Here is a 115,343-nt window from a genome sequence, read left to right as displayed (position 1 = left end):
GACATCCATCACTCTTACACACACATCGCTTTTTCTATTGATGAGGAGGATGTAGATCCAATGTATAACAAACTAAAAGATTTGAACGTCAACATCTTACCAAGCCGGCCAAGAGACGAAAGAGATCAGAAGTCGATTTATTTCACAGACCCTGATGGACATAAATTTGAATTTCATACAGGAACCTTGAAAGATCGATTGGATTATTACAAACTAGAGAAAACACATATGGAGTTTTATGAATGAAACGCAAAGAAAAACAGAGAGGAAACAACAAGGTGCTATTCGTCATTAAATAGGAAAGATGGTAAAATATACATAGAAACGTGTTGCAAACGATAGTCCTCCCCCTTCCATACTAAAGGTGTTTTTATGCCTAGAAAGGAGGGGTCAGTTTGAGAACAAAACTTGTGCGTTCACGCGTTGAGAGACGCAAAAACAAAAAGAAAAAAGCTTGTACCTGTAAGTACAAGCTTTGGTTCCTTATCTTAAATTCAATCCGAACTCTAGTCCAGTTCATCATATGGATTTTAGATAAGAGAACGTTCTGAATGAACCCTTAAGATGATAATGAAAAATAAAGCGGCACCTTCATTACCCCTAGTCAAGGTAATGCTGGTTCTATCTCGTTTCTGTTTTTTGGAGGGCTGCTTTATTTTTTCATATTATTTCAGTTTATTCCTCACATTTTAAATTTATACATAGAAAAAGCACACGGTAGTCAGCCGAGTGCCCAAATTAAATTTCTTTTCAGTTGTATGGTGAACGTTCAAGAAATTCACCTTGAAGCTCTCGTGCTTCAGTTTGAAAACTAGTTCAACTTAGTCCGAGTTGAACAAAAAACTTGTGCAACAATATGTTACCATAAGTAACAATTTGTTACCATAGTTAAGCTTATTTTTTAATCTTACTTATTCATTTCAAATGCAGAATTTTCATTATTTCAAATAAATTATACAGCTTTTTGTTATGCAATGAATCAAATAAACTGAACAACACTCAAAATAACTTTCAAGTATAATAACCTGTACTTTTCTTCTAAGCCCTCCTACTTTCTATTGGCAACTGTAAGACCTTATTTAGTTAAATAAAAAAGAATCAGTATATAAAAACTGATTCTTTCTGCATACATTTATCTCAAACAAATCGTATTTAATCCACGAAACGTGTCGTAAAATGTTTCATGTGAAACATCTGTGATCTAATATTGATCAATTTCCCTCTATCAGTCTGCCAAAGCTTTCGGGTGAAAGTCCCGGTGAAATGCGCAGGCGGTGTAAGGACATCATACCTTGTTCTTTCTTCGCATGTCCTGGTTCAGTGGTTACAGCCATTTCATATCCTGCTTCCTTCGCCAACTTCAGCGTGTCTTCGTTATAGCGACCGACCGGATAGCTGACCATGATCGTTTGTTGAGAAAACCGCTGGTCAAAGAATACCTTCGATCCTTTTAATTCTTCTTCCTGCTGCTTCTGTGTTAAACGATTGAGTTCTAAATGATGAATGGTGTGACTCTCTATTGAAATACCATGCGCCACCATATCATCCATTTGGGCATCGATTAAATGATGCGGACGGCCGATGGACTGCTCGATCATAAAAATCGTGGCTTTCATTCCATATTCCTTTAAAATCGGAAATGCCTTTGTGTAGTTATCCGTGTATCCATCGTCAAATGTGATAAGAACATACTTTTCACTTGGTGTCGAATTGGTCGAGAGAACTTGATATGCCTCTTTCGGCGACAGCGTGATATAGCCGTTGTCTTTCAGCCATTTCATATGAGCTGCAAATTCGCTCTTTGGCACACGTAACGAATTACCGCTAGAGATACTGTGATACATCAAGATTGGAAGCGCAACGGGTTCCTTTTGCTGAATCCAGTTTTGTTTGTCTATCTCTGCCGCTTCAATTTGCTGCGTTTCTGTTGTTTCTTTCGTTTGTCCTTGACCCTTTACCTCTTTGATGGCTTGCTGGTTTCCTTCTGTTTGCTGTTTCGTACCCATACAGCCCGAAATGAGCAGCATGACTAAACCAACTGCAAGCCACATACATGTTTTTTTCATTCACCAATCCTGCTTTCTCTTTATCTACCGAATGATTATAACAGAAATTGGTTAATAACTGATATCTATTTTGACAGGGTATACATTTTTTTACACATTTCGATCATTTCAATGGCAAGCAGATGGATGGTCTCTGTTGTGAGCATTTGGTCTTCTGCATGTATGAGCAGTAAAGAAAAGGGAAGCTGTTCCCCTGCCGCCTCTTTTTGTATCAGTGACAAGTGCAGGTCATGGATGCTTCGAAACGCTTCCTCCCCTTTTTCAATCAACTGCTGCGCTGCTTCAAAGTCATCCGCTCTTGCTAGACGAATGGCTTCTACATAATGGCTTCGTGCCTCACCTGCATGGGCAATGATTTGAAAGGCTGCTCCCTGCATTTCCTCTAATACCGTCATCTGCTTCTCCTCCGATTGCTCAAGATTCATTTGCTAGTTTCAGTGCATGTTCTAGAATTTTTTCTCCATTCGCTGTTCCATATAATCTTACATTTACCACATCGACAGGTATATGATAAGGTGCCGCTGTTTTTTCTGCTGCCTTTCTCATAAAGCTAACTTGCGGCCCTAGCAAAATGACCTTTACATCGTCCCCATGCTCTTCTAATTCGTCCGCAATGGCCCCTTCAGGTATCGCATAAATTTCATAATCCAGCCCTTTTCCTTCTGCGGCTGCCTTCATTTTAGATACCACAATCGACGTTGACATTCCTGCTGCACAAGCGAGAATGATTCGCTTCATATCCCATCACTCCTATTGATAAATAAAATCTGGTTCATCCCTTAATTTCCTCGTTTGGATTAATGTCTTGTACCAGTATCCTGACGCTTTCATCTGACGATTCCGTTCATTCTCCAGCTGGATCTCTACTAATCCGTAGCGATTCTTGAATGCATTCATCGGTGAGACATTATCCGTAAAAGCCCACAGCATATATCCCTTGCAGTTTGAACCTTCTTTTTTCGCTTGAAGGGCTTTTTTCAAATGCTGACTGATAAATGAAATTCGGTACTGATCATCAATGACGCCGTCTTCGTTTTTAAACCGCTCTTCCTGCTCGACCCCCATACCGTTTTCAGCCACAAACCACGCGATATTGCCGTATTCTTCTTTTATTCTCATGCCCATATCATAGACGATATTCGGATAGATTTCCCAGCCTCTGAATGGATTCATTTTTCTCCCTGGGAGATCAAATAGATCGTAATAATAAGATGGATGAAACGGTGTATTTTCGTTCCAAGCCTTGCTAGGTGCCTTAACGCGATGCGGATAGTATAAATTAAGACCGACCACATCGACTGTATGATCTTTAATGATCTGAAGCTCTTCTTCCGTTGCATCGAAAAGAATGTCATGCTTTTTCAATACATCAAGCAGTTCTTCTGGATACACGCCTTTAATGGAGGGATCTAAGAACACGCGATTAAAAAACAAATCATACATGCGGGCAGCTTCTTGATCATGCGACGCAGTCGATCTCGCATACGTCACTTCTGGATTGAGAATGACCCCGATTTTTGCACCGGCTGATTCCTTCAAGCCCATTTCCTGAAAAAGCTTCACCACTTTTGATGTCGCCAAGGCTTTATGATAGTTCCACTGCATCCATTTCTTCGTATTTTGCTCGAAAGGATAACGAATAGCATCTAGATACACACGAGTCTGAACAACAATCGGTTCATTAAAGGTAAACCAATGTTTGACCCGGTCTCCATAGCGCTCAAACACCTTTTCTGCATAGAGAACAAACAGATCGACAACATGTTTAGATGACCAGCCGCCGTACTTTTCAAGCAAAACGGCAGGAAGCTCATAATGCTCTAAGCAAAACATCGGCTCTACACCCGCTTCAAGTAATTCATTGATGAAATTATCAATATAACGAGCATAGGCCTCATCTACAATTCCATTCTCGTAATCGATGAGAAACCTCGACCAATTGATCGATGTCCGGTAATGAGATAACCCAATTTCCTTCATAAGGGCTACATCTTCAGGATAGCGCTCGTAAAAATTCGTTGCTCCTGCTGGTCCGTATCCTTCGTGCCATACGTGATACCCCTCCTTATACCAAAGGTCTATATACGAATCCTGATGCGGTTTCTTCCCTTTCCAACCCTCCGTCTGCCAAGCAGAAGCCGCAGCACCTAGAATAAAGTCATTGGGTATGTCGATTTTGTTCATGTTGCCACCTGACCTTTCTTCGTGTGAATTTGAAGTCCTTCCCACATCCCTTGTAAATACATAGCTCCAAGTGCTCGGTCGTATAATCCATAGCCAGGTCTGCCCGTCTCACCAAAGATCATTCGTCCATGATCTGGCCGGACATAGCCAGCAAATCCTTCCTTAAACAATGCGTTCACAATCGCTCCCATATCGAGGCTACCTGCTGACGACAGGTGTGCCGACTCTTCAAAATCACCGTTTTCATACAAATTGACATTGCGTAAATGAGCAAAGTGTATACGCCCTTTTTTGGCATACTTTCTCGCAAGTGAAGGAACATCATTTTTCGCATTACAGCCTAGGGAACCGGAACAAAAGGTCAGTCCATGCTGTGAGCGTTCATCGAGCTGAAGGATACGATCTATTTGTTCTTCACAGCTGACAATGCGGGGCAGACCAAATATGTTCCAAGGAGGGTCATCTGGATGCAGTGCCATGTTCATGTTCTCTTCCGCTGCAACTGGAAGGATATTTCCCAAGAAATAGTCTAGGTTCTCAAACAATCCTTCCTCCCCCAATGCCCTGTATGCAGCCATCAACTTTCTCATTTCTTCCTGCGTATAAGACGTATCCCACCCTGGTAAGGAAAGTCGATCTTTTTCTATATCCATCTGTTCAAGCTGATGCTGAAAATAAACAAGAGTCGTCGATTGATCAGCTAGTGGGAAATCGAGCTGTGTTCGTGTCCAATCAAGGACTGGCATGAAGTTATAACAAATGACCTTCACACCATGCCTTGCTAATCTCCGGATATTTTCTTGATAATGCTCGATATAAGCATCCCGGCTAGGCTTTCCCAGCTTAATATCTTCATGGACCGGGAGACTTTCTACGACTTCAAAAGCAAGATCGTGACGTTCGATTTCCGCTTTTAAATGAGCAATACTTTCCTCCGGCCACAGATCACCAGCCGGCACATCATAGACTGCACTGACAATCCCTTTCATGCCGGGAATTTGCCGAATATATGAAAGGGAGACAGGATCTTCTTTGCCATACCATCTAAATTGCATGTTCATTCATGAGCCCTCCTTCTATTCTGAATCAGGTGCTGCTTCTGGCTTCCGGTTGGATAAGAGAACAAAAGGTAAATAGATGAAAACAGCGACAACAATACAGATAAGCTGTGTGATGACAGCCCCCATACTGCCAGCGGTAGACAGCCAAGCATTCACAATCGGAGGTGTCGTCCACGGCACCATCACCACCGCTTTCCCCGCAAAACCTGTAGCGGTTGCGATATAACCAATCGTACCTGTCACGAGTGGTGTAACGATAAACGGAATTGCCATCACAGGGTTCAACATGACAGGTAATCCGAAAATAACTGGTTCATTGATGTTAAACAGTCCAGGTCCTGATGAAAGCTTGGCAATGCTCCGCATCTCTTCTCTTCTTCCTGCTATAAAAATGGCGATCAACAGACCAATCGTCACACCCGAACCACCAATGCTCATATACACATCCCAAAATGGCATCGTGATAATATTTGGAATCTCTTTGCCCTCTTGAAATGCTGTCATATTCACTGCAATTGATCCTAATAACAGCGGCTCGCGAATCGGTTTAATCATTTGGTTGCCATGAATACCGATCACCCAGAAAAATTGAGCCACAAACATTAACGTTAAAATACCAGGCAGTCCCTGCACAACACTTTCAAGCGGACGCTGCACGACGTTATACACCGCTTCATGCAAATAAATGCCTGTCACACGATGAAACGCAAACCCGAATGAACTAATGATTGTAATCGTAATAATTGATGGGAAAAGTGAAGAAAAAGACGTCGCCACATTTGATGGAACAGAATCTGGCATCTTAATTTGCAGCCACTTCACCTCGGTAAGCTTACAAAAGATCTCTACAGAGACGATGGCAATGATCATACCCAAAAATAAGCTTTTTGGATCGGAGAATTGCCTCGCCAGCACATCGACAACCTCACGCATTGATCCATCGACTTCAAGAAGAAGTGTCGTCGGAATAACGGATATAAATGAAATCAATGCCATTAATCCTGGGAACAATGATTTGTGTCCATTGATTTTCCCGAGCTCAATCCCGATAAGGAACACAGCCCCGATCGTTAAAAAGTTCAGCGTGGCATAATTGATTGCCTTCATAATTGGCTGAAGCTCTGCTAAAAACCTGAATATCTCAAAATGGGCAAGCCCCGTTTCCGGGCTCATGATCATATTTGCGACCAGTACAGCAAATGCCCCTGTAATGATGATTGGCATTAATGTGACAAATGCTTGCTTGATCGCCATAATATATTTCTGATTTGTAATACGATAAGCGACATGTCCCATGACGTCGGCCGCTCTCTCTTTAAAGCTCATGATCCGTCTCCCCCTTTACAAAAACTCGTGATCATCCTCCTTATTGATGTTATTTTAAAAGCGCTTTCATTAACATCTAATCTTTTTCCTCACAGATGCGGAAATGGGTGTCCTTTTTTTTCATCTGGCTGTTCCAACACGTGCAGCGCCGCCGTCAGTTCTTCAAATGAAGCAGCTTTGATGATTTGCTCCACCACTTCCTTCTGCTCTGTCAAACGCACAAGAAATTGATAAAGTGACTGCAATTCTTTCTGATACGTCTTCTGTATACTTAACAAACAGACGACCTGTACCCGATCGTCGCCCCACAGCACTGGTTTTCTCAACGTACAGATCGCACAAAACGTATCATCTGTTGCCGGTTTGATTGGGTGAGGGATCGCGACCAAATGACCGAACGACGTAGGTGACACTTCCTCTCTTTCCAGCAATAGCTGTTCAAAATCATCCGGGATTCGGTTTTGTTCCTGCAATACATTCACGAAAAATTGAAGAACCTCTTCCCTTGTTTGTAGATCTTGCTGAAAAAAAGTCATCTTCGGACTGATATATCGCAAGACACCCATTTCTTGTGACCCCTGTACAAATCGTTTCAGCCTCAACATATCGTCTTCACTGAGGATCGTATGTACATCAATCACTGGCACAGGTAATGTGTTCTGAAGAGGTATGGTACTAATGATCAAATCGATACTTCTCAAGTCATACGACAAAAGGTCACTGACACTTGCAGTTCCAGCAATCTCTAGCCTTTCGCTAAAGGCGGCCTTCAGCTTATGAAGAAGAAGCTGACTGCTCGCGACACCCGTTGCGCACACAATCAAGCATTTTTTTCTCACAGTCTGAGTTTTTGTCCGCTCTATGGCAGCACCAATATGCAGCGCCAAATATCCGATTTCATCTTCATGAATCTCTACATTCTCTTTTTCCTTCAGCCATCTTCCCATATAGACACCTGCTTCAAAAGCAATCGGATAATGCCTTTTTATGTCTGATAAATAGGGGTTACGGATGTTCATATCATATCGGAACCGATGAATCGCTGATCTCAGGTGAAGACTTAGTCCCACAATCAATTCCTTGTCTGTCTGAATATCAAGTGACATGTGCTCTTCGACATAACCAAGTAGTTGGTGAGTTAAACGGAAATGCTCTTCATCAAGCATGTGAAATAGCGTGTGGCCCGTTTCTCCATACGCCATCATTTTTGCACCCATTAAATGAATCGCAATATAGGCCATTTCAGATAATGGAAAATCTATACCGAGTACGTGACGCATATCTTCTGCCATTTGCCTCGCCACTTGAAAAGCGGGCTGTGTTTGAATGTCTTTGAGTTCTCCTTCCGGCATCATCACCAATTTTTTCTCTTCAATTCGTTTGCACGCAATGGCGATATGTGTCACTAAGTTGCTTAAACCGATCTCTGAGACATGAAGGCCGCTTGCCTTTGTACGTGAACGCACCATATCTTGAATCAATTGATACGTTTCTTCAGGTAAAAGGGCAGGGTTCGGATGCTCCTGCTGAAACACATGCTCAGCTAGACAATACCTTAATTTCATTTCATCTCCAGTCAGCCTCAGTCCATATTTAGGTCGGTGTGCAACAGAGAGTCCATGTAAAGAAAATAGATGCTTGACTGCTTTCAGGTCATTTTTCACAGTAGATTCACTCACAAATAATTCCTCGGCCAATTCATCTAATTTCTTATAGTCTTCGGACAACAAAAGCCTTCTCAATAAATAAGAGATACGATCCTCAGGCTGATTTGGAATAACTTGATTCTTTTTTTCATTTCTTTCTCTCATTGAGTTTTTCAAAAAAGTACGAAATGCTCCATAATCTTCGACAGTCAATGTATACCCTGCTCCACGTTTCATATGAAGTGTTGCCCCATGTGCTTCTAATATTGATTTAAGCGCTTTCATATCTGTTCGAACTGTTCGTGATGTGACGCCTATCAGGCGTGCAATTTCTTCACCTGTCAGCTCCTGCTCTGCCTGCATTAACCGCCTCAACAGCTCCTCCTGACGTAGAGATAACATAGACTCCCCTCCCTTGGTCAATTACTTTTGCCTATCATCATAAACGAAAATAGAACTCTTTGCCCAGTTTTTCTTTCCGACCGGGAACTTTGTTATGGCTCAAACGTATGAATATGAAACAAGAGGAGGGATACATCATGTTTGTTATCATCATCATACTAGCTTCTTTAGGCGCCATTACCGCCCACATGTTTACACCAAAAGATAAGCGTTCATCTTCTAAGCATTCTGCACATCACAGTTCAACAACCAGTAACTATACTGATTCGTATACACATCACGCTTCTGATGCCTCCTGCGGTGGTGATTCAGGTGGTAGCGGCGGATGTGACTAAACCAAAAAAAACAGCCGCTTGTTCAGCCGGCTGTTTCGTTTATTTTATTAAAGAGCTTTCCAGCCCCGTTCAATTAAATGTTTGACATCCTTTGCAAAATCCTCGCCTTTTTCCATCACATCTTGGGCTCTTCCTGCAAAATTACTAGCGACAGCGAGTTCCATTTTTTTTAACTCAAAGTGCATAATTTTTTGGTCTATCTCCGTAATATAGGTTTCATACTCATTGTTCACAATGTCGTGCAGCACGTGATAGGCTTCTTTCCGATGACGGTGAAAGTCCGTTCCTCTCTCACCTTTCCATGACGAATCTAGAGCAGGCTTCTTGATTTCCTTTATGTCAGACTGCGCAAGATCTTGTTCTGTTCGAATATTACTTTTGGCTGTCTTTAACCGAGAGATCATTTCGTCAAATTCTGCACGTTTGTTTTCAATCCCCATATGCAGATGATGCAGCATCTCGGATAAACTCATGTCATCCACCTCTATTAGACCTCATAAGAAAGCACGGCGTCAGCGTTTTTGAAACCGGGCAGATCATCTGCTTTTTCCAGTCCTGACATTTCTATCGTTCGCTTTCATTAAGTATAGTATAAGGTGAAAAGCCTTAGGCTTAAATAGGGAAAAGGTGTCCTTTTAACATGGTGTTTGGAAGAAAAACGGAATAATCTAAGGTCATAAATCCCGAATTATATATGAGTCTTTACGACTATATTTTACATCGTACTCAGCTACGCTATGAATAAAACGATTGGGGCTTATGATTTTGCCGCAATCGCTTCATCCTGTTCTTTTAGCGTCTTCACATTTGAGCGTGTATCCTGAACGTTTTTGATTAAGGCTTCTTTAAAGCTTGAGACCATTTCGCCCACCTCTGCTTCACGTGCCGTCCATTTGGTTACAAATTCAAGGCTGTTTTCACCAGCTTTATCTGCTGCTTTTTTCATTGTTAAAGCTTCAACTGCTTGGGAGACTTCATCTAGTTTATCCATCACTGTTTGGTAGTTTAACTTAATTTGTCCCATTATGATATCCTCCAGATTGGTTCAGCATGAAGCTCGCTTACAAGCTGCTCCATGCTTTTGAGATCAAGCGTTTTGCGTCTTCTACTGCGTCTTCTCCTTTTTCAGCCAAACGTGCGGCATCTCCAGCTAAAGAGCTGGCAAAGGATAAGGCAGCCTGCTCTGCTTCTAGTGTACTGATTTTGAATTCGATTCGGCTCACGTAGCGTGGATATTTATCGCTTACGATCGTTTGCAGCGCATCATGCGCTTCATTTCGTTCTGATTTGAAATCTTGGCTCCGCTCCCCTTTCCAAGAGGCCCCAAGCTTTGGCTGCTTGATTTGTTTTAGGTCTGTTTCTGCGGCATCTTGTTCACGTTCAATCTTACTTTTTGCCTTTTTGAGTCGAGCAATTTTCTCTTCGATCTCTGCCTTTTTATTTGAAATGCCACCGTTAAGGGCAGACAGCATATCCGATAAGCTCATATGGGTTCCTCCTCCTGTCAAAAATAAAAACGCTGCTTAGAGTCCCTCTAAACGAGCGTAATGGTGAATCGCACTTTTTCCAATATTGTTATTATAAGGTTCAAAGACTCATGTTTGAATAGGGATTTGTGCCCTTTTTATGGTATAAATATGCTTTCAATCTGCTTCACACCACACCTTAAGCCCTCTTTTATAGGGGGTCAAAATACACAACCACCCTTCTGGAAACACACATAGTCTTACGGTCCTAGGACAAACAAAAGCCGCCCGGGGGAGGGGCGGCTTTTGCAGTGGCTTATGATGCCGATTCTTCTGAGTCTTGTTGATTTTTCACGTACCAAATGAATTTCCCTGTATATCCGTAGATGATGGCAAGACCAATGGCAACAAAGCTCAGCCACATAAATGGTAAATAAGAGAATGTCGAGACGCCTAGAATCCCTGCCATGTAAATTCCGTTATCTGACCATGGAACCATACCAGACGTAAGTGTTCCACCAACCTCAGAGTTTCTAGATAACACACGTCTGTCTAATTTTAATTTGTCATAGCTTTTTTCCATGATTTTTGGTGTAAGAATTAATGAGACATACATTGCACAACCAAAGATATTCGCAAAGAATGCTACTACAAGTGTAGACAGTGTCACATTTCCTGCATTGTGCAATTTTTTCTCGAATGTTGCGACGATCACTTTTAACACGCCTAAGTATTCAAGAACTCCACCAAAACCAAGTCCAAGAATAATGACCACTAGAGATCCTAACATATTGACAATACCGCCACGGTTCAACAGTGTATTTAAGAAATCTACATCTGAATTAATAGAGAAGCCGTTATAAGCTGTACCAAGCGCATCAGCTGGGTTCATTCCTTGGAATGCCATCGCCCAGACTGCCCCAAGCAGTGCACCAATTGCGATAACAGGCATTGACGGTTTTTTCAATACAAGTAATAGGACAACAATGACTGCCGGAATGATCATCCAAATATTAATCGTGAATGTATCCTGCAATGCTTGTTTCAAAAACTCTACTTTATCTTGATCAATATTTCTTCCACCATACATAAATCCAGTAATTGTAAACATAATAGCCGTAATAACAAAGGCCGGTATGGATAAAACCATCATGGCTCTTACATGCGCCAGCACGTCCACTTTTGAAAGAGAGGAAGCGAGCACAGTACTATCAGATAGAGGAGATAATTTATCACCAAAATAAGCGCCAGATAAAACAGCCCCAGCTACGATCGGTAATGGGATACCCAATCCTTCACCAATCGCAATCATCGCAATACCTGCTGTTCCAACTGTACCCCAAGACGTACCAGTAGCAACAGACATAATAGAACAGATAATCAATGTAGCTAATAAGAAGATATTAGGATGAATAAATTCCAGTCCGTAATAAATTAACGTGGGTACAACACCGCCAGCAATCCATGTACCAACAAGTGCACCTACTGCAATTAAGATTAAAACAGCCTCTAATCCATTTGATATCCCTTTTGTAATCGCATTTTGAAGGTCTTTGTACGAATGCCCTAAACGAATTCCTAATGCAATAACCATAAACCATGAGATGAACAATGCTAGCTGAATATCTAATTTGAAGTAAAGAGTGAATGATAAAACAATTGCTAAAAATAAGCCAAGTACAGACACGACTTCTAAAATAGACGGTAGACGTGGTGTTTTCATTTTGTTTCCTCCCTTTGTGCGTGCGTTAAGCGTTTTCAAAATATTGTGAAAAAAGTGTGTCAATTCGAAAGAAAGTGAATTGCCTGTTTTTCTCTTTTTCACAGGCAATTCAACATATTAATAAAATAAAATTTTTGATATTATCATCGCTCTAGGAGCTCTGCACCCGCAATGCCAGGCTTTGTCATCTCGTAAGGATTCAAAATAATATCAAGTTCTTCTTCTGTTAACACATCATTTTGCAGGCAAAGATCTCTGATCGATTGTCCTGTTAAAATGGCTTCCCTTGCGATTCTAGCCGCAGCTTCATAGCCTAAGTGAGGGTTTACCGCTGTAATGACACCTGCACTTTTTTCGACATATTCTTTCAAACGTTTTTCATTTGCTTCGATGTCCGCTAAACAGTGATCTGTGAATGAGCGGAATCCGTTATTCATTATACTAATAGATTGAAGCAAGTTAAAGACCAGAACAGGCTCCATCACATTTAACTCAAGCTGGCCTGCTTCAGAAGCAAGACAGATGGTGTGGTCGTTCCCAATGACCTGGAATGCGATTTGGTTAATGAGCTCTGCCATGACTGGATTGACTTTTCCAGGCATAATGGATGATCCCGGCTGACGGGCTGGCAATGCAATCTCAGCAAGACCTGCACGTGGGCCAGATGCCATTAAGCGAAGGTCATTCGCAATTTTAGACATGTTCATCATGCATACTTTTAAGGCAGCAGATACTTCTGTGTATGCATCTGTATTTTGCGTCGCATCGACGAGGTGCTCTGCGCCTACTAATGGCAGTCCAGAAATATCAGCAAGCTTTTTCACTACGATTTCGATGTAGCGAGGATCTGCATTGAGGCCTGTTCCAACAGCGGTCGCACCCATATTCACTTCATATAAATGCTGTTTTGATTGGTTGATTCGTTTAATATCACGACTGAGCACACGGCTGTATGCTTCAAACTCTTGTCCTAAACGGATCGGAACAGCATCTTGTAAATGAGTACGCCCCATTTTGATCACATGATCGAATTCTTTTGCTTTCTTTCGAAATACGTCATGCATGGCCTGCATCGTCTCAAGTAAAATGTCTAACTGCTTGAGCACTGCAATATGGATCGCCGTTGGGAACGAATCATTTGTCGATTGTGACATGTTCACATGTGTGTTTGGACTTAAATGAATGTATTCGCCCTTTTGATGTCCCATGATCTCGAGGGCTCTGTTTCCAATGACCTCATTGGCATTCATATTCATAGACGTTCCTGCGCCGCCTTGAATCGGGTCTACGATGAAATATTCATGGAATTTGCCTTCAATGACTTCATCTGAAGCTTGAACGATCGCATTTCCAATTCCTTCATATAAACGTCCGACTTCCATGTTGGCTTGAGCTGCTGCTTTTTTGACAATGGCAAATGCTCGAATGAGTTCCTCATGCATGCGATATCCTGTAATCGGAAAATTCTCTTTTGCACGAAGCGTTTGAACACCATAATACACGTCTGCGGGAATTTCTTTTTCACCTAGAAAATCCTTCTCGTAACGATAAGTTGCTTGAACCATCTCGTATGACCTGCTTTCTATAGAATAGTTAAATCACTAAATCTTCTGCGATTGGCGTTTCCATAATCTTTTTCACTTCTCGTGGATCTGTTGTTTTACCTAATGCCCACATGAGCTTTGGCACGATGGCTTCTGTGTTCATGTTTCTTGAACGAGCAACCAGTTCTTGATTGATTTTACGTCCTACTTCATACACACTCATGTCTTCTCCTTCTTCGAGACACTGAGTGGTGATCACAACAGAAATGCCTTCTTCCAGCAATTCGTTGATTTTTTCTAAAAGGTTTCTTCCTTCGAAAGGAATTCCGCCGCTGCCGTAGCTTTCAATGACGACCCCTTTGTACAAACCTTTGATTGAATCTAAAAACTCAGGCTTCAGTCCTGGATGCAGTTTTAATAAACAAACGTCTGTGTTCAAGGATGCATCTAATTTAAGCGGTTTCATTGATGATCTTTTTACTTTGCTATTGTATTCAATTTGATGATTTTCAATCGATGCAATATATGGGTAGTTAATACTTTCAAATGCATCGTAGCTTTTCGTTCTTAGTTTGATTGCGCGAGTTCCTTGAATGACTCTGCCATCAAATACGACGTATACGCCGCCAACACCGTCACATGCAAAACGAATCGCATCTGTAATGTTTTTCTTCGCATCTGTTTTCTTAAACGTAATCGGAATTTGTGACCCTGTAATGACAATTGGCTTATCAGGATTTTGCAGCATATACGATAGTGCTGCTGATGTATAGGCCATTGTGTCTGTTCCATGCGTGACGACAAATCCGTCATATTGGTCATAATTTTCATAAATGGCTGTTGCGATATCAACCCAGTATTCAGGCTGCATATTGGTACTATCTATACTCATTAGGGACTTTGTGTCCATTGTGTAGTCTGCATTAATTTCGTTTAAATAGCTTAAAAGGTCCTCAGCTTTAACACCTGGAGCTAAACCATTTTCACTCTCTACAGATGCAATCGTCCCACCAGTGGTTAAAAGCAATAATTTCTTCAACAGGTCCACCTCTTTCAGTAAAATTACTTCGTTTGTCACACATATTATAAGCCAGCTTGTGCTATTCTATAATATACGCTTTACGCGTACCTTCATTGCCATTATAGTCACATAACGCGAATTAATCAAGAAATTATTACGCATAACGCGTACACTCTTTGTCAAAATATGATATACTGTTGTTGTATATAAAGGAGCGTTCATGTATGATACTCGATCGTTTAACCACCCTTAGAAAAAAGAAAAAATGGTCTCTCCAGCATACGGCAGATCGCCTAGGTATCGCCAAAAGCACCTATGCCGGTTACGAATCTGGGTACCGACGACCTTCGCTTGAAGCAGTGAAACTGCTGGCTGATTTGTATGATACGTCCATTGATTTTTTACTTGGTAGAACGGACGAGCCAGAGATACAACGCAAAATCTCTGATATCAAAGTTGAACTGACGGAAGCAAAAGAAGGAACCATCCATGTAGACGGCGTTCCACTAACAGATGAAGAAATTAAACAGCTTGTTGCCTTTATTCGGGCGAAAAACACTCTGAAAGTATAAACAACACAAAAAAGAGAGGTCCCTGTCATAGAGGGACCTCTCTTTTTCTGCTTACGACAGCTCACTTAATTCCTCTAACCGCCGCTTCGCTTCTTCTTTATTAAAGGAACTATAATAGCGATAATTCTCATCATCTAAGATGCGGTAATGCTGGCTTAGTACATTTTGCTGGAGACGAAACGTACCTTTTTTCACAGACGTCCGCCACCAAACCTTTCCGCCAATCGTACGTTCAACAGATAAATGCAATTCATCGTGGGCGACGACTTCCAAAATCTCAAGCGGATCATCCCCAAGTGTCCCTTTTAAAATGTCACTATCCCTGAATAATGCACATACGGCCGCAGATTGCGTCCAGTTGAGGCGAAGACGATTCTTTTCTACCTGCTGCAAATGCCGTTTGGATAGCCCAAGCACCTCAGCCATGCGGTCCTGTGTATAGTTTTTTTCTTTTCGAATTCGTGCCATTTGTTCTGTGACGAGGTCGATTACCATTTCTTTGTCCATCTCTCATCACCTCTTGATTGTTCAGTCTTTACTGACATCATACACGATTTCTTAAAAAAAGTGGCGTCTCACCTCATGGAATGATGGCTAAAACATCTATTGATTCTGCTTTTCACCATGACCATGCTGCTGTTTCCAATTTTCTTGGGCAGTCTCATGTAAATATGGATAAATGTTTTGTTTCACCGTTTGCTCAAATACTTCTTCATCTAAAATACTGTACGCCGGAATCTTGATCAATTTCCCATCCATTTTCCGAATGAGCACATCCATGAACAGAAATCCCCTGATACTGTAACGATGCCTGCGCATATCAATAGATTGAATGTCTTGAAAAGGGATTGTTTGTTGCCGGTATAAAACAGCGCCATTCTCTCCTCGCTGAATGCGAAAAATCACATTTCCCCTCTTCGTAAAAGCCGGAAGAATCATCAAAAAAGAGATCCACCCATAGACAATGCCTAATAATCCACCTAAAAATAAAAACAACGTATAATTCGATTCAAATGTAAGAGCTTCTGAAAATAACCAAATACCGATGATGCCAAACCCGCCCGTTGCTAAGAATGCCCATACTCTTAGAAAGGGTCTGCTCCTCACTTCTATTACTTCACTTGGATTCAAGCGCCATTCTCCTTTTCTCCATTAGAATATAGAACGTAAACCGTCCATATGAGCCGTCTCTATCCGAAATTCATTTTCCTTCATGCCCGACACTAGCCAAGAATGCTTCTGCCCCGGAATAACAAATATCATAGACTCTACATCCGGCGTATTATTTTTATCATAAGTGACCTTCATCAAAGAATCCATTTTTCCTTTTCTAACCCTTACATCAGAAGCAAATGCCCGCACAAGCTCTTGGTTCTCTGCTTTATTTAGAAAAGAAGGGCAATCCTCATTCCCTTGACTGGCTTGTTCTAACAGCAGTTCAAATTCTTCCGCCTGCAAATTGATGACTGGTGTGAGGTGTTCACTCATGTGTATGTTCAAAAAGGTTGTCACTTGCTCCACAGTCTGCTGATCGTCTTTTAGTTTGTGAATCTGATGCACTTGTTGATCATAAAGCGTATGGTGTGAATACACACCTGCCTGAGTCGTATGAAAGGACGTACTGACCTCTTCATCTAATGCACCAAACCTTGAAGCTTTCACGGTATGTGATGCATCATTCATGGCTTGAATGAAATGCCGGTATTCTTCTTTATAACGGTATTGTCTATTTCGAAATTCCAGCACGTCTTTTGCCAGCAAAGAGCGGCATGCAATTTCAAATAAAAATCCAAGACGTTCATCCTCTACATCTGGATAATAGGCTTCCTTTAAAGACATCCCTTGCTCAAAATAGCCTTCACTGTAAAAACTAAAGATGAGTTCCTCGATACTTAGACTTAGCTGATCCAACTTGATCTCTCCTTATCCAAAAGAAAATGCGCCCTTCAAGAAATCACCTGCACCTTTCAACAGCGAATCTGCGGTTTCTTTTGTTTTTTCTATTCCTTTATGTATCACCTGATTTGCTTGATCAATGGTGTCATTGACTGCTTTAACACCTTGACCTGCCAGTTCAAATGCTTTTTTTCCTTTATCGACAACCGCATGAATTGGGTCTTTTAATTTCACTGCGACCTGTTCTGCAAAACCAGAAGTAAGCTTGGCGACTTTTTCACCAATAAAGCCACCTACTGCTGATCCTATCGCACCGCCAACGACTGTTCCAATCGGTCCTGCAAAGCTTCCAAGAGCGCCACCCACAACGGCACCTGCAACAGATCCGCCTGCAATAAAGACCGTATTATTCACTGCATTTCCAACAGCCTTTGCATTTTCACGCTTGAGAACTTCAGGCTGATCCCCAAATTCCGCATAGTTCTCCGCAATTTTCAGACCGCAGCCTACCGTTTCTGTTGCACCCGTGACGACCGTTGCAATGATGGCATTTCCTTTCGCAAACCTTGCACCATTTTTCAGAACAGACTTGATGCCAGCTGTGTCCTTCCAATTGATACTCCCTTTTGTGAAATCACGTACACTGTTCGTGAACGCAACTGTATCACTAGGATAAAATTTCGTAAATTTCTTATGGACCAGGTCAGCCATCGACCAATTCGATCGTTTTAATAATTCTTTTTTGCTCAGCCAAATCCTTGCCAACCGGTCAAATCTCGTACCTTCTACCCGTCCGGTCACATCAAGAAGGAGCTTTGAATGCTGCGCAGCATATCGGCCATTTTCTTTAATAAAAGTCGTCATTCCAAGCCCATAGTATTTTGCCTGCATCATCACAATACCAGCTAGGCTCGTGAGTGTACCATATTGATCATACAGACTGTACATTTTCCTTAAAATATCATCAGCTTCGACCATTTTATCCGTTGCATGACGAATGGCAAGGTCGTCACTGCTCAATTTGCTCATTAAGGCTTGTCCAGAACCCCATGCATCTCCTACACCAGAAAAACAGCTTCGATAACGGGGATCACAGCCTAGGATGAGGCCATCCAGTTCACTATGTAAATCGTGGTGCTTTGTTTCGATGGCCGAAAGCTCTCCTACAAAATCATTCGCCAGCCCTGTCAGCTGATCTGGATCTACTACAATGTCACGCGCCATCACATCATCTCCCTTCTCGGTTTCTTTCTCTCCGTTCTTCTCGCCTTTTTCGCTCAAGCTCTTCCATTCTGGCGATTTCAGCTTTACGTTCCTCGATTTTGACAGCAGCATCCCGCAGTTCCTGACTTGTTTCAAGCAAGTCCTTTTCAAATTGATCATAGCGTACCGCTGTTTCCTCAAAGCTTTGATCAAATTTATCTCTTGCTTCCCCTTGCCAGCCTGATCCAACTGCCTTCAGCCGATTCTCAAGCAGCTGCTTCGACTGCCGAATGCCATCAGCGGCTTCCTGGAACTTTTGAGCGAGTGCAAGTGTTTGACTAGAATCCAACTTTCGCACCCCTTTCTCCCAAATTAACGTACAAATGGATGATTTTATATGTCCTCATTATAAATAAAAAGACACCCAAAAAAATCACCCTAAAGAACCATTCAGCACATCACAAAATAAAAGTAGGTCTTTTTCCTCTCTAATTGTCAGAGAAAGCCTTTCTTGTTATGAAGCGCATTCAAGACATGATAAAATGAACATATTCTACAAAAGGAGTGACGTATTGATGAAAGAGGAAATGATCCAGCGATTCACAAGTTATGTAAAAGTGGATACACAGTCTGATGCAGACATAGAGAGCTGCCCATCCACTGAAGGACAGCTAAACCTAGCAAGGCAGCTAGTTGAAGAGATGAAATCCATCGGCATTCAAGAAGTGACAATGGATGAAAACGGTTATGTCATGGGCACGATCCCATCTAACACAGACAAAGAAGTGCCAACCATTGGCTTCCTGGCTCATATCGACACAGCCACTGACTTCACTGGCAAGAACGTGAAACCGCAGATTCACGAGAACTATCAAGGCGGGGACATCACGTTAAACGAAGATCTACATATCGTATTATCTCCAGCACAGTTTCCAAATTTACAAAAATACCAAGGACATACGCTCATCACGACTGATGGCACGACCCTGCTCGGTGCAGATAACAAAGCTGGTATCGCAGAAATTATGACCGCCATGCATTACCTGATTGAGCATCCAGAAATCAAGCATGGAAAAATTCGTGTCGCCTTCACACCAGATGAAGAGATCGGCAGAGGACCTCACAAATTCGATGTTGATGCCTTTGGCGCTTCCTATGCTTATACGATTGACGGTGGCCCGCTAGGAGAGCTTCAATATGAAAGCTTCAACGCCGCAGGTGCAAAAGTATCAATTAAAGGAAACAACGTCCATCCAGGGACAGCAAAAGACAAAATGGTCAGTGCTGCAAAGATCGGCATGCTCTTTCACAACAAACTTCCTTCAGATGAATCTCCAGAATACACAGAAGGATACGAAGGCTTTTTCCACCTCACAAGATTTGTAGGAGAAGTAGAAGAAGCAGAGTTGCAATATATTATTCGTGATTTTGATAAAGAGAAATTCAACAAGCGCAAAGCACTATTTGAAAAAATCGCAAACGACTTAAAAGCAGTCTACGGCGAAAACAGCATCACCCTTAGCATTCAGGATCAATATTACAATATGAGAGAAAAAATTGAGCCAGTTAAACATATCGTAGACATCGCTCATGAAGCCATGGAAAACCGCTCAGTGACACCTGTCATTGAACCAATCCGCGGCGGTACAGATGGCTCACAGCTTTCATATAAAGGACTTCCAACGCCAAACATCTTTACTGGCGGGGAAAACTTCCATGGTAAATATGAATTCATCTCTGTAGAGAACATGCTGAAAGCGTCAGAAGTGATCGTGGAAATTGCACGTTTATTTGAAGAAAAAGCATAAACATGTTTACAACCGTTCCTGTTCGGGAACGGTTTTTTAATAAAAGTTTACAATTTTCTGAAACTTTTATGACACTTAATCGTACTAATAGAGACAACCCCAGAAAAATTCTTCTTGACGAGTGAAATAACTGGAAATATAATAGTTAAAAACAACCAGTATTTTAGACCTAAAAAAGCAGCCAGAATAAACCTTTAGAACTAAACGCTATTTGCTAACTATTTTCAGTTATAAACATCACTCACCCTGTCTACACTTAAAGAATAGGATGAATTGGAGGAATGTCATATGATGATTTTATTGATTATCGCTTCACTTTGCTGCTACTTACTATTCTCTTTCAAAAAAGATAACCGCACCCAAAAACGAAAAAGCGCAGAGCTTTCGGAGTTTGAAATCTTTCGTATGCGCCGCCACTACAACGGCAAACGCCGTCACCCACTAAACGATGCACCCAAACAAGTATAAATGTAAAAAGAAGAGCCTCATCACTAGGGGCTCTTTTTATGTATAAAAAAACGACCAAATTCATGGCCGTTTCTCTTGTTTATTTATACACCTTCGCAGGTACTTGAATCATAGGAATTCCTACATAGTACGGTGAAATTTCATATGGCTGGAAGACAACAGCGATTCCCTTTTTCGTGAAGTAGTACTGCGTGTCGTAGCCGATTTGAATATCGCTTTTTTTCAGATTCGCATAGAATTTACTTTTATGCTTCTTTGTGTAGTTATAGATATAATCTCTTACTTTTGTACGCTTTTTCTTTGTTTTCACCACATCTGTAAAGTACAGTTGCTTTGTTTTTTTCTTTGTTAACACATAGTTCATGCTCGTAACCATCGTATCCCCATGCGCTCCACCGTTATACATGTAATCATAGTTTAAGATACTCAGTTTCTTACCATTGTTAAATTTCGTTTCATACGTTCTCTCATACGTGACCTTCCCGTAGCCTTCCTTTTTCGCTTCGTCCTTTAAGAACAAGTACGTAGAATAAGAGAATGCAATATCTTCTTTTAAATCACGATTGATGGTTTTCATATGCGCTTTACTAAGGTTTTTCACCTGTGCATATTTAAACGTTTTTTTCTTTTTATAATAGTGTGTACTTACTTTTGCTTTTTTCACTTGTTTGGCATCCGCAGATCCAACTGGCGCAAACAACGAAACAATCAGCGAAAAAATGAGCAGGCTGATCGTTAGGCCTTTTTTCATTGTCATAGTAAAAACCCCCATTTTTGTCTATTACCAATTGAGTATACCATGACAAAAGAACCAAAAGAAGTGTTTTCTTCCATATTATTCTTTATTTTTCATGTGAGGTTTGTTTACCGTTTTCATAAGTTCCTGTATGCTTAAGATAGAATGTTAGATGAAGTGTGGTGTTTATCATAGAAGAGAATATTTTTAGTCATATCCGGACAACATTTCATAGTTTGTCCCCTACCCAGAAAAAGATTGCCAATTACATTTTACAAAACCCTCAGAAAGTTGTGCTTCATTCGATTAGTGCACTCGCTGCTGAATGCAACACAAGTGAAACGACGATCTTTCGTTTTCTGCGAAAAATTGGCTATGAGTCCTATCAAGTGTTTCGTGTCCATGTCGCGCAGGATATTGCGACCAATACGCCTCAATCCATATACGGTGAGATCGAAGCATCTGATAGTGTCGCAGATATTAAACATAAGGTCATAGAGTTAACAACCAACTCTATTCAGGATATGAAACATATTTTAGAAGACCAAGCTGTGACACAATTTATTGAGCAAATGAAACAGGCTCATAAAACCGTCTTCTTTGGAGCAGGTGCCTCCAGTTTTATTGCCGGAGATGCCTATCATAAGTTTCTCCAGCTTGGCTTTGAAGTGAGTCTATGCAGCGATCCTCATATGATGAATATGATTGCAACACATGCAACAGAACATGATTTTATCGTCGCGATCTCACATTCAGGGGAAAGTAGAGAAATCCTTGATGCCGTACAATTTGCAAAGGAAAAAGGTGCAACGGTCGCCTCGATTACGAGCTATCCGAAATCAGAGCTCGCCAAGAAATCTGACTTTCATCTGCTCAGTTCATCGAGAGAAACAACCTATCGTTCTGACTCAATGATTTCTCGTATTAATCAGCTTGTGATTATTGATGTTTTGTATGTCGCAGCTGTTTTAGAATTAGGATCAAATGCGATCGACAACGTCAAACGTTCTCGATTAGCTGTAGCTAAAAATAAAACATAATCGACAATAGACCGGAGCTGTTTCCGGTCTTTTTTTTGTGACTTTTCTCATATTTTCCGTTGACACATTCCTATTTCGTCATGTACATTAAATGAACAATAGTTTATTTCCTACTATTAAATTAAAAAGATAGTATATATACTAACAAAAAGAAAAGAAAGCGCTTTTTGTAAGGGGTTTCTAAATAGGAGGCGGACAAAATGGCAAAGCAAATTGGATTCATTGGATTAGGCATTATGGGGAAACCTATGGCACTCAATCTATTAAAAGCCGGTCATACTGTGACTGTTTTCGATATTCATACAGAAGCTGTTCTAGCATTAAAAGAAGTGGGCGCAAATGCCGCTGCATCAGCTGCTGAGGCAGCATATGAAAGCGATATCATCATCACGATGCTTCCAAAAGGTGAGCATGTAGAAGCAGTCGTAGCAGGTGAACAAGGCATATTGGCTGCAGCAAAACCTGGCACGATCATTATAGATATGAGCTCTATTTCACCTGTTACTTCTAGAGCATTAGCGGCACTGGCAAAACAGCATCAGGTCGAATTTATCGATGCTCCTGTCAGTGGCGGAGAGCCAAAGGCGATAGACGGGACACTTGCGATTATGGCGGGCGGAGAAGAAGAGATATTTGAACAAGTAAAGGATGTCCTCTATGCCATGGGCACAGATGTCGTATTAGTTGGATCAAATGGAAGCGGGACAACCGCTAAGCTTGCGAATCAAATCATCGTCAACTTAAATATCGCTGCCATGTCCGAGGCACTCGTTCTTGCCGCTAAGTCTGGCATTGCGATTGATAAAATGTATGAAGCCATCCGAGGTGGACTGGCAGGAAGTGCTGTACTCGATGCGAAGGTTCCTCTCATTTTAGAACGAAACTTTGAGCCTGGCGGACGTATTGACATCAACTTAAAGGATTTAACCAATGTCATGGAAACTGCCCACGATATCGGCGTTCCTCTCCCGCTTTCTAGTCAGCTGCTAGAAATCTTCCACGCCCTCAAAGCGGATGGAAAGTCTGGACTTGATCACGGCGGAATCGTTCAATATTACGAAAAAATGGCTCATGTTGAAGTGAAGAAAGGATGAGGTTCTATGAAACAAAGCATTGAGTTACTAAATGCCATTCCGAAAGCGGATTCAGATCGCATTCAATCAGCATACGAACAAGCACTAAACCATTTTCACCATAAAGTGATTGTATTAGACGATGACCCAACAGGCATTCAAACGGTACACGGCGTCTCTGTTTTCACCGATTGGTCAGAGAAAAGCATTGAAGCTGGTTTTCTTGAAGACAGCCGTATGTTCTTTATCTTAACCAACTCTCGCAGTATGACAGAGAAAGAAACGGCGGTTCTTCATGAAATGATCGCATCAACGATTGTGAAAACGGCTGAACAGCTTGATCAAGATTTCATCATTGTCAGCCGGGGGATTCCACCCTGCGTGGACATTTCCCACTGGAGACTGAAATTCTCAGAACGACCATTGAACAGCAAAGCTCCCGCCAATTTGACGGCGAAATTCTTCTTCCCTTTTTTAAAGAAGGCGGCCGCTTTACGATTGGCAATATTCACTACGTACAGGAAGGTCACGAATTAATTCCTGCTGGTGACACAGAATTTGCATTGGATCGTACATTCGGATTTCAATCTTCTCACCTCGGAGAATGGATCGAAGAGAAATCAAACGGATCGTTCACTAAGGAAAACACTACTTATATTTCTTTAGAAGATATCCGGGCTTTACGTATTGAACAAATCAAGGATCAGCTGATGACCGTGAAGGATTTTCAAAAAGTAGTTGTAAATGCAGTGGACTATGACGATGTCAAAGTCTTTGTCGTTGCCCTCATAGATGCTATCAAAGCAGGTCAGCACTTTCTATTTAGAAGTGCGGCAGCTCTCACAAAAGTGCTTGGCGGTGTTGAGGATCAAGCACTATTAACTAGACAAGACTTAATACAGGAAGAAAGCACGCACGGTGGCCTCATCATGGTCGGTTCCCATGTCAAAAAAACAACCGAACAATTGCGAGCGCTGCATCAAAATGAAGACATCGCATTTATTGAATTTGATACACACCTCGTGTTAGAACCTGAAGCATTTCAAGAGGAAATTGACCGCGTGATTCAACAAACTGAAAGGCTTTTAACAACCGGGCAATCGGTTGCTGTTTATACAAGGAGAGAACGGCTTGATCTTGGGGACGATCGTCAAGAGGAAGAATTGAAGCTGTCTGTTCAGATTAGTGATGCTGTGACAAGCATTGTTCAGCGACTCTCCATTCGCCCTAAGTACCTTATTGCCAAAGGTGGAATCACCTCAAGTGATATTGGAACAAGAGGACTCAGCGTCAAACGTGCGACTGTCGCAGGTCAAATCAGACCAGGTATTCCCGTTTGGCAAACAGGAGAAGAAAGTAAATTCCCATTCATGTCTTATGTGATTTTCCCGGGAAATGTTGGCTCAAAGGATACGTTAAAAGAAGCAGTAGACATACTTGAAGGATAAAGCAGAGGGAGCGTTCACGCTCCCTTATGCAGCACAAAGGAGGAAAGATCATGTCGTTAGTTTTTATCGGACTTGGCGTTTTGTTATTACTTTTACTCATGGTTGTCTTTAAGTTAAACGCTTTCATTTCGTTGATTATTGTCTCTTTAATCGTTGCCGTTTTAGAAGGCATGTCACCACTTGAAGCGATTGCTTCAGTCGAAAAAGGGCTTGGAAGTACACTCGGCCATCTGGCGTTGGTTCTTGGCTTTGGAGCGATGCTTGGTAAATTGATGGCTGATTCTGGCGGTGCTCAGCGTATTGCCATGACACTCATCGACCGCTTTGGTATCGGGAAAATTCAATGGGCAACGATGCTGACTGGATTTGTTATCGGAATTGCTCTATTTTATGAAACCGGATTCATTATTCTTATTCCATTAGTCTTTACCATTGCTCAAGCCGCAAGACTCCCTGTGTTGTATGTGGGAATGCCGCTCGTCGCTGCACTCATTACAACACATGGCTTCCTCCCTCCTCACCCAGGGCCGACAGCCATTGCCAATGTATTTCAAGCCAACATGGGACAAACCTTATTGGTTGGAATTATTTTAGCCATTCCTGCTGTTTTAGTAGGCGGACTTCTGTTTACGAAACTATTTAAGAAAGACCAACTGCATGCACACATTCCAAAGGACTTGTTTAATCCAAAGGAATTTACAGAAGAGGAAATGCCAAGCTTCGGCATTAGTATTTTCACCGCTATTTTACCTGTATTGCTCATGACATTCAGAGCATGTTTAGAAATTTTCTTCCCGTCCTCCCCGCTGCTACCGGCAGCTGAGTTTTTAGGCGAGCCGGCGATTGCCCTATTAATCTCTGTGCTGCTTGCCATCTACACATTTGGTCTTGGCAGAGGAAAGAGCATGCAGGACGTCATGAAGTCGATTACAGATTCAATTGGCTCCATTGCGATGATTTTATTGATCATTGCAGGCGGCGGCGCCTTTAAACAGGTGCTCATTGACAGCGGTGTTGATCAATACATTGCAGGGATTATGCAAGGAAGCACACTGTCTCCTCTGCTCCTCACTTGGCTGATTGCAGCTGTCCTTCGTGTCTCTTTAGGGTCAGCAACTGTCGCGGGTCTCACAGCAGCTGGCATTTCTGCACCGCTAATTGGTTTGACGGGAGTTAGCCCCGAACTAATGGTGATTGCAACAGGCGCCGGCAGTATAACATTCTCTCATGTGAATGATGCAGGTTTCTGGATTTACAAAGAATACTTTAATTTGTCGATGGCTCAAACTTTTAAAACTTGGACATTGATGGTGACTGTTCTATCACTTGTTGGATTAGCCGGTGTTCTCGTCGCTGATTTGTTTATGTAGGAAAATAAATAGGAAAAACCATTGACTTTTTCTCGAAAAGATTGAATAATTGTGTTTATTAAGAAAATTGAATCAAAGGTAACCTTATTAAGAGTGGTGGAGGGACTGGCCCTGTGAAACCCGGCAACCGCTGTTCCTAGGAACAGAATGGTGCTAATTCCTTAAGCAAGCTGATGCTTGTTTGAAGATAAGGCAGAGATCTCACAGTATATGATGCTCTTCCTTATCCAAGGAAGAGCTTTTTTATTTGATTTATAACCTGAAGAAAGAAGGGATTCAGCATGACACAAGTACAAACCATTGGTAAGAAAACAACAAAGCCGCCATTTCGCGCAGATCAAGTAGGGAGTTTACTTCGTTCTGAACGCATCAAAGAAGCACGTAAGCAAAAGGCAGACGGTACACTGACAGCAGAACAGCTCAGACAAATTGAAAACGAAGAAATCACTCGTATTGTAGAGAAGCAAAAAGAAATTGGATTAGAGGTTGTCACAGATGGAGAATTCAGACGTGCATGGTGGCATTTTGACTTTCTAGAAGGGCTTGATGGGGTCGAAGGATTTGAAGCAGACCAAGGCATTCAATTCCACAATACGACGACAAAAGCGAGAGGCATCAAAGTAACAGGTAAGATTGATTTTACTGATCATCCAATGCTAGAGGATTATCGCTTCCTTCACAGCATCGCGGGTGATCATACGGCTAAAATGACGATTCCAAGTCCGAATATGCTCTTTTTCCGTGGAAAGCTTGAAGAAGGTGTGTACGACAGCTTAGATGATTTTCACCATGACGTGGCACAAGCTTATAAAAAAGCCATCCGTGCTTTTTATGATGCAGGCTGCCGTTACTTACAGCTAGATGATACAGCTTGGGCTGTGTTCTTTTCTGAAAAAGGACATGAACAAATCAAAGCTTTTGGCCGCGAGGAAGATGAACTGCGTGAATCGTTTGCGAAAACAATCAATGAAGCGGTTGCCGATCGACCAGATGATTTAGTGATCACCATGCACATTTGCCGTGGTAACTTTAAATCAACTTGGGCAGCCGAAGGTGGTTATGAGGCAGCGGCAGAAACGATTTTTGCGGGTCTCGATTTGGATGGTCTCTTCTTAGAATTCGACGATGACCGTTCTGGCGGATTTGAACCCCTGCGTTATGTGAAAAATCCAAACCTTCAAATCGTACTAGGTCTTGTCACTTCAAAGTACGGAGAACTTGAACCCGTCGATCAGATCAAAAGACGAATCGAGGAAGCGGCTCAATATGTGGACATCAACCAAATCTGTTTGAGCCCACAATGCGGATTCGCCTCAACAGAGGAAGGCAACTTGTTAACAGAAGAGCAACAATGGGAAAAGCTGCGTCATGTGATTGAGATTGCGGATCAAGTGTGGAAATAGGCGGAAATCTGCAGAAAAAGCTTACCGTCATAATAAAGAACCGCTTTTTTGGCGGTTCTTTATTTTTTGTCATCTCTATCAACATTATATGAAGTTTAATCGTCATACTTCTATAGTAGAGTTAAGAAGATAATGAATATAAGTTATCTTCTTAAAAACCATCTTTTATACTCATAAGTTGTCTTACAACAAGTTGTGTAGATTGATATACATCTAAGTCATCTTTCTTTCTTGCCAGTATATCCCCTACTGAAATTCCCTTGAAATCGTTTGGTAAATTATTTATCATTGATTTTAATTTTTCTTCTACCTTTTTTCGTTCATTTTCATCCAAAAGGTCAATATTAACAAGTTCTCTCCATTCGTCTTTTTGAATCAATCGATTCCTTAATTCTATTAAAATTAGATCTAGCCAAGCTGGCTGACCGAAGGTAAAGTTTAATGCAATGGTTTCTTCAGAAGAACTAGTTGAATGCCAACAACCTCTTGGAAGAAATAAAAATGATCCCGTATCCAAAATCAATTCCCTTCCATTAGATAAATTTTCATCAGGAAAATCACCATTCCAATACGACTTTAATGGATCTGGCAAATGAGGAGCCTCAATTAATTCATAATGTTGAAGTGGATTCACTGTATTAAAATTTTCAGCCAACTTCCATTTCTTTTTCCCTTTAAGTTGAAAAATGAAATTGCAATACGCATCAAAATGTGCTGAAAATCCAGCTGATTCTTTAACAGCGTACAATACTGCTTTTGCCATTGTTCCCTCAGGCAAGCCTAAAAGATTATCCTATACCATTTAGAATTCAATTTAGTGGATATACAGCTCTCTAAAACCATAAACGCCTTCCTAGATTAAAATAACCGATGATTCTAGCCATCTTTTGTATTTTCTCCAATTTCTTTTTTACAAACTATCAATCTATTTGCAACATCAATCTACTCATCACTATTACTTTATAAACATAAAATTTGTCAAAAAATCATTGTTTAAATATTGAAAAAAATATAAATGACATGCTATTATCTCTTTTGTTAGGATATAAAATAGGAATTTAATACATATATAAGAGGAATGTTACATCAAAAAAATTATAAAACTCCATGTCTTGTTGAGATTCGTAATGTAGTTGTTGCTGGAGGACATTAATAACTAGTTTTTCATACCCTAACACTTTATGAAAGGAGTGTACAATCTTTGCTGACTCATGGTGAATGTTATTTATATAATGATTTTGTCAAAGAAAATCAACTATACATATATCCTTTGAAGATAATAAAATCTTAAATCATACCCTGACACAAACGAGCCAAAGCTACAATCTTGGTACCTTGTTATAGAAAAAAGAATGAAGGGAATCACAATGAAGAATAATACAATTTTCGTAAAAAATCCTGATAATGAACAAGAAAGTACTTAAAAGGTATCATTATCGAACCGGGCATGTCCCTAAATCAAGTCGCAGCTGATTTTTATGAACGAATTGACGGACAAAGAGAGTTTATTTCAATAGTAACGGAAATTGCTGAAGAATATGATACAGATGTTCAAACTTGTATCAAAGACCTCCAAGCATTGAGTAAACAATTAATTGAAAAGGAAGTTGTATATGTAAAATGAATAAACTGAATGATGATATTCTAGAAAACATCTATAAAAACATTTCAACTAAGAGAAGCAAAACAATCGTTAATTACATTGCAATGCTAATGGCACTAGCAAGAGATCATGAACTAAACGAGGATGATTTAATTAATTGGATTCACAGTAAATTAAGTGCAATAGGATATTTTCAAGAAAAAAACCGTTTATTTACTCAAAACAAATTAGATGAATTTGTCGTAGAGTTTATTGAAGGAAGAGCACTATTATATGATGATATCAACATAACTGAAACAAAACAAAACGAATATGTCATCAGTAGCAAATTGTGGTACAAAAAGAATCCACCTGAAAGTTTTTTTTATTTTGCTATTGACCCTGAAGATTTTTCGAACTACGCACAAAAACTTGCTCAAATAAACGCCGAAAAACTAGGTATCTCAATCAATTTTTCTAAGGATCAAGCGAATGACAACGAAATAGCTCATATCCAGCTTTCAAAAAAATGGTCTCTTTCAGAAGAATTGACAGTAACTCAGCCAAGTTCAAAAGACTTTTCTTGGTTAACATGTTTTTTCAATGAACATTGGGGTGGAACGACTATGGTGTCTAAAGGGACAACTTATAATGTTTTAAATGAAAACATTATGTTGGCTAAACGTGGAGATACTATAGTAGGAATATTAGTTTACAAAATATTCAAAGAAGAGGCGGAAATCCTGACTTTAGAGGCTCTAGAAAAGTACCATGGGTTGGCAGTAAATTGCTTTTTGAGTTAGAACAACATCTAAAAACACAAAATATACAATCTATTAATTTAATCACTAGTAATGATAACTTAAATGCCATTAGGTTTTATCAAAGAAAGGGATATTCTTTCAAAAACATCTATATCGGTGCAATTGATAAAGCAAGAATGCTTAAGCCGACAATTCCCTCTATAGGAAATTACGGAATAAATGTCAAAGATGAATTAGAATTTGAAAAAAGGTTGATACGATGACTATAAAAAGCAGATTGATTGTTATTGCGATTTCACTTTTAACTTAAACCAAGACGCAGCTCTCACGATTAATACATTACACATTCCAATACTAAAAGAAAACATAGATGTTTTAATGCCTTTACAAGAGGATAACTTATTATATATCACTATTAATAATAACATTGAATACCTTGTTGATTCACGCGATGATTATGAATGGTTTACTTTTTTAAGTAAAATCAATGGTATCAAATCCATAAAAGATATTTTATCTCAAAATAATCAAAATTTTAGAGATATAAAAGAAAGACTTGAAGAATCAGTATTACTTGATATTATCGAATTAAAATCACTTTTTGAAGATCAAAGCTCTTCTTCAAAAGCATAAATAAATATATTCGAAAGATCATATGATTTATTTGAACCACGCAAAAATTTAAAGTGTGGTTTATTTTTTGTGCAATTTTGTCTTTTTCATAAAACAAAAAGCATTATCATTCCAAAGTGACACCTAAAGAATGATAATGCCTCGATTCAAATTGTTTTCATCGTTTTATGACACCGTGTGTTCTCAAAGAAACCAAATATTTTCTCTATTTAGTCGTCTAAATGCTTTCCATTTGTCGCGATCACTTGTTTATACCAATCAAAGCTTTTCTTTTTCTTTCTATCTAATGTACCGTTGCCTTCATTGTCACGGTCGACATAAATGAAGCCGTAGCGTTTTTTCATTTCAGCTGTTGATGCACTGACAAGATCAATTGGGCCCCAGCTTGTATAGCCGATCAGATCAACGCCGTCTGCGATCGCTTCTCTTGCCTCAAGCAAATGACTTCTTAGGTAATCAATTCGGTAATCGTCTTGAATTGAGCCGTCTTCTTCTACTTGATCCACAGCACCCAATCCATTTTCTACGATAAACAATGGTTTTTGGTAGCGGTCATATAGTTGGTTTAGTGTTGTACGAAGTCCTTTTGGATCAATTTGCCAGCCCCAATCACTTGCTTCTAGATAAGGGTTTTTCACGCCTTCAAATAGGTTACCACCAGTAACTTGTCCAAGAACCTCTGGATCTGTACTTGTAACAAAACTCATATAATAGCTGAAGCCAATATAGTCGACTGTATGGTTTCTTAGAATGTCTTCGTCACCGTCTTGGAATTCAATATTGATGTTATTTTCCAGGAAATAACGTTTCATGTATCCAGGGTAATAGCCTCTTGACTGTACATCTGAGAAGAACAATGTTTTACGATCTTGATCAATCGCAGCAAACATATCTTCAGGTCTTGAGCTGTACGGATATGTGGTCATCGCTGCAATCATACAGCCTATTTTCGCATCTGGAATGATTTCGTGTCCTGCTTTAACAGCTAGAGCACTTGCAACAAACTGATGATGCGCTGCTTGATATTGAATGCTCTTCTCGTCTTCGCCTTCTTCAAATACAAGGCCACCCCCTGTGAAAGGAGCATGTAACACAACGTTGATTTCATTAAAAGTCATCCAATATTTCACTTTATCTTTAAAGCGAGTGAACAATGTTTTAGCGTATGTTTCATAAAGACCCACAAGCTTACGGTTTCTCCATCCGCCATAGTTTTTCACAAGTGCAAGTGGCATTTCATAGTGAGAGATCGTGACAACTGGCTCAATTCCATGCTTATGCAGTTCATCAAATACTTTTTCATAGAAAGCGAGGCCCGCTTCATTCGGTTCCGCATCGTCGCCATTTGGGAAAATACGTGGCCAAGAAATGGATAGTCTGAAGCACTTGAATCCCATTTCTGCAAACAGGGCAATATCTTCTTTATAGCGATGATAGAAGTCGATCGCATCATGATATAAGTTAAGGTCTTTCATTGATTCGTCAAATGGGTGCATAATACCGTGTGGTGATATATCGGCTGTCGACAAGCCTTTTCCATCTTTGTTATAAGCGCCTTCAATTTGGTTGGCGGCTACTGCGCCGCCCCATAAGAAACCTTTAGGAAATGTTTTTTCTAAATTCGTCATGTTGAATGCCCTCCTCATTTTCTTCTACACTGACTGTAAGCAATGTCTCTTTTACTGTAATCGCCCCATCTGTTTTCGCATCAACTTGTGCAAAATCATTTGTGTTGGTGACGATAATTGGCGTTGTTACATCATAGCCATCTTGCTGAATGCCCTTGATATCAAATTCAACTAGCAGATCTCCTGCTTGAACGAGATCACCTGACTGCACATGACTTGTGAAATGTTTACCGCCAAGTTTTACTGTATCAATCCCCACATGGATGAGAAGTTCTGTGCCTTGATCACTCTTTAAACCAATGGCATGTTTTGTTTGGAAAATGGTTTCAACTTTGCCGTTGAACGGTGCTACTACACGTCCAACTGTTGGGACAATGGCTGTTCCTTTACCCATGATTTCATTAGAGAATGTTGCATCATTTACTTGATTGAGCGGCTTTAGTTGACCTTCAAGCGGGCTTTGTACCACTTCATTTTGAAGCGCTACTGTGTCTTTCTTTTCTTCTGGTTTGTCTGCTTTTGTATCATCTTTCACTGGTACATCTTTGAATCCTAGAACAAGTGTCATGATGGTTGCTACAACAAAGCCGATCACTAATCCAATGATGGAGTAAACAAATGTCGGTCCAATGAACGTTGGGAGACCTGGGAGACCTGCTGATCCTGATATCACATATGACTTTACTTTGAAGATAGACATGAACACGCCGCCTGCTGCTGCACCAATGAGGGCTGCAAGGAACGGTTTTTTCAATCGCATGTTCACACCATACATAGCAGGTTCAGTAATACCCATTAATGCAGTGATACTTGTAGACATCGCCAATGATTTGAATGTTTTGTTTTTTGATCTTAAGAAGACACCGAATGCTGCGCCTGCTTGTGCCATATTCGCTACAAACATCATTGGAAGAATGAAGTCAAAACCGTTTAATGTAATGTTGTTGATCATGATTGGAAGTAGTGCATAGTGCATGCCCGTAATGATCAATGGTGACATAAAGCCACCGATTAAGAGTCCGGCCAAAATACCTGCATGTTTGAACAATAAATCAATTCCACCTGAAAGACCATTTCCGATAATCCCACCAAGCGGTCCAACCGCGATGAGCATAACTGGTACCACGACAAGAAGTGTAACTGTTGGAACAAGAATGATTTTTAGTGATTTCGGACTGTATTTTTCTGCGAATCTTTCCACATATGAGCCGAGCCAGATAGTGAGTAGAATTGGAATCACCGATGAAGAGTACACAACGGCAACCACTGGCAAGCCTAGAAATTCTGTATTTCCTGCACCTAGTAAAGCAGTGAGCTGCGGGTGCAGTGCGGCTGCTGCAATGGCAGCAGCGATATACTGATTTGTGCCAATTTTTTTGGCTACGCTTACAGCGAGCAGAATCGGTAAGAAGTAAAAGGCTCCGTCTCCGATAGCTGTTAAAATCGCATATGTGCTGCTTTTATCTGAGATCCATTGGAACGTCAGCATTAATGCCAAGATTCCTTTGATCATACCAGCTCCAGCGATGGCTGGAAGAATCGGTGTGAAGACACCAGAGATAAAATCGAAAAGTTTTGAAATCACATTTTGTTTTGATGATTCATCTGAATCGCCTGACTTTACATCTGTTGATAACCCAGAATCAGCAATCATTGCTTGATAGACGTTTGATACGTCGTTGCCAATAATGACATGGTATTGACCGCCGCTTTGATTCACGCCCATGACGCCGTCTGTTGATTGCAGCTTCTCTTTATCCGCTTTGCTTTCATCGTATAAGTTGAAGCGGAGCCTTGTCATACAGTGCGTGACATGCTTAACATTCTTTTCACCGCCGACAAGCTCTAGAACTTCTTTTGCTGTTTGTTTGTGGTTCATTGTGTTACCCTCCAATCGTTGATTTCATCTTGATATAGAAAAAACCTAAACATCCATTAATGCCCGAAAAATAGCGATTCAGACATTAATCGATATTTAGGTTTTGCCTGCTTAACCAGTAACAATCCTTCATAGCGATTGATCGTTATTCAATTTTATAAGCCTTTAGATACAAAAAAACCTAAATCATGCCTTATCAAAGATAGGGACAATGATTTAGGTTTTGCCTGCTTGACCAGTAACAATCCTAAAAGATTGTGGGTTATTGAGTTTATAGTTATAAATTAGCATGTTAATTTTGATATGTCAACGCTTTCTTTTTGATTTATTTTCTTTTTATGACTCGATCGATGTGCAAAGTTAAGTATAACATCTCATCTTCTATGAGACTTCGGTTGTATTCTTTTTGAACATAGTCATTAATTTTCTCCGCACATTGAAAAGCGGCTGTATTTTTTTCCTTTACCACTTCATACAGAAACTCATTTTGATTTTCCATTTGTGTTTCGTTAAACAGACGCTGTCCAAAAAACTTCAAATGCGTGACAAAACGGAAATAATTTAATGATTCTTCGTCCAAATCAATTTGGAAATGATACTTTACGATGTTCAAAATATCTTGAATCAGTTTTGTAATTTGAATGACATTCGGCATTTCCTCATTCAGTTCTGCATTGACAATATGCATCGCAATAAAGCCTGCTTCATCCTCGGGAAGATGGATGTTGAGCTTGTCCTGTATGATCCGAATCGCTTCTACACCACACATGAATTCCTCTTTGTACAGCCGTTTGATTTCCCAAAGCAAGGCATTTTTTATGTCCATTCCTTTTTGATGACGTTCAATAGCAAAGGTAATATGATCCGTTAATGTGACATAGATGCTGTCATTTAAATTTTTGTTAAGGGTCGTTCTCGCGTAATCGATAATTGCCTCACACACTTGCATATACTCGATCGGAATATCATAAAGCAGGGTTTTGAATTTTTCTGATATATCTTTATTTTGAATGGAAAATACTTTTTCAATACGTTCTTCGTCAATCGGGTCTCCGCTTTTCTTTTGAAACGCAATCCCTCTACCCATAATGACCAGCTCATGCTGCTCGTCATCATACGCACTGACCACATTATTGTTGATTACTTTCGAAATGATCAATTGATCCCCCCCAGTACATTCCGCTTTTTCGAGCATTTCATTGTTGATTGATATGTCATTTTATTATTATTTTCAAAAAAGAGGACTTTAAGATGATTTTACATTTTTTTTTGATACGGTCAACTAGAAAGAATGACATATTACCTCTCAGAAATGACGATTTAGGGGCAAAAAGGCTAAAAATAGACAAAAAACACTCTTCAAAAAGAGTGTTTTTTACAAAATTAGGAGCAATCCCAGTTATAGACGACATTTTCGAAATGTTTTCGTTTGAGGTCTTCTGGTTTGATAAAAAAGTTAGCAATGCCGCAATCTCCCCATAACATGTCCACTTCATCATCTGAGTCAATTTGCAATAATAGCACACTATGTTCTTGGTCTACATAGGTACGCGGGTCTTCTTGTGTAAAACCTGGGTATCCGCCAACTTTATGGCCAAAACCACTTGCTGTCTCATAAAATTCATCTAGCAATTGATCTGCTTCATCACCATCAATACCAACAGCATCTTCGAATAGATCCCAGCTTCGCTTTCCTGTGACTTTTTCAAAGCGGAAATCTTCTACACTGATCGTTTCGCTTGATAATTCACCTGTAATCGCGCCTTCCTTCGTAACTGGAAAATAAAAATCGTCAGGAATTTTCACGAATGAAAAATCAGTCAATAAGTCTTCTTCAGCTAAGAAAGGTTCCTCAATAAATTTGATCCGAAAATCTTTTTGCTCTGTTTTATGGTCAATATTCATCCCATAAAGATCATCATGTACAGAAATAAACACTTGCAAAAGTCCTGTTTCTGGGTAATCTTTCAGCTTTGGCAGCTGGCCGAAATTGATTTGTGCCAGCAGCTTCATAGGATGGCCTTCTCCATCAACGGGATATTCGTCGTTTTTTGGGAAATAAGGATCACCTGATATTTTGCTGTCATATGGTCCTGTTTTTCCTTGTTTTATCTGTAATTGAATCAGTGGTTTTTCAGTTTGATCTAACAATGGACGGTAAGGCGCAAGTACTTCTTGCAGCTTTGCTGATTGTGTCAAGATGGGCTTCCTCCTTATGTATAGGTCTAATGATCAAAACAGGTCTCTCTTTTTCTATCATACAGAAGTGTAACTTCCCTGTCAGTGAAAAACCGGTCAATATCATGACAAAAAACTCACTTCAACACGTTAAAAAACCTCCGATACGGCTGGAGGTTTTGTGATTCGTTTATTTATTTCACTTGATAATTCACTAAGTCTGTTGCCAATGTTTTCATCGTTTCGTTCGTTTCGTGCAACCCCTCAATAATTTTTGTGAAAGTGCCAACGAGTTCTGCTTGATGTTCAGATGAAGCCACGATTTGTGCTATTTCTTCTTCCATTCCTTTGATAGAGCCTTGCACATCTTTTAGCGCTGTTTCAATATCAGTCGTTGCTTGCTTCGCGTGAGTAGACAGCTTTCTCACTTCCGTAGCAACCACCCCAAAGCCTGCACCTGCTTCACCGACTCTTGCAGCCTCAATGGATGCATTGAGTCCAAGTAAGTTCGTTTGATCAGAGATACCTTTGATGAGATTAGACACTTGGTTGATTTTAGAGGAATTTTCGACAGTGGTTTTTGTATTTTGTAGAATTTGTTCACTTGTCGCTTGTAGTTCCTCTGAATGTGCAGCCACTTGCTGTACCATCGCGACTAGTTTTTCGGAAGCATCGTTACTTTCCGTCATAATGTGTTCTAATCGTTGTTGATTCGTTTGGTCATATGCTACACAGAAGGCAGCGATTACTTGACCATTGTCATCTTTAATCGGGACGGCGACGATGTCCATAGGAATTCCGTACACCTCTTTAGGAATCTGGATAAATGATGGCTCTCTCCCATTTTTCAACATCGAAAAGTTTTGGAACCCGGGAGCTACAACGTCGCCTGCTTTAAACCCTAAGTCAATGTTCCCGTGCTGCTGATAATAAAGAACCTTCTCTTTCCCTAATACAGAAAAGGTTAGCTGCTCTCTCATAGCTAGTCCAACGATTGGTAAAGCGTCTATTATGTTATCAATTCTCTGTGACATTCGCTCACGTTCATCCTCTCTTTTTCTCAGTACACTCTCTTTATCGGTTCTTTATATGATCTATTACAGCCTGCAATGTGTACTAATATCAACCAAATGACCTAAGACATATAAAACAGCCACATTCCATCAAGAGAATGTGGCTGTTTTTAAAAGAAGAAGATGCATATCAACACACTAATGACGATGAAAAAAAGATACATGCAGTCGATCCATGAAGTGCTGATGACATGATAATACGTTCTCTCCCTCGTCCCTGTGAAGCCTCTTGCTTCCATCGCAATGGCTAGTCGTTCAGATTTCCGTACGCCTTGCGTGAAAAGAGGGAGTGCATAACGTATAAACGCTTTCCAACTGTTTTTTTGCTTGTAACCTCTAATTTTATGTGCAGCCTTCATTTGCTTCAATTCACTTTGAAACAACGGGATAAACCGGAAGCCTGCCAGCATCCCATATGCCCATTTGGGTGACATTCGGCATTGATGGATTAAGCTCATCATAAAGGCCGTCAAATCAGTTGTTGATGTAAAAAGGAGACCAAATGTCACAAACCCAAGCATTCTAAAAGAAATGGTCAGCCCATTTCTTAAACTCTCCTCTGTGATATGAAACCATGCCCACTTCCAAACTGTATGATCTCCCTTGCCAAAGGCTGCTATCATCCAAAACACGAGAATGAAAAAGAGCAGATAAGGTACAAGTCTGGTGATGAGGTATTTCAAATTCCAGCCGCCTAGGACAAGTCCAATTCCAAGTGCAAACAGCCAGATGATGAACGTCGTTTTAGGATCAGAAATCGCCATCAGACAGCACATCGCAAGGAGATGGGCGAGTAATTTCATGACTGGATTTACAGTGGATAGAAAGGAGTGATTACTTTGCAATCGTCATCACTTCCTTTCTTTCAGCCATATAGCGATAATGTAACGGCACTCTCAGCTCACAGGAAGTGACAAGTTCCTGATGAGAAAATAAATCAAAAGGCGTACCATCATAAACATGCTCCCCTTGATGAAAAACAAGCACCTGATCAGCGCACTCATCAACGAGTTCCATATCGTGTGTGACCATAATAATAGTGGTGCCTTGTCGTTGACGTTCTTTTAAACGCCGGATTAACTCCCTCGCCGTTTTCTCATCCTGCCCGAAGGTCGGCTCATCTAAAATGAGTACATCCTGATCAAAAAGAAGCATCGTGGCAACACTTAATCTTCTTTTTTGTCCTAAGCTTAAGGTGAAAGGATGCGCGTCTCTATGCTTCTCTAGACCGAACTCCGCCAATAGCTGATTCGTTTTTTCTTGCACCACAGACTCTGACCAATTTCGCTGTCTCCCACCAAATGCGATTTCATCAAACACTGTGTCCTGTATAAATTGAAGTTCTGGATTTTGAAATACAAAGCCGGCTTTTTCATATAATGTTCGGTCAGACCACTTTTTCAGGTGTTTTCCTTTTAAAAAAATGTGACCTTTTTTTATTGGTTCTAAACGGATGACATGTTTAAGAAACGTACTTTTTCCGCTGCCATTTTCACCAATGATCGCAACCCAATCTCCTGCTTTTATATCAACGTGCAGGTCATCTATAATGCTTTTTTTCCCGTAGCTTAATTGTAGATGATCTGTGCGAATAATGACCTCTCGATTTGTTGATGACAATTTCTCATGACGTTCTTTTCTCGCCTCAAAGGTTTGCAAGAGTGTTTGACTCAGTGGATGAAACGGATCTTGTACGATAGTGGACCATTTCTCGGGAAATATTTTCGGACGCCAAATGCCGGCTTCTTTCATTTCTCCCTCAAATGTGTTCATCACGTCTTTTGGCGTTCCATCTGCTATGATACGGCCTTGATGATCTAACAAGATCACCCGATCCATCCACTCGATGACACCGTCTAACACATGCTCCACAAAAATCATCGTCTGATTCTGTTCAGCCGAAAGCTGCTGAAGCAATTGAAATATCTCCATTCTTCCTGCTGGGTCAAGCTGTGCAGTCGGTTCATCAAAGAACAGGACATCTGGCTCTAATGCTAGTAAACAAGCAAGCGCCAACCGCTGCTTCATTCCGCCAGATAAGGTATGAATATCTGTATTTGGGTCGACATCTAGCTGTACTTTTTTCATGAGATGCTGAATCATATCATCCATTTGTTCACGAGGGACAGATCGATTCTCTAAGCTAAACGCAATTTCTTCATTGACTCGGTGCATACAAAACTGCGAATCTGGGTCTTGAAACATGACACCAGTATGCCTTTGCCGCATCACTTCTCCCTGTACTTCAGCTTCCATATGCTCTGGAATAATGCCAGCAAGCACAGAAATCAGCGTAGATTTCCCGCTTCCACTTGGTCCTAAAATCAGCACCTTTTCCCCCTTTTGAATAGAAAGAGATACTTGATGAAGAACGGGATTCGCCTGTTCATAAAAACGGACAGTGAGATTACTGCACGCGAGAAATGAATCCATGCTGGTCACCCTTACTTCGTTTTTCTTTCATGATGGCATATTGATTCAGCACACCTGTTTTAGATAAAGCATCCACCACAACCTTTGCCAAGCAACCACCGAGTAACATGCCGCTAATGACTTGAGTGACAAGGGTCATGAGTAACACTTGAGGCGTGTAATAGCCGAATCCATTGGCAATGAGGCTATATGCCATTGCCCCTACTGCTGCAAAGGCACCAGACAACATGAGTGTCCACATGCGATATCGCTTATAGCCAAATAGAACGAAGGCGATTTCTGCTCCAAGTCCTTGGCACACACCAATCAAAAGCGCAGAAAGACCGAAGTGGCTGCCTGTCAGTAATTCCACGGCGGCGGCAGCTGTTTCTGCGATGAGGGCAGCGCCAGGCTTTTGGATAATGTAAGCAACGATTGGACTGGCAATGACCCAAATTCCGAACATGATGTTGCCTCCTGCTGGACCGACAAGGGCTGTAATCGGTAAATAAAGCGTCGACCACCCTAAATAGATAACTCCGCATGCCACTGATAAAATGACAGCAAGAACGACTTCTTTCATCTTCCATGTCATAAAGAATGCACCTCCATTTGGACAGGCCACTCTTCGACAGTAAAGGCCATGTCCCAGAATTTATACTCAAGCTGACAGCTTAAGATGAAGTGCTGTTTCATTTTCTCCTTTTCCTTCTCACTTGCTTCTTCCGCCCACTGATCAAGCCGTTTGCAAAGCTCCACTGTAACAGAGTCCGTTAACCCGCCATAAAACGTGATCCACTCATAGAATGGATGGGCAGGATCGGGCTCTACATCTCTGAGCATTCGTTTGCCTATTTCCCAATAGGTCCAAGGGCAAGGGAGCAAAACCGCAATGATTTCTCCTAGCGTCCCTTCCTCGGCGACTTGCAGCATGTGATGAATATAGTGATGAGCACTTGGCGCCAAAGATGCACCTTGCAGTTCATCATAAGCGACACCTGCCACCCGGCAAAGGTTTTGATGAGGATGTGTCTCACTATCAAGGACAAAAGCCATTTGTTGATGGAAAAAGGTAATGTCCTCTCTGTCTGTACATCTGCTGATGGCTGCCGCATAAATTTTAATAAAGGCATTTAAATATTCTGCATCCTGTTTGACATAATGAATGATCTGTTCCTTTTCAAGTTCTCCTGCTGCGAGTCCTCTCACAAACGGATGCTGATAAATCGCTTCAAATAATGGTTCTGCTTCTTGCCTTAATTGGGTTGAAAATGTCATAAAAAAAGCCTCCTCTTTTTCAGTTGAATAAATGAAAAAGCCACCCCAAATGGAGCGGCCTTCTTATCGATTCAATCATGAATAAGACAAGGTCCAGCTCCACTTCCCTCCGCTAGTACAAACTAGATCAGGTTCAAAGGGTCCAAGATTTCCTCTTGTCTCAGTCATACATGACTCCCCTAGTGGACTTTTGTCATTTAATTATCTTTACTCTACACATGTGGCGATTTGATGTCAACCGCCGATCTTAATTCAATGTATTGATCGTTGGCAGCTTCTCAATCCCTGCTGCATAGTAGAAATTAAGGACACTGAAAAAATCAATTGGCTTTCCTGTCTTTAAATCAACAGCCAAAATATGATCGCCGTAATTTGTCAGGTCATCAATGTCTAAACGCCTTGGCGTTGTCTTTCCGAGAGTATCAACAAAGCTGCTATGGTAGTACTGCCCACTAGCAAACGATGATTCATGATACATAAATAATGTCTCCACATCTAAGTAGACAAGAATGGCCTCAGAGGAACTCGCGTATGGAGCAGAGTACGATACTGGTGCCGAAATACTTTTCACTTTTACACTGTCAACAGAATGCGTTCTCTGTTGATATTTTCCATCATATGAGAAATAAAATACACGCTCCCATTTATAATCGGCGGTCTTAGATTGTTTGTTATACACTTTTGTACCATTTGCGAAAACATCCCCATTGGCATACGAAGCAACAAAGTATTGCAATGTTGATGACAGGGATTCAGCACCTGTGAAATTTGGTGGGTTTTTTGCATTCACCTGTAATGTATATGAGTCTCCAAAGTCTCCACCGCTAGTAATACCAAACGCATAATCACCCGCTGGTAAATTGCTTAACGCAAGCAGACTGCCTGCTGGTTGAATCAGATCCGTTGGATAAGCTTGTCCTTCTTCATAATCAATAACAAATAACTGAACGAAATAATCAGCATTTGGAGAGGTAATCCGGCTGATGAGCGCCTGAGGGGACGATGTACTTAAGAACCATAAATCAACTGGATCTTCCTCGTTTAAAACTGCAGATTGATTAATGGCTAGTCCATCAATAGAGCGAACGGCAGACGTGCGCATCTTTCCATCTGCAGCCGCTTTTCGTTTAATACTTATTCCCTTTTTCTTATCTACTTTAAATGATTTTTTTACTTCCTTCTGTTGAACCGCAGTCCCTTTATCCTGCTTTTCAAACGACTCTTGCACTTGCTGAATGGCTTTTTCAGTCAGTGGCGATACTTTTTCACTTGATTTTGGTGCATCTTCTGCTTTGATTGCTGGTGAAAATAAACCTGTTGTGACCAATAAAATAGACAGTAAGGCGGCGGTGATTTTGAAATAAAATGCTCTCACAGGAACATCCCCTTTTCCCTAATTTGGGTTTTTTACCCTGTGATTATTTTACCATTTTTCTAATGCTTGTTTTGGACTTTTTTAGGAAATTTTCATAACAAAAAACCAGCCGTATGAGTCACGACTGGTTTATTTGATGATTTATGCAATGGTTTTGACAAATAAGCGTGCTGTTTCTGCACTTGATCCTGGATTTTGTCCAGTAATAATTTGTCCGTCTACAACAGCGAATGGCGCAAATGCATCGCCTTTTTCAAATGCTGCCCCTTGCTCGCGAAGTTTTGTTTCCAATAAAAATGGAACTTTAGATGTCAGCTGAACAGCATCCTCTTCCTCATTTGTGAATCCTGTTATTTTCTTGCCGTCGATAAATGATTTTCCATCACGATCCTTCACATCAACAAAGGCAGAAACGCCATGGCAAACTGCCCCAACGGCTCCATTTTTGTCTGAAATCGCTAAGATCGCATCGGCAACCAATTGATTGGACGCAAAGTCGATCATTGGGCCATGTCCTCCAGCAAAGAAAATGCCATCATACTCAGCTGGGTTTACATCTGTCAGTGCCTTTGTGTCTTGAAGTAATTCATACACATCTTGATATTGTGCTGGAACTCCTTCAGGAATTGAATTTTTATCGATCGGTACTGTTCCACCTTTTATTGAAACGATTTGCACGTTGAGTCCATTTTCTTTAAAGATATGAAATGGCTCGGCCAATTCTTCTAGCCATAAGCCTGTTGGGTGTCCGTTCATTTCTGAGCTGCTTGTTGATACTAATAAGACGTTTTTGCTCAACTTTATCATCCTTTCTATTTATCATGTGGCTATTTTATATTTTGCACAATTAAATATCAAGCAATCAGACTTGGATACAACTCTTTATGTTATACCCGATTTTTTAAAAAATATAGCCTCACTTCAAATCTAATCATTCTGTCACATTCTATTGACAGGGAATTTCATGTAAAATTGTGATGAAATGATATAATATGAGAAACAATTGACAGACCTCTTGCGCTAGAGGGAATTTAAAAGGAGTGGAAAAAGAGATGAAAACCTATTCGATTGTGATGATTATCATCACGCTCTGTATCATATTGGCTGTCTTTTTAATGAATCTTACGGGCGTCATGTATGGAAAAATCATATTGGCTGTCGCTGTTGCCCTTTGTCTTACGTCCATTATTCGTTTGATGGGAATGCGTAAAAGATAAAAGCCGCCCTCTAGGGCGGCTTTACCGTGTAGACAAACCCTCGCATTCGGTGTCAGTCCTGTGCTTCAGTGCTTACCAATGTCAAATTCGCTCGATGCTCGTCCTTCCTAAACTGCAAAGGTTTTCTATCACGCTGATAGGATTATATAGCCAGGATAAGTGCAATTAATGCAAGAAAAGCTGGTAACCCTTGTTTGATGATAATCGATTTATTAGACGTCACACCGCCAAATACTGCTGCGATGAACACACAAAGAACGAAAAATAGCTGAATCATATATCCTACGGTATTCGAACCAAGAATGAGCCCCCAAATGAGTCCAGCAGCTAGAAAGCCATTGTATAGCCCTTGATTAGCAAACATCACTTTCACATTTGGATCCTTTTGTAAGTGTTCAGGCAGATTGAAAGATCTTTTCGCCATTTTTGATTCCATAAAAAACATTTCTAGTAACATGATGACAATGTGCTCTAAAGCGACAATTCCTACTAAAATCATTGCTAAAATATTCAATTTAGTGAATTCCTTTCTGATAGACGGTCTCGTATTTGTATTTTGTCCGTGTATAAATCAAAGTCTTGGATTAGCTCTAACGCCTCATGAAAACGACTTTGTGGAATGTCTTTCATTTTTCTTACACCAAATTCCTTTTTAATAAAAGCCATGATGGTATTAATATGAAGCTTACCGTGGCCATCATACTCTAAATGGCTGCAAAAAGTCTGCATCGTCCCTCGAATCACCTTTAATTGCTTGGCAGTGACACAACTCATTGGTAACGCTCATCCTTTCTTGGTTTTTTAACAACTAAAAAGAACATTGAATGAAAGAAAAACCTTCCAATCTCTATTATATAATGGTTTCATTCGGATATCAAAATAAAAAAGAACAAACATTCGATCAAAGACGAGTCATACGCTAAAAATCCATGTCTTAACGTATCAAAAAGCCGGATTCATGGATAGAATCCGGCTTTTTGTTTAGTTGCTTTTAGAAATTAATACCTTTCCAACAGAACGGTCCTTACTTTGTCCGACGACTTTAAAGGATAGGCCGTATGTTGGCACATCACGTCCTGCATCCGGGTTATTTGGATTCACATAGTTCTTTTTATCACTAAATGTACGCGTTGGGCGGATATAGCGATCCTCTAAGGTTAAGCCTGTTGTTTCAGTATAATCAATATTCAGCTTCGTGCTTGGATTCAAAGAGAATGCTGCATCATGTACTTGGAAACCTGTCGCTGCAATAGAGCCGTCACTCCATTTCAACACTTGTTGATCTGCATCTACGACTCCAAGGAAGCCGTTCCCTGGATGTTTTCCAACCCAGTTATCACTGTACGATTGATCGACGTACCACACGACCAAACCGTTATTATAGCTCATCAGACTTGCTCCTCGTTTGATATGCTTTAAGCCTTTATCGACATCAGCATAAGAGCGCCATTCTAGTAAATAATACTGAGCGGCATATTGTTTTCCATTAGATTGAGAGAATCCATTAAAAGTGAACGTGGACGTTCCCTCGGCATCATCTGACCACACTTTTGCTCCATCTGCTGTAATCTTTAGATCATCTACAAATAAACCTGGCAGTGAATATCCTGCATCGGTTGTATAGCGGAATTGCAGATCGATCTTCTTCCCTGCATAAGCAGAAAGGTCAAAGGATGCATCTACCCAGCCATCTGATTTTCCATCGATGCCATTGCCTTCATTCGCTCCTGCCTCATTTCGATCATTCGTAATATTACCAGCAATGGTTGTCCATTTGTCTGTCCCAGTTTCACGAACTTCTACATACGCATAGTCATAATCTTCTTCGATATCGTACCATGCTTTAAACGTAAGCTCGGCTTTGCTTCCCTTCGACAAATCAATCCCTGATGTCGTCATGGTAGCATTCAAATTGTCACCTGTTCCGCTGAAGTATGAATATTGCCCTTGTGCAGGCTGAGTGACCACAATCTCTTTATCTGGCAAATCGACTCGAACCGCATCATGGTTGGTTCCTTTTGTTGCTGCTTCATCGATTAACACTGTTTTGCTTTTTGTTAATGTCTTACCATCAATGGTTTTTCCAGAAAGCCAGTTGCCGCCATGCAAGTTTTGAAGCATTTCTTTTGCATATGGACTAAAACCTGTTGGTTCCGTACCAGGTACTTTACCTGCCCAGCTTCCGCTTGACATGATAGACCAATAAGAAACGGGCTCTCCTCTGCCTGTGTATTGTGTATCGTATTCATCAGGCAGACCAAGATCATGTCCAAATTCATGTGTGAACACGCCTGCTGCGCCATCTTCAGGCTCAATCGTATAATCTAGAGCGCCTAACTTTCCGCCTTGACCCACTTCTGATTCAGTGTTTGGAATCTCAAATACATCACCAAGTGACCAGCGATGTGACCAAATCGCGTCAGAGCCAAGCTGTCCGCCGCCAGCTTCTTCACCTACGCCAGCGTGTACAACCATGAGGTGGTCAATGATACCGTCCGGCTCATTATAAACACCGTCCCCATCCATATCATAGCGGTCCCATTGATCATATTCACCAAGGTCAATGTTTGGATCCTTTGCCGCTGCTTCGAGGGCTTCTTTCACCAATTCGCGCGGTCTGCCGTCACTGCCTGATTCGTCTGGTACGTTCCCGCCATAATATGCTGCTTCATGCTTGGCTGTATACCATCCAGCTACTGTTCCACTAATCGTGTAGCTTCCACCGGACTGCTTTTCATAATACTGCTTCATAGATACTTTTCTTTTACCATCTGGACCGATGTAGCCATTTTTTCCGAAAAGCATATCTTGGTAATGCTGCTGATCGTACTTGTCATAGTACATATCAGTCTCTTCTTTTTTAATACTATTATGCTTATAATCTTTAAAATCTACTAATAATACCAAAACTTTATCATTACGGACGTCGCCTTTATATTTTTCCTTTTTCACCGGCTTTACTTGATTGCCTTCTTTTCCTTTATGCTTCTTTAACTTTTTCTTTTTGGCTAGTTTATTATGTACATTTTGTTTGTATTCTTTTAGGAATTCAGGTTCTTCTGTTAAGGTACTTGCGCTTTGTTTCATCGCTGCTTCTTCTTTTTTCTTTAAGTAGTTCTTTAATGCTTTTTGGGTTTCTGCCTCATTGGCATTCTTTTTGATCTTTCCTTGTTTTTTCAAGGCTTTGATGAGGCGGTCTTCATTGACAACACTTGCGTCGAATGGAATACCTGAATAATGACCACCATCTGAGGATGTTGACTTTTCTGAGGTGTGGGCAGATAGAGGGGTGCTGAAAGCTGTCAATGTGCCTAAACTGAGGACAGCTGTTAGTGCGATGCTCGTCCATTTCCCTTTTTTCATATTGGTTCCTCCCTAATTTGGTAATAAATAATATCTAATTCTAGCATATTCCAATATACTTAAGTCGAAAAACATTTTATTTTCAGAAACTTTGTGGAAAATGCACAATACGAGATTGAAATAGGTGGAACGAATTGTCGAAAATAAAAGAACCCTAGGCTATAAATGCCTAGGGTGTTTGTTGTTTTTCTATGAAAGCTGCTCTCCTTGATATGCAACAACATCAAGTGGAGCGGCTAAAAATTCTTTTGCCTTTGCGACGAAAGCTTGGAAATGTGCACTTGCATTATGGCTTTGAACCGCTGCTTCATCTTTCCACACTTCTACCATTAAAAAGGTGTTTTCTTTCTCTGTATCCTTGAAAAGCTTGTAGGACACATTGCCTGCTTCTTCCTGTGAAGCTTTCATTAAACCGTTGATTTCTTCTAGAAATACGTTTTCTTTCTCTGGATGAATGGTCATCCCTGCATGAATAATAATCATATGATCGTCTCCCTTTTTTTAAAAATTATTTCCACTCTGTGATGCGATCGATCGGTAAACGGTAAGAAGCATAACCTTCGTCAGCCGCTTTCCCAATGGATAGAAGCATAACTGGTACATAGCGCTCTTTATCCCAGCCGAATGTTTCAGCGATGACTTCTTTGTCATATCCGCCAATTGGGTTTGTATCATAGCCATGCGCACGAGCAGCAAGCATCAGTTGCATTGACACAAGTCCACCGTCAATTAAGATCGTTTCACGATTCACTTGCTCTGGAAGAGCTTCAAAATGTGCAGTTAATGCAGCAATTTGTCTTTCTTTTACTTCCTGCGGCATGTAGCCATTTTCTACTGCTTTTGAATAAATTTCTTCTAAGTATTCATTGTTTTTCATATCTGCAAACACAGCGATGACAGCTGATGATGTAGCTACTTGTGTTTGGTTGAATTTTGCGAGTGGTGCAAGCTTTTCTTTTCCTTCTGGGCTGTCAATGACCATGAAGCGCCAAGGCTGTGCATTCACTGATGATGGTGCTGTTGTTGCCTCTTCTAAAATCTCCGTCATTTCTTCTTTGCTAATTTTCACTGCTGGATCATAGTTACGAATGGAGCGGCGCCCTTTCATAATATCCATAAAATCGTTTGTTTTTAATGTTGTAGCCATGTGTAACACTCCTTTAGGTTGTTTGAATCTTTTCGATGTTTTGTTGTATACGGATGAGCACATCAGTGAGAAGCTTTCGTTCTTCATCACTTACGTTTTCAAGCATTTCTGAGATAAATCGTTCTTTTTCTTTTTTAGAAGCTTCGATTCTTGTTCTGCCTTCATCTGTCAGACGAACAAGCGTGACTCGATTATCTTCCGGCTTTCTTCTGCGCGTGACCATTCCTTTTGTTTCTAACTGTTTTAAGTGACGCGTCACAGCCGCACTATCAATATTTACTTTTTTCTGCAAATCGGATTGGCTGATTTCGTCGGCTTGGAATAACAGTGATAGCAACTCCAGTCTTGATTGGCTGATGCCCGTGCATGCTTCGAACTTCACACCCATCATACGGTTCACACACTGCAAACGATATAATACCTCTGCTTCTTCAGAGCAAAATGCAGTCAATGCCATCCCCTCTTTTCTATTCAGATCAATTAGTTGATATATCAATCATTGACTCGTCAACTAATATACACCCATTGTTTCATGATTGCAAGAGGTTTGTTTCATAAAGTGAAATTTTTTATTTCAATCAAAAAAGACGAGCTTTTGCTCGTCTCAGACCGTAGACAAAGGGCTAAAATGTAATTTATTTTAGCCCTTTGTCTTCTTTTCAGCGTGAAAGAAAACCTTTGCAGTCTAGAAAGGACAGCTACTTTTGCGGAGCGAATTTGACATTCGTGAGCACCAGCGCGCAGGACTGACACCGAATGCGAGGGTTTGTCTTCACGCTGGGACGAGCTTTTGCTCGCCTTAAGAACTTGGTGTCGATGTTGGTCCCACATAGTAGCTGATAAATCCAATGATCATCAAGACTACAAAAATAAAGAGAATGAGTTTGAGCATTCTCATGGTTTATCCCCTCCCATTCATCTAACTTATCATATCTAGAAGAAGCGCTACCTAAAATTTACATAAAAAAAGACAAAAGCGATTCATCACTTTTGTCTTCTTCTCTTTATTCTGTAATCACTGTATGAATCAAAGTCGGAGCATCAGCATGGTCATCAATGCGGATGTTGTCATAAATTTTCTCCATGACATTCGCTACATCCTCACGATTTGCATGCAGCGTCACGAGAGATTCGCCTTTTTCTACACGATCGCCTACTTTTTTGTTAAGCATGATGCCAACAGATAGGTCGATATCGTCTTCTTTTGTTGCGCGTCCTGCTCCAAGAATCATCGCTGCAACACCAATTTCGTCTGCGACGATTTCAGCGATCACACCTGATTCTTTTGCCGGCACTTCGATTTGATAAGGTGCTTGTGGCAGTTTTTCCGGTTGATCTACAATCGAGCCGTCTCCACCTTGGTTTTCTAAAAATTCCTTGAATTTCTCAAGTGCTTTGCCGTTTTTCATGACTTCAATTAGCTTTTCTCTTGCTTCATCAAGTGTCTCTGCTTTTTTCGCAAGAACGACCATTTGACTTCCTAATGTGAGCACAAGCTCGTTTAAGTCTTCAGGGCCTTCGCCTTTAAGCGTGTCAATCGCCTCTTTCACTTCAAGGGAATTTCCAATCGCTAATCCTAGCGGCTGAGACATGTCTGAGATGACAGCCATCGTTTGTCTGCCAACATTATTTCCGATACGAACCATTGCTTTTGCAAGCTTCTCAGAGTCTTCAGGTGTTTTCATGAAAGCACCTGCGCCTGTTTTCACGTCTAATACGATTGCATCTGCGCCAGCAGCGATTTTCTTACTCATAATCGAGCTTGCAATGAGCGGGATGGAGTTAACAGTTCCTGTTACATCACGAAGGGCATACAGTTTTTTATCAGCAGGTGTCAGGTTGCCTGATTGTCCAATGACCGCTACTTTATGACGGTTCACCAGCTCGATGAACTCGTCTTTTGTAATTTCAACGTGGAAGCCTTTGACTGCCTCTAGCTTGTCGACAGTTCCACCCGTATGTCCAAGACCACGCCCAGACATTTTTGCAACAGGTACATCAAGTGCTGCAACAAGAGGAGCGAGTACAAGCGTTGTTGTATCGCCTACACCGCCTGTTGAATGCTTGTCTACTTTAATGCCGTCGATAGCAGACAGGTCAATTGTGTCCCCTGAGTTTGCCATAGCGAGTGTTAAATCTGCACGTTCTTGATCCGTCATATCTTGGAAGAAAATCGCCATCGCCAAGGCACTTGCTTGGTAGTCAGGAATTGTTCCGTCCGTATAACCTTTGACAAAGAAAGAAATTTCCTCTGAAGATAATTCTTTTCCGTCACGTTTTTTCGCAATGATATCTACCATTCTCATTGTTTTCACCATTCCTTCTTTAGTTTAGTAAATCAAACCGACAACGCCTGCTGTTAAGAAGCTGACAAGTGTTGCACCGAATAACAGCTTTAATCCAAAGCGTGCGACAACGTTTCCTTGTTTTTCATTCAAGCCCTTAACGGCTCCAGCAATGATACCGATAGACGAGAAGTTCGCAAATGACACAAGGAATACAGAAATGATCGCTTCTGTACGAGCAGTGAAATGAAGACCGTCGCCAGATAGAGCAAGCATCGCTACAAATTCGTTAGATACCATTTTAGTCGCCATAATACTTCCTGCTTGTACCGCTTCACTCCAAGGTACACCAACAAGGAAAGCAAATGGTGCAAACACATATCCAAGTACATCTTGGAAAGAAACACCGATGGCAGCTGTGAAAATACCATTAATCATCGCAATTAATGCAACAAATCCAATCAACATCGCAGCCACAACAATGGCTACTTTGAAACCATCCATAATGTATTCGCCGAGCATTTCGAAGAAAGATTGTCTTTCTTCTTCTACGACTTCAAGCATGTCTTCGTCTTTAGACACTTCATAAGGATTGATGATAGACGCAATAATAAATCCACCAAATAGGTTCAGCACAAGTGCTGTAACAACGTACTCCGGTTTAATCATTTGCATATACGCACCGACAATGGACATTGATACAGTCGACATCGCAGATGCACACAATGTATAAAGACGCTGTTGAGGTAATAATCCAAGCTGCTTCTTAATGGAAATGAACACTTCGGATTGACCTAAAATCGCTGACGCTACGGCGTTGTAAGATTCTAGTTTCCCCATTCCATTGACTTTACTAAGCAAATACCCAATTCCGCGTACGATCAGCGGAAGGATACGCCAATGCTGCAGGATACCAATCAAGGCAGAAATGAAGACGATCGGGAGCAAGACATTGATAAAGAAAGTTGACGCATTATCATTCATTAAACCACCAAATACGAAGTTGATCCCTTCACCAGCATAGCCTAGAAGCATTTGGAATCCTTTTGCAAATCCCCCGACTAGGAAGTTCCCAACACCTGTATTGAGCAGAATATAACCTAAAATAAATTGCAGTACAATCATGACAATGACTGGACGGAATTTCACTCGCTTTTTCCCGTTACTTGCCAGCCATGCAATGGCGAGAATCACCAGCAAACCGATAATACCAATGACGTATTTCATGTTTTTCCTCCTTGAATGAATTCGTTTACATTAATGTGCTTGTATGGAACAAACCCTATTTCGCAAACAAATTGCGGAAGAAAATCCCAGAAATGAGATCCTTCCGCATATGACTTTTTCATCATCTAATGAGTCATGATTGTTATCCTACCATAGGATCGTATGAATTAATAGTCTTTAGAAGGAGCTGATTGATCCCCTTTAATAATGGAAACGCCTGCACTGGCACCAATACGGGTTGCGCCTGCAGCTGTCATCGCTTCTACGTCTTCTTTTGTTCTTACGCCGCCTGATGCTTTGACACCGATGTCAGGTCCAACTGTTTTACGCATTAATGCGATGTCCTCAGCTGTTGCACCGCCTGTACTAAATCCAGTCGATGTTTTGACGAAATCAGCGCCAGCTTTTACAGAAAGTTCACAAGCTTGTACTTTCTCTTCATCCGTGAGTAGACAAGTTTCAATGATGACTTTCACTAAGGCTTTGCCTTTTGCTGCGTCTACAACGGCACGAATATCTTGTTCAACTGCATCATATTCGCCATCTTTCAATGCCGCAATATTGATGACCATGTCCACTTCAGTTGCACCGTTTTCAATGGCATCCTTTGTTTCAAATGCTTTCACTGCTGTTGTGTTTGCACCTAACGGGAAACCGATGACTGTACATACATCAACGCCTGTTCCTTCTAGTTCTTTCGCCGCAAGAGATACCCAAGTTGGGTTCACACAAACGGAAGCAAATTGATATGTCTTTGCTTCTTCTAGTAACTGCATGATCGCAGCTTTAGATGTATCTGGTTTTAGTGCTGTATGATCAATGAGCTTTGCTATTGTCATGATTCACACTTCCTTTTAAATATGATACTTTCATCTTAAATGACTATTGAACAATTGTAAATATAGTTATGAAATTTTGTTCATCTATTTTGTGACATTTAAAAGAGCTCTTGCTGTGTGCTGATCGATCATCAATACGTTCGCATATTTTCCTCTCAGCGCCCCATGGATAGAGGCAACCTTTCGATGTCCACCAGCAACAAGAATGGAGCGCTCTTTTGTTCTCAAATCATCCAGCTCCACACCGATTGTGCGATTGTTAATCGCTTCACTGCAAATGCGTCCTTCTTGATCATAAAAACGTGAACAGATATCTCCGACACTGGATGTCTTGAGCAACGCCTTTTCTTCTTCACGGAAATAACCAAGCCTAAACAAAAGCGCCTCATCTCTTACCGTCCCAACAGTAAACACAGCGATATTTGCCTGTTTGCCCATTTCAATAATGCGATGAATATGTCTGTCCTGTTCGACCATCTCTTTAACGGCGGCACTATCGAACACAACAGGCAGTGGCAAATAGCGTGGTGCCGTTTGAAAAGCTGATGCAAACAGCTGAATCGTTTCCGCAGAATATGTATTCACATGTGAATGGCTGATTCCACCTTTCAACTGAACAACTTCTACCCCTTTTACCTGTTTAGGTTGCATCTTTTGAGCAATTTGATACATCGTGGTGCCCCAGCTCACTCCAACGATATCGCCGTCTTTCACCGTATTCTGAAGATAATCTGCACCAAACCGGCTCAAGTAATCCGTAATCGTTGGATAATCGTCCTTTGGTGAAAATACCACATGAGCCTCGAGCAGATCATATTTTTCTTTCAGCAATAAGGACAGCTCATTTAAATCCTCAAATGGGTCCATCACTGTAATTTGGACGTACCCTTTTTCCTTCGCATACTGAAGCAGACGAGACACCGTTGGCCTCGACAGGTCAAGCTGCTTGGCGATTTCCTGCTGACTGTAATCAGATAAGTAATAGAGCCTTGCTGCTTCAATACTTAATTGCTGTTTGTCCCGATTCATTCGTACGCCTCCTTTTTTCCTCTATCATAACAAATTGTTCACTTCACCATGCACAAATGTTCATTTAAAGAAAATGGTGTAAGCTGCGTGAAAGGTCTCTTGCTTCTCTAAGGTTTGAATGCCGAATTTCTCCTTATACTGCCCATTTGTCCCTTCCATATCAGCGATCCCATACCAAGGCTCAATACAAACAAAAGGAGCCATTGTTCCCTTTTCTTGATCATATGGAGACCAAATACCAACGAACGGAAAACCACTGAGATCGACCTCAACGCCGTGACCTGCTTGAGAAATCAATGATACTTGATCAATATGACTAAAGATCATTGCATCGTTCTGAAAAAGTTCTGGGCGAAGTTGAATCGGCTCAAACTCAACACCTTTCTCCTTCTCTCTCACAAGTGAATCATGAAGTTCATATTGGACTGGATCATGTTCGGTTGAAGGTGCCAATGTGAGTGAATAATCAGCTGTCTGCTCGCCTTCAACAAGCGGGACATGAAATGCCGGATGCCCGCCAATCGAGAAATACATCGTGCCATCTCCTTCATGAACAATTTCCCAGGAAATCGTTAGTCCATTTTCCGACAGTGCATAACTGATGCGCGCTGTAAATTCATACGGATATTGTGACGTGTGACGGCCATTTGATTGATATTGAAAAACCACCTGATCTTTTGCTTCTTCAAATAGTTCAAAATCAACATCACGCAAAAATCCATGCTGCGAGAGTTGATACGTTTGATCGTCTATCTTGTATTGATCATCCTTCAACCGTCCGACAATCGGAAATAAGACGGGCGACACCCTGCCCCAATAAGCAGGGTCACCAGACCACATATATTGACGTCCACTTTCTTTATGAAGCACCTCTCTCACCTCGGCACCTCTCTCATTGATTTGAACCAATAACAGATCATTTTCAATCGTTCTCATTCAACACATCCCCTTTCCTTCTTCTTTTATTATGACAGGGATTTTCGGTTTGAGTATAAAAATAAGAATCCCTCAAGCCTTAGAATAATTCTTCATATAAAAAAATTTTAAAAAAGACAGAAATTCGCCAACAAAATGTAATGCTGATTCGTCTAATCTTATATAAAATAAAAGAATCGTTGTTCTTTTGGAGTGACAACAAAAAAGACGCGTTTGACATTGATGGGGGATTCTTTTTCATGAACAGCAAGGAAAACCGTTTACGTTACATATTAGGATTAGATGGGCTGAGAGCTGTTGCCGTATTGGCGGTCATTGCTTATCACTTACATATTGAACCCGCAAGCGGCGGGTTTCTTGGCGTTGATTTGTTTTTTGTGATTTCTGGTTACTTGATTACAACCATCTTGCTGCATAAGCAGGATTTGGGCTATCAAGAGCTTCTGCCTTTTTGGATGGGCCGCATCAGAAGGCTGCTTCCAGCTGCCTACGTCATGATTTTTTTAATCGTCAGCTGGTGCGCCATTGCTGGTTCAAATGCATTAATGTCCATTCGTGGCGATGCCTTATCGTCCTTTTTTTATGTGAGTAACTGGTGGTATATTTTTCATCAGCTCTCTTACTTTGACAGCTTCAATGCTGTATCTCCACTAAAAAATTTATGGTCTTTGGCGATTGAAGAGCAATTTTATCTCATTTGGCCGGTACTGTTGATTGCTGGACTGAAATGGGTGAAAAACAGATCCCATCTTCCTATGATCACCTTTGGTCTGGCACTTGTATCTGCTTTATGGATGGCCATTCTCTATTCACCGGATACTGACCCGAGCAGAATCTATTATGGAACGGACACACGTGCGTTTGCACTCCTCATCGGGTGCAGTCTTGCATTTGTCTGGCCCATGCACAGACTTTCCAGCAGAAAATTACTTCCTATCGGCAGACGTATGTTACAAATAGCCGGATTCGGTTCGATGGTCATTTTCCTCTTATGTGTTTATGCAGTCGACGAATTTGACGGCTTTCTCTACCAAGGCGGTATGCTTTTATTCTGTTTGAATGCAGCGATCTTAATTGCGTGTGTCTGCCATCCTGCCAGTCTTATTGGGAAATGGCTGTCATTTCAACCACTCGTTTGGCTCGGAAAGCGGTCTTATGGCATCTACTTATGGCATTATCCAATTATCGTGCTTACCACACCGGTCATTGAGATTGGACAGCCTTCCATGGGACGTGTCACATTGCAGCTCATCGCAATTCTACTCATATCAGAGGCTTCCTATCGTTTGATCGAACAGCCGATTCGTAAACTCGGGTTTAGACACTATTTTGCCTCTTGGTCAATTTGGAAAACAGGAATCAAGCAATGGTCTATGTCCAATAAAGTGTTTCTTGGGATTGCCGCAGTCCTTTTGATTTTATTTACCATTGGCATGTCTAGCTCGTCTCATACATCCCCGCATGCGCAAGAAGTCACACAAATTAAGACAGCGCCCCAAAAGGCAGGCGGTCAGACAGAATCAAAAGTGAAGAAAAAGAAAGACAAACATGAGAAAAAAGCAGCGGATCCTAAACAATTTCACCAAGTTCTTGCCATTGGTGATTCCGTCATGTTAGACATTGCTTCAAATTTAGAAAAGGCCTATGAACCCATCACCATTGACGCAAGGGTCGGAAGGCAAATGAACGAAGCCATCCGCATCGCCCCTCAATATGCTTCTTTTAACAAGGCTGATGCCGCTGTTATTATTGAGCTTGGCACAAATGGTTATTTTACGGAGGGGACTTTGACCTCATTCATACAACATTTCTCGAAGGCACATATTTTTCTTGTGAACACTCGCGTTCCAAGATCTTGGGAAAATGATGTGAATGCAGTCATTGAGCGTGTGGCCAATCAACACCACAATGTGAGCTTAGTCGATTGGCATTCAGCCGCTACCGGACAGCCATCCTATTTTCAGCCAGATGGTGTTCATCTTTCCACAAAAGGCTCTGACACATTGACTGAGCTCATTAAAGCCAGTATCAAGAAAAAAGGAGATGTGTCCTCGGCATCATAAGAAGACTAGCATCCTGTGAAGAGAGATTCAAAAAAGACATGCTTTCCTATGATTGGAGGCATGTCTTTTTTTGTGATGGATGAGCACGGAGCTGCATTATGTTTTACTTTTAAAAGACCAAACGATGACAGGGATGAGAATTAACGATAAAATTCCTCCGCTTAAAGATAATGTAGCATAACTCGTATTCGCCATGACCATTCCTGAAAGGGCACCGCCAGAAGCACCTGCTAACGCAACAAAAACATCGAGTGTTCCTTGGGTTTTTGCCCGGTTTGATGGTTCTGTAGAATCCACTATTTGAGCAGTACCACTAATTAAACCAAAGTTCCATCCCAATCCAAGTAAAGACAAAGCAATGATTAATAGAACCATTGAATCACTTGGTGCGAATGCTGCTAATAAACCAGCAAGTAACAATGTGATGCCCGACGCTATGCTCATAGCTGTTCGTCCTAGTTTATCTACAAGTACACCCGTGATAGGTGAAGGAAGATACATGGCTCCTATATGAAAACCAATCACAATGCCCACTTCGGCTAATCCATGACCATGATGCTGCATATGCACCGGTGTCATGGTCATGAGTGCCACCATGACAATTTGAGTTAAGATCATCACTGTGGCACCTACTGTAAGCCCTTTTTTATCTGTTTTTTTATCAGCAGCATCTGGTTTATTTCCATGCCCATGTTCTGCTTTGTAAGTTGCTATTCTTCGGGCAATGTCTAATGGATCAGGACGCAGCAGAATAAAAAGGACAAGACCAGCTACAATAAATGCTACTGCTGATAAAATAAAAGGACCGGCAAGTGCTGGAACACCAATGGACACTGCAAATTTACCCATCACTTCAATTAAATTCGGACCTGCTACTGCTCCAAATGTTGTCATGACCATTGTTGTACTAATTGCAGTTGCACGCTGTTTAGAATTCGCTAAGTCCGTCCCAGCATAACGCGCTTGTAAGTTCGTGGATGTTCCTGCTCCGTAAATGAAGAGCGATACAAATAATAAAATGACACTATTCATCATAGCTGCCAGCACAACGCCAATTGCTCCGAGCCCTCCAACAACAAAACCTGTCGATAAACCGATGCGTCGTCCATAACGTTGCGAAAGCTTTCCTACAATGAAAGCTGACCCAGCTGACCCCAAAGTAAATAAAGCGATTGGAACTCCTGCATAGGCTTCAGTTCCAAGCATTTGTTGCGCTAAAATGGCACCTACCGTAATTCCTGCAGCTATTCCAGCCCCTCCAAATATTTGCGAAAGACTGACAACGAACAATACTCGTTTATATAAATTTTTCAATTTTTGGGGTGAATCTATATAATTTTTCACTACATCTTTTTCTGTATCTAACACTTGTAAACACCCACTTGAGATTTATTTGCCCAATGTAACCATTATATCAGTTCCGACTACAATCCTTGATTTAAATCTCTTCCACCTCTCGACCATTTACATGGAGAGCAAGCGGTTGTTTTCGGATCATAGACACCTTGTTTTGAAATGGATCATGAATAAAGCGCCCACATGACTGACCTGTACTTTTGAGCTGATGCGTATCTTTTGTCATTTTCTTTTATGCCGTTAAAAGGCTGGCTCTCAATGCTAGTGCGTGCTTTTCCTTCGTTTTTTGATCCACCAACGCAAAATCACCATTCTCATACGCTAATGAAAATAATTCTTCGATATGAAAAACACCTGCCTGAAACTGCTTGCTCAATACATGCAGTGCCACAGCACTGGCGACTTGAGCCGTTGCTTGAGACTCATCGCGACCTTTTATTCCAAGCGCTGCTCGATGAATTTCGTTACCCTTCATTCCTACCGCTTCCACTTTCACTGCATATTGATCTGTACCCATTTGAGCAGATTGAATCAGTGAAATGGCACGTTCCTTGATTTTCGGCATCGTGAGAAGGGACGTCATTCCGAGTTTCCTTGTGAGAGCAAATGCACGTGTCGCTACACCAGAATCAAAACAGAGCCTTGTTGTCACAGAAGGCACATGGAGCGTCGAAGGCAATGTTTGCTGGTCAGAGAAAGGGAACTGATAGGCTTGCCGCTTTCCAAGCGTTTTGCCAAAATCAATGCGTTTCCCTCCAGTAAAACTTTTGACTTTCTTTCGCTGATGATTCTTCGTCAGCTCATAATCCGTATGCACATGATCAAGCGTCCATTCAATAGCTGCTTTTCCATGCTGGTCACCTAGCCCAAGCATGATACTAATATCAATTTGCTCCACAGAGGTCAGAATAGATGCCGCCTTCGCTGCAAGCAAATTGGTGAGACCAGGTGCAAGACCTACGCTCAGCACAGCCGTTGCGTTCAATTGCTGTTGATGGACCTTTGCTAGCTTCTCAATATAGGCTCCTTTTGCCGAAATATCGAGATAATCAATACCTGATCGTAAGCATGTTTCAGCAAATGACGTGTCATCTTGATCCAGACACATGATCACGAGTCTCGTTTCATCCATCCAGTCCGTATCCATTGGTTGTCTTACGTCTATCTGAAATGGACGTACACGCCCATTCGTTTGGCGTGCAAATTGTTCAGCCTTCTCATAACTTCGGCCAGCCGCAAAGACTTGCCCAGGATACACGTCACTTAATTGAAGACATATTTGCTGCCCCACATGTCCATAACCGCCTATCACCATCACTTTTGACCTCATTTTCCAACCGCCTTTCTATCGCCTCTTTTACAAACAATCCCTTTGATCATGCCCGCTTGAAAATAAGGTCTGATGTCTTGAAATCCTGCTTCGGTTAATTGTGCTGTCATCTTTTCTTCAGACACGGGATATGTTGTGACACCCAGCCTTTCTCGGAAGGACGTAAACACTTCCTTTCCCAAGCCTTGACGATTCATGAATAGAGAAAGCATATGAAGCTCCTGCTGAAATGTCGGCGTTTTCGGGTCTCCTTGAATAAACGCCAACATGAGAGGCGCCCCTGGTTGAAGCCGGCGGGCGATCTCCTGTAAAAAGGTCAGCTGATCTTTTACAAAATGAATGACAAGCAAACTTACTGCTGCATCGTACAACTTTTCAACCGGCACTTTGTCTAAGGCCATCTCATACCATGTGACGCGATCTTGCATATGAAGCTGTGCCACTCTGCGCTTGGCCATATCAAGCATGGTTGGAGATGGATCAACCCCTGTGATATGCCAGTCTTTATTTCTTTGAAGCATGTTGATGATCTCTTCGCCCCCACCTGCTCCGACTATTAACATGCGAGAAGTCGCTCCCATTAATTCGATTTCTACTCTATCCACTGTCAGCTCATGCAAAAGATGATAGCCCGGTACTTTATGTGCAATTGTCGCTGCATAGGATTCAGCAACAGGATCATGCCAATGTTGATTTACACTCATATGTCTTCTCCTCCAGTTTCCGCTTTGCTTCGTTTCCTTTACACTAACGGTATGTTATCTTCATTGTAAGAAGATAGATGAGAAAAAACGATCCCTAAAAGTAGGGATATTGAGGAGGAGATCAAATGAACAATCCAGCCGCTCATTTTCAGCAGCTGAGAAAAAACATTCGAGATGAACTTGCTGCTATCTGTGATTTTGATGCTGCCTGTATCACAACCATTGATCCAGCTACTCTCCTCTCGACGGGTTCTTTTACAGATGAACCGATTGAAGCCATACATAACGAGCTGTTTCAAAATGAATATTTAAAAAAAGATGTGCACCAGCATGAAGACCTAGCGAAAGGTCCTGTCCACGCTGCCAGTCTCGTCCAAAGCGGAGAATACATCAATAGTGGTCGATACCAGCACATTTTGTTACCTAACGGATGGGCAGATGAATTGCGGGCAGCCCTTGTAATTCAAGGTGAATGCTGGGGAATCGCCAGCCTTTATCGGAAAAAGGAGAAGGAACCTTTTCATGAACAAGATATACAAGCGGTTAGTCGCCAAACACCAGCACTCGCAGCCAAGCTGAGAGATGAACTTTTTAAAAGAAGAGAAACGGAAGAAGATGAAACGGCGGAACACCAAGGCTTCCTCATTCTTTCACACGATTACCATCTTCTTTATGGAAATGAAACTGGACTTCATTGGCTTCACACCTTCCAGACCTTTGAGCAAATTCATGACGGTGCCATCATGCCCCGTCCGTTTAGAGCATTAGGTGCTAAGCTTTTATACGGCGGCGGTGACCAAACAGCGGTCAGCATCACCAGAATGCCGACAGGGCGTTTTCTCTCTCTTCAAGCATTTCGTTTAGCACAGGCAGCCGGGCAGGAAGAGGCTGTCATGATTCATATTAAGCGAGCTCAAACAAGTGAAATCCTTCCTTATATAGCGAAAACATATCGGCTGACAGAAAGAGAAATGAACGTCCTTGACTGTTTAATAAAAGGACAATCCACAAAAGAAATTGCCAGTACGTTATTTATCTCGCCTCATACGGTGCATGATCATGTAAAGGCGATGCTCGAAAAAACAAATTTGAACAGCAGACGTATGCTTGTTTACTTTTTCTCACACATATAAAAAAGCGGCTACCTCATTGGTAGACCGCTCTTTCTTTATTTTCCGATGACTCGCTCATGCAGGACATGTGCGACTCCTGCTTCGTTATTGGATTTTGTCACAACATCCGCAACTGCTTTGACATCTTCAATGGCATTTCCCATCGCAACGCCACAGCCCGCAAATTCTAGCATCGACACGTCGTTCCCATTGTCACCAATCGCCATCACTTCTTCACGAGAAATCCCCAGTTCATGCGCTAGAAGCTTCACGGCATTCCCTTTGCTCACATCAGGATGGAGAATTTCTAGGAAGAAATCTGTGCTTTTTACCATCATGTACTGATCCTTCACTTCAGATGGAATGGCTTGTATCGTCTTTTCCAAACGTTCCGGCTGATCAATATACATCATCTTCGGAAGTCTCATGGATGGGTCTGCCTCTTCGACAGGTAAATACTTAAGCGGCAATTTCGTTAAATACGATTCAAGTACCGTGTATTCACTAATATCCCGATTTGGTGTGTATAGATGAGCCGAATCGAAATAATGCATAGGTGTATCCAGCTGACGGCTCAGTTCATATAAAGAAGTCAAATCATCATAGGATAAAGTTAATTCTGATACGACTTCATTTGTATGGCTGTTTTGTACAAGCGCTCCATTATAGGCGATGACATAATCCCCCTCTTGATCAAGCTGCAGCTCTTTTAAATAGCGGTGCACCCCGCCAATCGGCCGGCCTGTACATAAAACAATTTTAACGCCTTCTGCCTTCGCCTGTTGAATGGCTTCAAACACCTCATCCGGCACCATATGCTGATCATTTAATAACGTACCATCCATATCAATTGCGACTAATTTATACATTCACTGCTCCCCTTTTCTCAGCAAAACGTGCTGTCACTATTTTGAGTGATCATCTACATAATCACATGCTATTCATCATACTATGTACCTATTTTAGCCTATCGTTTTTTTCTCACGCTGTCTACTTGTTCCTATCTGTAACAAAAAATCACTTCATCCTCATCTATTATAACCTATTCTATGGAATCCGCTGTGAATAGAAGAGACCTGTCATTTTAACACTATGAAAAGGAACAAATGTTCATCGGAGAATATTTTGAAACTAGCAAATCTAATTGTATGATGGATAGCAAAGAAAGGAGGTGCAGGGAATGATTACATTTACGAGAGGAAAATTGTCAAAAATGTCTGGTGTACATATTGAAACCATTCGTTTTTATGAAAATGAGGGTGTGCTCCCCGAGCCTAAGAGAGCACATAACGGCTATCGTTTATATGATAAAAAATATGTACTCATGCTATCCTTTATCACTGAAGCAAGAAAGCTAGATTTCTCACTCAAAGAAATTCGAGAAATTATCACGTCACTATTCGAGAAACAGTCAAAAACAGAAGCGGAACAGCTGCTCGAACAAAAAGTAGAAGATATTCAAAAATCCATTCAAGAGTTAAAAAAGAGGAAGGCGGCCATTCAACTGTTAACGAAACAAACATTAGCTAACATTAGTTAATTGTAGAGACTGCCAAAGATGTGCCGGTATTTTTTACTGGCACCCCTCTGCGCCTAGCTGTTAAGTACACGTTGTATGAAAACATCAGGTATACTAGAGACAGCTTGACGTGACATCAATCGTATGAAAGGGGTTATGAATAGAATGAGAATAGCAACCATTGGAACAGGTGTGATTGTGGAAGGTTTCCTCCAGGCAATTGAACAGCTTGAAGGTGCTTCTTGCCACGCTGTCTATTCAAGAAAGGAAGCGACGGCAAAGAAACTCGCAGATCAATTTGGGGTGCAAACGACTTATACGGATTTAACCACTATGTTAGAAGATCCCCATATAGAAGCGGTATATATCGCATCACCCAATCGTTTACATAGCGAGCATGCCACGGCTGCATTGAAACACGGAAAACATGTGATTTGCGAAAAGCCTTTTACCTCTAATGTGAAAGAGCTAGAAGCCTTAATCGCTCTCGCAAAGGAAAAGCAGCTCTTCCTATTTGAAGCCATTACGACCGTTCATATGCCCAACTATCATTTAATCAAAAAACACCTTCATCAATTAGGCAGAATCAAACTCGTTCAATGCAACTACAGTCAATATTCAAGTAAATATAATCAGCTGCTCGCCGGGGAAACGCCGAATGTCTTTAACCCAGAGTTTTCTGGCGGTGCCCTCATGGATATTAACATTTACAATGTTCATTTCATTATGAATCTATTTGGTTCACCGAAAGACGTTCGTTACCAGGCCAACCGCCATCCAAACGGCATCGACACATCTGGTGTTTTAACTTTTACTTACAATGATTTCATCGCCACAAGTGTTGGCAGCAAAGATACAAGCAGTATGAATTTCGCTTTGATTCAAGGGGAAAAAGGGTTCCTGCATGTGAAAAATGGTGCGAATGGCTGTGAAGAAGTGTTGTTGCATATAGGAGACCAAGTCACTTCACTCAATACACAAACCAATTCAAACCGCCTGTTTTATGAAGCAGAAGCATTTCAGCATATCATTGAAACAGGAAATGTCGAAAAGTGTTATGAATGGCTTGATGACAGTCTTTCTGTCATGAAGGTTCTTGAAGCCGCTAGGAAAGACGCCGGTATTGTTTTCCCAGCAGATCATGCTTAAATAAAAAAACCGCCTTCTGATGAAAAGGCGGTTTTTTGGCATTAGATACTCTTTGAATATGCCACCAGACGCTGAGACATATGATTCACTTCATCAACTGAAGCGTTCACTTGCTCTGTCAAAGCAGCCTGTGTTTGCGTAAGAGCTGTCATATTGGAGATATTTTCAAGAATTTGATCGATTTGTGTTTTCATTTCAGTTAAACTAGATTCGATATTTTCTGTCGCATTGGCACTATGAAGCGCTAGCTTACGTACTTCATCGGCAACGACTGAGAAACCGCGGCCCTGCTCGCCTGCTCTTGCTGCTTCAATTGCAGCATTCAAACCAAGCAGATTCGTTTGGTTTGCCACTTCTTTGATCAAGTCTGAAATGTTCTTCGTCTCATCTGCACTGTTTTTCGCCAGATTAGCAGCAGACGTTGACTGCTCTTGGGCGACAGCAAGCTCCTGTGCTTGGTTTGTCACAGAACTGATGCCAGATACCATTTCACTAATAGAACTTGAAAGCTGCTCTACTTGGGAAGCCATTTCATTGGCTGTTTTTTCTTTATTTTTTTCTAACGTAATATCACGAATCGTTCCTGCGACACGTAAAGGGACACCCTTCTCATCACGAATGGTTTCACCACCCGCATGATACCAGCGGTACTCGCCATTTTTACTCTGCAATCTATAATCAATGTCAAATGGTGTACGGCCAGAATGGTCATTTAAGTGATCCGCAAAGGCTTGGAGAGCCGATTCTTTATCTTCAGGATGCAAACGATCACTCCAGCTGCTCAACACGTTCGGGAAATCCTTTTCATCTGTAAAACCAAGCGTTTTTCTAAACTGCGGAGACCACCAGAATTCATTGTTTGGATTGACAGGATCGCCAGCCTCTACAACCATATCCCAAGGCGCTTCCACAAGCGCACGGTTGATCAAGTCATATCTTGTCACGAATGCTTGCAGCTCTTCTTCTTTCAATTTCTGATCATGAATATCAAAAAGAGCCCCTGCCACACGAAGAGGTACCCCATTTCGATCTCGAATCGTCGTTCCAGTTGCTTTGAACCAGCGATAATCGCCATTTTTCAACTTCAGACGATACTCGATATCATACGGTGTACGGCCAGAATGATCCAATAAATGCGTAGAGAATGCATTCAAGGTGTATTCCTGCTCATCTGGATGAATTCGAGATGCCCAGCTGTCTAAGACATTCGGAAAATCGTTTTCATTTTGGAAACCTAGCATTCTGCGGAAATCATCCGTCCATGTGAATTCGTTTTTTGGATTCACAGGATCTCCTGCTACAACCGTCATATCCCATAGACCCACTTGAATGGCTTTTGTCACTAAATTCATACGCATATGAATATCTTCTTGCGCTTCTTGCATCTTTTGCAACGCTTCATTTATTTGAGCCACTGCTTCTATTGTTTGACTAGAAGAGAATGCAGCAGTATCAATTCTGGCTGAAAAATCTCCCTTCTCTATTCGTTCAACTAATTGACTGCTTTCACTTAGAAGGGCCTCCGACGATGAATCACTTGCTTTTCTCATAAACATCTTCAATAACTCCTTTCATTCTTTCGTACGTTTTTGAAATATTTTACAGTTATAAACAATTCTTTATTAGGACTTTAGTAATACAAAAGATATATCGACAAAAACTGAAAATTGTTTATGTCAGAATGAAGGCAAAAGTTCATTTTTTCACGAAGTTTCAGATTTTGGGGATGGGTCATGGAAAAGATTTATGGAAGAAAACGGCTCATTTGATAGAATCAACCGCCTATTTTGTCTGAAAAATCTCTTTTTTTATATTGACACTGACCGCTCGAAAAAAGAAAATGGAACATAAGCATTTTAAAAAAGGAGAACGTCATGAGCGCGAATCAGGAACAACACGAATTAAAAAAGCTTTTATCGCCGCGTCATATTCGCATGATTGCGATGGGCGGGGTCATTGGTACAGGAATCTTTAAAGGAAGTGCCGATACAATCGGCTTAGCAGGTCCTGGAGTTATCTTTTCCTATGTATTTGCTGGATTGCTTCTTCTCATTGTCATGGCGGCTTTAGCTGAAATGGCCATCGTCTACCCGGGGAATAACCTTCGCGACCTCATACAGATTGCGCTTGGTCAACGTTTTTCATTTGTTGTCGGATGGGTTTACTGTTTTATGTGGCTCACTGTATGTGTCATTGAAATCATTGCAGCGGGGAGTTTGCTTCAATATTGGATGCCAAACGTACCATTATGGTCTTTATGTTTACTTTGCTCGCTCTTAGTCATCGGAATTAATTTAAATAATGTAAAATACTTTGGTGAAATTGAGTTTTGGTTCGCTGGAATGAAGATTTTCGTTATTATTGTGTTTATTATTCTCGGTGCTGCATTATTATTTGGAATCATTCCGAGCGAACAAAGCACGCCTGTTCTCACCAATTACCAAAACTTTGTCCCGAACGGATGGGGTGCTGTCTTTGCCTCATTATTAGTGGTGATCTTCTCGTATGGAGGCTCTGAATTGATCGGGCTGACCATTACAGAAACAAAGGATGCAGAAAAGGTGTTACCTGGTGTTGTCAAAAGTATGATGTGGCGCATCATCTTGTTTTACACACTGCCGATTTTGATTATTTGCGGACTCATTCCTTGGAATCAAATTGATCCGAATAACAGTCCTTTTGTCCAAGTCTTTTCAGCAGCTGGCATGCAGGGTGCCTCTCACTTCATTAATTTCGTCTTAATTACAGCTGTTCTATCTGCCGCCAACTCTGGTATTTACGGTACGACGAGAATGATTCATTCTCTATCTAAATCAGACGGCGGTCCAAAAAAGCTGGCACAGGTCAACAAAAGAGGTGTACCTATTTTAAGTTTATGGGTGACCGTTCTGTTTCTTTTAATCGGAACATTCTTTGCTTACTTGTACCCAGATCAAATTTTCAGCTATATGCTGGCTATTCCTGGTTTTGCGGTTTCTCTTATTTGGATCAGCATCTGTCTGGCACATTTGAAACTGCGTCCAAGATATCCACAGGAGCCGTATTTCAAAGTTTGGTTATTTCCGTATTTCACTTTATTTGCTGGTCTTGTACTCAGTGTCAGTTTTGTTCTGTTCCTATTCAGACCAGAGAACTTACCTAGCTCGATTATCAGTATCGGTTTCTTAGCAGCCGCCATCATTGCTTCATTCTTAATGAAAAAGAAAGCTTAGAAACGCAAGCAAAGCCCGCCTCAATGGCGGGTTTTTTCATGAGCAGCTGCTGCGACTTCGAAATCAACAGACGCTTTTGGGATGCCGTTGATGATGATGGTTAATGTATGAATGCCCTCATAGTGCTTTCTCGTTGTCATATTTTGAAACGACTGTGACCGGACAAATTCTCTATGCAGCGCCGATCCTGTTTCAAATTCTGTGATTTTAAATACCTTTTGATTGCGTGTACCACGAGCTTTCACGTAATCAACGGCATACTCTACGCGCAGCTTTAATGGCTTATCTGCCTGAAGAATAAAATGAAAGGTCAGCTTCTCTCCAATACGAACGGGGTCTTGCGTCACCTTCAAATCCGTTACTTGGATAGACGGATCATCTCCATAGCCAAATAAAGCCATGATATCTGGATCGCCTTTTTTCAATAACGTACGGGATGCATGTTTGACAATCCAGTTTGTATGTTCATTGGTTCCATACCAGCTTTTGACCATTTGCTTCATGAGGTCTGGCTGAATTGCAGAAATATCATTTAAATGATTCGCTACACTTTTTTGCACATACTTGGCCGAATCTGACTTCAAATTTTCTAAAATGGGCAGCGTGACAGAAGGGTCCTTTTTCAGCGCAGGGACGGATAATCCCCACGGCAAACGAGGCCTGCATCCTTCACTAGCGAGACGGCGAATATGTTCATTTTGATCCTGTGACCACACAAGCATCTGCGCCAGCATTCTCTCTTGATCTTGTATGAGAAAAGGTCGAACGGCAAATTCAGCAGTGGAAAACGGTGTAAAGTATTCAAGTGCTTTGATCGAAATATCCCAATGGTCAACACCATATGTCTCGACATAGTCTGGAAATACGAGCGCACTGAGCCCTGTAAAATGCGGTGCTGTCTGACGCAGTACATCGATTGCCTTCTCATAATCTTCAGGCAGACAGGCGTGCATCGATTCAGTTACTCTTCTCATTCGTCCTTTCAACTCCAGCTGCTCCCAATCCTCTTGAAACACGAGCTGCTGAAAGTGACCAGCATCAAATACAGTTGACGCTTGCACCAGTTTTTCTGCTAAATGTTGAATAAATGGTTCATTATATACATGTTTTAAAGGTTCGATCGTGTCCGCCTCCCATAGCTCAATATCATTATTTTATCCTAAATTGTCAAAAGCGGCATAACAACAAGCCAAAAACAGCCCAATCCCGAAGAATTGAGCTGTTGTCCCGTTATATAAACATATTTATGATCATAATAAATGCAATGGCGCTAACGGAAATGATGGTCTCCATAGCCGTCCAAGTCAAGAACGTCTCTTTAATGGTCATACCAAAATACTCTTTGATCAGCCAAAAACCAGAGTCATTGACATGAGACAAAATCAGTGAACCCGCTCCTGTTGCTAAAACAAGCAGCTCTCTGCTCACATCCGGCATGGATGCAGCGATTGGGGCTACAATTCCGGCCGCTGTCATCATGGATACTGTAGCTGATCCTGTTGCCACACGAATAACCGCAGCAATCAGCCAGCTAAGTAAAATCGGTGAGATTGGGGAGTGTTTGGCTAAATCAGCAATATAATCCCCAACGCCTGAATCGATCAGTACATTATTGAACGCTCCGCCTGCACCAATCACAAGCAGAATGGACGCGATCGGTCCCAAACAATCGTTACTGAATGACAGCACTCGGTCACGGCTCATCCCTTGTATAAAGCCAAGGCTAAAGAAAGAATACACTGTTGCAATCAATAAAGCTGTTATGGGATCTCCAATGTACTTGAACATCTGATACCACATACTATCCTCTGGCAAAATAATATCCGCCAACGTGGCAAGCAGCATAAGAATGACCGGCACCAAAATGGTAAACATCGTATTTGCAAAACCAGGAAGCTTCCGATCAGCATGTCGTTCCGTGAATTGCTTTCTGAGCAGCTCTGGAACTGGTTTATGTATCCGTTTTCCAATCCACTTACCGTACAGCGGTCCAGCAATAATAGCTGTTGGCAAACCGACGATGATTGAAAAGAAAATCGTTTTTCCCACGTTGGCATGATAGATGCCTACTGCTGCCATGGCAGCTGGATGAGGCGGAACTAGCCCATGCACAACAGACAATCCTGCGATTAATGAAATCCCAATCGTCACGAGCGAAATGCCCGTTTCAATCGCAATGGTAAAGAGTAAAGGAATGAGAAGAACGAATCCGACCTGGAAAAAGACAGGTATCCCCACGATAAAGGCTACAAACATCATCGCCCAATGCACATTCTTCGTCCCAAAACGACTGATGAGTGTTTGAGCTATCCGCTCAGCGCCCCCTGACTCAGCCATCATTTTCCCAAGCATGGTTCCAAGCGCTAGGACAATCGCCAGTAACGATAACGTGTTCCCTAATCCCGTTTTAATCGATTGAATGATTTCCTGTAAATCCATTCCTGTAGCAAAGCCTACTAGCATAGAGGTAATGATCAAACTCACAAACGGATTCAACTTAGCGACTGTAATGAGAATGAGTAAAAGGACAATCGCCGCAATCACAATGAATAAAAGCATGTTCTCCCACCTTTTCCCCGATGTTTAACGATTTTGTTTTAATTGCAACGCACTAATGACATCAAATTCATCCTTCAGTTTGTCATAGAGACGCTCATATAAATAAAACAGCTCTATGTATGTTTCGTTGTTCTTCATATTTGGTTCATGGCGGGCAGAAATACGAATCCATTCCTGCACCTCTTCTATCTCTTCCATATGACCTAAACTATGAAGTGCAAGGACAGCCGCCCCAAGTGCGGAAGCCTCGTAGCTCTCTGGAACAAGCACTTCTCTGCCCATTGTATCCGCCAAAATCTGCCGCCATAGCGGGGATCTCGCAAATCCACCAGAAGCCCTGACATCCTTCGCTGGACCTGTTAAATCTCTTAGTGCCACACCGATCGAGAAAACACTCATAATGACGCCTTCTAACACGGCTCTAATAAAGTGCTCGCGCTTATGCTGAAGACCGATCCCGAAGAACGTGCCTCTTGCGTTTGGATTCCAATAAGGTGCTCGCTCACCTGTTAAAAATGGTAGAAACAGCAGTCCTTCTGAGCCAGCTGGAACCTTTTCTGCAATATCAATCATTAGATCGTAAGGGTCTACACCTAGACGCTTTGCTACCTCCACCTCGGAAGACCCAAATTCATCCTTGAGCCATCTCAGCATAATTCCGCCGTTATTGGTCGGTCCTCCGACCACCCAATGCTTGTCTGTCAATGCATAGCAAAATGTTCTTGATTGCTCATCTGTAATTGGCTGATCTACGACTGTACGTACTGCACCACTTGTCCCAATCGTGACTGCTACCTCACCTTTGCCAATCGCACCAACACCAAGATTCGCTAATACACCGTCATTTGCACCCACAACAAATGGTGTATCTTCTTCAATGCCCATTCGCAGCGCAATTTCTGGCTGAAGACCACGCAGCTGATGCGTCGTTGGAACAAGTTCAGACAACTGATTCACCTGAATTCCTGCAATGCGTAGTGCCTCCTCGTCCCATTGAAGCGTTTCCAATCGGAACAGTCCTGTTGCTGATGCGATTGAATAATCGACCACATACTGACCAAAGAAATGATAAAGAACATACTCTTTGATGGAAATGAATTTTGCTGCCTGATTGAAGACGTCAGGTGTCATTTCCTTGATCCATCGTATTTTTGAAAGCGGTGACATTGGATGGATCGGTGTTCCGGTTCTTTTATAAATTTGAAAGCCATCTAAGTCCGTTATGATTCGTTTCGCTTGTTCTGCACTTCTGTTATCAGCCCAAATGATACTGTTTGTTAATGTTTTTCCATTCTCATCCATGACGATTAAGGAATGCATCGCCGTACTAATTCCCACACCTATGAGGTTTTTTGCATCAAATGCTGCTTTCGTCAAGGCGCCTCTTACACTCGCAATCACAGCATCTAAAATATGTTCAGGGTTCTGCTCAACCCATGCTGGCTGGGGGTGAATGAGGTCATAAGGAACAGAATGTTTTGATATGACTTTCCCCTGTGGTCCAAATAGAACCGCCTTTGTACTTGTTGTTCCAATATCCAAACCAATTACCGCCTGGTTTCCCTTCATCTGTATCACGCCCAATCATTGATTTGAAATAAAGTGTCGTGGTGCTGGTGTACCTGATAAATCCCATTATAGGAATATTTTTTTCGACATTCAACGATCAAAAAGAAAATAATTTTCATTTAAAACCTTAGAATCGTTACCACAACAGCATTTTTCACTAATAGAAAAATTTATTTTTGAAACCATTACACTCTTTTTTGAGAAATGGTTTCTCTCATTTGCTTTAAGTTTGTTAATGTTTCCTGCTGCCTTAAATGTGCAAGCGCAAAATATAGCACATCAATCACAGTAAGCTGGGCAAGCCTAGCAGACATCGCTTCCGTTCGGAAAGCCGTTTCTTGCGTTGATGTATACAGCGTGACATCTGCAAGCTGACTCAATGGAGAACGCTGATAGCTTGTAATGCCTATGGTTTTCGCTCCTTTTTCCTTGGCTGTTTTCATCGCATCCAGCAAATCCTTATTTCGACCAGAATGAGATATACCAAGCACTGTGCTCTTTTGATCAAGCAGACCTGCCGACATCGCTTGAAAGTGAGAATCTGTATGAACAATACAGTTGATGCCTGTTCTCATAAATTTGTGAAAAGCATCTGTGGCGATGAGGCCAGACCCACCGCTGCCATAAAACTCTAAGCGCTCTGCTTCATGGATTAATTGTACGGCTTTTTCTACATCTTCTGGATTCAACAATTGAAAACTATCCTTTAATGCAGTGATGTTCGCCTGAAATACCTTTTGCATAAAAACGGCAGTATCATCGTCAAGACTCATCTCTTCATCTACATAATCAGGCTTCGTTTGGTCTATTTCCTGGGCAATAGCAATCTTCAAATCTTGATACCCCTCAAATCCAAGCCTTTTACAAAGACGAAAAATCGTTGCCTCTGAGCTCGCTGTCTTTTTGGCAAGCTCGACAATCGACAAATGGATGATGTCGCGGGGCTCACTTGTAATGTGCTCAGCAATTGCTTTCAGTTTTGGCGGCAATCCTCTGCTTGCTGCCCTTATCTTATCCATACTACTTAAACTGACAGAAGCCAATTGACTTCACTCCTTCCTCATTCATGTGAGCGCATACATTTCCTCATGTTCCCATCTTATAAAAAAGAAGCCTGTTTGCACAGACTTCTTTTTTAAGAATTCAAGACTTTGATCATTAAATCAAAAAACCCTTCAGCATCTACATCCATACACACTTGAAGATTGCGATCTTTTCCCCATTGATGCTGAAAATCACATATCATTTGACCATCGCAGAACTCACTCTTCGTCTCCACTTCTACATGAAAAGCCTGTGTATTCACAAGTTGTTTATCAATTGCAAGACTTACAGCAAGCGGATCATGCATGGCACATGCCCACACCCCATTCCGCTCAAAATAGCGCTGGCGGTAAATGCTTGTGCTCTCTCTGATATAACTGGCTAACGTTTCATTTTGAATGGCATCAATTCTCTCATCCGTTAACAAGACCTGTCTCGTGACATCCAGCCCTACTTGAGTCAATGAAGGGAAACCAGCCTCCAGCACCAATTTCGCCGCTTCTGGATCTGCATATGTATTAAATTCCGCAACCGGTGTGACATTCCCCTGTTCCTGCACGACACCCCCCATAAAAATGACTTCTTTTACGTGATGAATCAGCTCAGGGCATTTTTTTACTGCAAGGGCTAAATTCGTTAACGGCCCTGTCAACACAAGCGTAACCTGCTTCGAATACTTCAGTACTTGGTCAATGATAAAATCAGGCGCAAAACCTTCATCTGCGGTCTTCTTAGGCCGGGCGTCCTTTAAAGCGCCGCCAATTCCATCCTCCCCATGCACCCGATGTTCATAATGAGGGGCTCTCAAAAGAGGCGTTACTGCACCTTTGATGACAGGGATTTCCTCTGCCTCAACCAGCTCAAGCACTTTACACGTATTCAATGTCGCCGCTTCAACAGACACATTCCCGCACACCGTTGTGATCCCCAACATATCAAACCGCTTACTTTTCACTGCAAGCAAAATACCAATCGCATCATCAATTCCAGTGTCTACATCCAAGATCAATTTCTTTTTATTTGCCATGTTTGAAAACTCTCCCTTGTTTGTAAGTGTTGTTAGGGGAATGATAGCATATTACTTTGGTCATCGTTTTTTAAAGAACATACGGCTAACGGATATTTTTCACTCTTTTTCTCCAATGTCTCTCAGATACTGTTCACGTTCCTCCTTAGTAAAACTTTTAAGGTAATTTTCTTTCACTTCCGGCTCATCTTTATATTCTTCCCAATCTATAAAGCGGTCTGATAATTCAGGGTCATAACTCATTGAACCGATTTTTTTAGCTCTATATTGTAAAGAAGCTGAGAAACCGTACTTTTCCGGTTCATCATTTATATATCCTCTAATTACGATGTAGCCCATTGGATCAATAGTTACCCTCTTCTTAAACGTTATGGTCTTAATAAAGTGATGGATGTCTTCTTTGCGTAAACATTCTTCTATTTTAGGCTTCATTTTTTCTGCGAGCTCTTCTGCTTTTTCTTGATCACTCTTTGCTTTTACCACATCATTTGTTTTACTTTGCTTATTGTGCTGAGTGATTAACGAAGTCACTGAGACAATGATGATAACGACCAAAACAGATACAAGTTTTAAAGTATTTTTCATACAACGCAACACTCCTTACAATCAAAACTTCTCAATTAATGATAATAAAAAAATAAAACAGGTGGGTAGACACCTGCTTCACTCTTTTTCTCCAATGTCCTTTAGATATTGCTCTCGTTCTTTTTCAGAGAGTCGTTTAAGATAGTTTTCCTTTAATTCTGGTTCATCTTTAAATTTGTCCCAATCTTTAAAACGATATGACAACTCAGGGTCATAACTCATTGAACCGATTTTTTTAGCTCTATATTGTAAAGAAGCTAAAAATCCGAACTTCTCCGGTTCATTATTTATATAGCCATCGATTATAATATCCCCCATAGGATTGATGGTCACATCTTTTTCAAACGTTATGGTTTTAATAAAGTGATGAATGTCTCTTTTATGTAAATGCTCTTCTATCTTAGGCTTCATCATCTCTGCGAGTTCTTCTACTTTTTCTTCATCGCTCTTCTCTTCCACTATATCATCCGACAGACTCTGATTAATGTACTCTACAATGAAAGCAGTTACTGAGATGATGACGACCACAAATAATATAGAAAATTTCATTGTATTTCTCATAAAAAATAAAAACTCCTTTATGAACCTTTAATCAATCTACAAATGAAATTGACACAAATAAAAACAGGTAGGTGAGTACCTGCTTTACTCTTTTTCTCCAATGTCCTTTAGATATTGCTCTCGTTCTTTTTTAGAGAGTCTGTTAAGGTAGTTTTCTTTTATCTCAGGCTCATCTTTATATTTATTCCAGTCTTTAAAACGATATGACAACTCTGGGGAAAAGCTCATAGAACCAATTTCGTTAGACTTATGCATTAAAGATGCTGAGAAATAAAATTTTTCAGGATCATCATTTATATAACCATCAACTGTTACATATCCCATTGGACTAATGGATACCTTTTTTTTGAATGTTATTTTTTCTATAAAATGATAGATATCCTTTTTATGTAATCTTTCTTCTATTTTTGGTTTCATTTTCTCTGCGAACTCTTCTGCTTTTTCTTGATCACTTTTCTCTTTCACAACAGTTTCCCCTCCTGAATCATTCGATTTTTCTTTCTTATCTTGTTGGATAATAAGAGAAACTATTAGAATAATAACGATAGTAAATAATATAATCACAACTTTGATTGTGTTTTTCATTAGATAAATCCACCTTTGTTAATCTAGAGGATTTTAATCCTCTTTTTATAGATATCTATCATACAATATCATATAATATATAAGATAAATATTACAGGAGTGACAATTTTGTCTAAAACCGTAGCCCAAAACGAACTTTCTGATAAAGACTATAATCTTATTTCCAATGCATCTTATAAAATAGATTACTATAGAATTTCTAGTGAAATAGAAATTAGTAAAAATAAGACCATGTATGTCATTGATTATAAAGAAACAACTAAAGGTCTTAATGCACTAACTATCGTTTCCGAAGAAGATTTTGATCGCTCCGATGGAGGAAAAGACCTCACAAAAATCAAAAACGCCGTCATCGCCTACCGCGGCTCAGAACCGATTGGGGCAGGCCAATATAAAGATACCATTAAAAAACATGGAAAAAAAGAGTCAGATGATCTTCTTTCTACCATTTTGACAAAGCTGCCTCCTTTTAGCCAGTCAGAGACGTCAAAGGAAGTCACGACGAAGATGACGACAGGGACAACGACCTATACAAATGAGATTGTACAAGATTGGTTGATTTCAGATACGAAGTATTTGATTAAAAATATCCCTTTTGAACACGGTGCAGAGAATCAAATGGTGCAAGCGGACCGGTATGCGAAAGAGATCCATAAGAAAATGCCGAATGCGAAGATGTATGTGACAGGGCATTCACTTGGCGGGTCAAATGCTTCTTATGTTCTTGTCAAAAATGATTTTATTCAAGGTGGGGTCACCTTTGAGAATCCGAATATTTACCCAAATCTATCGGATGGTCTGCAAGCCAAAGCATTAAAAGGTGATTACCGTAGTAGATTAACAGAATATATCAATCTCAATGACGGGCTTTCTCTCTTAAATCGTCATACGACAGAAATCGGTCGTGTGAAAGTGATGTATGATGCCGCTTTACCTGAAGGCGTCGATTACACTGAGGACTCCTCAAAAGCCGTCCAATTTATGAAAAATCTCCTCAATCGGGCAATGAGTGTGAATCCTTCACTTGATGCGAATTTATTTCTTGAAGCCCTCGCCGGCAGCCATGGCTTAGACCGGTATTCCTTTTCGTCAGATGGCTCCGTTCAAACCATTGATGATATGTTGAGAAAAAACCCTTCTCTCACTGCCGCCATGTTACATCAATTGAGCCAATCAAATGTTCACCCGCAAAGTGTGGTAGCGATTTTAATCAAGTCGCATGTTCTTATGAACACAGGTCGTACATTCTCCACATATGCCGAGCACCATATGCAGCAAATCATTCGTAAAATTGAGAAACTCGATGACAAAGTGGATCAATCGGTGGAACGCGTCCGTTCAAGATACAAACAAATTGTCGGTTTTGGTTCGTATGACCAGCTGACGGCTTCAGATGTGGATGCTGTGATTCGCCACTTAAAAACAGAGGGTCTTGAAAATGAGTTCTATTCGGTCAAAAAGTATGATGCAGCGATTGATCATGCGATGGATATGAAAAGGTGGATGGACTCAATATCAGATGATATGAGCCAGCTAGGAAAACAATACCACGATGCAGATACAACCCTTGCCAAAAATATGGGTATTTCTTAAGGAGTACGACAAATGGAATTTTCAAAGAAACAACCAACAGATGCAGATCGTTTTTTGCAAAGAATGACAGATACGCATACATCTAGCTCCATCTTCTCTCAAGCAAACTTTAACACGGAAGACATGACACCAGCAGAGCTGGCTGCTTTGAAAGCAAAGATCAAAGAAGAACAGAAAACAGCGCTGATCAGAGCCATCCGGCATCAACTTCAAAATGAATTTGCAGAGGATCGTCAAGAAGCCAAAAAAATAGTAGATCTAATTGATGACCTTCTGATTAACGTGTACAAACATCAAAAGAACATCCAAACCCATATGTCAGGTGAAGCGATTGACGCCTTAATCGAAAAAATCGAAAAAAGACTCACATTTTTTGAGCTGAAAGAAGATGTTCAATCCGCCATCGACTCGATCGGCATTTAAATGAACCTTCTATCCGGTGAATCTTTTCCCCGTCTCACTCGTATATACTAAAAGAGTGATTGATTTGAAAGGAGATCTGTTTGTGGGATATATGTTGTTATTTTCGGTTGTGATCGGTCTTGTCCTGACCCTTTTGCTCACACCACTCAGGTTAATCTTTAGAAAGAAAGGGACTGAACAACAGGTGCCGCTTATGTGGATTGCGGGACTGGCACTGCTGTTTATCATCGGGATTTTCGGCTTCTACTACATCACCAATTTAGACCGCAACCCATCATCACTGTGGCTCATTGGACTTGTTGTGACAGCAGCAGGTGCCTTTTTATCAGTGGGATTGGAGCGGAAGATCAAGGGCGTATTATTTCTCATTTTATTGCTGCTCGGTGTTTATATGGCAACCGCTTTTCTATTCAATGCAAATGAGAAATTCGACGTGTCTAAAATGGAGCAAAAAGTCGAAATCAAAGCGTTCGATGAGACAGAGACACCTGCGAGTGTACCACCGCAATTTGCTCGCAATAAGATGAAGAAATCGTTCGGACAGGTGCCAAACACGAGTTACTACGAGCTTGGCAGCTTGCAAATTCAGAAGGTCAATGGTGAGTATGTGTATATCGCACCCGTCGAGTTCTCCGATTTCTTTAAATGGATTCGTTCTGGTAGCACACCGGGTTACTTTACATTAAGTGCGACCGACTCATCTGCCAATCCAAAGTTTGTGAAAACCGAGATGGTCTATACGCCTTCTTCCTATTTCAATAAGGAAATTGAGCGGCATATCCGTCTTCAGTACCCAGATTTGATTTTCTATGGAGACACGCAGCTCGAGATCAATGATGATGGCAAGCCTTATTACATCCAAACATTTGGAGATTTCATCTCTGCACGAAACGGGTTTAAAGCTTCCGGTGTAGTTGTTGTGGATGCCAAAACGGGTGAAACGAAGAAATATTCCTTAGACAAAGTACCAGCCTTTATTGATGGCGCTGTGTCACCAGAGGCCGTCAGTCTGCAAAATAGTTACTTCGGCAACTATGTACATGGTTTCTGGAACAGTATGTTTGGAAAATCAGATGTGAAGCTGCCTTCAGACGAGGGAACGGAAGCCAATGTAAGTCCGGTGTTTGATTCAAAAGGGGATATGTATTACTTCACAGATTTCACCAGTCCAAAAGAGGGCGTTGATTCCATGCTCGGGTATGCACTAACAAATGCCCGAACAGGAAAAGCCACGTATTATACGGGTAATCTTGAAGAATCCTACATGGATTCACAGGGAGCTTTGCAAATTATTGAGAAGCGATTTATCGAAAAGAAATGGAAGGGCCGCATGCCGATTCTTTATAATTTCTACGGGGAAGCCAGCTGGCTTACACCTGTTCTCGATTCAAACGGGTTCCTGCAAAACTACTTTATTGTTTCGGCAGCCAATCCTGAAATCGCCGCATACGCTTCTACACCAAATGAAGCACTAAGAGCCTATAAAACTGCTCTTCAAAAAGGCGGCGGTACCGTCAATAGTTCATCAAAGCAAGAAAAGAAAGAGTCAACAGGTAAAGTGAAAAGGGTGTATAAGGAAAAGACCGGTGATTATACAACCGTCACCTTCTTACTAGACGATGGGAAAAACTACACCATGTCATCTGAAAAAGAGCCTCTTATTATTTATTTAAAAGAAGGGGATCAAGTCACCATGAAGTACACAGATACAGGTGAGATTTTCCTCCCAGTCGATGAAATCAACATCAAAGGATTATAAAAAAAGACGTTTCTCCTACTGCGGAGAAGCGTCTTTTCTCTCTTTTCTCAACAACTCAACAAGCAATTCCTTATTCTTATTCCCACCTGTCATCGGGGATTCAATATAGGAAAATGTCCGTTTAAAGTCCATTCCCCTCACAGAAATGACAGCCAATTCCCCGCCAATGCTGCCCCGCTGGAGCACATATTTAGATAAAACAGACAGCCCCATTCCATGAATGACAGCTTCTTTAATCGCTTGATTGCTGCTAAATGTCACAAAAGTCCGCGCTTTCAGTCCATTTGATTTCAAGACGTGCTGTAAGTATTCTCCTGTCCCAGATCCTTCTTCTCTTGTGATCCATGTTTCATTTTGCAATTGATCAATGGTGACATCCTTTTTCTTTGCAAACGGATGGTCTAATGGGGCAACGATATACAGTTCATCCTCTAGAAACGTTTCCACAGAGAGTTCTTTGTCATTGGTTTGTCCTTCGATCAGTCCGATGTCGACATGGAACAACCGAACATGTCTAGCGATCGCCTCTGTATTATCAATGACTACCTCAATATCAACATGCGGATAAAGCTGATGAAATTGTGCCAAGATTTGCGGCAGCACATACTCCCCAATGGTAAAACTCGCTCCAATCGTGAGCTTCCCTCGTGCCAGATGATGATGCTCATAAATATCCTGCTTCGCCTGTTCATATAAACGAATGATTTGTTTTGATCGATGGTACAGCATATCCCCAGTTGGCGTCACCGTTAATTGCTTTGGCGAACGATTGAGCAGAACCGTCTGAAATTCCTGCTCCAAATTCTTAATGTGAAGACTGACACTCGGTTGAGAAATCCGTAGCTTCTGAGCTGCTTTTGTAAAGTTTTTCTCTTCTACCACTGTCACAAATGTCTTCAGTGCATCATAATACATCTGTCCCTCTCCTATCAGAAATCTTAATCCTACATCTTCAATACATATATCTTACTAATTCCTTTCGGGATCGTAAAGATCAGTCTAAACGCAATCAATTTAATAAAAATATTTACTAATTTTTTTAAAGACTCTATACTGAAAGGAGATATTTTCTATAGGAGGTGCTGACTTGGGAGCTAAAATAAAGGACATTGCGGAAAAAGCCGGATTATCCATCGCCACCGTGTCTCGCGTATTGAACCAAGATCCCAACCTATCTGTTACAAATCAAACACGTGAGAGAGTATACGCGGCAGCAGAAGCTTTGTCCTATCAAAAAAAGACATTCAAACATTCACTAAAAAAAATTGCCTTTCTCTATTGGATGACTGAAAAAGAAGAGCTTGAAGATATTTATTTTAAATCCATTCGTCTAGGCATCGAGGAACTCACCAATACCCGAAGCTTAAATGTTACCGCTTACAACCCATCTGATGGTCTTCATTCTATTGATCCTTCTACAGAAGGCATCATCGCCATCGGTCGATTTAAAAAAACTGAGCTGGATCAATTATATGCGATCACAAAACATATCGTCTTTATTGATACATCACCAGATGAAGACCGCTTTGATTCTGTAAAACCAAACCTGAAACGAATTGTAGAAAAGATTATTGATTCTTTTATCGAAAAACAGCACACATCCATCGGATTTATTGGCGGGACAGATCTTGATCTCAATACAAATAGGCGGATTCCAGATATTCGTGAAACGACCTTTCGCCAGTACATGACAGCACACAACAAACTGGATGAACAATTGGTCTATATCGGTCACCACTTCTCTGTAGATGAAGGCTATTCATTGATGATGAAGGCGATCGACGAGCTCGGTGATCACCTGCCAACCGCTTTTTGTGTCGCAAGTGATCCTCTTGCGATAGGCTGTTTACAAGCATTAAATGAACGCGGTTTTTCTTTACCAAATCGAGTGAGTGTCTTTAGTATCAACGATATTCACGTCTCTCAATATGTGTCACCACCGCTCACAACTTATCACATCCATACCTCTTTACTTTGCGAAACAGCTGTCGATTTACTTTTAGAAAGACTTGTTGATGGCAGAACATTACCAAAAACCGTGCTGATTGCCTCAGAACCTGTCTTTCGGAAAAGCACGATATAAACAGCTGGAAGGCCTGCCGTATATGGTGGGCTTCTTTTCTCTTTATTTCAGTAAAAAATTTTACTTAATAAATTTAATAAAATGTGTTTACTTTTTTTACTCAAGTTGATATTCTCACATTAAGAAAGCGTTTTCTTATCATCTGTGAAAAAAGAACGAGAGGGGATTACGAATGAAAAAGGGAAAATGGGCGACATTATCGGCAGTCGTTGGTACTGCTGTGCTGCTACTGTCAGCATGCGGACCAGGAGATGACAATTCAAGCGGTACACAGCCGACATCTACAGGTACAAAGACCTTGCTAGTGTGGGAGGATGTCAAAAAGTCTGATGGGATTCAAGACGCCGTCAAAGAATTTGAAAAACAAAACGACGTGAAAGTCAAAGTAGTCGAAAAAGCATATGCCGACCAAATTGAAGCGCTTCGTCTTGATGGCGCAGCCGGCACTGGTCCAGATGTCATCACCATGCCTCACGACCAAATTGGATCAGCTGTCACAGAGGGATTGTTACAAGAAATCAAACCAGATGAAAAAGTGATCAATTCCTTCACAGACGAATCGATTCAATCACAAACGATAGATGGCAAGCTATATGGCCTGCCAAAATCCGTTGAAACCACTGTGCTTTTCTATAACAAAGACCTTGTGAAAAAGGCACCAACGACACTCGATGGCTGGTATGACCTTTCGAAAAAGCTGACAAAGGACGGGAAATACGGTTTTGTTGCGAAGTGGGATGAAATTTATTACGCAGAAAGTGTATTAGGCGGTTCAGGTGGCTATATTTTCAAACAGAAAAACGATGGGTCTTATGACGTCAATGATATTGGTCTTAATAACGATGGTGCCATCGAAGGCGGAAAATACATTCAAACATTCTTTAGCGAAGGACTTTTCCCGAAAGGCATCATTGGTGAGCAAGGAATCAATGTCCTCAATTCCTTATTCACTGAGAAAAAGGCAGCGGCTGTGATTTCTGGTCCATGGTCATTTGGTCCTTATAAAGATGCGGGTATCGACTATGGCGTGACGGAACTGCCAACACTCCCTAACGGAAAACATATGAGCTCGTTCTTAGGTGTAAAGAGCTACAACGTCTCCTCTTATTCTAAAAATAAAGAACTTGCCGAGAAATTTGTTGAGTTTGTCACGAACGAAAAAAATTCGAAAAAGCGCTTTGAAGTAACAGAGGAAATTCCACCAGTGAAAAAGCTGATGAAAGACCCAGTCATTACTGAAAACGCTAATGCGGATGCTGTTTCAAAGCAAACGAAATATGCCACACTGACACCGAACAATCCAGAAATGGCAGAGGTGTGGAAGCCAATTGACAGCGCATTAGGGCTGATTGCGACTGGCCGTACCGATGTGAAAAAGGCATTTGATGATGCGGTCAAACAAATCGACTCGCAAATTAAAGCGAATCACTCCAAATAAACACCAAGCGCAGGTAGCTGTTCATCTGTCATGCTGCCTGCACTTGATCTAATTTCATATGAAGTAGGTGTTAGACGTGACGGGTAACCTTGAACTAGACCGCACACACATAGTGGAATCAAAGACACACCGGAGACGGGCGCTAATGTTCTCTCTTATACCCGGGATGGGGCAAATATACAACAAACAGTATGGCAAAGGGGCACTCTTTTTCCTGTTTGGCGTTTCTTTTCTACTTGTGTTTTATGATTTATTCAATATTGGCTTCTGGGGGCTGTTCACACTTGGTACGATGCTGCCTCGTGACAACTCTGTTTTCCTTTTAGCAAAAGGAATTATTGCACTTTTAACAGCTGGATTTGGCATCGGTTTTTATGTACTCATGATACGAGATGCATTTATGAACGGAAAGAAACGTGATCAAGGGGTTCCGCTTCATTCCATCCGTGCTCAATACCATCAGCTCATCGACCAAGGCTTTCCTTATTTAATGAGCACTCCTGCTTTCTTTTTACTTCTATTCTCTGTTGTCTTTCCTATTATGTTCAGCTTTGCGCTGGCCTTTACAAACTATGATTTATACCACTCGCCTCCTGCCAATCTCATTGATTGGGTAGGCATCAAAAACTTTCAAAATATCTTTTCAATCGATATTTGGAGAGACACATTCATTGATGTACTAGGCTGGACGGTCGTATGGACGTTGGCTGCATCGACCCTTCAATGTGCTGTCGGCATTTTCCTAGCGGTTCTGCTCAATCAAAAAGATTTAAAAGGAAAACGGTTTTTCAGAACGATTTTGATTCTGCCGTGGGCTGTTCCAGGATTTGTGACCATTTTGGTGTTTGCTGGATTGTTTAACGACACGTTTGGTGCGATCAACAATACCCTTTTTGCATCGATTGGAATTGATCCAAAACCATGGCTGACAGATCCATTTTGGAGCAAAATCGCTCTTATTGCGATGCAGACTTGGCTTGGTTTTCCTTTTGTGTTCATTATGACAACTGGCGTTTTGCAGGCCATTCCTGAAGATTTATACGAGGCTGCAACCATTGATGGGGCAAATTTCTTTCAGAAATTCCGTTCCATTACATTACCGCTTGTCCTCTATTCAATTGCACCTATATTAATTACGCAATATACGTTTAACTTTAACAACTTTAATATCATCTACTTATTTAATGGCGGAGGACCGCCTGTGGCTGGCTCAACTGCTGGGGGAACGGACATCTTGGTGTCTTGGATTTACAAACTGACGATGCAATCTTCTCAATATGCACTCGCTGCCGCTGTTACGATCTTACTGTCGATCTTCGTCATCGCCATTGCACTTTGGCAGTTTAAGAGAACGAATTCATTTAAAGAGGAGGACATGATGTGATATGGGATCAAAACAAAATAAGCTCATTCGCCTGAGTATCACTTATTTCATCCTTTTCATTGCCTCCGTTTGTATTCTATATCCACTCCTTTGGACGATCGGTGCTTCCTTTAATCCTGGGAATAGCCTGATGAGCACAAGCATGTTTCCGAAGAATCCAACGTTCAGTCACTTTACAGAACTCTTCTTCGGTCAGGGAGCACTTTATGCAAAATGGTATTGGAACTCAATGAAAATCAGTATTGCGACTATGCTCTTAACGTTGATCCTTGTTAGCTTTACAGGTTATGCCTTTTCTAGGTTCCGATTCAAAGGACGCAAGAATGGACTGATGCTCTTTTTGCTGCTGCAAATGATTCCTCAATTTTCAGCGCTGATTGCCATTTTTGTATTGGCTCAAATGCTTGGACTCATTAACAGCCACCTCGCATTGATTTTGATTTATGCAGGCGGACAAATCCCGATGAATACGTATTTAATGAAAGGTTATCTTGATGCGATTCCAAAGGATCTCGATGAATCAGCCAGAATGGATGGCGCAGGGCATTTCCGGATTTTCATCCAAATTATTATGCCACTTGCCAAGCCGATTTTAGCCGTTGTTGCCATCAACTCATTTACAGGACCGCTGGGTGATTTCATCATCTCCAGTGTCATTGTCCGTTCACCCGAAATGTATACGCTCCCAATCGGTCTATACAATCTTGTATCAGACAAAATGGGTGCCAGCTACACGACCTTTGCAGCCGGGGCTTTACTCATTGCGATTCCAGTTGCTTTATTGTTTCTTGTTTTACAAAAACAATTTGTATCCGGCCTCACACAAGGCGGGACAAAAGGATAAGGGGAGATTTGATGAAGAAATGGTTGCTTGTCACTGTTGTCGTTTTCTTTCTGATGGGGTTAGGTATTCTGCCTGAAGCAAAGGCTGATACGATTTCGGTGAAACCGATCAATGGATTGCAAGGTGATTTCATCAAAGGAGCCGATATCTCCATGCTCGCAGAAGTGGAGCGAAGCGGCGGCAAATACTACAACCAAAACTGGCAGCAGGTTGATCCGCTCAAGCTATTAAAAGAGAAAGGTGTCAACTATGTACGCATCAGACTCTGGAACCATCCATACGACAACCAAGGCCGTGCATATAACGGCGGGACAAACGATTTAAATACCGCCATTGCTCTCTCGAAACGTGCAAAAGCACAAAATATGAAAGTGCTGCTTGATTTTCACTACAGTGATTTCTGGACCGATCCCGGTAAACAGTTCAAACCGAAAGCTTGGACCAATCTCTCGCAAAGCGATTTAGAGAAAGCGGTTGGCACTTACACAAGCGATGTGCTCAAAGCGATGAGAGCACAAAATGCCCTACCAAATATGGTGCAGGTCGGGAATGAATTGAATTCAGGTATGCTTTGGCCGAACGGAAAAAGCTGGGGTGAAGGCGGCGGTGAATTTGACCGACTCGCTGCTTTGCTAAAAGCGGGAACAAATGCTGTCCGCTCTGTCGATTCAAACATCAAAGTCATGCTTCACCTTGCACATGGAGGAGACAATGGCGCATCTCGCTGGTGGTTTGATGAAATCACCAAACGAGGCGTTTCGTTCGATACGATCGGTTTATCCTACTACCCGTATTGGGACGGCGGATTTAGCGGTCTTACTAACAATATGAATGATATTAGCGCCCGCTATAACAAAGATGTCATCGTGGTAGAAACCGCCTACGGCTTTACAACAGCAAATGGTGACAACCTCGATAACTCATTTAACCAAGATTCAGTCAATACGGCCGGTTATCCAGCATCACCACAAGGGCAGGCATCTTTTATACGAGATCTATCAGAAAAAATTTCACAAGTGAAAAACAATCGCGGGAAAGGGTTCTTTTATTGGGAGCCGCTTTGGATTCCAGCAAAAGGTGCGCCATGGTCTAGTCAATACGGGCTCGCTTACATTCAAACAACCGGCACAGTCGGGAATGCTTGGGAAAATCAGGCCATGTTTGATTTCAACGGAAAAGCACTGCCTTCTCTTGATGTATTTAAACAAATGACACCGTAATTAAACAGATAGGACGTGACAAAATGGGAAAGCGTTACCCACTCGTTCACCCAAATGTGAAAGGCTTTTTGCATGGTGGCGACTATAACCCTGATCAATGGCTTCATATGCCGGAGATCATTGACGAAGATTTTCGATTAATGAAGCTTGCACACTGTCAAACATTCTCTATCAATATTTTCGCTTGGAGCAAGCTCGAGCCAAAAGAAGGGGAATATGATTTTGCCTGGCTGGATGATATCATGGACCGCTTGGCAGCGCAGGGAGCTCACGCCATTCTCGCCACGCCAAGCGGAGCAAGACCTGCTTGGCTCTCGCAAACATATCCAGAAGTCTTACGCGTTGAAGCAAACCGCCAGCGCAACTTACACGGACTTCGCCATAATCATTGCTTCACCTCACCGGTTTATCGAGAAAAAACGAATACACTCAATCGTTTGCTCGCTGAACGCTACAAGGATCATCCAGCGCTGATCATGTGGCACATTTCAAATGAATACGGCGGTGAATGTCATTGTGATCTTTGCCAAGAAGCATTTAGAGACTATTTGAAAGACAAATACAACCATGACCTTGAAGCTTTGAATCAAGCATGGTGGACGGGATTTTGGAGCCACACCTTTACCGATTGGTCGCAAATCGAGTCACCTGCACCGCACGGGGAGCACATGATTCACGGCATGAACCTAGATTGGAAGCGTTTTGTCACAGCGCAAACGATCAATTTTTATCAAAATGAAATTGAACCGCTGAGAGAATTAACACCTCATGTGCCAGTAACCACCAATTTTATGGGCGACTATCCGCATATGCGTCCATTCCTTGGATTGGATTATCATCAATTTGCAAAAGAAGTCGACGTGATCTCATGGGATAGCTATCCAGCATGGCATAGCGGCAGAGAAACCACTGCAGAATTAGCGTCAAACGTCGCCTTCGTTCATGATTTGTATCGTTCATTAAAGGGCGGTCAGCCGTTTCTTGTGATGGAAAGCACACCAAGCCTCGTGAACTGGCATGAAGTGAATAAGGTGAAGCATAAAGGAATGGCACACCTCTCTGCCATGCAGGCGATTGCCCACGGGTCCGACTCCGTCCTTTATTTCCAGTGGAGACAAGGCCGAGGCGCCTCTGAAAAATTCCACGGCGCTGTTGTGGATCATTCAGGACATGAACACACGCGTGTGTTTCAAGAAGTCGCTGATTTAGGAAAACAGCTGGAGCAGCTTCAGCCGATTGCAGGTACATCCGTTCAACCAGAAGTCGCCATCATATATGATTGGGAAAACCATTGGGCAATTGATGATGCGCAAGGCTTAAATAATACCAACAAACGCTATGTAGAGGCTTGCCAAACTCACTATCGCAGTTTCTGGAAAAAGGGCATCCCTGTTGATATTGTCGGGATGGAAAAGGATTTCTCATCCTATCGAGTGCTTGTTGGACCAATGCTCTACATGATCAAACCAGGCGTGGCAGAAAAAATCGAAGCATTTGTCAAAGAGGGCGGCATTTTTGTGGCAACATACTGGAGCGGCATGGTCGATGAAAACGACCTCTGTTTCCTCGGTGGTTTCCCTGGCCCTCTCCGCCATGTACTTGGTGTTTGGGCAGAGGAAATCAACACATTGATGCCAGATGAACACGTTTTAATGACCACAGGAAATGGACGCACCTACCATGTCGGGCAATATTGCGAATCCATTCACCCAGAATCAGCCTCTGTGTTAGGGCATTTTGAGAATGGCTGCTATGAAGGACAGCCCGCCCTTACTGTTCGTCCATTTGGCAAAGGGAAAGCATACTATATGGCTTCTGAAAATGAGCAAGCGTTTTATGATGATTTTTACGAAGATCTCATCACAGGAATAGGCATACAACCCATCCTATCCTCTTCGATTCCAGAGGGAGTCAGTGTCCAGAAACGAACAGATGGATCGCAGGACTTTGTGTTTATGATGAATTTTACAGAACAGCAACAGAACATTTCACTAGATTCATCGGAAAGCTATGAAAATATGCTGACTGGACAGCATACATCTCAACTGTTACAACTGAATCCTTACGAATACGTTATTTTGAAAAAATAGTGTGAAAGAAGCGTCCATCCAAAGGGCGCTTTTTACTTTTAAGTGAATCTAAATACCTATAAAATCTCTTCCGGTAGTAGATTACCAATATAATCATTATTTTTTATCTAAATTTTTTGACATATTGAACACCGCGCCACGATTGGATTCACCATCCTTTTTTACCATTGTATAGGTATGAAAGCGGTTGCCTAATACTCATATTTTTGATACTCTTTTTTTCAATGCAGATGTGGGACTGCATTGGTATAAAAACAAACAAATGTAAACGGTTTATTGTAGGGGGAGGGGCTTATGTTAACGTTTGTTGGATTGTTGATTATTTTAACGATTGTTGTTTTGCTGATTTGGGGGAAAGCGAGTCCAATTGTCGCCATGGTCATGGTGCCTTTAATAGGGGCGCTCATCGCGGGATTTGGTATCAATGACATTCAAACTTTCTTTGAACAAGGAATTATCAAAGTATTGCCAGTGGCGACCATGTTTATCTTCGCCATTTTATTTTTTGGCATTTTACAAGATACAGGGTTCTTTGAACCTGTAATTAAAGCATTAATCAAGCTGACAAAAGGAAATGTTGTCACAGTTGCGATGGGAACTGCCTTGATTGGGGTCATCGCACACTTAGACGGAGCAGGAGCTACCACCTTTTTATTAACTGTACCTGCACTGCTTCCGCTTTATAAAAAATTACATATGAGTCCTTATTTATTGCTTTTGTTAATCGGGACGAGTGCTGGATTAACAAATATGATTCCATGGGCTGGCCCCACAGGACGGGCAGCAAGTGTTCTAAATATGGACCCATCTGAACTGTGGGTACCGCTTATTCCCATTCAGCTGATCGGGGTCGTGCTCGTATTAGGAATGGCATTCATTTTAGGAAAAAGAGAAGAAAAACGAATTCGGGTGAAAATCGCCGCAAATGAAGTAGCCGCTGTCCAATTAGAAGGCGCCGATTGGGATCGTGCCATTCAATCGATCAGCGAAACAGGCGATGCGTCTTTAAAGCGTTATCACTTAATCTGGGTCAACTTTATTCTATTTTTAGCTGTTGTTGTCCTTCTCGTGCTGAACGTGATTCCTGCTAGTTATATGTTTATGATTGGTCTTTCACTAGCACTTTTGGTGAACTATCCGAATGTGAATGTACAAATGGAGCGAATTAAGGCGCATGCTCCAAGTGCACTAATGATGGCAGCTGTAATTTTCTCCGCAGGTTCTTTTTTAGGAATTCTTGAAGGAACGGGCATGCTGAAGGCAATTGCAGTGGACAGTATTCACATTTTGCCAGCTTTCTTACTGCCATTTTTACATATCATTGTGGGGATATTTGGGGTTCCTCTTGATATGCTGACAAGTACGGATGCCTATTATTATGCACTCTTGCCGATTGTCGAATCGATTACATCAGAGGTTGGTGTGTCAGGGACATCTGCGGCATACGCCATGATGATTGGAAATATCATCGGCACCTTTGTCAGCCCTCTTGCACCTGCTGTATGGCTTGCCATCGGTCTTGCAGGGGTCGATATGGGGAAACATATCCGCTACTCCTTCTTTTGGATGTGGGGGTTCAGTATCGTTTTACTCATCATCGCCAAACTGATTGGCATCATATAAAAAAGAAAGACATGCGCAAAATCAGCGCATGTCTTTTTCTTTGAATTATGAAGGATATTCACTCGTGTGAATGTCTGTTTTCGGTTTTCTAATCAGTGACATCAATCCAACGATTAGCAACAAGATCATCGGAACGAAAGCAAGACCAACAGTTCCAATTAAAAGAGTCACAGCGGAAACCAAGAAAAGAATACCAGAAAGCACGGCACGGCGGTCTGTTTTCAAGACAATCACACCAACAAGGGCTAAAACAGCCGCAATTGCGGAAACAACCATAAACTGAACGCCAAAGGCATGAACCGACGCCTCAAGTGTTTCAACTGGCAAGGCGCTGCCTTCCTCTTGTAAAATTTCATTCATTTCTTCATAAAATGCTGGGTCCACAGAGAGCATCAATGCCCCAAAACCAACACCAATTACGTTGAGGACAATACTGATAATCCCCATAATTTTTTCACCTTTACGCTTAATCATTGATAGAAACCTCCTAAAAAGTTAAATTAACCTGTTTTTACTTCTCGCTTTTGGAAGACGATTAAAGCAACCGCCAAGAAGATAGCCCAATAAATGACTAGGACCGTTAGTGAGAAACCTAGGGACATGTCTTCGATAAAAGTAGGTGTTTCTGCGAAATACTGTGCAGGATCGTTGGCAAACAATAAATATTTCGCCCAATCAAAGAAGAACATCAAAATGCTTGTGATGGATGCTCCCACAACATAGGCTAATACACTAATCGCTATGGAAATGGCCTCACTTCTAAACACCGTTGAGATGGCAAAAGAAAGTGTCCCTAATACAACAAACATAGCACAATGCGCCAAATAATAAGAGACCATATTTGCAAACTGAGACCGTTCAATGACTTCACCATTTTGATAAGCCAAATACACATAATCATTGTTTAGTCCAAAGAATATCGCACCTAAGATAAAGGATAAGATAAATAGGACAGCGATCAAGAAAAGTGAATATAGTTGAACGGTAAAGTATTTAGACAAAAGAACCTTCAACCTGGATGGTGGACGAATCAATAATAATTTAATTGTACCATGCTTATATTCAGCCGAGACAATTGTGGCTGCAATAATAATCACAAATACACCTACCAGCTGAAGCAAATTAGCATTTGTTTTCACATAAGTCCATGCATTTTTACCGAATTGATCGGCTGGAGGTAAATCATGTTTGATTCGATACTCATTGATCGCTATATCGGTTTCAAGGGATCTCTTATAAAATCTTATATTATCCTCTTTCAATTCTTGCTTCTTTGCTTTATTGATTTCTTGCAACTCAGTTTTCCAATCACCGGATGCTTGATCTCCGTCATTTGTCTTAACAGCAAAAATCAACGTCGCAATCATACCTAAAACAAGAAGCCCAACCATAATCCAAGTACCCACACGATAACTGATTTTCATCCACTCGTTTTGAATGAGGCGAATCATACGTCTGCCTCCTTTTTACCTGTTAAGCTTAAGAACTTATCTTCTAAGGTTTGTTTTTCTACTTTGATTTCGTACAAATGAATAGAAGCCTCGCTCAAATGACGAATCAATTGTGGCATCTTCTCTTCTAGGATGGAGAAGAATAAGTACTGCTCCTCTTCTCTAACTGTGATACCTTCCTCAAATGCTTCAATGAGCTTTTGAGCTTCTTCAATCTCACTTGATGCTACTTTCATACGATAGTTGACCAAATCATCCTGCTTCGTTTCTGCACGCTGATCCTCAATCGCAATCAGCTTTCCTTTTTGGATAATGGCGAAACGATCACACATCAATTCCATTTCTGACATGAGGTGACTTGAAACAATGACAGCAAGCCCTTCTTCCTTTGCCAGCCTTCTCAAGTAATCTCGTATCATACGAATTCCCTCTGGATCTAGTCCATTGGTCGGCTCATCTAAGATTAGCAGTTTCGGTTTATGTATCAATGCCTGAGCAATCCCCAAACGCTGCTTCATTCCTAATGAAAACGTACGGACACGCTTATGTTTCACATGCTGCAAACTAACTAGTTCTAGCAGTTCATCAATTCGACCTTCATCCACTTTTCCATTCATTCTGGCAAAATGAACAAGGTTTTGTCTTGCCGTTAAATGATTATACATTTCTGGATTTTCAATAATTGCACCGACATCTTGGATGGCATGCTGATATGAGGTTTGAATACTATGACCATTAATCAGAATGTCACCGGATGTAATGGGAGAAAGACCGACCATCATGCGAATGGTTGTCGTTTTTCCTGCGCCATTCGGCCCTAAGAAGCCAAAGACTTCGCCCGCTTGGACAGAGAAACTCAAGTCTTGAACAATCTTTTTCCCGCGAATATGCCTAGATACATGTTGCAGTTCTAAAACGTTCGTCACGTTACCTCTCCTTCTTTGTCTAAGTATCATCTATCATCTATTTCCTGATAAACACCATGATCCGTCAAAAATAGAAGAACACTTCCATATGGTACAGCAATGCCCAAAAGTTGTGAAGGGGATTAGGCAAAATTTAGAGAATCATCTGCCTTTTTTAAGGTAGGGTTAAGAAAAGCGTGAATTTTTATAAGAAAAGAGGCTTGATTTTTTAAAAAAAGAATGATTTTCAATAGGTACATATGTATGAAATGATGTTTAAGATTATACCTTTCACCTATAAATATCGAAATAAAAAAGAGGCTGATGATCGACAGCCTCTTTTCATATATTATACTTTCTTCACAAACTCCGATTTTAACTTCATCGCGCCAAAGCTAGGAATTTTACAATCAATGTTATGATCGCCTTCGACTAAACGAATCCCTTTGACCTTCGTTCCTATTTTTAAAACCGAAGAAGAGCCTTTGACTTTTAAATCTTTAATCACAGTGACCGTGTCACCATCACTTAATAGATTTCCATTCGCATCTTTGACAACAAGCTGCTCCTCTGCCACTTGTTCTTGTTCTAGCGACCACTCATGCGCACATTCAGGACAAATAAGCATGCTGCCATCCTCGTATGTATAGGTTGAACTGCACGATGGACAATTCGGTAGATTAGACATTTGTGTTTCCTCCAACTTTCTTTTTCATTTAGAACCATTTTACCACATTTCTATAGAAAGAAATGTGATAGAAAAGGAAACATTTTTCATCATTTACTTATCTCTTCCAAATGTCATGACGGCCGCAATATTCCGCGCTGTTCTCTCTACATGCACACTAGCATCATGCATGGCTTCAGCCAGAGTCGTGACGCCAGGGACAATACTAAAAAGTGCATCAATGCCATGATCATGTACGACTGCACTGTCTTTTGAGAGGGACCCAGCGATGCCAATGACAGGGAGTCCATATTGTTTCGCAGCTTTGGCTACACCGATTGGCGTTTTGCCGTAAATGGTCTGCTGATCAATCCGACCTTCCCCTGTAATGACTAGGTCAGCGTCCTTTAGTACGTCAGCAAAATGTACGGCTTTCAGTACAATATCGATTCCCTTTTGCAGATCAGCCTGTAAAAAGCCTAATAAACTCGCGCCCATTCCTCCTGCCGCTCCTGCACCTGCCGCCTCACCAAAGGAGACATGAAGATGCTGCTTAGCCACTTGTGCAAAATGAGATAAATTCTTGTCCAACAGTTGAACCATTTCTGTATCTGCTCCCTTTTGAGGACCGAACACAGCAGACGCTCCTCTTTCACCCGTTAAAGGATTATCCACATCACACGCCACTTCCAGACGGACTGATCGCAATCTTGGATCCAGTCGAGATAGATCAATAGAAGCTAATTGATTCAGTGATCCACCGCCCGGCGTGAGGTCTTGGCCTGCTTCATCGAGAAAAGAAGCACCTAAACCTTGCATCATGCCAACGCCACCATCATTTGTTGCGCTTCCGCCAAGCCCAATGATTAAATGCTTCGCTCCTTTATCCAGCGCTGCAAGCATTAATTCTCCTGTCCCTCTAGACGTCGTGAATAAGGGGTTCCGTTTTTCTGGCGGGACAAGATGTAATCCTGATGCTGCTGCCATCTCTATGACAGCTGTCTGCCCATCTCCCAACATACCAAAAAAGGCATCTACAGGTTTGCCAAGCGGGCCTGTGACCACTTGCTGGACAATGGTTCCGCCTGTCGCATCCACTAACGATTGAACTGTGCCTTCTCCTCCATCTGCCATTGGGATTTTCATATATTCTGCATATGGCAAAATAGAGCGAAATCCTCGTTCGATGGCACATGCTGTCTCATAAGCAGATAAACTTTCTTTAAATGAATCTGGTGCGATCACAATTTTCATCCAAAAACCCCTCGTTTCTCATTAAGTCCTCAGCCGAACAGCTGGAAAATACCAAAGATAATGGTCGATACAACGGTTAATGTCAAACCAATTAACGATTCAAAGGGCATTAATTTCAACCGTTCTTTTATATCCATTTGAACACTTCCCGCCGTTGCATGGAAAAAGCTTCCGTGCGGCATATGGTCTAGCACAGTTGCGCCAGCGTGAATCATAGCTGCGCCTGAAAGGGCAGATACACCAAGACCAATAAGAGTTCCGCTAAATACACCACTTGCAACTGCCGTCCCTGCAGTTGTCGAAGCTGTGGCTGCCGACATAAAAATTCCAGACGTTGGTGCAAGCAAGTAAGGAGGTAATCCCGAAGCGTCAAGCGCCTGAATAAATACCTCTTTCATGGAAGAATTCGATACAATTCCAGCTAATGTGCCTGTACCTAGTAACATGATCGCTACACCTGACATTTTATGCAGCCCTGACATCGCATAATCATTGAGAAACTTCCCTTTTTTCATGAAAAGAGCGCCTACAATTCCGCCTATTGGTAAGGCAATCATTGGATCAATATTTATTTGAAACAACGGTCTTAAGGCTAACAAGAGAATGGTCACAAGCGGGCCGACAAGCGCTTGTAGAAAACCAGGTGCTTGAACCTCGCCTTGGTCTGCTCCCTCTTCCAAAACAGGTGTCCCTTTATTCGCAAGCTTTTTGGCTAATACATACGTGACGGCTATCCCGAAAATAGCCGGTATGACACCTGCCGCCATCAGGGAAGTAAGCGGTACACCAAAAGCATCAGAGGCTGCAATGGCATTCGGATTCGGTGACATGATATTCCCCGCCTTCCCTCCTCCAATCATCGCAAGTAAAATCCCCGTTTTAGAAAGTTTTGCACGCTTGGCAATGGCAAGTGCGATTGGTGCTACTGTAATGACTGCTACATCTACAAAAACACCCACCGTTGTTAAAATCATTGTTGCAAGTGCGAGTGCTAAAAGTGCCCTCGCCTCTCCAAGTTTTTTCACGATGGCCTCCGCAATAGATAACGCTGCACCCGACTCAATTAAAACCCCTGCCAGTACACCTGCCGCCATGATTCGAAGAACAGCCGGAATCATGTCCTTTGCGCCTTCCATCATGACGTTCACGGTCTGCACAACATCTACACCGCCAACCAAACCGCCAATAAATGCGCCTGCCAACATGCCATAAGCAGGTGATACTTTTCTTAAAATAAGAACAATAGCGATCACAAGCGCAGTCAATGCGCCCAATGTACTTACTGTCACATCTCCACCCATACTCCATCCCTCCTGATTGTCTTTTCTTAATTGTAAGCGTTTACCCATTGGGATCGAGTTGTGAATCCAGATGAACTTCTCTTATTTATTTCTTCTTCCAGTTGTGCAAATGCACAATTAAGACAATTGATTGTCCAATTGTGCTATGTACAGCTCCATCAACTGTTTCACATGACGAGGGTCTTTTCCGGTCAATGCCTGGATTTTATCTAAACGATATCGCAGTGTATTACGGTGAATAAATAGACGATCAACGATTCTTTGTAAATCCCCGCCCTCTTCAATGTAAACCTTTAACGTTTGAACGAGCTCCATTTCTTGTATCAGCGGATGATAAAAATCACTCCACCGTTTGCCCTCTTTGGCGGCTCTCGCTTTTATAAACAAGCTTTCAAGCTGATAAGATTCAAAGACATATATGTTTTCCTCTGGATGGAGCACCTTTCCTAACCGCAGGGCCTCTCTCGCATGCTGAAAGGACAACGGTAATTGACTCATGTCCTCAGCGACAGTTCCTACACCCACTAGCACTTGTCCATCAACTGCACCTGCCATTGTTTGTTGCAGCTGTTCGATCACATGCTTGAATTGATGGTCACATATCGGCTGTCTTAACAGGATTAATTCATGACGGAAGGTCATGCCTAGTAAATCATCCGCATTCTTATCGTATTGAATGGCATGCATCATTTTGTGTACAGTATCCTCGGACGATGGAATCGGCTGAAAAACAATAGCCATTCGCCGCTTGTCTAGATCCATTCCAAGCCAGTCAGCACGGTGCTTCAACTGATGATCACCCATGTCAGACTCGGAGATGAGCTGATTCACAATTTCACTCTCTATTCGCTGCCGCCACTGGAAGCGTTCAAGTAGAAAAGACTGCTCTAATACGAGTTCAGCTGCCATTTTCACCAGCTCGGCATGATGACGAATGTCCCCTGGCTCACCCGTAATCCCAATGACACCAACAACTTGTTCGTGAAAGCAAATAGGCAGATTGATTCCAGGTCTCACGCCTTTTAAGCGGCGGGACGTCTCCTGATCAATCTCCACACTATCTCCGCTTGACAGCACTAGACGTGCTCCATCATGTTTTTGTCCAATCCTTTTTCGTTCACCAGACCCAATAATGACACCATCTGCATTCATGACATTGATGTTTTGATGTAAAATATGCATCGTACGTTCAACCATCTCTTGCGCCAATTCACCGGTTAAAAATTGCATTCAGCATCTCTCCTGAAGGGGTTTTCATTCAATGTATCATAGTGTCATTGCACAATAAATGCAAAGCTGAAAAAAACAGCCGTTGACAAAGATACGCCAAAAAGTGTTTAATCAAATCAAGGGACCGACCGACAGTCTAGTCAAAAGAAAGGATGGCTTTATGAGAACCGTTAAACATCCTGAGGAACGCAAAAATGACATCTTAAATGCAGCAGAGAAGCTTTTTTCAACCAAAGGCTATCAGCAAACCACAATTATTGACATCCTCAAAGCCGTTGGCATTGCAAAAGGCACATTCTATTATTACTTTACTTCCAAAGAAGAAGTGATGGATGCAATCATTGACCGGATCATAAAAGCAGATATCATCGAGGCAAAGCGTATTGCCGCTGATCCAGATATCTCAGTGGTCGATAAATTATTTCGCATCATCATGGCACAATCTCCTAAACAGGGCAGCCATAAAGAAGGCATGATCGAACAATTTCATCAGCCTGCTAATGCAGAGATGCATCAAAAAAGCTTGATCAAAGCCATTACAGAGCTATCACCCGTTTTAGCAGAAGTCATTCAGCAAGGTGTAGAAGAAGGGATATTTCAAACGGATTATCCGCAAGAGACGGTCGAATTTCTCCTCGCTTCTGCACAGGTTATCTTTGATGAGGGGCTTTTCCAATGGACTACAGCGGAAAGCATACAACGGGCGCTAGCATTTATCGCAATCCTTGAAGCCTCTTTACATGCAGAAAAGGGAAGTTTCTCCTTCCTTCTCCAACGTTTAACTGGAGAACCGGAAGACAATAATCAGTGATTGGTCACTTCAATACCAATCCTGCATACATTATAGACTGACGGTCGGTCTAAAAGGAGAGTGATTTTCATGTCGTTATCAGCCAAAAATGGCTCCACCCATTTTATTTATCTCGTTCTCGGGCAAATTATTTCCGTTTTCGGGTCTTCCTTGATTCGTTTTGTTCTATCTTTACACGTCTTGGATATGACACATCGTGTTGATTTATATGCTCTGCTTTTCGCTTTATCCAATATCCCGCTCCTCCTTTCACCATTAGCAGGAGCAATGGCTGACCGGTTTAACAGAAGAAATTTGATGATTTTATTTGATGTTCTTACTGGCATTATGATTCTGGCTTTTTATTTCTGGTTATTTTCAGGTCATGATTCACTTTATATGATTGGAGCCGTCATGATTCTCCTTGGTGTCATGAGTACGTTTTATGCTCCTGCTGTGATGTCCAGTATTCCTCAGCTAGTGAAAGAAGAAAAATTAGAACAAGCGAATGGCATCGTGAATGGTGTGCAGGCCCTTTCAGGTGTTGTCGCTCCTATCATTGGCGGCGTTTTATACGGACTCATTGGGAGCCAGATCATCATAGGCGCTAGCAGCATTGTATTTTTTCTATCAGCGTGCATGCTTTTACGGTTAAATATCTCTTTCTCACCTAGCCCACTCGCAGAACCGATGACCAAAGTACTCTTGAAAGATATGAAACAAGGATTTTCCTATATCGGAAGCCAGCCATTTTTAAAAAGAGCCATGCTGCTTGCAGCGTTGCTAAATTTCATCCTCACACCATTTTTTATCGTTGGAGGTCCCCTTATTTTAAGGGTCACAATGAAAAGCAGTGACATCATGTATGGAATAGGAATGGGCATCATTGAGTTTGCCGTCATCGCAGGCGCCCTGCTAGTTGGGCTTGTAGCGAAACATTGGCGCATTCCTACTTTGTATCGCTGGCTGCTCGTCATCGCAGTCATTTTGCTGCCTGTTGCTTTTTCAACATCCAAGGTGGCTCTTCAATTTGGTACATTTCCAGCCTATTTTCTCTTTTTAGCAGGGTGTCTCCCAATTGCCATGCTGCTCACCATGATTTCGATCGTTGTCATCTCACATGTGCAAAAGAAAACACCCAATGCTCAATTAGGAAAAGTCATGGCCAATCTGACAATGGTCTCTCAATGTGCTGCACCGCTCGGTCAAATGATGTACGGGTTCTTGTTCAACACTTTTTCCGCCAGCATGTATGTGACCGTGTTAATCGTCAGTGCCTTGATGTTTGCACTTGCCTTCCTTACAAAAAATATGCTTCGACATGAAGGAGAATCAGCCTCATGAGATTGACGTTTATCAAGAAAGACCTAACCCGCCACCGTCTCATTTCAATCGGCTTAACCCTTTGCATCATGATGACATCATTTTTAGCAACAAGCGCTGCGCAAATGACAGTCCAGTTGAATGGTTCCATTTCTGATTTACTCCAATCAGCCAAAGCACCAGACTTTGTCCAAATGCACGATGGGAGCTTAGATGAAAAAGCGGTCGATACATTTTCAAGTAAACAGTCGATGGTGAAGGCACATCAAATTGTTCCAATGATTCCGATCGAACATGTCAGCATCAAGTTCGGGCAGGAGCCTGCTCAAGCGAGTGTGATGGATCATTTATTTGTAAAGCAAAATCGCTATTTTGATTTCCTTTTAAACGAACGAAATGAAAAGCTCACTGTAAATAAAGGAGAAGTAGCAGTCCCTATTTATTTTCAACAAAAATACCACTTAAAGATTGGCGAAAGGTTACTCATTACAAAAGGCTCTCATCAATTCTCTTTTCAAATCAAAACGTTCTTACGAGATGCCCAAATGAATCCAAGTCTTGTCAGTTCAAAGAGATTTCTTCTGCATGATGCGGACTGGGCGGCACTGAATCAAGTGTTTCAAAAAAAGGAGTACTTAATTGAATTTTTATTGCATGATGCTGGTCAAGCAGATGCTTTTCAATCACTCTATCAATCATCTGAGCTGCCACAACAGGGGCCTGCTGTCACATTACCCCTGCTTCGCATGCTGAATGCCCTAACAGATGGTATGGTGATCGCCATTCTCCTTCTTGTCTGCTTTCTGCTCATTAGCATTTCTCTCCTCTCTCTTCGTCTCGCTATGACCGCCGCTATAGAAGAGGATGAACGTGAAATTGGAATCTTAAAAGTACTAGGAATCCCTTTATCAAAAATCAAACAATTATACGTTGGGAAATATGCTGTGCTTGCCTGTATAGGGTGTATAGCAGGATATTTAATGACGCTCATGTTTGGTGATTTGTTTACAGCCAATATTCAGCAATATATGGGGAATCGCCTCTCTTTTATTCATCAGGTGATCCCGATTTTGGTGTCAATTTTGACAGCAATGATCGTCATCTCATTCAGCTATGCTGTCCTAAGGAGATTTGGTCAAATATCAGCCGCTCAAGCCATTCAAGGCGGCATAAGCTCACCAAGCCATAAAAAACAAATTCCTATGCACCTCCAGAAAAACAGATTCCTCCCAGTAAATTTTTGGTTTGGTTTGAAAGATCTGTTCTCGCGAATAAAGATGTATTCAACAATTACTTGTATTATCGCGCTTTGTACATTTTTAATGTTGATGCCGATTCAGTTATGGTACACATTACAATCACCAGATTTCATCACATATCTTGGCTCTGGAAAAAGTGACCTTCGAATTGATATTCGGCAGGGAAATCATTTAGAGAAAAGTACAAATAAAATAGAGTCTATGATTAGCGAAGACCAAGACATTCATACATCTGCCGTCTATGAAACAACTTCTCTACAAGCCAAAACAATGGAGAATACATTAGAAACGCTCTATTTAGAAACAGGTGATCTATCAGCATTCCCTCTCACCTATTTACAAGGAAGGGAACCGTTGAAGAAGGAAGAGATTGCTTTATCGGTGTTGAGTGCTGACTCACTTCAGAAAAAGATAGGCGAAAAAGTCACTCTCGCCACAAATGGGCAGCAAGTTCAAAAAATGGTTACCGGCATTTATCAAGACGTCACCAACGGAGGGAAAACTGCTAAAGCATTATCTCAGCCTTTTCCTCAATCATCCCTTTGGAAAACCATTCAAATACAATTAAAACAAGGAATAGATATGGCAGGAAAAAAAGCAGCACTTGAAACAAATATGTCTCCTGCAAAAGTGACAGATATGAAAGAATATGTGCATCAAACAATAGGAAGCACCGCATCTCTAGTAAAAGTGATTGCATTATTTTCAACCATCGCAGCTTTTGGAACAGCCAGCCTCATGTTAATGATGTTTCTGCACATGTTAAGGGCGAAAGATTTAAATCGTACTCACTTGTTAAGGACGATTGGTTTTTCTCAAAAAGATTTAACCTATCAATACTTAACAAGTTTTATCGTCGTTCTCTCTATTGGTGCCTTCATTGGAGCAATCGCTGTTCATACTATTGGTCCGGCGTTGATGAGTTCAGGCGGAGCATCATTAGGAGCATCCAGCCTTCAGTGGTTAGCCCCGAAATGGGTTTGGCTCGTGTATCCTCTCCTGCTGTTTATGGTGAATTTAACTGTCATCTCGTGGTTATTGAAGTCCTTTTTTTCTAGTAAAATCAGCCGTCATACACTTTCATAAGGAGATGTTTCACATGGAACAATTAATTGAAGCGAAACAATTGTCTTTACAAATTGATTCATTAAAAGGACAAAAACAGACCATTCTTAGAAATATTCACTTAACCATTAAACGTGGAGAATTTGTCACCATTATGGGACCTTCAGGATGTGGAAAAACCTCTTTGCTTTATCAACTTAGTGGTATAGAGACATCCTCCAGAGGGGAAATCAAATATAAAGGTCAACTGCTATCAGAAATGACAGACAAACAGTTAACAGCTTTGCGCTTATCAGAGATGGGATTCGTCTTTCAACACAGCCACTTACTAAAAAACCTCAATCTATTTGATAACATCATTGCTGCAGCTTACTTAGCGAAGAAAATGCCGAGAAAAGAAGTCAATGAACGAGCAAAATATCTAATGGAGAAACTTGATATTGATCATTTAGCTGATAGATATTTATCAGAAGTATCAGGAGGACAGCTCCAAAGAGCCTCTATCTGTCGAGCTCTTATGAATGAACCAAACATTCTTTTTGCAGATGAGCCCACAGGTGCTCTTAATTCAAGAACCACAAAGGAAGTCATGGATATTTTTTCACAAATCAATTCTGAAGGAACAACTCTGCTTCTCGTCACCCATGATCCAAAAGTGGCCCTTTGCTCTGAAAGAATTTTGTTTATGAATGACGGTGAAATTTCAGCTCATTTAAATTTAGGAAAATACGATCGCTTCACCGCTGAGAAACGAGAGGCCTTGTTAAACAAGTGGTTACAAAACTTAGGGTTTTAATTGGTGTAAAACAGGCAGCTTTCTGCCTGTTTTATTTTTTCTTACACTCAAAGGAGTAATCCATAGTCAAACTATTTGTTTCTAGTATGATTTTGCCGTCTTCTTGTTGACAAGATTCTGTCAGCAACTCAATTTCTTTGCTATAAAAGTATCTCTTTGAGATATAAAGAGTGACTAAAACAAGTAAAAGCGTCGTCATCACAATTGTTATTTGCCAGTTTAACATTTGAAATCTTTTTTTCATTTCAACATCCTTTCTGAAAGGTCAACACTTGTCTCGGATTTTCACCTTTCTCAGTAACTACCAGTTTCTTTCCCAAAATCATCTAGCAACATCATAACTGATTTTCCCTTCTAGATCGACCTTTCATTGTTCTTCTCTCATAGCTAAAATAGCTTTATTTCATATATTCGGCTGGTATTTTCGACCATAAATTTAAAACTAATAGTATCTATCACGTTTTTAGACTTCCAAAAAAAGATTTTAGTCATTTGAATAAACAATCAATCATCGTTACAATATCGTACATCTCATGACATAAGGTCCTTTTTATTACCTCCTGTCAATCACCTCTCTGAAACGATTATATTTTACCAAAAATTGTGATATCGTTTTTTATTGAAACAGGCGAAAGGATGTTAAAGAGGTGAAATTTCCATGACGATCATTTCAGCTGAACAGGTGGGGAACCGTTTAAATGATTGGCGAATTGCCATTCGTAAGCATGATGTACACAATGCAAAGACAATCTACACAGAATTAAAGGAATTACTTCAAGAGATGGAAGAGAATCAGGAGGTCTTGACCTACTATTCATTGCTAGAAGGCAAGTTTAAGCTCATGTTATATGAACGAAGGGGTAAAAAACTGAATGAACCGACAGTGCTAGAATACCCTTCTAAAACAAACGACTTAATTGAATACTATTTTTACCTATATAAAGCCCTTTACGCTTCATATAACAGAGACTATGCATCAGCCATCGGACTGTTTAAAATTGCTGAGAAAAAACTGCAAAACATTCCTGATGAAATAGAAGTAGCAGAATTCCATACGAAGGTCGCAAACCTATATATGATGCTTCGCCAAAGCCTGATTTCACTTCATTATATTCAGAATGCCATCGATATTTTCAAAGGTCATGATGGCTATGAAAGAAGACTGGCAGCAGCTTTTGTGATCGCAGCCACCAACTTCATGGATATTGGCGATTTCAAAAGAGCTGAGAATTACTACACAAAAGCATTACACATCTCAAATCAATTAAACGATCATTTTCTAGCATCACAGCTTTATCACAATATCAGTATTCTATATGCCGAAGCTGGAGAATCAAAAAAATGTATCGATGCCCTAGAAAAGGCTCTTAGTGATGATGACTACCTTTCATCTTGTTATTTCGAACACTCCATGTTTATGTTACTAAAAGAGCTGCTCTCCATTGATGAAAAGTCGCAAGCTCTCTATTATTTTGAATTATTCAAACAAAAACAAGAAATAGACAGAAACCCCATCTATACAGCAAAAATGAATTTTCTCTATCATCTATATTTCACTGAAGACATATCCAAAAAAGCTCAAACCTGTTTCGATGACATCAGTATTCTGAAAGAATTAAAGGATGTTGAAGGTGCCCGTGAATTAAGTGCACTAGCTGCCAAACACTTTGAAGAGCTGGGTTCAATTCACCAAGCATATCTCTTTTTGAAGGATGCCTATCAATTGGAACACACTACACTTAATTGGAGGAATTATGATGAAAAAAGTGAGTTTACTCATTTTCGCTTTAGCCATCGTTGTTTTCGGACAAACGGTGTCTTACAATTCGTTAAATGATACAAATCTTAGCCCAACAGAACGACCTATCGGAACATAAACCGATACAATACAAATAACCACTTGCCTCATTACAAGGCAAGTGGTCCACATTTATTTTAGTTCTTGATAAGAAATGAGGCGGTGAATATGTACCGCCAGATACGTAAGTTCGTCATTTGGAATAACAATACTGTGCACCTGTTTAATATAATCTTTGATTTTGAAAGCCACATCCATCGCTTGAGGATACAAGTGTGCAATTTGTTCAAACAACTCATTTTCTTGATCTGATAATAATTTATTTGCGTAAAATCTTTCAACAAAGAATTTCACATGTGTAATAAATCGGCTGTAATGAATATTCTCTTGATCCATTTTCATATTCAACGTATAGCGGACGAGATTCACAATACTTCCGATCATCTTGGCATACTTCATGCCATCTTTGGAATCGGACTCTTCACCTAACGCATTAATTAAATGAAAGGCGATATTGGCCGCTTCTTCCTTTGGTAATTGTATGCCCAATGTATTGTTGACTAACTCAAGCGCATAATTACCTACTTCAAATTCTTCGGTATAGTAGTTTTTGATTTCCCAGTATACTCGATTTGTAATATTAATATTCTTCTTGTGCCGTTCTACTGCAAAATTCAAGTGGTCCATCAAGGTAAAATAGACACCAGAATTCAGACTTGAGTTTAAGCGTTTTTCAGCATATTGAACAATATGCTGAGTTAAATCGATAAACTCTTGTGGCATTGAATCTAATAGTTGGAGAAATTCCTTCGCTCTCATGTTATCGACAGACATAAACACTTGATCTGCCTTCTTTTCTTCAATCATTTGACCTGGTTTTTGTCCATAACCAATCCCCCGGCCGAATAGAACCATCTCCTGTTGGTTCTGATCTTCAGCCAGAACCACACTCGAGTTTAAAACTTTTTTGATTTTAAACATCGTCATCACCTGTTTTCATGATTGTGGTTTTTCAATCAAGCGATTCACCATTTGTTTCAATGACCTTTTTGTACCAATAAAATGAGTCTTTACGAGAACGTTTTAATGTACCGTTTCCATCGTCATCTTGATCTACATGAATAAACCCGTATCGTTTTGACATCTGTGATGTACCTGCACTAATAATATCAATTGAGCCCCAGCTCGTATATCCGAAGAGGTCAACGCCTTCTTCCACCGCTTCTCTCATTTGGCGGAAATGCTCTTTGAAATAGTTAATACGATAATCATCGTGAATTGATCCATCACTTTCAACAACATCTTTTGCACCCATGCCGTTTTCTACAATGATCAGTGGTTTTTGATAACGATCATATAATTCTATTAAAGAAATTTTCAGACCAACCGGATCAATTTGCCATCCCCAATCAGTAGATGGAAGATAAGGATTTTTAACTCCACGGATGGTATTTCCATCCGTTTTTTCTAATCCTTCATCAGCTGATTCAGTTAAAGACATATAGTAGCTGAACGAGATAAAATCTACTGTATTTTCTTTTAAAATAGAAAGATCATCTGATTCCATTTGGATATGAATGTTTTTTCTCTCAAGCATGCGCTTGATAAGCGGCGGGTATTCACCAAATACCTGAACATCTGCATAGAAATAGTTTTCTAAGTTTTGTTTCAATGCCCGCTCCACATCATTCGGATGACAAGTGTGCGGATACGTTGTTAATTTTGTCAGCATACACCCTACTTGACTGCCTGGTATGATGCGATGACAATCTGCTGTTACGAGTGCAGAGGCAATGAATTGATGATGGAGTGCTTGATAAACCGTCTCTTCCTCTTTCCCTTCTGGGCAGCGATCAGGAATAATTCCTGCTGTAATAAAAGAGTGGCGGTGAATACTATCTATTTCATTAAAGGTCAGCCAATATTTCACATCATGTTTATAGCGTTCAAAACATACATTGGCAAACTTAACAAAGAGATCAACGACTTTTCTTTCAACCCAGCCATTATATTTCACGCTCAGTGCTAACGGCATTTCATAGTGTGACAACGTCACAATCGGTTCTACGTTGTGTTTTTTCATTTCTGCAAATAAACGATCGTAAAATTGGAGTCCTTTTTCATTTGGTTCGTTCTCTTCTCCAGTTGGGAAGATACGGCTCCATGCAATAGAGATGCGAAGAGTTTTAAAACCCATTTCAGCAAATAGAGCCAAATCCTCTTTATAGTGATGATAGAAATCAACACCTCTGCGTTTTGGATACTTTTTATCATCTGGGTCTTTCATCGCTCGATCTATATTTTCAGAAGTAACAGCTAGATGCCCTTCATAATCTTCTACACTCAAATTAGACCTGTACATCGCAATATCAGCAACAGATGGGCCCTTTCCATCTACATTCCAAGCGCCTTCTGCTTGGTTGGCGGCAATGGCGCCGCCCCATAAAAATCCTTTTGGAAAACCTTTTATTGTCGTCATATGTTTAGCCTCCTAATTGGGTGATAACCATCAATGTATCTTGGCGATTGACCTCTTGTAATGGCTGTACCTTAATATCATATTGATCTGTATTCGTGATGACAGCAAGCGTAACTGGATCGTATCCTGCTTCCATGATTTTTTCTACATCAAATTCAATGAGTAAATCCCCTGCTTGTACACGATCTCCTGCCTGCACTTTTGGATAAAAATACTGTCCTTCCAACTGTACAGTATCAATGCCAATGTGGAATAATACTTCCACCCCTTTGTCCGTTTTCATACCAAGTGCATGGTTTGTTTCGAACAGCAAGGTGACCTCACCTTCTACTGGTGCATATAGCGCTCCTTCTGAAGGAATAATGGCAATTCCGTCTCCCATGACCTTTGAAGAGAATATATCATCTTTTACTTCAGATAGAGAGATCATTTGACCAATCACAGGGCTTTTGAAAGTTTCCCCTGCTCCAATTTGTTCAGCAAATGCATCTTGATCATTTGTCTTTTCTTCTACTTGTTTATCCTTACCTAATACAAAAGCAGCGATAAAAGCAACAACGAAGGAAATGACAGCTCCAATGACAGCAAACATTAGATTTCGTGGAAGCTCATCTGATATAAACATCGACATACTTGCTAATCCAGGACCAACAAGTACAAAGGCTTGTATACCAACTAATCCAATGAATATCCCACCAACAAATGAACCAATCATGACACTTCCAAGTACGCGTTTATTTTGAAGTGTCACACCATACAAAGCAGGCTCTGTGATGCCAAAAAATGCTGAAATTCCTGCCGAAATGGCTGTTGATCTGAGTACCTTGTCTTTCGTGCGTAGTGCCACTGCGAAACATGCTCCACTTTCCGCAATATTATGCGCAAGTGATGCTGGTAAATAAAGTGCTTCTTTCCCGAGGTTCCCCATCGTTGTCACTGCATAAGGGACCATTGCTTTGTGCATGCCTGATGCAACCATAAACGGGAGTACCGCTGCTAAGATTGCGACAGCTACCCAGCCTACTGTATTAAACATCGCAAGAATAACGGATGAAAACCCTTGTCCTGCTGTAAAACCAAGTGGTCCTAATAACAGTAACGTAACGGGTACAGTAATGACTAATGACATCATTGGGACAAAGAAAATCCGAATTGGTTTTGGTGAAAATCGTGTGAAGAATTTTTCCATTTGAGCATAAAGCAATACAGAAAGGATTGCCGGAAACACTTGATACGCATAAGCTATATTTTTTACGTCGAATGACATTAATTGCGCACCTTCAGTAAGCATGGCTGTCATGTTCGGAAGAAGGAGTGCACCGACTGCTGATAATGCGACCAGTGGGTTTACCTTTAGTTTATTTGCCGTTGTGACAGCGACTAGTAATGGCAGGAAGTATAGTGGTGCGTCACCCACCATATTCAGTATTTGATAGGTTTGGCCTTTTGCATCCACCCAGCCTAATAAAGAGAAAAGGAGAAGAAATGATTTTAAAATCCCTCCGCCTGCGATAGCCGGAACAAGCGGCTGGAAGACACCCACAATGAAATCTAATAGAACTGTGCCTGCTTTTCTTTTTTCTTTTGGCTGATTGGATGGCATGCTTTGCCCAGACGAGCTGCCGCCCATTAAATTTGTTACCTGTTGATACACTTCAATCACGTCATTCCCAATGACCACTTGGCATTGTCCTGACATTCTGACAGCTATGACACCTGGTGTTTTTTCTAATGCTGGTACATCTGCTTTTTTCTGATCAATTAGTGTGAAGCGAAGTCTTGTTGAGCAGTGCTCAAGGTGCGCAATGTTTTCTTTACCACCTACATGCTGCAAAACGTCTTTGGCGACTTGTGTGTAATCCATTTTTTCTCCTCCTTTTCTCATACATGAGACCTATATTTTGTCAATAAAAAAAGGACCTAAAACGACAAATTAAAGAAATTCATCGTTTTTAGATCCTGCCTGCATGACCAGTCACATGTCTAATTTATTTATATTGGATTTGTTTTTAGTATATATTGATTATATGAAAGCGTCAACATTTATTTTTCTGAAATTTATTAAGGTCTATATACCCAAAATGCTTTTCTTTATTTACTTAAAGCAACTCTTTTGTTCCTTCTATCATCAATCAACAAAATGTTTCTCCATAAAAAACCAGATAAGTTGATTCACTCATCTAGTTTAAGATCACCTATTTTCTCTTTTCTTCTGCTTTCTTTTTAAATGCTTTCGCTTGTTTTTCATATTCCTTTTTCGTGACAGCTTTTAACTCTACTGAATCGCCTGTCATGATATATGGTCTAGGGAGTTTTTTAAATTCCTGATACGTGAAAGCTTTTATCTCTATAGTACCGTTAGTCTTTTTAATTGGCAGTTTGATTGATTTTGCATCTCGATCAGTCGAACCTATAATGACACCTCGTTCAATTATAGGATCGTAGCTCATGTCTAAATAGTCTCCACCATCAGTTTCGCCCCCGACCTCTAATTTCATTTCTTTATAGGGCTTACACCCTTCTTCAGAAACAGTTGTTATTAGAAAAGTGCCGAGCCATCCATTCTCAATATGCATGCTTTCCACTTGTAAAAATAGTTGTTTGTCCTCTGCCGTATATAGAAAACCATATACCTTCGCCACTTTATCCCTGAAGTGTCTCATATTGTCATAAAATCTAGTTTCTGAAGTATCAACTAGATGTTGATGTCGAACTTGAATTTTTTTGTGATACGAATCTAGCTTTTTTCGATTGATTGCTTTATATATCCTGCTTTTCTTATCACCTTGTTTTTTTACAGATAGGTCTTTCCCAGACATTTGAACTTCGTATATGATTGTTTCTTTGCCTTGTTTGACTCGAAATTCATAACCGTTTTCCTTTGAACTCCCGGACACTACATATTGTTTTTTATATATTTTGGGATCCCACCATATTTCTTCTATATACTTTTCATTCAAATGCCCCGTTACTTTGCCTTTATTCTCAGATATCTCAAGCCAGCTCATTTTATCCTTCGTTTTATACGCAAATGCATAGGCATGATTCAATGAATTCTTTTGTGCAATTGCTTGATATGCTGTCCAGCCGCCTCCACCTAAGATGAGTACTGCCAGGATAGACACGACCCACATTTTCAATTTACTCATAGGTACCTCCACTAATATATGATTTAAAAAATCTTCATTATCCCTATTTATTCAACTAAATTCTGATCGCCCTGAAATGCCATTCACAACAATCATCTGTTCCAACACGATCTACTTTTGCCATTCTTTCGCCTTCTTTTTGAATGCTTCCGTTTGTTCTTGATATTCCTCTTTCGTGACCGCTTTAAATTCTATAATCCCGCCTGCCATTTTAAAAGGAAATTTAATGTATGTTGCGTCTCGGTCAGTTTCCCCTAAAATAAAACCCTTTTCAATTGCAGGATAAGTACTCAAATCAAACATCATCCCATCTGAAACTCCACCGGCTGTATGTTTCGTTTCTTTATATGGTTCACCACCATCTCCTGGAACCTTTCTCATTAGAAAAGAACCTGCCCATTCAGACTGCATATACATTCGTTTTACTTTTAAAAATAGTTGGTATGAACCATCCTCTGCTGTATACAGATAACCATAAGCGCCTGTTACTTTCTTAATGAAGTTTCGTACATAATCATGAAATCTATTTTCCGTGTCATCCATCAGTTTCTCATATCGAGTATGAATGTCCTGTTGAACAGTACGTAGGTTTTTTTGATCAATTGCTTTGTATGTGATGCTGTGCTTTTCACCTTGTTTTTTCACAGAAAGATCTTTTTCGGCAAGGTGAACTTCATATGTGACCGTTTCTTTCCCTTGCTTCACATAAAATTCGTAACCGTTTTCAATTGATTTTCCGGTTAATTGATATTTGTTGATAAATAGATTGGGATCATAATGCCTTTGCGGATTTTCCTCTAAAATGGTTTCGTTCAGCTGGCCTGTTACTTTTCCGTTTCTCTCCGTTACCTTGAACCAGTTCACACGATCATGAGTCTTATATGCAAAGGCGTAGGGATGTTCAAACCACTCTTTTGTGCGATTGCTTGATAGGCTATCCAGCCGCCTCCACCAATCAGTAGTACCGTCAGAATAGTCATGATCCAGATTTTCGATTTACTCATATGTCCCCCCCAAACTATGATCGTTCATTCTATATGAAGGATTCATCTCATTGATTAACAAATCAGTGATCTCTTCACCTCCTTTCTAGCATTTATTTTTTTCTCATACCTCTTGTATCTGCAGTTATACATCGTTTATTATATATCTAAATGATATATCTTTTAGATAGGTGTGTTGATCAATGAAAAAATACAATGATACGACGTATGCGATTTTGGGGATTTTAACGACAGATTGTAAGTCTGGGTATGAAGTGAAGCAATTAATTGATAGGAGCTTGCATCACTTTTGGAAAATTAGTTATGGACAAATTTATCCAGCTTTAAAGTTAATAGTCGAGGAAGGGCTTGCGAAGGTTTCACCCACTTCTACAACTGGCCGCTCAGACAAGCGGGAATATCATCTAACTGAAAAAGGGCTGGACACGTTGAGGCAATGGCTGGCGCAGCCGCTCGATCAAGTACCATCAGAACGAAATGAGGTGTTATTAAAGTTATTTTTTGGTCAATATCTTTCGTTTGAGAAAAAATTGGTGCTTTTACAGGATTATGAGAGGCAGCTCCGTATCCGTTATGAGACATATGTTGCGATTGAACAAAACATTCAAGAGCTGTATCCAGATGAAGCTGATGCGAAGTATTGGCTGTATACGTTAGATTACGGAAAGAAAGTGGCGCAGGCTGGAATTGATTGGTGCGTGGAGACCTGTGAATCGATGAAGAAAGAAGGGTGAACAAATGAAAAAAAATATACGTGCTGGCAGGTATACAACAGACAATTCTGAGCCGATTGTTGTGTTCATTATCGGAATGAGAATCAATAAACGCTGGGCTGTCCATCAATGGCTGCCAGTATTTAAGGCGATGCCGGGGATGATCAAAGAACTTTATACACATCAAGAAGAACTTGGTTTTCTCGGGACAGAAAATTACTTCGGTTTACGCACCACTACCATGATCCAATATTGGAAATCAACAGAGGACCTCCTTGCCTACGCCAAGATGGAGAAGCATTTGGCTGCTTGGAAAGGATTTAACCAAAGAGCACGAAATAATGACGCGGTCGGAATTTATCATGAAACGTATCAAATTCAAGCCGGCTCATATGAATCTATCTACGTGAACATGCCTTCATATGGATTGAGCCAAGCGAAAGCGCCCATCCTAATTGGAAAAGGGAAAGGAAAAGAAACTGCAAAAGAACGCCTTTCTACAACAAATTCCTAGAGCTGATTCTCTAGGAATTTCTTTTTGCAACCATCACAAAATGTTTTAATATGCGGGCAGTTAATCCCCAAATGGTGTAACGATCGTAATCATAAAACCACTCCTCAATCGAACGACTCCCCCAGCTGTATTTTTCACCATTCATGATTTTTTCATAAGGAAAGTCCTCTCCTGGTGTTGGCTGCACCGATACATGGTGTAAGTACGGTTCGTATTGGCTGAGCCATGATAGAGGCACAGTAAAGGTCTCATCTACTTCTTCTTGATTAAAGGAATGTTTGACCTGCTGTTCATCAATGATCCCGACAAATGGATATACCACAAAGGATGGTGAGGCTATATAAGGGCTGAGCTGTCCTAAAACCTTGACGGATTCGGGCGGAATCCCTAGTTCTTCATATGTTTCCCGCAGTGCAGCTTCTTGTGCAGTTTCGCCGCCGTCGAGTTTGCCTCCTGGGAAGCTAATATCGCCAGGCTGTTTTCTCATCGTCAGTGATCGCACTTCAAATAAAACATGCCATTCCCCGTTTACTTGCACCAAAGGGACAAGGACTGCCGCTTTGAACGCTGTCTCTTCTCCGATAAATAGCGGCTGTGATTGATGTAAGTCACTTTTTAATTGATCAATGAACATGGGCATCACCTATTTTCTGTTTCTCTTTTCTTTAGCGTATCATTGATTCTCTTTTGAATAAAGGCGATCTTTCTGACAATTATTTTTATCATTTTGACAACTATACTTGTCAAAATGAATATAATACTTTACAATCAAGATAACATTTTGATCAGAGTTGAGGTGACAGAATGAAAAATCGGCTAAAAGAGCTGCGGGCACGTGATGGTTTAAACCAAACGGAGCTTGCGAAACGGGCAAAGGTTTCCCGCCAGACGATCAGCTTAATGGAACGAGATGAATTAATGCCGTCTCTCTTACTTGCTATGAGGCTTTCACGTATTTTTCAAGAACCCATTGAACATATTTTTCTATTCGAGGAGGATGAACTCACATGAAAACTGTATACAAAATGCTCTTAGGTGCTCTCCTTGGTTTTCTCGGTGCTTACTGTTTGCTGGCAGCCGAATTTGAGCTGACACTTCTGCAAGCTGCATTTGAGGCGACCCTTGTCATCACTGGCTTGACAGTTCTATTCATCATTTATTGTTTTTCAGGCATTTCACGCATGAAGAAAAGAGTCTCTCTTTCAGTATCTGGTGATGAGGAAGATGAACTAGAGGCAAAACAGTACCGAACCTTTACTGATGTAACGTTAGCTAATACGGTGAGTACCATTTTATCGATTATTGCAATTGGTATTTCCATCGTAACCGAGCAGCCACTCTGGCTGATTCTCGCAAATGCTGCCTTATTTTTGATCACCGTCATTCTTTCTTATGCATCGATCTCTGTCCTAAAGCTCGTCTATCCTAATCGTCACCTACCTAGTCCAACCGATAAAGATTATGGCAAAAAACTGCTCGCCATTTCTGATGAAGGCGAAAAGCATGTGATGCTCGATGGGCTTTTTCACACTTTTCAAATGATGAATATTTTATTGACTGGTGCCATGTTTATTTTGATTGTCTATTCTCTTGGCGCCAATCACTCTCAGCTCTTCTCTATCATCGTCGTTGGACTTGTTCTGATCATTCTTAATGCATACTATATGTTGAAGATTCGAAATCGTTAAATAAGCAAAAGCACAGTCATTTAAAAAGGCTGTGCTTTTTTCGTTCATTATGCTGAACGACGTTTCTGTCGTGCATAAATCAAAAATAAGAACCCAAACCATACGGGTGTCAATAACAGGGCTGGACGTGTCGCATCAGCGAAAAGCATGATGACAAGAATGGCAGCAAAGAGCACAAGAACCGCTATATTCACAAAAGGTGTAAATGGCGCTTTAAAGGTAGACGCCTTATGCAGTTCAGGACGTGTCTTTTTATATTTCAAATGACATATTAAAATAATACTCCATACCCAAATGAAACAAATGGCACTGATTGTTGTCACAATACCAAAGGCTTGTTCAGGAATTAGCTTGCTTAAAAGAGCCCCTACTGACACCACAATTGTCGAAACAAACAGGGCATTACTTGGAACAGCATGTTTATTTAGACGGCCAAAGGATGCCGGTCCTTGTTTTTGATGACTGAGATTATACAAAATTCGGCTCGTTGAGAACATACCGCTATTACAAGCAGACGCCGCAGATGTCAGGACGACAAAGTTGATGAGTCCCGCCGCTACTGGTATCCCAATGAGCCCAAAGGTTTTCACAAAAGGACTTTCTGATGCACTGAGTTCTGTCCATGGGTTGATGCATAGTAATACAAAAATCGCACCTACATAGAAAAAGAGAATTCTTAATGGAATTTTATTAATCGCAGACGGGATATTTTTTTGCGGATTCGCTGTTTCTGCTGCTGACACACCGACAAGTTCCACGCCCACATACGCAAAAATCACCATCTGGAATGACAATAAGAAGCCTGTCACACCATTTGGAAATAATCCTCCGTGTGACCACAGATTCGTTACCGTCACGGGCCCTGCATCTGTTTGAAAACCAATGATTAACAGGACAATTCCAACGCCAATCAACAGTAATATCGTAATCACTTTAATAAGTGCAAACCAAAATTCCATTTCTCCAAAAAGCTTCACCGTTAATAAATTAAATCCTAGCAAAATCAATAAACAAATAATAGCAGGAATCCACTGCGGAATATCAAACCAGTACTGCACATACACCCCGACCGCAATAACATCCGCCATCGCTGTCATAATCCAGCAAAACCAATACGTCCATCCTGTCACAAAGGAAGCCCATGGTCCAAGATAATCCTCTGCTATATCCGTTAAAGATTGATAGCCCGCCTTAGATAAGAGCAATTCTCCAAGTGCCCTCATGACAAAAAAGATGGCCATTCCGACAATTAAGTACGCAAAAATGATCGATGGTCCTGCCAATTGAATAGCCTTTCCAGACCCTAAAAATAGCCCAGTTCCAATCGTTCCGCCAATGGCAATTAATTGAACATGACGGTTTGATAAATCTCGCTTTAACTCTTGTTGTGCCAATTTCAACACCCTCCTACGACACGATCCTATACTGAAATAATGAACTCACAAAAAGTCCATAAAAAAAGAGATTGGATGCGCTCCAATCTCACGGTCATAAAAGAATAGCAAAATAGAGAAAAGCAATACACAGTATGATCCATGCATCACAAATACAATATTTCGTACTCTTCTGTCCTTTTGCCTGAGATTGTGAACCCTTCGGCGCCGCACATACATGCGGTCTCTCCAGAAGCTGCTCCTGCCATAGTGTGACCCACAGCAATCATAGCCTTCGATATTTACTTTAAATGTTGCTATTTCTGAATAATTTTATATTTTACGCCTCTAAAAGAAAGCTGTCAATGGTAATCTTTTAAGATGTTGTTTCCTCCTTATCTGAAGCTGATATGACATCACTTCATCAACACCCCTTGATTAAGGTATAATGAAACAAAGAATGTTCGGCTCGTTTGGTGGAGACATCCATCTTGATGATGAACCATAGTTAGGCAATCCAATGAAGTTGGTGAAGACAAATGAAAAAAATGAACAAACAGCGTGTGACATTACAAGAAGTCGCTCGGCATGCCGGTGTATCGACTTCAACGGCCTCACTCGTTGTTCGCAACAACCCTAGGATCTCTGAAGCCACCCGGAAAAAAGTGCTGCAATCCATGGAGGATTTGGGATACGTGTACGATCGCGTCGCTGCCAATATGCGGTCGAAAAGTTCAAATATTGTAGGTGTGATCGTCACGGATATTTCAAACACCTTTATTTCTGAATTTTTAATCGGTGTGCAAACCACACTTGAATCACTTGGCTATACCGTTTTACTTGGGACAACCTTTGATAGTGTAGATAAGCAGGAGCGGCTCATCTCCACAATGGTAGAGCACCGAGTGGGTGGAATCATCTTAAATCCAGCATCGAAAAGTTCGACACGAACGGTGAAACAGTTAAACAACATTCGCACACCAAAAGTATTGGCAAACCGTGAATTAGCAGATGTCCATTGTGATTATGTCGGCGTTGATTATGAACAAGGCACTTGGATGGCGGTCCGTCATCTTCTTCAAAAAGGGCATCGCCGCATCGCCTTCTTAGGTGGAA

At 41.1% G+C, this 115,343-nt stretch carries 108 protein-coding genes, 2 pseudogenes and 3 riboswitches (2 of these 113 cut by a window edge); of the genes and pseudogenes, 40 read left to right on the top strand and 70 right to left on the bottom strand.

Annotated elements, in window-relative coordinates:
* Window positions 1–246, top strand: partial view of a FosM family fosfomycin resistance protein gene (gene fosM, locus KFQ09_RS10745; RefSeq protein ID WP_041091552.1) — the 3' portion only. The gene continues 177 nt to the left of window position 1, outside the view; only the last 246 of its 423 coding nucleotides appear in the window; the start codon falls outside the window, past its left edge; the stop codon is at window positions 244–246.
* A 965-nt stretch (window positions 247–1,211) separates the two neighbouring features.
* Here fosM and KFQ09_RS10740 read toward each other — a convergent pair.
* The 7 genes from KFQ09_RS10740 to KFQ09_RS10710 form a co-directional block, all read right to left on the bottom strand.
* Window positions 1,212–2,066: a polysaccharide deacetylase family protein gene (locus KFQ09_RS10740; protein WP_255835666.1), complete on the bottom strand. Its 855-nt coding sequence runs from the start codon at window positions 2,064–2,066 to the stop codon at window positions 1,212–1,214.
* A 65-nt stretch (window positions 2,067–2,131) separates the two neighbouring features.
* Window positions 2,132–2,461, bottom strand: coding sequence for a PTS sugar transporter subunit IIA (locus KFQ09_RS10735; RefSeq protein ID WP_035389946.1), 330 nt, complete (start codon window positions 2,459–2,461; stop codon window positions 2,132–2,134).
* A 19-nt stretch (window positions 2,462–2,480) separates the two neighbouring features.
* Complete coding sequence (locus KFQ09_RS10730; RefSeq protein WP_008345616.1) at window positions 2,481–2,804, bottom strand: PTS sugar transporter subunit IIB; 324 nt, start codon at window positions 2,802–2,804, stop codon at window positions 2,481–2,483.
* A gap of 12 nt (window positions 2,805–2,816) precedes the next feature.
* A complete protein-coding gene (locus KFQ09_RS10725; protein ID WP_255835664.1) occupies window positions 2,817–4,250 on the bottom strand; it encodes a glycoside hydrolase family 1 protein in 1,434 nt (477 codons plus the stop codon).
* A complete protein-coding gene (gene uxuA, locus KFQ09_RS10720) occupies window positions 4,247–5,311 on the bottom strand; it encodes a mannonate dehydratase (protein ID WP_255835663.1) in 1,065 nt (354 codons plus the stop codon). The genes KFQ09_RS10725 and uxuA overlap by 4 nt, the downstream gene beginning before the upstream one ends.
* A gap of 15 nt (window positions 5,312–5,326) precedes the next feature.
* A complete protein-coding gene (locus tag KFQ09_RS10715) occupies window positions 5,327–6,637 on the bottom strand; it encodes a PTS sugar transporter subunit IIC (RefSeq protein ID WP_024719533.1) in 1,311 nt (436 codons plus the stop codon).
* Between the two features lie 89 nt (window positions 6,638–6,726).
* Window positions 6,727–8,685 (bottom strand): BglG family transcription antiterminator, encoded by a 1,959-nt coding sequence (locus tag KFQ09_RS10710; RefSeq protein ID WP_035389950.1) that lies wholly within the window; start codon window positions 8,683–8,685, stop codon window positions 6,727–6,729.
* Window positions 8,686–8,822: 137 nt separating this feature from the next.
* On the opposite strand from KFQ09_RS10710, the gene KFQ09_RS10705 reads away from it, so the two are divergent.
* A complete protein-coding gene (locus KFQ09_RS10705; protein WP_017358669.1) occupies window positions 8,823–9,020 on the top strand; it encodes a hypothetical protein in 198 nt (65 codons plus the stop codon).
* A gap of 47 nt (window positions 9,021–9,067) precedes the next feature.
* On the opposite strand, the gene KFQ09_RS10700 is transcribed toward KFQ09_RS10705, so the two are convergent.
* The 6 genes from KFQ09_RS10700 to KFQ09_RS10675 all read right to left on the bottom strand — a co-directional run bounded on the left by KFQ09_RS10700 (window position 9,068) and on the right by KFQ09_RS10675 (window position 14,792).
* Entirely contained in the window at window positions 9,068–9,493 is a 426-nt protein-coding gene (locus tag KFQ09_RS10700) for a YwqH-like family protein (RefSeq protein WP_007497950.1), read from the bottom strand.
* 284 nt (window positions 9,494–9,777) lie between these two features.
* Complete coding sequence (locus KFQ09_RS10695; protein ID WP_008345634.1) at window positions 9,778–10,044, bottom strand: YwqI/YxiC family protein; 267 nt, start codon at window positions 10,042–10,044, stop codon at window positions 9,778–9,780.
* A gap of 37 nt (window positions 10,045–10,081) precedes the next feature.
* Entirely contained in the window at window positions 10,082–10,507 is a 426-nt protein-coding gene (locus tag KFQ09_RS10690) for a YwqH-like family protein (RefSeq protein WP_017358667.1), read from the bottom strand.
* A gap of 295 nt (window positions 10,508–10,802) precedes the next feature.
* Window positions 10,803–12,209 (bottom strand): Na+/H+ antiporter NhaC, encoded by a 1,407-nt coding sequence (gene nhaC / locus KFQ09_RS10685; protein WP_017358666.1) that lies wholly within the window; start codon window positions 12,207–12,209, stop codon window positions 10,803–10,805.
* A gap of 143 nt (window positions 12,210–12,352) precedes the next feature.
* The gene (aspA, locus tag KFQ09_RS10680) at window positions 12,353–13,774 is read right to left on the bottom strand and encodes an aspartate ammonia-lyase (RefSeq protein WP_025208223.1); all 1,422 of its coding nucleotides are present in this window, start codon (window positions 13,772–13,774) and stop codon (window positions 12,353–12,355) included.
* A gap of 28 nt (window positions 13,775–13,802) precedes the next feature.
* Window positions 13,803–14,792, bottom strand: coding sequence for an asparaginase (locus KFQ09_RS10675; RefSeq protein ID WP_017358664.1), 990 nt, complete (start codon window positions 14,790–14,792; stop codon window positions 13,803–13,805).
* Between the two features lie 206 nt (window positions 14,793–14,998).
* Here KFQ09_RS10675 and KFQ09_RS10670 point away from each other — a divergent pair, with 206 nt between their 5' ends.
* Window positions 14,999–15,346, top strand: a complete 348-nt coding sequence (locus tag KFQ09_RS10670; protein WP_008345648.1) for a helix-turn-helix domain-containing protein — start codon at window positions 14,999–15,001, stop codon at window positions 15,344–15,346.
* A 51-nt stretch (window positions 15,347–15,397) separates the two neighbouring features.
* Here KFQ09_RS10670 and KFQ09_RS10665 read toward each other — a convergent pair whose 3' ends face one another.
* The 5 genes from KFQ09_RS10665 to KFQ09_RS10645 form a co-directional block, all read right to left on the bottom strand.
* A complete protein-coding gene (locus KFQ09_RS10665) occupies window positions 15,398–15,853 on the bottom strand; it encodes a helix-turn-helix domain-containing protein (protein ID WP_007497964.1) in 456 nt (151 codons plus the stop codon).
* A 96-nt stretch (window positions 15,854–15,949) separates the two neighbouring features.
* Window positions 15,950–16,477, bottom strand: coding sequence for a YfjD family protein (locus tag KFQ09_RS10660; protein ID WP_007497966.1), 528 nt, complete (start codon window positions 16,475–16,477; stop codon window positions 15,950–15,952).
* Between the two features lie 21 nt (window positions 16,478–16,498).
* Complete coding sequence (locus tag KFQ09_RS10655) at window positions 16,499–17,257, bottom strand: hypothetical protein (RefSeq protein ID WP_079919721.1); 759 nt, start codon at window positions 17,255–17,257, stop codon at window positions 16,499–16,501.
* Between the two features lie 12 nt (window positions 17,258–17,269).
* On the bottom strand, window positions 17,270–18,466 hold the full coding sequence (locus tag KFQ09_RS10650; protein ID WP_255835662.1) for a DUF6861 domain-containing protein: 1,197 nt from the start codon (window positions 18,464–18,466) through the stop codon (window positions 17,270–17,272).
* Window positions 18,467–18,470: 4 nt separating this feature from the next.
* The gene (locus KFQ09_RS10645) at window positions 18,471–18,794 is read right to left on the bottom strand and encodes a WXG100 family type VII secretion target (protein WP_019743650.1); all 324 of its coding nucleotides are present in this window, start codon (window positions 18,792–18,794) and stop codon (window positions 18,471–18,473) included.
* A 226-nt stretch (window positions 18,795–19,020) separates the two neighbouring features.
* Here KFQ09_RS10645 and pepT point away from each other — a divergent pair, with 226 nt between their 5' ends.
* Both pepT and KFQ09_RS10635 read left to right on the top strand, forming a co-directional pair.
* Window positions 19,021–20,253 carry a peptidase T gene (pepT, locus tag KFQ09_RS10640; RefSeq protein ID WP_008345662.1) on the top strand — a complete coding sequence of 411 codons (1,233 nt, stop codon included), beginning with the start codon at window positions 19,021–19,023 and terminating at the stop codon, window positions 20,251–20,253.
* Between the two features lie 288 nt (window positions 20,254–20,541).
* Window positions 20,542–20,721, top strand: a complete 180-nt coding sequence (locus KFQ09_RS10635; RefSeq protein WP_008345664.1) for a hypothetical protein — start codon at window positions 20,542–20,544, stop codon at window positions 20,719–20,721.
* Window positions 20,722–20,800: 79 nt separating this feature from the next.
* On the opposite strand, the gene KFQ09_RS10630 is transcribed toward KFQ09_RS10635, so the two are convergent.
* Window positions 20,801–21,478, bottom strand: coding sequence for a DUF3298 and DUF4163 domain-containing protein (locus tag KFQ09_RS10630; RefSeq protein WP_008345668.1), 678 nt, complete (start codon window positions 21,476–21,478; stop codon window positions 20,801–20,803).
* Window positions 21,479–21,639: 161 nt separating this feature from the next.
* Here KFQ09_RS10630 and KFQ09_RS10625 point away from each other — a divergent pair, with 161 nt between their 5' ends.
* From KFQ09_RS10625 to KFQ09_RS10605, 5 genes and pseudogenes are all read left to right on the top strand, one after another.
* A complete protein-coding gene (locus KFQ09_RS10625) occupies window positions 21,640–22,497 on the top strand; it encodes a MurR/RpiR family transcriptional regulator (RefSeq protein WP_017368342.1) in 858 nt (285 codons plus the stop codon).
* Between the two features lie 200 nt (window positions 22,498–22,697).
* Window positions 22,698–23,591 (top strand): 2-hydroxy-3-oxopropionate reductase, encoded by an 894-nt coding sequence (gene garR / locus KFQ09_RS10620; protein ID WP_255835661.1) that lies wholly within the window; start codon window positions 22,698–22,700, stop codon window positions 23,589–23,591.
* A gap of 6 nt (window positions 23,592–23,597) precedes the next feature.
* A pseudogene (locus KFQ09_RS10615) lies at window positions 23,598–25,018 on the top strand (four-carbon acid sugar kinase family protein).
* A 50-nt stretch (window positions 25,019–25,068) separates the two neighbouring features.
* Complete coding sequence (locus KFQ09_RS10610; protein ID WP_008345676.1) at window positions 25,069–26,388, top strand: gluconate:H+ symporter; 1,320 nt, start codon at window positions 25,069–25,071, stop codon at window positions 26,386–26,388.
* 81 nt (window positions 26,389–26,469) lie between these two features.
* A riboswitch (SAM riboswitch) is annotated at window positions 26,470–26,582 on the top strand.
* Window positions 26,583–26,669: 87 nt separating this feature from the next.
* Window positions 26,670–27,791 carry a 5-methyltetrahydropteroyltriglutamate--homocysteine S-methyltransferase gene (locus tag KFQ09_RS10605; protein WP_025208229.1) on the top strand — a complete coding sequence of 374 codons (1,122 nt, stop codon included), beginning with the start codon at window positions 26,670–26,672 and terminating at the stop codon, window positions 27,789–27,791.
* Window positions 27,792–27,942: 151 nt separating this feature from the next.
* On the opposite strand, the gene KFQ09_RS10600 is transcribed toward KFQ09_RS10605, so the two are convergent.
* Window positions 27,943–28,554 (bottom strand): JmjC domain-containing protein, encoded by a 612-nt coding sequence (locus KFQ09_RS10600; RefSeq protein WP_234805330.1) that lies wholly within the window; start codon window positions 28,552–28,554, stop codon window positions 27,943–27,945.
* Window positions 28,555–29,238: 684 nt separating this feature from the next.
* Between KFQ09_RS10600 and KFQ09_RS10595 the strand changes: the two genes are divergently transcribed.
* The 4 genes from KFQ09_RS10595 (at window position 29,239) to KFQ09_RS10585 (ending at window position 30,770) form a co-directional block, all read left to right on the top strand.
* On the top strand, window positions 29,239–29,415 hold the full coding sequence (locus KFQ09_RS10595; protein WP_017358652.1) for a PqqD family protein: 177 nt from the start codon (window positions 29,239–29,241) through the stop codon (window positions 29,413–29,415).
* Entirely contained in the window at window positions 29,412–30,176 is a 765-nt protein-coding gene (locus KFQ09_RS10590) for a GNAT family N-acetyltransferase (RefSeq protein WP_255835660.1), read from the top strand. The genes KFQ09_RS10595 and KFQ09_RS10590 overlap by 4 nt, the downstream gene beginning before the upstream one ends.
* Window positions 30,161–30,400 (top strand): N-acetyltransferase, encoded by a 240-nt coding sequence (locus tag KFQ09_RS19540; protein ID WP_370648302.1) that lies wholly within the window; start codon window positions 30,161–30,163, stop codon window positions 30,398–30,400. Before KFQ09_RS10590 ends, KFQ09_RS19540 begins: the two co-directional genes overlap by 16 nt.
* 115 nt (window positions 30,401–30,515) lie before the next feature.
* Window positions 30,516–30,770, top strand: a complete 255-nt coding sequence (locus KFQ09_RS10585) for a hypothetical protein (RefSeq protein WP_025208230.1) — start codon at window positions 30,516–30,518, stop codon at window positions 30,768–30,770.
* Window positions 30,771–30,979: 209 nt separating this feature from the next.
* On the opposite strand, the gene KFQ09_RS10580 is transcribed toward KFQ09_RS10585, so the two are convergent.
* The 11 genes from KFQ09_RS10580 to KFQ09_RS10530 form a co-directional block, all read right to left on the bottom strand.
* The gene (locus tag KFQ09_RS10580; protein ID WP_065461367.1) at window positions 30,980–32,398 is read right to left on the bottom strand and encodes an aryl-phospho-beta-d-glucosidase; all 1,419 of its coding nucleotides are present in this window, start codon (window positions 32,396–32,398) and stop codon (window positions 30,980–30,982) included.
* Window positions 32,370–34,277, bottom strand: coding sequence for a beta-glucoside-specific PTS transporter subunit IIABC (locus KFQ09_RS10575; protein ID WP_035389969.1), 1,908 nt, complete (start codon window positions 34,275–34,277; stop codon window positions 32,370–32,372). The genes KFQ09_RS10580 and KFQ09_RS10575 overlap by 29 nt, the downstream gene beginning before the upstream one ends.
* A 325-nt stretch (window positions 34,278–34,602) precedes the next feature.
* Window positions 34,603–35,436 (bottom strand): BglG family transcription antiterminator LicT, encoded by an 834-nt coding sequence (gene licT, locus KFQ09_RS10570; protein WP_017358647.1) that lies wholly within the window; start codon window positions 35,434–35,436, stop codon window positions 34,603–34,605.
* 224 nt (window positions 35,437–35,660) lie between these two features.
* On the bottom strand, window positions 35,661–36,476 hold the full coding sequence (locus KFQ09_RS10565; protein ID WP_008345690.1) for a YwqG family protein: 816 nt from the start codon (window positions 36,474–36,476) through the stop codon (window positions 35,661–35,663).
* A 173-nt stretch (window positions 36,477–36,649) separates the two neighbouring features.
* Window positions 36,650–37,489 (bottom strand): methyl-accepting chemotaxis protein, encoded by an 840-nt coding sequence (locus KFQ09_RS10560; protein WP_008345693.1) that lies wholly within the window; start codon window positions 37,487–37,489, stop codon window positions 36,650–36,652.
* A gap of 149 nt (window positions 37,490–37,638) precedes the next feature.
* Entirely contained in the window at window positions 37,639–38,373 is a 735-nt protein-coding gene (locus KFQ09_RS10555) for an energy-coupling factor transporter transmembrane component T family protein (protein ID WP_024719222.1), read from the bottom strand.
* Complete coding sequence (locus tag KFQ09_RS10550; protein ID WP_035702597.1) at window positions 38,363–39,961, bottom strand: ABC transporter ATP-binding protein; 1,599 nt, start codon at window positions 39,959–39,961, stop codon at window positions 38,363–38,365. The genes KFQ09_RS10555 and KFQ09_RS10550 overlap by 11 nt, the downstream gene beginning before the upstream one ends.
* A complete protein-coding gene (locus tag KFQ09_RS10545; RefSeq protein ID WP_035702599.1) occupies window positions 39,936–40,535 on the bottom strand; it encodes an ECF transporter S component in 600 nt (199 codons plus the stop codon). Before KFQ09_RS10545 ends, KFQ09_RS10550 begins: the two co-directional genes overlap by 26 nt.
* Window positions 40,532–41,218, bottom strand: a complete 687-nt coding sequence (gene tenA, locus KFQ09_RS10540; protein ID WP_255835659.1) for a thiaminase II — start codon at window positions 41,216–41,218, stop codon at window positions 40,532–40,534. Before tenA ends, KFQ09_RS10545 begins: the two co-directional genes overlap by 4 nt.
* An 87-nt stretch (window positions 41,219–41,305) precedes the next feature.
* A riboswitch (TPP riboswitch) is annotated at window positions 41,306–41,409 on the bottom strand.
* Between the two features lie 56 nt (window positions 41,410–41,465).
* Window positions 41,466–42,593 (bottom strand): hypothetical protein, encoded by a 1,128-nt coding sequence (locus tag KFQ09_RS10535; protein ID WP_060832769.1) that lies wholly within the window; start codon window positions 42,591–42,593, stop codon window positions 41,466–41,468.
* Between the two features lie 141 nt (window positions 42,594–42,734).
* On the bottom strand, window positions 42,735–43,391 hold the full coding sequence (locus KFQ09_RS10530; RefSeq protein ID WP_017358640.1) for a type 1 glutamine amidotransferase domain-containing protein: 657 nt from the start codon (window positions 43,389–43,391) through the stop codon (window positions 42,735–42,737).
* A gap of 254 nt (window positions 43,392–43,645) precedes the next feature.
* Between KFQ09_RS10530 and KFQ09_RS10525 the strand changes: the two genes are divergently transcribed.
* The gene (locus tag KFQ09_RS10525) at window positions 43,646–43,810 is read left to right on the top strand and encodes a hypothetical protein (RefSeq protein WP_008345707.1); all 165 of its coding nucleotides are present in this window, start codon (window positions 43,646–43,648) and stop codon (window positions 43,808–43,810) included.
* A 142-nt stretch (window positions 43,811–43,952) separates the two neighbouring features.
* Here the strand turns inward: KFQ09_RS10525 and KFQ09_RS10520 are convergent, their stop codons facing one another.
* From KFQ09_RS10520 to KFQ09_RS10470, 11 genes are all read right to left on the bottom strand, one after another.
* Window positions 43,953–44,324 carry a DUF1304 domain-containing protein gene (locus KFQ09_RS10520; RefSeq protein ID WP_007498006.1) on the bottom strand — a complete coding sequence of 124 codons (372 nt, stop codon included), beginning with the start codon at window positions 44,322–44,324 and terminating at the stop codon, window positions 43,953–43,955.
* Window positions 44,321–44,584 (bottom strand): ORF6C domain-containing protein, encoded by a 264-nt coding sequence (locus tag KFQ09_RS10515; RefSeq protein ID WP_008345710.1) that lies wholly within the window; start codon window positions 44,582–44,584, stop codon window positions 44,321–44,323. The genes KFQ09_RS10520 and KFQ09_RS10515 overlap by 4 nt, the downstream gene beginning before the upstream one ends.
* A 207-nt stretch (window positions 44,585–44,791) precedes the next feature.
* Window positions 44,792–47,173 carry an immune inhibitor A domain-containing protein gene (locus tag KFQ09_RS10510; RefSeq protein ID WP_052320557.1) on the bottom strand — a complete coding sequence of 794 codons (2,382 nt, stop codon included), beginning with the start codon at window positions 47,171–47,173 and terminating at the stop codon, window positions 44,792–44,794.
* A 189-nt stretch (window positions 47,174–47,362) separates the two neighbouring features.
* The gene (locus KFQ09_RS10505) at window positions 47,363–47,656 is read right to left on the bottom strand and encodes a putative quinol monooxygenase (protein ID WP_008345714.1); all 294 of its coding nucleotides are present in this window, start codon (window positions 47,654–47,656) and stop codon (window positions 47,363–47,365) included.
* A 25-nt stretch (window positions 47,657–47,681) separates the two neighbouring features.
* Window positions 47,682–48,320 (bottom strand): nitroreductase family protein, encoded by a 639-nt coding sequence (locus KFQ09_RS10500; RefSeq protein ID WP_017368360.1) that lies wholly within the window; start codon window positions 48,318–48,320, stop codon window positions 47,682–47,684.
* Between the two features lie 13 nt (window positions 48,321–48,333).
* Window positions 48,334–48,777 (bottom strand): MarR family winged helix-turn-helix transcriptional regulator, encoded by a 444-nt coding sequence (locus tag KFQ09_RS10495; protein WP_045033720.1) that lies wholly within the window; start codon window positions 48,775–48,777, stop codon window positions 48,334–48,336.
* Between the two features lie 547 nt (window positions 48,778–49,324).
* A complete protein-coding gene (locus KFQ09_RS10490; RefSeq protein ID WP_035702607.1) occupies window positions 49,325–50,626 on the bottom strand; it encodes a pyrimidine-nucleoside phosphorylase in 1,302 nt (433 codons plus the stop codon).
* A gap of 24 nt (window positions 50,627–50,650) precedes the next feature.
* Window positions 50,651–51,832, bottom strand: coding sequence for a NupC/NupG family nucleoside CNT transporter (locus tag KFQ09_RS10485; RefSeq protein WP_017358632.1), 1,182 nt, complete (start codon window positions 51,830–51,832; stop codon window positions 50,651–50,653).
* 167 nt (window positions 51,833–51,999) lie between these two features.
* A complete protein-coding gene (gene deoC, locus KFQ09_RS10480; RefSeq protein WP_017358631.1) occupies window positions 52,000–52,671 on the bottom strand; it encodes a deoxyribose-phosphate aldolase in 672 nt (223 codons plus the stop codon).
* A gap of 84 nt (window positions 52,672–52,755) precedes the next feature.
* Window positions 52,756–53,700, bottom strand: a complete 945-nt coding sequence (locus KFQ09_RS10475) for a DNA-binding transcriptional repressor DeoR (RefSeq protein WP_060832770.1) — start codon at window positions 53,698–53,700, stop codon at window positions 52,756–52,758.
* Window positions 53,701–53,760: 60 nt separating this feature from the next.
* The gene (locus KFQ09_RS10470) at window positions 53,761–54,636 is read right to left on the bottom strand and encodes an aldose 1-epimerase family protein (protein ID WP_048002488.1); all 876 of its coding nucleotides are present in this window, start codon (window positions 54,634–54,636) and stop codon (window positions 53,761–53,763) included.
* A 239-nt stretch (window positions 54,637–54,875) separates the two neighbouring features.
* Here KFQ09_RS10470 and KFQ09_RS10465 point away from each other — a divergent pair, with 239 nt between their 5' ends.
* On the top strand, window positions 54,876–56,699 hold the full coding sequence (locus KFQ09_RS10465; RefSeq protein ID WP_047947041.1) for an acyltransferase family protein: 1,824 nt from the start codon (window positions 54,876–54,878) through the stop codon (window positions 56,697–56,699).
* A 96-nt stretch (window positions 56,700–56,795) separates the two neighbouring features.
* Here the strand turns inward: KFQ09_RS10465 and KFQ09_RS10460 are convergent, their stop codons facing one another.
* The 3 genes from KFQ09_RS10460 to KFQ09_RS10450 form a co-directional block, all read right to left on the bottom strand.
* Window positions 56,796–58,067, bottom strand: a complete 1,272-nt coding sequence (locus tag KFQ09_RS10460) for an MFS transporter (protein WP_255835658.1) — start codon at window positions 58,065–58,067, stop codon at window positions 56,796–56,798.
* Window positions 58,068–58,287: 220 nt separating this feature from the next.
* Complete coding sequence (locus KFQ09_RS10455) at window positions 58,288–59,385, bottom strand: saccharopine dehydrogenase family protein (protein ID WP_047947043.1); 1,098 nt, start codon at window positions 59,383–59,385, stop codon at window positions 58,288–58,290.
* Window positions 59,382–60,089 (bottom strand): class I SAM-dependent methyltransferase, encoded by a 708-nt coding sequence (locus KFQ09_RS10450; RefSeq protein ID WP_255835657.1) that lies wholly within the window; start codon window positions 60,087–60,089, stop codon window positions 59,382–59,384. Before KFQ09_RS10450 ends, KFQ09_RS10455 begins: the two co-directional genes overlap by 4 nt.
* A 125-nt stretch (window positions 60,090–60,214) precedes the next feature.
* Here KFQ09_RS10450 and KFQ09_RS10445 point away from each other — a divergent pair, with 125 nt between their 5' ends.
* Window positions 60,215–61,222, top strand: a complete 1,008-nt coding sequence (locus KFQ09_RS10445) for a helix-turn-helix transcriptional regulator (RefSeq protein WP_255835656.1) — start codon at window positions 60,215–60,217, stop codon at window positions 61,220–61,222.
* 35 nt (window positions 61,223–61,257) lie between these two features.
* On the opposite strand, the gene yidA is transcribed toward KFQ09_RS10445, so the two are convergent.
* Entirely contained in the window at window positions 61,258–62,070 is an 813-nt protein-coding gene (gene yidA, locus KFQ09_RS10440) for a sugar-phosphatase (protein WP_008345739.1), read from the bottom strand.
* A gap of 311 nt (window positions 62,071–62,381) precedes the next feature.
* Between yidA and KFQ09_RS10435 the strand changes: the two genes are divergently transcribed.
* Together KFQ09_RS10435 and KFQ09_RS10430 are read left to right on the top strand one after the other, a co-directional pair.
* A complete protein-coding gene (locus KFQ09_RS10435) occupies window positions 62,382–62,741 on the top strand; it encodes a MerR family transcriptional regulator (protein ID WP_007498034.1) in 360 nt (119 codons plus the stop codon).
* Window positions 62,742–62,885: 144 nt separating this feature from the next.
* Window positions 62,886–63,869 carry a Gfo/Idh/MocA family protein gene (locus KFQ09_RS10430; protein WP_255835655.1) on the top strand — a complete coding sequence of 328 codons (984 nt, stop codon included), beginning with the start codon at window positions 62,886–62,888 and terminating at the stop codon, window positions 63,867–63,869.
* A 41-nt stretch (window positions 63,870–63,910) separates the two neighbouring features.
* On the opposite strand, the gene KFQ09_RS10425 is transcribed toward KFQ09_RS10430, so the two are convergent.
* Window positions 63,911–65,425, bottom strand: coding sequence for a methyl-accepting chemotaxis protein (locus tag KFQ09_RS10425; RefSeq protein ID WP_017358622.1), 1,515 nt, complete (start codon window positions 65,423–65,425; stop codon window positions 63,911–63,913).
* Between the two features lie 318 nt (window positions 65,426–65,743).
* Between KFQ09_RS10425 and KFQ09_RS10420 the strand changes: the two genes are divergently transcribed.
* Complete coding sequence (locus KFQ09_RS10420) at window positions 65,744–67,081, top strand: amino acid permease (RefSeq protein WP_007498042.1); 1,338 nt, start codon at window positions 65,744–65,746, stop codon at window positions 67,079–67,081.
* Between the two features lie 20 nt (window positions 67,082–67,101).
* Here KFQ09_RS10420 and KFQ09_RS10415 read toward each other — a convergent pair whose 3' ends face one another.
* From KFQ09_RS10415 to KFQ09_RS10380, 8 genes are all read right to left on the bottom strand, one after another.
* Entirely contained in the window at window positions 67,102–68,202 is a 1,101-nt protein-coding gene (locus KFQ09_RS10415; RefSeq protein ID WP_370648325.1) for a DNA alkylation repair protein, read from the bottom strand.
* Window positions 68,203–68,311: 109 nt separating this feature from the next.
* Window positions 68,312–69,640: a GntP family permease gene (locus KFQ09_RS10410; protein ID WP_008347326.1), complete on the bottom strand. Its 1,329-nt coding sequence runs from the start codon at window positions 69,638–69,640 to the stop codon at window positions 68,312–68,314.
* A 24-nt stretch (window positions 69,641–69,664) separates the two neighbouring features.
* A complete protein-coding gene (gene gntK, locus KFQ09_RS10405; RefSeq protein WP_039962837.1) occupies window positions 69,665–71,209 on the bottom strand; it encodes a gluconokinase in 1,545 nt (514 codons plus the stop codon).
* 185 nt (window positions 71,210–71,394) lie between these two features.
* Window positions 71,395–72,228, bottom strand: coding sequence for a MurR/RpiR family transcriptional regulator (locus KFQ09_RS10400; protein WP_034646848.1), 834 nt, complete (start codon window positions 72,226–72,228; stop codon window positions 71,395–71,397).
* A 116-nt stretch (window positions 72,229–72,344) separates the two neighbouring features.
* Complete coding sequence (locus tag KFQ09_RS10395; protein ID WP_017368375.1) at window positions 72,345–73,280, bottom strand: nucleoside hydrolase; 936 nt, start codon at window positions 73,278–73,280, stop codon at window positions 72,345–72,347.
* A gap of 99 nt (window positions 73,281–73,379) precedes the next feature.
* Window positions 73,380–73,865 carry a DUF1433 domain-containing protein gene (locus KFQ09_RS10390; RefSeq protein ID WP_255835654.1) on the bottom strand — a complete coding sequence of 162 codons (486 nt, stop codon included), beginning with the start codon at window positions 73,863–73,865 and terminating at the stop codon, window positions 73,380–73,382.
* 78 nt (window positions 73,866–73,943) lie between these two features.
* Window positions 73,944–74,426 carry a DUF1433 domain-containing protein gene (locus KFQ09_RS10385; protein WP_255835653.1) on the bottom strand — a complete coding sequence of 161 codons (483 nt, stop codon included), beginning with the start codon at window positions 74,424–74,426 and terminating at the stop codon, window positions 73,944–73,946.
* Between the two features lie 84 nt (window positions 74,427–74,510).
* Window positions 74,511–75,011, bottom strand: coding sequence for a DUF1433 domain-containing protein (locus KFQ09_RS10380; RefSeq protein WP_019743871.1), 501 nt, complete (start codon window positions 75,009–75,011; stop codon window positions 74,511–74,513).
* 99 nt (window positions 75,012–75,110) lie between these two features.
* Here KFQ09_RS10380 and KFQ09_RS10375 point away from each other — a divergent pair, with 99 nt between their 5' ends.
* From KFQ09_RS10375 to KFQ09_RS10365, 3 genes are all read left to right on the top strand, one after another.
* Entirely contained in the window at window positions 75,111–76,604 is a 1,494-nt protein-coding gene (locus tag KFQ09_RS10375; RefSeq protein ID WP_224564398.1) for a lipase family protein, read from the top strand.
* Window positions 76,605–76,616: 12 nt separating this feature from the next.
* On the top strand, window positions 76,617–77,027 hold the full coding sequence (locus tag KFQ09_RS10370; protein ID WP_060832778.1) for a hypothetical protein: 411 nt from the start codon (window positions 76,617–76,619) through the stop codon (window positions 77,025–77,027).
* Window positions 77,028–77,109: 82 nt separating this feature from the next.
* Window positions 77,110–78,786: a hypothetical protein gene (locus KFQ09_RS10365; RefSeq protein ID WP_060832779.1), complete on the top strand. Its 1,677-nt coding sequence runs from the start codon at window positions 77,110–77,112 to the stop codon at window positions 78,784–78,786.
* A 15-nt stretch (window positions 78,787–78,801) separates the two neighbouring features.
* On the opposite strand, the gene KFQ09_RS10360 is transcribed toward KFQ09_RS10365, so the two are convergent.
* Window positions 78,802–79,701, bottom strand: a complete 900-nt coding sequence (locus tag KFQ09_RS10360) for a LysR family transcriptional regulator (protein ID WP_008347343.1) — start codon at window positions 79,699–79,701, stop codon at window positions 78,802–78,804.
* Window positions 79,702–79,873: 172 nt separating this feature from the next.
* Here KFQ09_RS10360 and KFQ09_RS10355 point away from each other — a divergent pair, with 172 nt between their 5' ends.
* The 7 genes from KFQ09_RS10355 (at window position 79,874) to KFQ09_RS10325 (ending at window position 89,468) form a co-directional block, all read left to right on the top strand.
* Window positions 79,874–80,869, top strand: coding sequence for a LacI family DNA-binding transcriptional regulator (locus tag KFQ09_RS10355; RefSeq protein WP_017368381.1), 996 nt, complete (start codon window positions 79,874–79,876; stop codon window positions 80,867–80,869).
* Window positions 80,870–81,041: 172 nt separating this feature from the next.
* Window positions 81,042–82,307, top strand: coding sequence for a galactooligosaccharide ABC transporter substrate-binding protein GanS (locus KFQ09_RS10350; RefSeq protein ID WP_255835652.1), 1,266 nt, complete (start codon window positions 81,042–81,044; stop codon window positions 82,305–82,307).
* Window positions 82,308–82,452: 145 nt separating this feature from the next.
* A complete protein-coding gene (locus KFQ09_RS10345; protein WP_045033662.1) occupies window positions 82,453–83,691 on the top strand; it encodes a carbohydrate ABC transporter permease in 1,239 nt (412 codons plus the stop codon).
* Window position 83,692: 1 nt separating this feature from the next.
* Window positions 83,693–84,535 carry a galactooligosaccharide ABC transporter permease GanQ gene (locus tag KFQ09_RS10340; RefSeq protein WP_007497274.1) on the top strand — a complete coding sequence of 281 codons (843 nt, stop codon included), beginning with the start codon at window positions 83,693–83,695 and terminating at the stop codon, window positions 84,533–84,535.
* An 11-nt stretch (window positions 84,536–84,546) separates the two neighbouring features.
* Window positions 84,547–85,755, top strand: coding sequence for a glycoside hydrolase family 53 protein (locus KFQ09_RS10335; RefSeq protein WP_035703992.1), 1,209 nt, complete (start codon window positions 84,547–84,549; stop codon window positions 85,753–85,755).
* 23 nt (window positions 85,756–85,778) lie between these two features.
* A complete protein-coding gene (locus tag KFQ09_RS10330; RefSeq protein WP_017368385.1) occupies window positions 85,779–87,845 on the top strand; it encodes a beta-galactosidase in 2,067 nt (688 codons plus the stop codon).
* Window positions 87,846–88,139: 294 nt separating this feature from the next.
* Entirely contained in the window at window positions 88,140–89,468 is a 1,329-nt protein-coding gene (locus KFQ09_RS10325) for a CitMHS family transporter (protein ID WP_099496971.1), read from the top strand.
* 45 nt (window positions 89,469–89,513) lie between these two features.
* Here KFQ09_RS10325 and KFQ09_RS10320 read toward each other — a convergent pair whose 3' ends face one another.
* The 7 genes from KFQ09_RS10320 to KFQ09_RS10290 form a co-directional block, all read right to left on the bottom strand.
* Complete coding sequence (locus KFQ09_RS10320; protein WP_007497283.1) at window positions 89,514–89,942, bottom strand: DUF4064 domain-containing protein; 429 nt, start codon at window positions 89,940–89,942, stop codon at window positions 89,514–89,516.
* Window positions 89,943–89,968: 26 nt separating this feature from the next.
* Window positions 89,969–90,919 (bottom strand): ABC transporter permease subunit, encoded by a 951-nt coding sequence (locus KFQ09_RS10315; RefSeq protein WP_144625464.1) that lies wholly within the window; start codon window positions 90,917–90,919, stop codon window positions 89,969–89,971.
* Window positions 90,916–91,845 (bottom strand): ABC transporter ATP-binding protein, encoded by a 930-nt coding sequence (locus KFQ09_RS10310; RefSeq protein WP_255835651.1) that lies wholly within the window; start codon window positions 91,843–91,845, stop codon window positions 90,916–90,918. Before KFQ09_RS10310 ends, KFQ09_RS10315 begins: the two co-directional genes overlap by 4 nt.
* Before the next feature lie 328 nt (window positions 91,846–92,173).
* Complete coding sequence (locus KFQ09_RS10305) at window positions 92,174–92,512, bottom strand: zinc ribbon domain-containing protein YjdM (protein WP_039962846.1); 339 nt, start codon at window positions 92,510–92,512, stop codon at window positions 92,174–92,176.
* A 93-nt stretch (window positions 92,513–92,605) separates the two neighbouring features.
* A complete protein-coding gene (locus KFQ09_RS10300; protein ID WP_050826776.1) occupies window positions 92,606–93,745 on the bottom strand; it encodes a glycerate kinase in 1,140 nt (379 codons plus the stop codon).
* Between the two features lie 29 nt (window positions 93,746–93,774).
* The gene (locus KFQ09_RS10295; RefSeq protein WP_057078843.1) at window positions 93,775–95,046 is read right to left on the bottom strand and encodes a GntP family permease; all 1,272 of its coding nucleotides are present in this window, start codon (window positions 95,044–95,046) and stop codon (window positions 93,775–93,777) included.
* A gap of 117 nt (window positions 95,047–95,163) precedes the next feature.
* The gene (locus tag KFQ09_RS10290; RefSeq protein ID WP_255835650.1) at window positions 95,164–96,276 is read right to left on the bottom strand and encodes a CdaR family transcriptional regulator; all 1,113 of its coding nucleotides are present in this window, start codon (window positions 96,274–96,276) and stop codon (window positions 95,164–95,166) included.
* Window positions 96,277–96,436: 160 nt separating this feature from the next.
* Between KFQ09_RS10290 and KFQ09_RS10285 the strand changes: the two genes are divergently transcribed.
* The 5 genes from KFQ09_RS10285 to KFQ09_RS10265 all read left to right on the top strand — a co-directional run bounded on the left by KFQ09_RS10285 (window position 96,437) and on the right by KFQ09_RS10265 (window position 103,346).
* Window positions 96,437–97,087, top strand: a complete 651-nt coding sequence (locus tag KFQ09_RS10285; RefSeq protein WP_008347371.1) for a TetR/AcrR family transcriptional regulator — start codon at window positions 96,437–96,439, stop codon at window positions 97,085–97,087.
* A 69-nt stretch (window positions 97,088–97,156) separates the two neighbouring features.
* Entirely contained in the window at window positions 97,157–98,410 is a 1,254-nt protein-coding gene (locus KFQ09_RS10280; protein ID WP_255835649.1) for an MFS transporter, read from the top strand.
* A complete protein-coding gene (locus KFQ09_RS10275) occupies window positions 98,407–100,734 on the top strand; it encodes an FtsX-like permease family protein (protein ID WP_181891604.1) in 2,328 nt (775 codons plus the stop codon). Before KFQ09_RS10280 ends, KFQ09_RS10275 begins: the two co-directional genes overlap by 4 nt.
* Window positions 100,735–100,747: 13 nt before the next feature.
* Window positions 100,748–101,509 carry an ABC transporter ATP-binding protein gene (locus KFQ09_RS10270; RefSeq protein WP_255835648.1) on the top strand — a complete coding sequence of 254 codons (762 nt, stop codon included), beginning with the start codon at window positions 100,748–100,750 and terminating at the stop codon, window positions 101,507–101,509.
* A 658-nt stretch (window positions 101,510–102,167) separates the two neighbouring features.
* Complete coding sequence (locus tag KFQ09_RS10265; protein WP_017359930.1) at window positions 102,168–103,346, top strand: response regulator aspartate phosphatase; 1,179 nt, start codon at window positions 102,168–102,170, stop codon at window positions 103,344–103,346.
* A gap of 93 nt (window positions 103,347–103,439) precedes the next feature.
* Here the strand turns inward: KFQ09_RS10265 and KFQ09_RS10260 are convergent, their stop codons facing one another.
* The 5 genes and pseudogenes from KFQ09_RS10260 to KFQ09_RS10240 form a co-directional block, all read right to left on the bottom strand.
* Window positions 103,440–104,288, bottom strand: a complete 849-nt coding sequence (locus KFQ09_RS10260; protein ID WP_008347382.1) for a PRD domain-containing protein — start codon at window positions 104,286–104,288, stop codon at window positions 103,440–103,442.
* 31 nt (window positions 104,289–104,319) lie between these two features.
* On the bottom strand, window positions 104,320–105,786 hold the full coding sequence (locus KFQ09_RS10255; protein ID WP_255835647.1) for a glycoside hydrolase family 1 protein: 1,467 nt from the start codon (window positions 105,784–105,786) through the stop codon (window positions 104,320–104,322).
* Window positions 105,787–105,790: 4 nt separating this feature from the next.
* Entirely contained in the window at window positions 105,791–107,650 is a 1,860-nt protein-coding gene (locus KFQ09_RS10250; protein WP_255835646.1) for a beta-glucoside-specific PTS transporter subunit IIABC, read from the bottom strand.
* A 331-nt stretch (window positions 107,651–107,981) separates the two neighbouring features.
* Window positions 107,982–108,935, bottom strand: coding sequence for a hypothetical protein (locus tag KFQ09_RS10245; protein WP_255835645.1), 954 nt, complete (start codon window positions 108,933–108,935; stop codon window positions 107,982–107,984).
* Between the two features lie 111 nt (window positions 108,936–109,046).
* Window positions 109,047–109,939: pseudogene (locus KFQ09_RS10240) on the bottom strand (hypothetical protein).
* A 182-nt stretch (window positions 109,940–110,121) separates the two neighbouring features.
* Here KFQ09_RS10240 and KFQ09_RS10230 point away from each other — a divergent pair.
* Both KFQ09_RS10230 and KFQ09_RS10225 read left to right on the top strand, forming a co-directional pair.
* Window positions 110,122–110,673 carry a PadR family transcriptional regulator gene (locus KFQ09_RS10230; RefSeq protein WP_060832788.1) on the top strand — a complete coding sequence of 184 codons (552 nt, stop codon included), beginning with the start codon at window positions 110,122–110,124 and terminating at the stop codon, window positions 110,671–110,673.
* Window positions 110,674–110,677: 4 nt separating this feature from the next.
* On the top strand, window positions 110,678–111,166 hold the full coding sequence (locus KFQ09_RS10225) for a DUF4188 domain-containing protein (protein WP_008347392.1): 489 nt from the start codon (window positions 110,678–110,680) through the stop codon (window positions 111,164–111,166).
* Between the two features lie 10 nt (window positions 111,167–111,176).
* On the opposite strand, the gene KFQ09_RS10220 is transcribed toward KFQ09_RS10225, so the two are convergent.
* Window positions 111,177–111,800, bottom strand: coding sequence for an NUDIX hydrolase (locus KFQ09_RS10220; RefSeq protein WP_255835642.1), 624 nt, complete (start codon window positions 111,798–111,800; stop codon window positions 111,177–111,179).
* Window positions 111,801–111,970: 170 nt separating this feature from the next.
* Between KFQ09_RS10220 and KFQ09_RS10215 the strand changes: the two genes are divergently transcribed.
* Both KFQ09_RS10215 and KFQ09_RS10210 read left to right on the top strand, forming a co-directional pair.
* Window positions 111,971–112,177, top strand: coding sequence for a helix-turn-helix transcriptional regulator (locus KFQ09_RS10215; RefSeq protein WP_008347396.1), 207 nt, complete (start codon window positions 111,971–111,973; stop codon window positions 112,175–112,177).
* The gene (locus tag KFQ09_RS10210; protein ID WP_041092666.1) at window positions 112,174–112,854 is read left to right on the top strand and encodes a DUF3169 family protein; all 681 of its coding nucleotides are present in this window, start codon (window positions 112,174–112,176) and stop codon (window positions 112,852–112,854) included. Before KFQ09_RS10215 ends, KFQ09_RS10210 begins: the two co-directional genes overlap by 4 nt.
* 47 nt (window positions 112,855–112,901) lie before the next feature.
* On the opposite strand, the gene KFQ09_RS10205 is transcribed toward KFQ09_RS10210, so the two are convergent.
* Window positions 112,902–114,248, bottom strand: a complete 1,347-nt coding sequence (locus KFQ09_RS10205) for an amino acid permease (protein ID WP_047946697.1) — start codon at window positions 114,246–114,248, stop codon at window positions 112,902–112,904.
* A gap of 162 nt (window positions 114,249–114,410) precedes the next feature.
* A riboswitch (glycine riboswitch) is annotated at window positions 114,411–114,490 on the bottom strand.
* 276 nt (window positions 114,491–114,766) lie between these two features.
* Between KFQ09_RS10205 and KFQ09_RS10200 the strand changes: the two genes are divergently transcribed.
* Window positions 114,767–115,343, top strand: the 5' portion of a protein-coding gene (locus KFQ09_RS10200; RefSeq protein ID WP_035390058.1) for a LacI family DNA-binding transcriptional regulator. It continues 440 nt past the right edge of the window; only the first 577 of its 1,017 coding nucleotides appear in the window; the start codon lies at window positions 114,767–114,769; its stop codon lies beyond the right edge, outside the window.

The sequence above is a fragment of the Bacillus sp. FS02 genome, from assembly GCF_024398395.1.
GTDB lineage: Bacteria > Bacillota > Bacilli > Bacillales > Bacillaceae > Bacillus > Bacillus altitudinis.
The sequence above is the reverse complement of the archived record's forward strand: the minus strand, read 5'-3'. Positions and strand labels throughout refer to the sequence as shown.

What these genes read in the sequence shown, in the direction of transcription:
- KFQ09_RS10545 (WP_035702599.1), bottom strand. Translation starts at nt 40,535, where the DNA reads ATGACATGGAAGATGAAAGAAGTCGTTCTTGCTGTCATTTTATCAGTG.
- KFQ09_RS10475 (WP_060832770.1), bottom strand. Translation starts at nt 53,700, where the DNA reads ATGAATCGGGACAAACAGCAATTAAGTATTGAAGCAGCAAGGCTCTAT.
- KFQ09_RS10325 (WP_099496971.1), top strand. Translation starts at nt 88,140, where the DNA reads ATGTTAACGTTTGTTGGATTGTTGATTATTTTAACGATTGTTGTTTTG.
- KFQ09_RS10250 (WP_255835646.1), bottom strand. Translation starts at nt 107,650, where the DNA reads ATGGATTACACACAAGTCGCCAAAGACGTTTTGCAGCATGTAGGTGGT.
- gntK (WP_039962837.1), bottom strand. Translation starts at nt 71,209, where the DNA reads ATGAAGGGAAACCAGGCGGTAATTGGTTTGGATATTGGAACAACAAGT.
- KFQ09_RS10610 (WP_008345676.1), top strand. Translation starts at nt 25,069, where the DNA reads ATGTCGTTAGTTTTTATCGGACTTGGCGTTTTGTTATTACTTTTACTC.
- KFQ09_RS10300 (WP_050826776.1), bottom strand. Translation starts at nt 93,745, where the DNA reads ATGAAAATTGTGATCGCACCAGATTCATTTAAAGAAAGTTTATCTGCT.
- pepT (WP_008345662.1), top strand. Translation starts at nt 19,021, where the DNA reads ATGAAAGAGGAAATGATCCAGCGATTCACAAGTTATGTAAAAGTGGAT.
- KFQ09_RS10260 (WP_008347382.1), bottom strand. Translation starts at nt 104,288, where the DNA reads ATGTTTAAAATCAAAAAAGTTTTAAACTCGAGTGTGGTTCTGGCTGAA.
- KFQ09_RS10510 (WP_052320557.1), bottom strand. Translation starts at nt 47,173, where the DNA reads ATGAAAAAAGGGAAATGGACGAGCATCGCACTAACAGCTGTCCTCAGT.
- KFQ09_RS10340 (WP_007497274.1), top strand. Translation starts at nt 83,693, where the DNA reads ATGGGATCAAAACAAAATAAGCTCATTCGCCTGAGTATCACTTATTTC.
- KFQ09_RS10710 (WP_035389950.1), bottom strand. Translation starts at nt 8,685, where the DNA reads ATGTTATCTCTACGTCAGGAGGAGCTGTTGAGGCGGTTAATGCAGGCA.
- KFQ09_RS10335 (WP_035703992.1), top strand. Translation starts at nt 84,547, where the DNA reads ATGAAGAAATGGTTGCTTGTCACTGTTGTCGTTTTCTTTCTGATGGGG.
- KFQ09_RS10455 (WP_047947043.1), bottom strand. Translation starts at nt 59,385, where the DNA reads ATGAGGTCAAAAGTGATGGTGATAGGCGGTTATGGACATGTGGGGCAG.
- KFQ09_RS10650 (WP_255835662.1), bottom strand. Translation starts at nt 18,466, where the DNA reads ATGGCGCGTGACATTGTAGTAGATCCAGATCAGCTGACAGGGCTGGCG.
- KFQ09_RS10500 (WP_017368360.1), bottom strand. Translation starts at nt 48,320, where the DNA reads ATGGCTACAACATTAAAAACAAACGATTTTATGGATATTATGAAAGGG.
- KFQ09_RS10270 (WP_255835648.1), top strand. Translation starts at nt 100,748, where the DNA reads ATGGAACAATTAATTGAAGCGAAACAATTGTCTTTACAAATTGATTCA.
- KFQ09_RS10215 (WP_008347396.1), top strand. Translation starts at nt 111,971, where the DNA reads ATGAAAAATCGGCTAAAAGAGCTGCGGGCACGTGATGGTTTAAACCAA.
- KFQ09_RS10430 (WP_255835655.1), top strand. Translation starts at nt 62,886, where the DNA reads ATGAGAATAGCAACCATTGGAACAGGTGTGATTGTGGAAGGTTTCCTC.
- KFQ09_RS10280 (WP_255835649.1), top strand. Translation starts at nt 97,157, where the DNA reads ATGTCGTTATCAGCCAAAAATGGCTCCACCCATTTTATTTATCTCGTT.
- KFQ09_RS10425 (WP_017358622.1), bottom strand. Translation starts at nt 65,425, where the DNA reads ATGTTTATGAGAAAAGCAAGTGATTCATCGTCGGAGGCCCTTCTAAGT.
- KFQ09_RS10585 (WP_025208230.1), top strand. Translation starts at nt 30,516, where the DNA reads ATGCCTTTACAAGAGGATAACTTATTATATATCACTATTAATAATAAC.
- garR (WP_255835661.1), top strand. Translation starts at nt 22,698, where the DNA reads ATGGCAAAGCAAATTGGATTCATTGGATTAGGCATTATGGGGAAACCT.
- KFQ09_RS10630 (WP_008345668.1), bottom strand. Translation starts at nt 21,478, where the DNA reads ATGACAATGAAAAAAGGCCTAACGATCAGCCTGCTCATTTTTTCGCTG.
- KFQ09_RS10705 (WP_017358669.1), top strand. Translation starts at nt 8,823, where the DNA reads ATGTTTGTTATCATCATCATACTAGCTTCTTTAGGCGCCATTACCGCC.
- yidA (WP_008345739.1), bottom strand. Translation starts at nt 62,070, where the DNA reads ATGTATAAATTAGTCGCAATTGATATGGATGGTACGTTATTAAATGAT.
- KFQ09_RS10465 (WP_047947041.1), top strand. Translation starts at nt 54,876, where the DNA reads ATGAACAGCAAGGAAAACCGTTTACGTTACATATTAGGATTAGATGGG.
- KFQ09_RS10560 (WP_008345693.1), bottom strand. Translation starts at nt 37,489, where the DNA reads ATGTCACAGAGAATTGATAACATAATAGACGCTTTACCAATCGTTGGA.
- KFQ09_RS10580 (WP_065461367.1), bottom strand. Translation starts at nt 32,398, where the DNA reads ATGACGAATTTAGAAAAAACATTTCCTAAAGGTTTCTTATGGGGCGGC.
- KFQ09_RS10220 (WP_255835642.1), bottom strand. Translation starts at nt 111,800, where the DNA reads ATGTTCATTGATCAATTAAAAAGTGACTTACATCAATCACAGCCGCTA.
- KFQ09_RS10400 (WP_034646848.1), bottom strand. Translation starts at nt 72,228, where the DNA reads ATGGATAAGATAAGGGCAGCAAGCAGAGGATTGCCGCCAAAACTGAAA.
- KFQ09_RS10420 (WP_007498042.1), top strand. Translation starts at nt 65,744, where the DNA reads ATGAGCGCGAATCAGGAACAACACGAATTAAAAAAGCTTTTATCGCCG.
- KFQ09_RS10210 (WP_041092666.1), top strand. Translation starts at nt 112,174, where the DNA reads ATGAAAACTGTATACAAAATGCTCTTAGGTGCTCTCCTTGGTTTTCTC.
- KFQ09_RS10490 (WP_035702607.1), bottom strand. Translation starts at nt 50,626, where the DNA reads ATGAGAATGGTAGATATCATTGCGAAAAAACGTGACGGAAAAGAATTA.
- KFQ09_RS10330 (WP_017368385.1), top strand. Translation starts at nt 85,779, where the DNA reads ATGGGAAAGCGTTACCCACTCGTTCACCCAAATGTGAAAGGCTTTTTG.
- KFQ09_RS10315 (WP_144625464.1), bottom strand. Translation starts at nt 90,919, where the DNA reads ATGATTCGCCTCATTCAAAACGAGTGGATGAAAATCAGTTATCGTGTG.
- KFQ09_RS10505 (WP_008345714.1), bottom strand. Translation starts at nt 47,656, where the DNA reads ATGATTATTATTCATGCAGGGATGACCATTCATCCAGAGAAAGAAAAC.
- KFQ09_RS10495 (WP_045033720.1), bottom strand. Translation starts at nt 48,777, where the DNA reads ATGGCATTGACTGCATTTTGCTCTGAAGAAGCAGAGGTATTATATCGT.
- uxuA (WP_255835663.1), bottom strand. Translation starts at nt 5,311, where the DNA reads ATGAACATGCAATTTAGATGGTATGGCAAAGAAGATCCTGTCTCCCTT.
- nhaC (WP_017358666.1), bottom strand. Translation starts at nt 12,209, where the DNA reads ATGAAAACACCACGTCTACCGTCTATTTTAGAAGTCGTGTCTGTACTT.
- KFQ09_RS10665 (WP_007497964.1), bottom strand. Translation starts at nt 15,853, where the DNA reads ATGGACAAAGAAATGGTAATCGACCTCGTCACAGAACAAATGGCACGA.
- KFQ09_RS10295 (WP_057078843.1), bottom strand. Translation starts at nt 95,046, where the DNA reads ATGGGTGGAGATGTGACAGTAAGTACATTGGGCGCATTGACTGCGCTT.
- KFQ09_RS10605 (WP_025208229.1), top strand. Translation starts at nt 26,670, where the DNA reads ATGACACAAGTACAAACCATTGGTAAGAAAACAACAAAGCCGCCATTT.
- KFQ09_RS10380 (WP_019743871.1), bottom strand. Translation starts at nt 75,011, where the DNA reads ATGAAAAACACAATCAAAGTTGTGATTATATTATTTACTATCGTTATT.
- KFQ09_RS10230 (WP_060832788.1), top strand. Translation starts at nt 110,122, where the DNA reads ATGAAAAAATACAATGATACGACGTATGCGATTTTGGGGATTTTAACG.
- KFQ09_RS10385 (WP_255835653.1), bottom strand. Translation starts at nt 74,426, where the DNA reads ATGAGAAATACAATGAAATTTTCTATATTATTTGTGGTCGTCATCATC.
- KFQ09_RS10265 (WP_017359930.1), top strand. Translation starts at nt 102,168, where the DNA reads ATGACGATCATTTCAGCTGAACAGGTGGGGAACCGTTTAAATGATTGG.
- KFQ09_RS10275 (WP_181891604.1), top strand. Translation starts at nt 98,407, where the DNA reads ATGAGATTGACGTTTATCAAGAAAGACCTAACCCGCCACCGTCTCATT.
- KFQ09_RS10695 (WP_008345634.1), bottom strand. Translation starts at nt 10,044, where the DNA reads ATGGGACAAATTAAGTTAAACTACCAAACAGTGATGGATAAACTAGAT.
- KFQ09_RS10690 (WP_017358667.1), bottom strand. Translation starts at nt 10,507, where the DNA reads ATGAGCTTATCGGATATGCTGTCTGCCCTTAACGGTGGCATTTCAAAT.
- KFQ09_RS10360 (WP_008347343.1), bottom strand. Translation starts at nt 79,701, where the DNA reads ATGTATTATGATGCACTGAAGACATTTGTGACAGTGGTAGAAGAGAAA.
- KFQ09_RS10670 (WP_008345648.1), top strand. Translation starts at nt 14,999, where the DNA reads ATGATACTCGATCGTTTAACCACCCTTAGAAAAAAGAAAAAATGGTCT.
- KFQ09_RS10715 (WP_024719533.1), bottom strand. Translation starts at nt 6,637, where the DNA reads ATGAGCTTTAAAGAGAGAGCGGCCGACGTCATGGGACATGTCGCTTAT.
- KFQ09_RS10470 (WP_048002488.1), bottom strand. Translation starts at nt 54,636, where the DNA reads ATGAGAACGATTGAAAATGATCTGTTATTGGTTCAAATCAATGAGAGA.
- KFQ09_RS10255 (WP_255835647.1), bottom strand. Translation starts at nt 105,786, where the DNA reads ATGACGACAATAAAAGGTTTTCCAAAAGGATTTTTATGGGGCGGCGCC.
- KFQ09_RS10445 (WP_255835656.1), top strand. Translation starts at nt 60,215, where the DNA reads ATGAACAATCCAGCCGCTCATTTTCAGCAGCTGAGAAAAAACATTCGA.
- KFQ09_RS10730 (WP_008345616.1), bottom strand. Translation starts at nt 2,804, where the DNA reads ATGAAGCGAATCATTCTCGCTTGTGCAGCAGGAATGTCAACGTCGATT.
- KFQ09_RS10320 (WP_007497283.1), bottom strand. Translation starts at nt 89,942, where the DNA reads ATGATTAAGCGTAAAGGTGAAAAAATTATGGGGATTATCAGTATTGTC.
- KFQ09_RS10515 (WP_008345710.1), bottom strand. Translation starts at nt 44,584, where the DNA reads ATGAGTTGTGTCACTGCCAAGCAATTAAAGGTGATTCGAGGGACGATG.
- KFQ09_RS10735 (WP_035389946.1), bottom strand. Translation starts at nt 2,461, where the DNA reads ATGACGGTATTAGAGGAAATGCAGGGAGCAGCCTTTCAAATCATTGCC.
- KFQ09_RS10225 (WP_008347392.1), top strand. Translation starts at nt 110,678, where the DNA reads ATGAAAAAAAATATACGTGCTGGCAGGTATACAACAGACAATTCTGAG.
- KFQ09_RS10350 (WP_255835652.1), top strand. Translation starts at nt 81,042, where the DNA reads ATGAAAAAGGGAAAATGGGCGACATTATCGGCAGTCGTTGGTACTGCT.
- KFQ09_RS10525 (WP_008345707.1), top strand. Translation starts at nt 43,646, where the DNA reads ATGAAAACCTATTCGATTGTGATGATTATCATCACGCTCTGTATCATA.
- KFQ09_RS10245 (WP_255835645.1), bottom strand. Translation starts at nt 108,935, where the DNA reads ATGAGTAAATTGAAAATGTGGGTCGTGTCTATCCTGGCAGTACTCATC.
- KFQ09_RS10600 (WP_234805330.1), bottom strand. Translation starts at nt 28,554, where the DNA reads ATGGCAAAAGCAGTATTGTACGCTGTTAAAGAATCAGCTGGATTTTCA.
- KFQ09_RS10550 (WP_035702597.1), bottom strand. Translation starts at nt 39,961, where the DNA reads ATGGATTCATTTCTCGCGTGCAGTAATCTCACTGTCCGTTTTTATGAA.
- KFQ09_RS10285 (WP_008347371.1), top strand. Translation starts at nt 96,437, where the DNA reads ATGAGAACCGTTAAACATCCTGAGGAACGCAAAAATGACATCTTAAAT.
- KFQ09_RS10725 (WP_255835664.1), bottom strand. Translation starts at nt 4,250, where the DNA reads ATGAACAAAATCGACATACCCAATGACTTTATTCTAGGTGCTGCGGCT.
- KFQ09_RS10410 (WP_008347326.1), bottom strand. Translation starts at nt 69,640, where the DNA reads ATGCTTTTATTCATTGTGATTGCGGCGATTGTCCTTTTACTCATTCTC.
- KFQ09_RS10290 (WP_255835650.1), bottom strand. Translation starts at nt 96,276, where the DNA reads ATGCAATTTTTAACCGGTGAATTGGCGCAAGAGATGGTTGAACGTACG.
- KFQ09_RS10575 (WP_035389969.1), bottom strand. Translation starts at nt 34,277, where the DNA reads ATGAACCACAAACAAACAGCAAAAGAAGTTCTAGAGCTTGTCGGCGGT.
- KFQ09_RS10370 (WP_060832778.1), top strand. Translation starts at nt 76,617, where the DNA reads ATGGAATTTTCAAAGAAACAACCAACAGATGCAGATCGTTTTTTGCAA.
- KFQ09_RS10595 (WP_017358652.1), top strand. Translation starts at nt 29,239, where the DNA reads ATGTCCCTAAATCAAGTCGCAGCTGATTTTTATGAACGAATTGACGGA.
- KFQ09_RS10435 (WP_007498034.1), top strand. Translation starts at nt 62,382, where the DNA reads ATGATTACATTTACGAGAGGAAAATTGTCAAAAATGTCTGGTGTACAT.
- aspA (WP_025208223.1), bottom strand. Translation starts at nt 13,774, where the DNA reads ATGGTTCAAGCAACTTATCGTTACGAGAAGGATTTTCTAGGTGAAAAA.
- KFQ09_RS10740 (WP_255835666.1), bottom strand. Translation starts at nt 2,066, where the DNA reads ATGAAAAAAACATGTATGTGGCTTGCAGTTGGTTTAGTCATGCTGCTC.
- KFQ09_RS10590 (WP_255835660.1), top strand. Translation starts at nt 29,412, where the DNA reads ATGAATAAACTGAATGATGATATTCTAGAAAACATCTATAAAAACATT.
- tenA (WP_255835659.1), bottom strand. Translation starts at nt 41,218, where the DNA reads ATGACATTTTCAACCCAATTAAGGCAAGAAGCAGAACCATTATTTGAA.
- KFQ09_RS10450 (WP_255835657.1), bottom strand. Translation starts at nt 60,089, where the DNA reads ATGAGTGTAAATCAACATTGGCATGATCCTGTTGCTGAATCCTATGCA.
- KFQ09_RS10485 (WP_017358632.1), bottom strand. Translation starts at nt 51,832, where the DNA reads ATGAAATACGTCATTGGTATTATCGGTTTGCTGGTGATTCTCGCCATT.
- KFQ09_RS10635 (WP_008345664.1), top strand. Translation starts at nt 20,542, where the DNA reads ATGATGATTTTATTGATTATCGCTTCACTTTGCTGCTACTTACTATTC.
- KFQ09_RS10305 (WP_039962846.1), bottom strand. Translation starts at nt 92,512, where the DNA reads ATGTCTAATCTACCGAATTGTCCATCGTGCAGTTCAACCTATACATAC.
- KFQ09_RS10345 (WP_045033662.1), top strand. Translation starts at nt 82,453, where the DNA reads ATGTTCTCTCTTATACCCGGGATGGGGCAAATATACAACAAACAGTAT.
- deoC (WP_017358631.1), bottom strand. Translation starts at nt 52,671, where the DNA reads ATGACAATAGCAAAGCTCATTGATCATACAGCACTAAAACCAGATACA.
- KFQ09_RS10700 (WP_007497950.1), bottom strand. Translation starts at nt 9,493, where the DNA reads ATGAGTTTATCCGAGATGCTGCATCATCTGCATATGGGGATTGAAAAC.
- KFQ09_RS10395 (WP_017368375.1), bottom strand. Translation starts at nt 73,280, where the DNA reads ATGGCAAATAAAAAGAAATTGATCTTGGATGTAGACACTGGAATTGAT.
- KFQ09_RS10390 (WP_255835654.1), bottom strand. Translation starts at nt 73,865, where the DNA reads ATGAAAAATACTTTAAAACTTGTATCTGTTTTGGTCGTTATCATCATT.